Genomic DNA, 112,797 nt, shown 5'->3' with positions numbered 1-112,797 from the left:
CTTGACCAGTCCGCCGTCGACGACGAGATTCTGGCCGGTCACCGACCGCGCCCACGGCGATGCGAAGAACAGCAGAGCGTCGGCGAATTCCTCGGGGGTGGTGACGCGTTGCAGCGGGGTCGAGGCGGCGATGAAATCGAACACCTCGGCCGGGGTCGCGGAGCTGGCGTCGGTGGTGCGGAGCAGTCCACCCGAGACCATGTTGACGGTGATGTTGTCTGCGCCCAGATCGGCGGACAGAGTGCGGGTCAGCGAGAGCAGCGCCGCCTTGGAGGCCGTGTAGTCGTGGTACGGGACTACCGGATTCTGGAACAAGTTGGTGCCCACGTTGATGATTCGCCCGAACCCCGCCTCGCGCATGCCCGGCAGTGCGGCCTGGGTGGTCAGCAAGGCCGCGCGGACGCTGCCCCGCAGTTGAGCGTCGAAGCGCTCCCAGGTGATCGTGTCGGCTTTGGGCCGTGCGTCTCCGTCGAACGAGAAATCGGCCAGCGCGTTGTTGACGACGGTGGTGATCGGGGTGCCGAAATGCTCACGCGCGGTATCGAACAGCGCGGCCACCGCGGCGTCGTCGGTGACATCACCCTGGACCGCGATCGCGTTCTCACCGAGTCGGTTCGCCAGCGCTTCGGCGGCCTCTTTGCTGTTGCGGTAGTCGATCACCACTCGGGCACCCTGGCCGGCGAACGCCGCAGCGATCGCTGCTCCCAGTCCGCGTCCACCGCCGGTGATCAACACTGTCTGCTCGTCGAATTTCATGCGCCTCGCCTCTCGTTCGAGGTCGGGACCGTCACGAGGGGACAGGAATACCGCAACGCCACGACATTCCCTTCGCTGGTCCTAACCAGATCAGGTTCGACGGGTGTGTTCTCAGCCCTGACGGGCACCCCGTGTCGCGGTCGACTGTACCTGTAGCGGTTTCTCGCCGTGTCTTGTTTTCACGCTAGAGAGGCGAATGGAACCGAATGCACGCGTTCAGCCGATCACGGTCCAGCCGTGCGGCGGGACGCTCACCCGCCCGTCGTGCAGATCCGCTTCGCCTGCGAGCACCTCGTCGCCCTGGACCGGGTAGTCGATGGCGTCGTCACCGAGGTTGAGCGCGACCGTCAGCGATTCGCCGTCGGCGTGCGCGCGATAGAGCAGTGCGGTGTTGGTGAGTTCGAGCGTCTCGGTGCGCGCGGAGTACAGCCACGGATTGCGACGCCGTAGTGCGATCAGCTCCTGATGCACTCGGTAGACCGGCCAACCGTACGGAGCGAGATTCTCGGACGTGTCGGGGTACTCCGGACGCACCTCGTCGTCGCCGCCGACTCGATCCTCCTTGATTCCGCGAAACGCCTGCTCGTCGCCGTAGTAGATCATCGGCATACCGCCCACGGTGAACAGAACCACCAAGGCGTGCAGCAGATGTCGCTCGTCCTCGATGACGCTGGCGATGCGGTTGACGTCGTGATTTCCGACGAACGTGGCGGGCACGAAGGCGTCGAGCCAGCCGTTGTGACGCTCGAGCGCATGGGAGAGCTCGAAGAAGTTGAGCTCGCTCAGACCGCTCCAGACGGCCTTCCACAGCTCGTACTGAGTGACCGAGTCCAGCGTGGAGGCCGAGACGATTCGGTCGTAGTCGCCGTGAATGACCTCGCCGAGAAAGTATGCGTCCGGGTGCTTTTCCCGAACCTTCGGCAACACCGCGGCCCAGAAACGCGGCGATACTGCATAGGCCGCGTCCAGCCTCCAGGCGTCGACGCCTCGCTCGAGCCAGTGCGACAGGACGTCCACGACGAACCGCTGCACATCCGGGCTCTCGTGATTGAGTGCGACCAGTTCGTCGTGGCCCTCGAAGTTGCGATACGTCGGCTCGTCACCGGACCAATCGAGGTGGAACCACCCCGCGGCCTCGGATTCCGCACCTTCGGTCAGCGCTTCCTGAAACTTCGGAAAGCTCTGCGCCACATGGTTGAAGACGCCGTCGAACATGATCTTCAGGCCGCGGGAGTGCGCCGCGGCGATCAGGGAGTCGATATCTTCGTCGGTGCCGAGCCTGCCGTCGATGTGGAAATAGTCGACAGTGTCGTAGCCGTGCTTCTCGGACTCGAAGATCGGACCGAGGGCGATGCCCGACGCACCGAGTTCGAGTGCGTAGTCGAGCCAGTTCTCGATTCTGTTCAGCCGGTGCAGATCCGCCTGAGATTCACCGTCCCAGCCGTGTACCGGCGCACCGGTGAAGCCGAGCGGGTACAGGTGCCACCAGATGGCGTGCTTCGTCCACTCCATCAGGACTCCATGATCGAGTCGCGGCCCAGTTCGCCCGCACCGGTATGGCCGGACAGGCTGGTCACCAGATCGAATTCGGCTAACAGGCAACGTAATACGTGCGCGACGCCCTCCTGCCCACCGAGGGCGAGGCCGTAGAGGAACGGTCGGCCGAGCAGCACCGCATCGGCTCCGAGCGCAAGAGCCTTGGCCATGTCGGCTCCGGTGCGTACTCCGGAGTCGAACAGGACTGTCAATTCGTCGCCCACCGCCTCGACGATGGACGGCAACGCGTCGAGTGACGCTCTGGCCCCGTCGATCTGACGGCCGCCGTGGTTGGAGACGACGATGCCGTCGACTCCGTGCGCGGCCGCCTCTCGGGCGTCGCCCACGGTGCAGATTCCCTTGAGGACGACCGGCCCACTCCAGTGCTCCCGGAGGAACGCCAGGTTCTTCCACGACAGACCGGGGTTGGGAAACATCTGCGCCCAATGCATCGCGGCCGCAACGGGATTCTCCTCGACCGGCTGCCCCAGGCCGGCCTGGAACGCCGGATCGCTCAGGTAGTTCTCGATGCCGAGGTTGGCCAGGAACGGCAGGTAGCCGCGGTCCAGATCGGCGGGCCGCCAGCCCAGCAGCGTCGTGTCGAGGGTCAGCACCAGCGCGCTGAATCCGGAATCCTTCGCGCGCTGCAGGAAGCTCAGCAACACCGATTCGTCCGTCGGCCAGTAGAGCTGATACCAGCGGGGCGCGTCGCCGCCTGCCTCGGCGATCTGCTCGAACGAGTGCGAGGCCTGGGTCGAATGTATGTACGGCACACCGAGTTCCGCGGCGGCGCGGACGGTGGCGAGCTCCCCCTCGGGGTGCGCGAGCGTCTGAATGCCCACGGGAGCGATCATGAGCGGGGCAGGCATGTCGGTGCCGAGCACGGTGCACGCGTGGTCACGGGCAGCCGCGCTGCGCAGCATCCGAGGCGTGATGGCCCAACGGTCGAAGGCAGCCCGGTTCGCACGAGCCGTCGAACCACTGCCCGCGCTGGCGACGATATAGCCGAGGGCCTCGGGCGAGAGCGTCTCGGCAGCCTGGTCCTCCAGCCTCGCCAGGTTGGTGGTGATCGACGGTGTCTGCTGCGCGAACATCCCGGCGGCGTAGATGCCGAGTTGGTGATCGCTGAAGTTGCTGGGCCTGGCCTCGGTCATCGTTCGACCCTACCGGGGCACCGCCGAGGATCGGGCGAGAAATGCGTCGAGCAGAGCCGAGCAACGCACCCGAGCTGCAGGTTCGGCCTCCGCGATGGCCCGGCGGATTTCGTGCACGTCCACCCCATGTTCGACGCCGTCGCGGTCCCAGGCCGCAGCCCACGCGTCGTAGGTGTCGAGGTCGATCTCGGGGTGGAACTGCAACCCGAGGTGCGGCCCGAGCACGAAGGCCTGTTGCGCGGACTCGTTGCGGGCGATCACCGTGGCCTGCGGGGGAGCGGTGAACGTATCGCCGTGGAACTCCATCCACGGTCCGGGGGCGATGAGCTCGGGCTCGGACGTCTCGACGTCGACGAATCCGTACTCGGGATGCTCGGACTTGCGAACGGTGCCGCCGAGTACCCGAGCGAGCAACTGTCCGCCGAAGCAGACACCCAGGATCGGGACTCCGGTGTCGATCGCCTCCCGGACGTATGCGATCTCCGGCGCGAGCCAGGCCAGCGTGTCGTCGTACGCGGCGTCGGGCGAGCCCATGACGACCAGCAGCTGTGCGCCGCACAGTGGTGGCGGCGCGAGGTCGGGGCTGTGGTCGAAGGAGTGCACGTCCAACTGGAAACCCCTGGTGCGTAACTCGGCGTCGAGAGTGCCGATGTCGCGTCGCGCGAGAGCCGGGTCCTGATCGTGGACGAGCACTACAGCGCGCGGGTCGTTCGTGTGTGTCACAGGGCTCCTTTACGGTGTTCGTGCACACCGTACGACAGACTGGATCCGATGCCACCTCGTAGACGCACAGCCCGATCCACCACTGCCCGCACCGTCAAGGCCGGGCAGAGCAGTGCTGCGCGAAAGTTCGCGGCCGCCAAGAACGGTGAGCCTGCACCGAAAAAAGCTGCCCCGAAGAAGGCCGCACCACGCAAGCGTGCAGCGCCGCGCAAGACGTCACCTCGCAAGACTGCTGCCCCCGATCTGCGGGTGCCCGATCCCGGTGAGCGCGTCTGGGTGCTGGACGTGCCGTTCGAGGATCGGTCGGCGGCGGGCGCTGCCGGGGCTCGCTGGTATCCCGGACCACGGGTGTTCGCGTACTACGGCACCGAATTGCCCGAGTATCTGCAGCCGTACGAGTCGATGCCGTACAGCCTGCAGCGGTGGCTCGAGGACGATGCCAACGAGAACTGGCGGGACGAGGTGGTGCGGGAGCGCGCGATGCAGCCGCGTGAGACCCAACTCGAATCCGTTCGACGCCATCTCGCCGCCCTCGACGCGGGATTCCCGTACTTCGCGCAGATGGATTCGACGGGTCTGGGCAAGACGTTGGCGGTGTGCGAGGCCGTTCGGCAGATGTCGGCGGCCGAGATCGGCACGGTACTGGTGGTCGCACCCAAGGGCGCGCTGCCGGGATGGCGGCGAACCATTGCCGACAGCGAGGCCGACATCGAACCGTCCGATCGCAAGCGCTGGCTGCTGATCACCTACCAGTCGACGAAGAAGCTCCTGTCCGTTCCGCCCGAGACCGACCTGGGCAAACGCAAACGGACACAGAACAAGCGGACCATCTCGCTCGGCGAGCTTCGGTTCGACATGGACGTGGTGATCGCCGACGAATCGCATGCGCTGATGAACATCGAATCGCAGCAGTCGCAGATCCTCTGGCGGTATCAGGAGGCGGCGCGCTCGGTGGTGTGGATGTCTGCCACTCCCGGCTATCAGCCGCTGCACTTCGCCTACATGGCGAGGGCCGTCGAGCGCAGCCGCGGGGTCGAGATCCTCGGCGACGACGAGTATCTCGGCTATGCGGTGACGATGAAGTGGGCCGAGTTCCTCATCGAATCGGGGTTCGCCGTCAAGGCAGGCAAGGCGACGACGGGATTGACGACGTGGCGGTGGGAGCCCGAGGACGCGGCCCGACGCGCCCGCGATATCGCGTCCGTACATGGGTGGCTGTCGGGAGGTGCTGTGCCGTGGTCGATTTCGCGCCCCTCGCCGCCGACCCCACGCGAGCCGCTCGGCCAGGAACTCACCGCCGCGCAGAAGCGGCTGTACAACTCGGCGTGGGTGGACTACCGCAAGGAAGTCGGGCTACCGATCTGGAAGGCCGTCGGCGGCAAGCGCGTGCTGCAGAAGAACCCGAGCACTCGTGCCGCGACCCTGCGATTCCGCCAGAAGTGTTCGTACCTACGCATTCCCGCGTCGGCCGATCAGGTGCGCACCTGGGTCAAGGCCGGCAATCAGGTGTTCGTCTCGATGTTCTACCGCGAGTCGGTGGCGGCGTTGGCGCAGACGCTTCGGGACGAGGGCCTCGAGGTCGCGGTCGTCGACGGGAGTATGAGTAGCCCGGATCAGGAGGCGTCGATCAGACGCTTTCAAACCGGCGATGCGTCGGTCATCGTCTCGACAACCACCAGTGCGATCAACCTGCACACCAACGAATTACTGCTCCCGGAGGGCACGGTTTCCACCCTCGCACCACGCGTGACGCTGATTCACGATCCCCGGTGGACGCCCATCGACATTCGGCAGATCGAGGGCCGGGCCAACCGAATAGACAAGGACCACAACCACACGACGTCGACCTGCTACTACGGCTACGCCGAGGGCACGGTCGAAGAAGAGATGGTGCTGACCGGTATCGAACGTATCGCTGACCTGGGATCGATCGTCGGGCAGGCGGATCTCATCGACCCGGAGGCGTTTCTCGCCGCGAAAGTGGACGCCGGAAAATAGCGACAATTGTGAGCAATCGTCCACGCGCCCGAGTAGGTTCGGTCCCATCGGCAATTCGTCGGTAGCGGGCTCACAGTGGCACCAGGAGTAGTCATGATCGTTCTCGGAATCATCCTCGCCCTCATCGGCTATTTCGCCGGCATCTCGATCTTGACGACCATCGGCATCATTCTTGTCGTCGTCGGCGCGGTTCTGACGTTGCTCGGTTCGATGGGGCGCGCAGTCGGTGGCCGCAAGACGTGGTTTTGACCTACGAGTTAGAACACACGTTCGATTTCTGTTAGTCTGAGCGGGCCCCCGAAGTTGGCGATGCGGCCAGCGGAGCCACTTCGGGCGGTCCATATCGGACGGTAGACAGTGTCGAAGGCGGTTGCGCGCGATGGCATCCGACGAGCGCGACACCGACCCGGTTGCCGGATCGCTCTATCGCGTCGGCGATCGGTGGGCAGAACGAGCGCCTTCTCGCTGCACCAACGGCCATCCACTCGTCGCCGGTTCGGTATTGGTGGGTTCACGGGCCTGTTCGTGCGACCGCGGACATCACCGCACCCATCAGTGCGAACGCTGTGGCGTCGTGCTGTTCACGCCGGAGCTACGCAACTCGTGCAGTGACGCCAGCTTCGATTCCCGCGCTGCGCGAACACAGTCGCCCGTCGTGGACAATCGACGGTATGAACAACAGTGAGCCCGTCGTCGATCTGGGTCAACTGAGACAAGATTTCACGCGATTCATGATGAGCTACAAGTTCGGGATCGACGAGCTGATCACGAAGATCAACATCTTGAAGCAGGAATTCACCCACATTCACCGGTACAGCCCCATCGAGCACGTCTCGTCGAGGTTGAAGACTCCGGAGAGCATTTTCGAGAAGGCGCAGCGGAAGAAGTGCGCCCTGACTCTCGATGCGATTCGCGAGAACATCTTCGACGTCGCCGGAGTGCGCATCACCTGCAGCTTCATCTCCGACACCTACCGCATCGCCGACATGCTCAGCAGTCAGAGCGACGTGCGCGTCGTCGAGATCAAGGACTACATCGCGAACCCGAAAGCCAACGGCTACAAGAGCTTGCATCTGATCGTCGAGATTCCGGTGTTCATGTCCGATCGCGTCCAGCCGGTCCTCGTCGAACTGCAGATCAGAACCATCGCGATGGATTTCTGGGCGAGCCTCGAGCACAAGATCTTCTACAAGTATCGCGGGCAGATTCCGGAGACTCTGTTGGCGGAGCTGACCGAGGCGGCCGAGAGCGCCAACAAGCTCGACGAGAAGATGGAAAGCCTGCACGACGAGGTGGTCGAGCTGGGCGGCGAGGCGGAGAACTCCATCGCTCTCGGCGCGCTGCCGCCCATGGCTCTGCCTCCCGAGTTGCTGCACATGCTGCTCACGGCGCAGGCCGAGGCGATCGACCCCGATCGGGCTTGACGGTCACCACAACGAAAAACCCCGCTGCTCGACGGGCGAGCAGCGGGGTTCTGTTCTCGTATGCGCTAGCCGATGTGGACCGGAGTGTCCCCGACTGGCAGGTCGTCCTTCTTGGCACGGACCAGTACCAGCACGACCGGGCACACCAACGCGACCAGGATCGCGGCGGTTCCGAAGGCCCACGCGTAGCCCGACACCTCGGCTGCGAAAGCGTGATCGATGGTGGCGAGCACGAAGTTGCGGATCGGTTCCGGTAGCGCGGCCAGCATCTCGTCGCTGGGGATTTCCTGGCCGGCAAGAGCCTCCGCAGGAACTCCTGCGGGCGGCGTCGGTGCCGGGTTCTCGGCGAGGAACGTCGTCTTCGACGAGGTGTACACCGTGGTGAACACCGCTGCGCCGAGTGCGCCGCCGACCTGAAGCGTCGCGTTGATCAGCGCGGATGCGGCACCCGCATCGTGATCGGGGACGCCGATGAGAGCGACGTTCTGCATCGGCACCATCAGCAGGCCGAGACCGAGCCCGAGCAGTACGACTCCGGGGAGCACGTGCGTCCAGTACGAGGTGTCGACGCCGATCTGCGTGAGCAGCAGCAGGCCGATCGCCGAGACGACGGGCCCGACGGCCATCATCGGCTTGGGCCCGATCTTCGGTACGAGTGCCGAGGCGATCGCGGCGGTGATCAGGATTCCGCCGGTCATGGGCAGCGACGCGACACCGGCGATGACCGGGCTCATCTGGAGCACGATCTGGAAGTAGAAGGTCAGATACAACGTGCCACCGAGCAGTGCTGCACCGATGACGGCCGACCCGATGTATGCGGCACCGCGGTCGCGGTCGAGCAGAACGCTCAGGGGGAGCAGCGGGTTGGCGGACTTGGATTCGACCACGACGAACGCGGCGAGCAGCGCGAGGCCGAGAGCGATGAAGGAGATGGTGGGTACCGTCGCCCAGCCGTCCTCGGCTTCGGTGAAGCCGTAGACCAGCGAGGCCAGTCCGAGCGCGACGAGGATCGCTCCGGGCAGGTCGTAGCGGGTGTCGCCGTGTGCCTTGCTCTCCTTGACCAGCGGGACTGCGGCGGCGATCGCAATGATGGCGACGGGGATGTTGACGAGCAGGCACCAGCGCCAGTTCGCGTACTCGGTGAGCACTCCACCGAGGAGCAGTCCGACGGCTGCGCCGCCACCGGCGATCGCGCCGAACACGCCGAATGCCTTGGCGCGCTCCTTGGTGTCGGTGAAGGTGACCGTCAGGATCGCCAGCGCTGCGGGTGCGAGCAGTGCAGCGAAGACGCCCTGACCTGCGCGTGCGATGAACAGCTGCCAGCCCTCTTGGGCGAGTCCGCCGACGGCGGAGGCAACGGCGAAGCCGGCCATGCCGACGATGAACGAGCGCTTGCGGCCCCAGTAGTCCGCGATTCGACCACCGAGCAGCAGCAGCGCGCCGAACGCCAGCGCGTATGCGGTGATCACCCAGGTGCGGCTGGTGTCGCTGATGCCGAGGTCGATCTGCGCCTGCGGCAGGGCGATGTTGACGATGGTGCCGTCCAACACGATCGTGAGCTGCGTGATGGCGACGATGCAGAGCACCAACCAGCGGCGTTCGTAATTCGGATTCTCGGCCAGCGCCCCGTGTTCGGAGACCTGCGACATGTTTCTACCCCACTCGTACTCGTTGATTCTCTGGGCACGAAAAATGTCCCGACCGAAAAGGTAAGCGACGATGGACCGACTGTCAAACGAACTAGTTGGTTGGCGGTAGGGTGGTCGCCATGAAGCCTGACGCAAGCGCCACCCGCGCCCGCATCGTCGTCGCTGCCCGCGCAGAATTCTCCGAGCACGGCCTGGCCGGGGCACGGGTCGATCGCATCGCGGTCTCGGCCAAGGCGAGCAAGGAACGCCTGTACGCATACTTCGGAGACAAGGAAGCACTGTTCCGGGCCGTCGTGGAAGACGGATTCGCGCGCTTCCTGGAGTCGGTTCCCTTCACCGTCGACGATCTCGGGGGATACGCCGCGCGCGAATATCTGCACCTCGCCGCGAATCCCCAGGAGCACCGACTGCTGCTGTGGACGCAGCTTCAAGGCGGCACGGCGGTCGCCGGCGCCGACGACATCCATGCGGTGATCGCCGAGCGGCGAAACGCCATGGCGGCCGCGCAGCAGAACGGACTGATCTCCGACGCCTTCACCGTCGACGACCTGTTCACCATGATCTTCGGCATCACCTCCGCCTGGATGACCGCGCCCGGCAGTGACTGCGGACCCGTCGATGACGCCGAACACCAGCGTCGGGCGTCGAAAATCGAAGCAGCGGTCCGGCGACTCTGCACTCCGTAGCAATGTCTATCGACATCTAGCTTCGAGTGAAGAGTTACGAATAGTTGGGTAGCGGGCCGATTTTCCCGCAAACGCGCGCGCGTTCGCCATACGCGCGCGAATTCGACACCGATCCGTTGACGATTCCGAACGCGTCTGACAATTCCGCGCGCATCTGTTCCCTACGCGTACCTCGCCAACTCACATGAGCCCGCAGGCCGCCAGAATCGCCGCTTCACGGTCTGCCGAGAGCCCGACTGGTCGTCGATCACTCCTCATCGGCGATCGACCTTTCAGCGATTGCAGCCACGTCCACGTGTCCGCGACGGTCTCCTGAATCGGTCGCGTCCGAAGCCCCGCGGCGAATGCCTTCGATACGTCGGATGCATGCAGCGAATCATGATCCGCGCCCGGCGGAATCCAGATCGGGAGCTCCGTCCACGGCTGCACACCTGCAGTGCGGAGCACGTCCGGCTCCACCCAGCACAAGCGTGCGTCGGACCGGGTGGCGGCGATGCAGCACTGCAGAAGCTCGCCGATCGTGGCGTGACCCGGCCGACTCACCACGTCGAATGCCCCGCCGAGACCCCGGGCGGCAGCGTCCAGACTCCAAGCGACCAGATCACGGGCATCGATGTACTGCAGTGCCAGATCGACCGGACCGGGCGCAAGCACATCCCCGGCGTGCTCGATTCTGTTCAGCCACCAGGGAAGTCGACCGATATTTTCGTAGGGTCCCAGGATCAGACCGGCGCGAACCAGCAACGAATCAGTACCGAAGCCGGTGACTACGGCCTGCTCGCCGCCGAGCTTGCATCGCGCATAGTCCTCGCCAGGTCCCTGCACCGTCGGCCAGGTCTCGGTAGCTCCCGCTTGCGGGGCGTCGTACACCGAACGGCTGGAGACATACACGTAGCTACCGACTCGACCGGCGAGCAGCGCCGCCGACTGTGCCACCACGTCCGGTTCCCACGACCAGGTGTCGAAGACTATGTCCCAGTTATCTTCTCGGATCTCATTCAGTCCGTCGGGCGAGCGTCTGTCTCCCCGAAGTTGTGTGACACGAGGATCCGACGCGGTTGTGCCGCGATTGAGTACCGTGACGTCCCACTGCAGATCGAGAGCATGTTCGACGGCAGTTCGCCCCACGAAGTCGCTGCCACCGAGGACCAATAGCTTCATGAATCCAGTGTGCCGGTGAGCAGTCCGTCCGTTCTGCCGAACGCCCGGTTCGGATCTCTGCTCACAGCAGAGCGGCTCGGGCTACACAGGAAGCTTGCTGTGTCCCGTCTCCTTGATGGTCAGTACCGTCGCTACACCGATGACGCACACGCCCATGACCCAGTACGCCGGTGACATGGCATTGCCGGTCGATTCGACCAATTGTGCCGCCACGTAGGGTGCCGTTCCACCTGCCGCGATCGTTCCGATGTTGAAGCCCAACGACACTCCGGTGTAGCGAACTGCCCGAGGAAAGAGTTCGGTGAACAGCGGGAAAGCCGGGACCTGCACCACGCCGTTGAGCACCATGTAGACGAAGTAGACGACGCCGACGACGAGAATGCTCGACGTGGCACCGAGAATCATGAACACCGGCAGCGCAATGATCACGTAGGCCACATAGCCGAACAGCAGCACCGGTTTGCGGCCGAATCTGTCGGTGAGCATCCCACTCAGCGGAAATGTGGCGCAGGCCAATGCAATTGCCACAGCCGACGTCCAGTACACCGAGTCTTTCGAGAAGCCGAGGTCGTTGATCAGATACACGCTGAAGTAGGTCAGTCCGATGTACCCGGATCCGTTCATGGCGATCGCGATGCCGACGACGCGTAGCACCGACCACGGTTGCTTCTTCACCACGTCGCTCAACGGGCTCTTGGCGACCTCGTTCTTGGCTGCCATTTCCTCGAACTCCGGGCTGTCCTCGAGCTTGAGCCGCACACGGAGGCATACGAAGGCCAGGGGCAGAGCCAGCAGGAACGGGATGCGCCATCCCCACGACGACATTTGTTCGTCGGTCGTGATCAGAGCCACGAGCCCGACGACGGCTGCCGCGACGGCGAAGCCGAGAGTCGATCCCACCGGCGTGAAGGACCCGAAGAATCCTCGACGGTTCGGCGGTGCCGACTCGGCGATGTAGGTTGCGGCACCGCCGATCTCACCACCTGCCGAGAATCCCTGGGCGAGCCTGATGATGACCAGCAGAACGGGGGCCAGCACCCCGACACTCGAGTGCGTCGGCAGCAGTCCGAGAATGCCGCAGGCAACACCCATGCACACCACGGTGATGACGAGGGCGTGCCGACGACCCTTGCGGTCTCCGAGCCGACCGAAGAAGATTCCGCCGAGCGGACGGGCGACATAGGCGACGCCGAACACGGCCAGGGTCGCGAGAATCGACACGCCTGGGCTGGTGGATGGGAAGAACAGCGGTGCGATGATGACGGCGAGGAAGCCGTAGACCGCGAAGTCGTAGTACTCGATGAGCGTACCGACACCTCCGGCCAGCGCAGCTCGACGCGCGGTCGTGGTGTCCGCCTTGGGCGGTGCAACTCCTGCGCGGGAGTGTTCGGTGTTCGTCATCGCGCTGATCCTTCTGTGAGTGGTTGCTTGCTTCGGTGTTCGGAGAGAAGAAGTTCGTACGAACCGCCCGCTTCGATGACGGCGACGGTTCGGGCATTCGGTGGATGGCCGGTGATCGTGGTGCCGTCCTGCTTCGACACCTCGGCCCGACGCCAGTCGAGTCTGACATCGTCGCCAACGGCCACCGCGTCGGATATCCCGGGAACGGTGATCAGGGGCATACCGTTGAAGGTCTCTCCACGCCAGAATCCAGGCGAGAACGATTCCGCCACAACGGCGCTGATGCCCAGGTTGCGCAGCGCGACCATCGGCGGATAGTGCGGATGTCCGTAGCCGAAGTTCCGCCCACCGACGATGATGTCTCCGGGTCGAACTCGATCCACGAATTCCGGGTCGTACGCCGCCATGCAGACCGACCTCAAATGATCGGGGTCGTAGGACTTGATGTTCGCAACGCCCACGACCAGGTCGATATCGAAGTCGTCACCGAATATCCACGCGACCGCACCGTCGATGACGTCGGGCGGAGGCGGGTAGGCGCTCACGACCCCACCTGCGCGATCGTCCCGGCGAGGGCGCTGGCCGCGACGGTGAAGGGCGAACCCATGTAGATGTTGGCGTCGGAGCTACCCATTCGCCCGGAGATGTTGAGCACCCCGGTGGAGATACAGTTCTCGCCGGCCGCGAGGGGCTTCTGGTATCCGAAGCAGAAGTCGCAGCTCGACACCGCGATGTGTGCACCAGCTGACCGCAGGATGTCCAGCAGCCCTTCGCTTTCGGCTTGATCGTGCACCTTCTGGGAGGTCGGTACCACGTTCAACTCGACGCCGGGGGCGACGGTCCGCCCGTCGAGCACCAGTGCAGCAGCGCGCAGGTCCTCGATGCGGCCGCTGGCACAGGATCCGATGAACGCCTTCGTGATCGGGATTCCGGCCAGATCGGCAGCGGTGTGGGTGTTGGCTGCTCGAGCCGAACCGGGTTGCACCACCTGCGGAACGATGGTCGACAGGTCGATGGTGTGGTGCGCCGCGTAAGTGGCACCCTCGTCGGGGAGCACGGGGGTGAACGCCTGCCGGGCGACGTCGTGGGCGTAGGCGAGAGACAGTTCGTCGGGTTCGAAGATCGCCGAGACCGCACCGGTGAACATCGCCATTCCGCAGAGACCCTGGCGGTGGTCGATCTTCATCGACCGCGCTCCGGGACCACCGAACTCCATCACCTGATGGGCACATCCGTCGGCACCGACCAGGTCGATGATCGTGTGAACGAGATCGCGACTGTCGACGCCGGCACCGAACTCACCCACGAGGTCGAACCGTGTGGTGGCCGGGATGTCGACGTACAGCTGTCCCGTCACCCAGGCCTCGATCAGATCCCGACGGATGCCCCAACCCAGTGCACCGAAGGCACCGATTCCGCTGATGTGCCCGTCGAAGTGGACGAGAAAGTCTCCTGGCGTCGCGAGTCCGAGTTCGGCAGTGAGCTGGTGGCCGATGCCTCGGCCCTCGTGCAGCTCGATGCCGTAGAACTCGCACCAGTCTCGCGTGACCTGATGCACCTCTTGCTCTTTGGCGTTCTTCTTGGTGAGCATGTGGTCGATGAAGACGACGTAGCGAGATGGGTCGTCGAGTTCGGTGATGCCGAAGTCCTCGCGCATCTGCCGGAACATCACGTCGGTGTAGCCGGGGAAATCGTAGGCAATCATGCGAGCGGGCCGGACGGCGTGATTCTCTCCAGCGTGCACCACATCGGCATCACAGGTTCGGCCGAGGATCTTCTCGACCATCGTCAGTGCGTCGGAGCTCATACCGATCACACCTTCGCGTCGGCAGGAAGGTACTTGCGTTGTGCTGCTTCCACTTCCGGGAAGCCGATGAGATCGACGAACTCGTGGTGCTGCAACGCGTCGGCGCTCACGTCGGCCGGCGCTTCACCTCCGGCCAATCGGCGCAGAGCCTCACGAGCTGCTCCGGTGGCGGCCATCAGCACCTGGGTGGGCAGCAGGGCGAGTCGAACGCCGATCTGCCCGAGAACCTCGGGGGTGAACTCACGCTCGGTCCAGGTCGACGCGGTCAAAGTCGCCATCAGCGGAACGCCTACCGCGTCATGACAGCGAGCCCACTCGTCGGCGGTCTCGAAAGTCTTCGTGACGGGCATGATCATGTCGGCACCGGCGTCGACGTACGCGGTGGCGCGTCGGATCGCGTCGTCGCCACGAGCATCGGTGCGGGCGATCATCAGGACGTGCTCCGGCAGCGAATCCCGGACGGCCCGTACTTTGCCCGACGCTTCCTCGATGCTGATGAGGTCCACCGGCTCGCCGACGCAGATCGGGCACTTCTTGGGTGAGAGCTGGTCTTCCATAAAGACGCCCTGCACGCCCGCGGCAGCGAATCGGCCCGCGGTCCGCGCCGCGTTGACGGCGTTGCCGTAGCCGGTGTCGATGTCCGCGACGAGCGGGAGGGAGGACGCTTCGCCGATCGTGCGCACCGCCTGGAGGTTCTCGGTCATCGTGTAGAGCTCCGCGTCGGGCAGCCCGAGGGCCGCCGACACGGCGAAGCCGGATGCGCACAAGGCCGAGAACCCGGCCTGTTCGGCCAGCTTCGCCGTCAGTCCGTCCCATACGCCCGGGGCATACACCAGGCCCTGTTCGGTCAGATCTCTGAGTGTCGCGGTCATGAGCACCATCCATTTCGTATTGCGGAACGCATTCCGAAACTAGAGTGGTGGCGATCACAAGTCAAGGGGGGTTCGTAGGATGGCGGCAGCACTTCCCAGTCCGATCGAAGGAGCACACGTGGCATCGCCCACCGAGTCCGACGACCACGCCGGCCGCGACATCGTGGGCGCGGTGGTCAAGGCCTGCACGCTGCTCGATCATTTCGATACGACGCACCCCGTGTGGACGCTCAACGAGCTGACGACGGCAAGTCGAATGAACAAGACGACAGTGCACAGACTGATGACCACACTGATCCACGCCGGCTGGGTGGACCGGACGGCCGAAGGCTCGTATCGAATCGCCATGCCCGTTTTCGAGATCGGATCGTCGGCACTGACCCAACTCGACATCCGCGGTGCGGCACAACCGTACCTGTCGGAGATTGCCGAAAAGTTCGGCGACACTGCGTATCTCATGGTTCCCGCAGACGAGGGAGCCGTTTGCATCGATCGCCATGAGGGGAGCAATCCCCTTGTGGTCGCGGGTATTTCCATCGGTTCGGTTCTCCCGTATCACGCCACCGCAGGCCCGATGGCCATGCTGGCATTCTCTGCTCGGATTCGCGACCGCTGGCTCACCCAGGATCTACCGGCCTTCACGGATCGAACACCGACGGCGCCGGACGAGTTGCTGACACGCCTCGAACAGATCCGATCGAAGGGGTACGCATTGAGCAATTCGGACTACCTCACCGGCGTCGCGGCCGTCGGCGCACCGATACTCGGACGAGACGCCGCGGTCGTTGCGTCGATCAGCGTTGGCGGCCGAGCGGAGACATTCGAGGGCGATGCCCTGAGCGCGAAGGTCACGACGATTCTGGCCGCCGCGAAGAGTTTGTCTCGGGTTGCAGAAGCTCTACCTGCGCCAGGAGGAGAACATTGAACTATCCGCATATCTATGATCTGACCTAGAGAGCCGAATACTCATCTACCGAGTCTCTCGATCAGTTTCATTGCGTCGAAGGGTGCGTAGCCCTTGATGTCGTTGTCGAAGTACACGTGGACGTCTCTGCCCGTGGCCGTCCAGTCCGAGATCTTCGCGGCCCATCGATCGAGCGCCGCATCCGTGTAGCCGCTGGCGTACAGCTCCTCGTCGCCGTGCAGGCGGACGTACATGAAATCGGCTGTAGGGGTGTCGACGTACGGGTACTTGCCGGCGGTGTCGGCGACGACGAACGCAATATCGTTCTGTCGCAGCAACTCCACTGCCGCGTCCGAGGCGAAACTCTGATGCCGCGCTTCCACGCAGTGCCGCAGCGGCCGCGACGACGAAGCAGGCAACAACACTCGATCCTCGGCCAATTTGTCGTCCCTCATGCCCGCCAACGAGACTGCAGCAGAGACCGTTCGGGGCAACATGGCAAAGAAATCGGACATCTTCTGCGCGTCGAATTCGAGGTTCGGCGGCAACTGCCACAGGAACGGTCCGAGCTTGTCGCCCAGCGTCAGCACCCCGGTGGCGAAGAAGTTCGCGAGTGCCGCCTCGACTCCGACGAGCCGCTTGACGTGGGTGACGTACCGACCACCCTTGATGGAGAACACGAAGTCGTCCGGCGTCTCGTCGTGCCACTTGGTGAAGCTCGACGGCTTCTGCATCGCATAGAACGTGCCGTTGATCTCGATCGATGTCAGATGTTCCGACGCGTACCCGAGTTCCTTGCGATGCGCCAAGCCCGCCGGATAGAAATCTCCTCGCCACGGCGCGTACGTCCAGCCGGAGATGCCGATGAGAACTCGGGGTCGACGCGACGCGGGCATGAGCAGACTGTAGACGGGCGCACAGGGAGGGCCGCAGGCCGTGATTGCCAACTAGCTGGCACCACCATCGCCACCGGACCATAATCGGTCTCTATGCGGTCGGGTGGACGAGCGGTGGTGTTGACGCTGGTCGCTGCCGGCGTGTGGCTCTTCGCGACGCCGTCGCTCGATCCCGGAACCGCGGACTTCGTCGCAACTCCGGCACCGGCCGTCGCGCCCGTCGCCGAACCGCCACCCCTGACGCTCGAAGAGCTCACAGCTCGCGTCGATCCCACCGTCGTCACCTTGTCGGCGTCCGCAGGATTCTCCGGGGTCGCGGGCACGGGCTTCGTCGTCGCCCCCGACGGAATCGTGCTCACCAACTTTCATGTCGTCGAAAATGCCACCGAGATCAGTGCAGTGCACATGGGCAACGGACTCATCTACGACGCCACCGTGTTGGGTTACGACAAATCTCGTGACGTGGCTGTCGTGCAGTTGATCACCGCGGCCGACCTGCCGGTGGTCGAGCTTGCCCCGGACCCACTTCCCGAGGTGGGTGATGCGGTGACCGCCGTCGGGAATGCCTCGGGTGCAGGGGTCTTGGTTCCGGCACCGGGAGCGGTGACCGCCCTCGATCAGCAGGTGCGTACGCGCAGTTCGGTGGACGGTTCGGGAAATACGTTGGAGCGAATGATTCGCGTCGATGCCGATGTGCGAGCGGGGGATTCGGGCGGGCCCCTCTTCGATGCCTGGGGCCGGGTGGTGGGTGTGAACACCGCGGGATTGTCCGACGAGGCGCGCAACGGCACCGAGTTCTCACCGCCACAGGCGCCCGAGGCGTATGCCGTCCCCATCTCCGAGGCGGTCGCGGTGCTCGATCAGGTGATCGCCGGGCAGTCGGGCGGCACAGTGCATGTGGGCCCCACACCGTATTTCGGGGTCTCGGTGCGCGATGTGTCGGTCTTCGAGAACAAGCCGGCGATCGGGGCGGCAGTCGTATCGGTGACGTTCGATTCCCCGGCGGAGGTGCTGGGATTGTCCGCGGGGGACGTGATCGTGACGTTCGACGGCGCCGAGATCGAATCCTCGTCGGACCTGTCGGAGGCGCTGCTCGGACGTCGTCCCGGCGAGCCCGCCGTCGTCGAATGGGTCGATGACGCAGGCGTAACCAGCTCCGGCACAATCACACTCGCCGCGGGAATGCCGACAGCCTGAGGGTCAGTCCTGCAGCACCGACAACACATTGCCCGCCGGGTCGGTGAACCAGGCGATCAGCGGTCCGCCATGGCGAAAGATTCCCTTCTCGTCGGTACGCATGGCAGGAGTGGAGCCTGCGGAACGACCCTGTATGTCCGGATACTGCTCGAACACAACTCCTTTGGCGATCAAGGCGTCGACAGCGCTCTCGATATCGGCCACCGGAAAGTTCAGGATGGTGTACTGCGCGGGTACGTGCCCTGGACGAGGATAGATCAGCACGATCGTCCCGGTCCCCAGGTGCAGCTCGAGCATGCCCATCTCGTTCTCGGTGACCGTCAGTCCGAGCGTCTCGGCATAGAACGTGCGCGCCGCCTGCAGGTCGTTTACGGCGAATCCGGAGAACGGCTGCCTGGTCAGCTCCAAGGATGTCATCGTCGAATTATCGCGCTCCGGCACATGCCACGGGCCGATATCCGAGTAGCGTGGATCTCGTGACTATTCGCCTCGGTTACCAGATGCCCAATTTCAGCTACGACGGTTCGGTCGCAGAGCTCTTTCCCCAGGTCATCGCGCAGGCGCGCGAGGCCGAAGCGGCCGGGTTCGACACCGCATTCGTGATGGATCACTTCTACCAACTTCCCGGGATCGGCAAGCCCGACGAGCCCATGCTCGAGGCCTACTCTGCGCTGTCCGCGCTCGCGACGGCCACCGACACCATCCAGCTCTCCGCGCTGGTCACCGGCAACACCTACCGCAACCCGGCGATCCTCGCCAAGACCGTCACCACGTTGGACGTCGTCAGCGGCGGTCGCGCGATCCTCGGGATCGGAGCCGGCTGGTACGAACTCGAGCACCAGAGCTTCGGACTCGAGTTCGGCACGTTCACCGACCGTTTCGAGCGACTCGACGAGGCACTGCAGATCATCGAACCGATGCTCCGCGGCCAGCGTCCCACGTTCGACGGCCTCTGGTACCAGGTCGAAAACGCGATGAACGAGCCCCGCATCCGCGACGACCTGCCGATCATGCTCGGCGGCGGTGGCGAGAAGAAGACGTTCGGCTTGGCCGCACAGTTCGCCGATCACCTCAACATCATCTGCGACGCAAACGAATTGCCGCGCAAGATGGCTGCCGTCCAGGCCCGCTGCGAGGAGGTCGACCGCGACCCCAAGGACCTCGAGACGAGTTTCCTCGCGTTCGTCATCATCGACGAGAACGGCGACAAGGCCAAGGAACTGCAGCGTGAGTTCGTGCTCAAGCAGGGCCTCGACCTGACGAACCTGTCCGAGGAGGACGCCGCGAAGGCCACCGATCGGCACTTCTGCGGAACCCCCGACGACGTCGCCGAGCAGGTACAGAAGCGGGTCCTCGATCAGGGCATCGACGGCATCATCATCAACCTGATCACCAACGGTCACCAGCCGGGAGCCGTCGAACTGGCAGGCAAAGCTCTGAAGCCGCTCGTCTAGAAATTTGCTCCAGCAGTAGCCGCGGGGGCGCGTGCGGTGGCATAGTTCCCCCGTGGCTCAGCTGAGGATGAACGGGCACCGCGTCTTGGTCGCCGACCTGACCGGCGACTCCCTGCGCGCGATGTCGGGCTCGATGGTGGCGTACGAGGGCGATGTCGCCTTCAAGAGCGCCGGTATGGGTGGCGGCGGCGGTTTTCGCGCCGCACTCAAACAGAAGGTGACGGGCGAATCGCTGTCGCTGATGGACGTGTCCGGCAAGGGCACCGTCTACTTCGCCGTCGACGCTCAGGACATCACTCTCGTCGAGGTCCAGGGCGACAACCTGCACGTAGAGTCGTCCCAATTGCTGGCTCTCACAGGGCAACTGAAGACCGACATCAAATTCTCCGGCTTGCGCGGTGCCAGTTCCGGCCAGGGACTGTTCACCACCGTCGTCAGCGGGTCCGGCACCGTGGCATTGCTGTCCAAAGGTGGGCCGATCATCGCCCTCGCCGTCGATCCGCAGTACCCACTCGTCGTCGATCCCGACGCGTTCGTCGCCCATCGCGGCCAACTGAACCAGAGCTTCGTCACCGACGTCACGTGGCGTTCCGCCATCGGCGGCGGCAGCGGCGAGGCGTTCTCCCTCCGCTTCGACGGCCAGGGCGTCGTCTACATCCAACCCGAGGAGCGCTGACGTGCCGCTCGAACTGGTCAACAGCAAGGTAGTGAAATCCGTTCTGGCACCGAATCAGAACGTGCTCGCGCGTCGAGGATCGATGCTCTATTACACCGGCGACGTTCGGTTCGTTCCGCACTCGATGGGTGGCGGCGCGGGTGCCGTGCCGGGCATGGGCGGCGTCGCCGGGATGGCCGGACGGATGATGGCAGGCGAGCACGTGGCGATGATGGCCGCAGAGGGGCAGGGCGAAGTCTTCTACGGTCACGCCGGGTTGTACATCGAGGTGATCCATCTCGACGGTTCGTCGATGCTCACCGTCGAAGCCGATCGACTGCTGGTGCACGACGGCTACCTCCAGAGTTCCATCGTGGCTCTGACCTCGCAGGGCGGAGTACGCGGAGCGGTGCGCGGCGCGATGACCGGGCAAGGCTTGTTCACGACACAGCTGACCGGCCAGGGCAGCGTCGCGGTTCTCTCGCACGGGGGCGCGACTCCGCTGCAGATCGGACCGGATCACCCCCAGGTGGTGGTCGATCCGCAGGCGTACGTCTGCCACATCGGAAACATCAACGTCGACATCTCTGCGAACGTCGGATGGCGCGACGCCGTCGGCAAGGGCAGCGGCGAGGCGATCCAATTGAAGATGACCGGCATGGGCACCGTATGGGTGCAGGCGTCCGAGCAGAAGTTCTAGGGAGCACTGTCGTGGAAATACACACCCCGTACACCCTCCCGGTCAACGACAACGTTCCCGGCAACGACTACGCGTTCTGCGTCGAACTCGCAGGCCAGCCTTGGTTCACGTCGAAGGGCGCGATGATCGCGTACTACGGCAACGTTCGCTTCGAGCCGCTCGGGCAGACGTCCATGCCCGCCATCGTCGCGGCGCGGTTCTCGTCTCCGCTGTACTCGAACGACTGGGTACTCGCGCAGGGTCAGGGCAAGCTGATCCTCGGCGATCGCGGTTTCAACATCAACAGCTACGACCTCGACGACGGCAACCTCACCATCCGGGCGGCGAACCTCCTTGCATTCGAGCCGACTCTGGATCTCAAACAGTCCATCGTCCCGGGATTCCTGACCCTGCTGGGCACCGGCAAGTTCCTGGCCTCGTCCAACGGCCCCGTCATGTTCGCCGAGCCGCCCCTCCGTATCGACCCGGAGGCCCTTGTCGGATGGGCGGATTGCCCCTCGCCGTCGCATCACTTCGACGCCGACTGGATGCAGAACTTTCTCGGTGCAGCCCGCGGATTCCTCGGGGCGAACAGCGGCGAGGAGCGTCAGTTCGACTTCACCGGGGCCGGCACTGTGCTGATCCAGTCCAGCGAGAAGGTGCTCGACGATTCACACCTGCTGCGGTACGTCGAGTCGCAGACGGTCTCGCTCGGCCAGAACTCGCTGCGGGCGCTGCACAACACCATCGGGGCTCGGCTACAGCAGTAGCCCACCTCGCAGCACCTCGACGGTGAACACGGCGGCTGTTCGGAGAGAACGCGCATACTGGAGTTTCACCTTCAGGAGGTACAGCCATGGCCAACCAAGGACCGTTCGGATTCGGATCCGACGACTTCGACAAGTTCGCCCGTGAGGCAACCGAGGGACTACGAGAGGTGGTCGGATCGCTGTTCGCCTCCAACGCCGGGGCTCCCAAAGCTCCGCCGGAACCCGAAACCACAGGTCAGAAGGGGGACGGAGTCTGGGCGATCTACAGCGTCGACGACGCCGGATCACCTCAGATCGACCAGCTCTACGCCACCGAACTCGATGCCCTGCGTGCGCACAAGGACAACACCGACCCGCGCCGACGCGTCCGCTTCCTGCCCTACGGCGTGAGCGTCAGCGTTCTGGAGGACTGAATCGGGTGCACTGGACCGCGCTCAGCGCGGCTGGCTGCACCGGATTCGCTGTAGATGGAGTCGATTCTCATGACCGCACACACAGAGTCCGTCTCGATCCCGCTGGGACAACCCGTGTTCGTGCACGCGCTCAGGTACACGGCGTTGTTCGATCGGAAGCCGTTCGCCGAGGCCCTACTGATCTACACCGACAACGGCGCGTACAAGATCGTGTCGCCGGGCGAGGATCACTACGGCAGCTACGTCTCGTACACCGACGTCGCCGAGGGCCCGCAGCATGTGATCTTCCTGTCGTGGCCGTCGGAGGATTGGGACCGGAACGTCGCGTCTCACACCCTGACGTTCAATCCCGATTCTGCGGCGTTCACACAGGTGCTCGTCCTGCCCGGCAATCCTGTGCCACGCTCCCAATACGGTTACGCGCTGCCGATTCCCGATCCGCACAGCGTGGACATGACGGCATCCTGGGATCGGGTTCGCGAGACCTACGCCGAGACGTTCACGCAGCTGGAGATCCTGGCCGCAGCTCGACAGGCGTGACGTCGAGCTAGTTCCGGAACGCCTCTACCGCATCGGCCGCCTGTTCGACGCCACCGTGTGCCCGCACCTGGGCACTCATCGCCGCTGCGCGCGGTGCCAATTGGCGAGCTTGGGCAACTGCGTCGGCCAGGCTCGAAGCCGAGACCTTCTCGAATTCCAGGTGCACGCCGACGCCGAGTTCGGCGAGCATCGCCGCATTGCCGAATTGATCGACGGCCTGGGGGATGGCCACGGTCGGGACACCGAACCACAGCGCTTCGGTACAACCACCCATCCCGGCATGAGTGACGAAGACCGTGGCGGCATCGAGCACCGCGAGCTGCGGAACATGCTCGTGCAGTTCCACATTGGCAGGCAGCTGACCCAGCGCAGCCGGGTCGACGCGTCGGCCGATCGAGATCACCAGATGCCAGTCGGTGTTCGCGAAGGTCTCGATGCACAGTCGGTAGAACTCTGGTCGCTCGTTGTAGCCCGTACCGAAGGAGATGTACAGGATCGGCCCGTCGGGCGCGGTCCAGCTGCGGTCCTGCAGGCGTACCGGGTCCAGGCACGGCCCGACGAACTGCACCGAATCCGGTACCCGATCCGCATTGGGCTGCATCACTTTCGGGATGAGCGACAGACAGTGCTGCGGGTAGGTGATCCACTCCCAGGGATCGGCGTCGATGTCGTTCTCTCGCAACCACGCCGTGTACGAAGCGTGGTACTGCAGGCCACCAGCGGATTCACGCATCGGCGTCAGTACATCGGAAAGATCCTCGGCGTATCCATCCCACGCCACGTACGTCGGCGAGAGCTGTACTGCCGTCACCCCGTAGCGCACCCCGAGCACGGGTGCCGTCATTCCGCCGATGTCGTACAGAAACAGATCCGGCTGATCGTCGTCGTAGAACGCGGTGAGCACCGGATACGACGCGATCGCCTCGTCGAGGAAGACCTGCATCGCCGCGGCCGGATCATCCGGCCACGACGCCTCTCCGTCGGGAAGTATCGAGGTGAACGGCACCACCTCGACGCCCGCGGGTTCGACCACGTGTCGCAGAGAATCACCGACGGCATAGGTGACGCGGTGTCCTCGCCGGACCAGCTCGGCAATCACGGCCAGGGATGGATAGATGTGGCTGGGAGCCGTAGTGCCGATCATGGCGATGTGCATGATCCCCACCGTAGGGCGCATCGCGCACCGCGAGCCAGCGAATTTCGTCGGCGATCGGATCCAGCAGTAACGGTAGCGAGACCGTGATGGTCGCCTGCTGTGATCCCGCCTTCACCGAGGTGGTTGCCCTAGTACTCATGGCCGTCACCGCAGCGCTGATCGTCATGCTTTCCCGGACGGGCAGATCCGACGTATCGTCGGCGAATGTCCTTTCTGCAACCGGTGACCCTCACTGACGATCTCGTGACCCTCGAGCCGCTGAGCCACGATCATCTCGACGGTCTGTGCGATGCCGCCCGCGACGGGGAGCTGTGGAATCTCTGGTACACCAGCGTTCCGAAGCCCGAGGACATGGCGGCCGAGATCGACCGTCGACTCGGATTGCTCGACGCAGGCACGATGCTTCCGTTCACGCTGCGCCGCAACGACACCGGGCAGATCATCGGAGCGACGACGTTCTGCAACGCAGACGCCACCAACCGTCGCGTCGAAATCGGATACACGTGGAATGCCCGCTCCGCGCACGGAACCGGCACCAATCCGGCGAGCAAACTGCTGCTGCTGACGCATGCATTCGAGGAACTGGGATGCATCGCCGTCGAATTCCGTACCCATTGGATGAACCTGCAGTCGCGGACGGCGATCGCGAAACTGGGTGCGAAGCAGGACGGGATTCTGCGCAATCATCAACGCATGTCCGACGGTTCGTTGCGCGATACCGTCGTGTTCTCGATCATCGAATCCGAATGGCCCACCGTCCGCAACGAACTCCGCAGGCGTACCGCACGGTAGGTTGACCCCATGCGTGTGGATGGGCGGGACGTTCCCGTAGCGGGGAACCTGCTTCAGCCGCTGGTGCGCAGAACCAGCGACATCATTCGGGTCGTATCGGCCGCGGCGCTACTGGGTGTGGTGATCGCCGGTTCGCTGATCACCAGAAATCAGTGGGACGCACTCGAGCAATCGGTGTCGAACATCGTCGGCGTGCTCAGCCCCGACCAATCCAATGCCGTCTACATCGTCTACGGCGTCGCAATTCTGGCGCTCCCGTTCGGCGTGCTGATCGGACTGATCGCGGGCCGCAAATGGAAACTGCTCGCCGGGTACGCGGCCGCGGCACTGCTCGCCGCGCTGGCGTTGTCGATCACCGGAACCGGGATCTCCACTCCCACCTGGGACCTCGACGTTCCGGAGCGACTCGACACGTTCCTCGCGCAATTCCTCGACGATTCTCGCTGGATCGCGATGCTGGCTGCGGCTCTGACGGTCTCCGGCCCCGGCCTGTCCGCGAAGTGGCGTCGGGCATGGTGGACGCTGTTGCTCGCCTTCGTACCGATGCACCTGGTCGTGTCCACCGTGGTTCCGGCTCGCTCCATGCTCGGGCTTGCGGTCGGCTGGCTCGTCGGAGCCGTCATCGTGCTGCTCGTCGGCACACCTGCGCTGGAGGTTCCGCTCGACGCGGCGGTTCGCCTGTTCCACAGCCGCGGTGTCACCGTTCGCAGTTTCACCGTCGTCCGCCCGGCCGGCCCCGGCCCGTTGGTGTTGAACGCACACACTCCCGACGCCGATGTGGTGGTCGAGTTGTACGGGCAGAATCAGCGCAGCGGCGGTGCCCTACGCCAGTCCTGGCGGTGGATCACACTGCGTGGCAGCGAAACTGCGCCACTGCACGCGTCGATGCGCCGGGCCGTCGAGCATCGCGCCCTGATGGGCCTTGCCATCAAGGGGTTGGGTGCGGCGGGAAGTCACCCGCTGGCGGTGGCCGCGCTCGACAGAGGATGGACCCTGTACGCGCACAGCCTTCCCATCGGTGATCCGGTCGAGGCGGAGCACGACGACGCCACCCTTGGCGCTCTGTGGTCGGCCCTGCACACTCTGCACGAGAACCAGATCTCTCACGGCGACCTGCACCGAAACGAACTCCGGGTTCACGACGGCAAGGCCCTCTTCTGTGGCTTCGGTCATGCCGAACTGGGTGCCTCGGATTCCCAGATGCAATCCGACGTCGCGCAGTTGTTGCTCACCACCGCAGACCTGTTCGGCTCCCAGCGCGCCGTCGCGACCGCCATCGACGTACTCGGCTTCGAGACCGTGGTTGCGGCATCGGGTCGCTTGACCAAGTCCGCCATCCCGCCGCGCATTCGCCAATCGGTGCGCGATGCCGACAAGACGATGAAGGCAGTCCGGCTCGAGGTTCTCGAGCAGACCGGTGCCGCCAAGATCGAGGCCGAACAGGTCACCCGATTCAGCCGCAACCAGATCATCTCGCTCGTGCTGTTGATCGGATTGGTCTACGTCGCATACCCGTTCATCAGTGCGGTGCCCGCGTTCGTCACCGAACTCGGTTCGGCGAACTGGTGGTGGGCTCTGCTCGGTCTGGCGGTGTCCGCGCTGACGTACGTCGGTGCCGGAGCCGCGTTGTGGGCGTGCGCGCTGGGCAAGGTCAGCTTCTGGAATCTGACGGTGATGCAGGTCGCCAACACCTTCGCGGCGACGACGACACCCGCCGGCGTCGGCGGACTGGCCCTGAGCGTGCGATTCCTGCAGAAGGGTGGATTGGGAACGGTTCGCGCGACGGCGGCTGTGGCGCTGCAACAATCGGTCCAGGTGATCACGCACGTGAGCCTGCTGATCTTCTTCAGCGTCGTCGCAGGCACCTCGTCCGGTCTGTCGAACATGGTGCCGGGCAACACCGTGCTGTACCTCATCGCAGGTGCCGCTTTCGGCGTCGTCGGAACGTTCATGTTCGTACCCAAGCTACGACGCTGGCTGCGGGTCGCCGTTCGTCCGCAGATCAAGGAAGTCCTCGGCGAACTGGGCGAACTCGCCCGCGACCCCAAACGCTTCTCGATCATCATCCTCGGCTGCGCGGCCACGACGTTGGGTGCCGCGCTCGCACTGTGGGCGAGCATCGAGGCCTTCGGCGGCGGCACCACGTTCGTCACCGTGACGGTCGTGACGATGATCGGCGGAACTCTGGCCTCGGCCGCGCCGACGCCGGGCGGTGTTGGTGCCGTGGAGGCCGCACTCATCGGTGGTCTGGCCGCCTTCGGAGTGCCCGCCTCCATCGCCGTGCCGTCGGTCTTGCTCTATCGCGTCCTGACCTGCTGGTTGCCGGTGTTTCTCGGGTGGCCGACACTACGGTGGCTCACCAAGCGAGACATGGTCTGACGCACTGCAGACGGCGTGTATGCCCGATTCCGGCACAGCTCCACGTGGCGCTGGTAGCGTTCAGCCGGCCGGGGATCTGCCCATGAGAGGTATGCCCATTTCCAGACCGGGGATTGCGGTGACGGCCGAGGGCCGTACGCGATACAGGCCTGGGCTCGACGCCACGCGCGCGAGCGTCGACGACGACTACACGTACTTCGCGAACACAGCGCGCGAGCGTTGGGTGCGGTATTTCGTCGGAACCCTGACATTGTTGTTCGGTCTGTCCGGGATCCTGATGGTTCCCACCGGCATCCACTACGACGGCCTGGCGGTATTAGTCCTCATCGGGGCGTTGACGACGATACCGGTGGCGATCGCGTGGTTCCTCGGACCATGGCCGTCACCGCGTGTGGCCAATGCCTTCGTGTTCTACGCAGACGTCGGCATCGTGGGCATCCTTTTCAGCAGCACCGACCATTATGTGCCGCTGGCCGGATGCATGATGTTCACGATCGTGGCTGTCTTCACCGTCATTGCAAGCTCTTTCCGAGTGATGTGGATTCACCTGGCGGTCTCGGTGGCGACGGTACTTGCGCTCGGCGTACTTGCGGTCGGTCAGGGAAAGAACCCGTGGCTGGTGGCGGCGACCGCAGTCACCGTCGTCACGTTGTACCTCACCCCCTTGATGATGCGGGCGTACATCCGGCATCTACGTTCTCGGGCATCGGGAGCCGTCATCGATTCGCTCACGGGCCTGTACAACCGGCGCGGATTGCTCGAGGCGATCGATGACGTCGGTACCGCCTCCACCGACAGCCCCTCGGATCGAACCATCGGGGTCACCGTTCTCGACATCGATCGGTTCAAGGAAATCAACGACCGATTCGGTCACCCCACCGGCGATGCAGTACTGATCGAGATCGCCTCACGGCTCACCGCCGCGGTACCGCAGACATCGGTGGTCTCGCGCCTGAGCGGAGACGAGTTCGTCATCGTCCACATCGGTTCGCCCGGCGAGATCGAATCGGCCGACCACAGGATCCGGATCGGTCTCGACGAAAGCTTCTCCGGGCCGCCTTTCACCGCCAGTGTCGGTTCTGCCTCGGAACTACTCGGGGGCGAACCCATCACCCCTACCATCGTGCGCAAACTGATCGCATCGGCCGATATCGAGATGTATCGCGACAAGTCTCGACTCTCCGAGGACGACGGCAGTGCCCGTGGCACGAGCACCGGAACGCGAGCGGACATCCGCACGCGCATCGAGACCTTGATCTCGCGAGGCGGGCCCGAGGTGGTGTTCCAACCTATCTGCGACACGGTCACCACAACAGTTGTTGGTTACGAGGCACTGTCTCGCTTTCCTTTCGGCTACGGCTCGCCGACGATGTGGTTCCGCGACGCCACCAATGCGGGAATCGGACCGCTTCTCGAAGCCGCCGCCATCGACCGCGCCCTGGCCGCGTCCGCGTCACTTCCCTGCGGGATCTTCATTTCGCTCAACGCGTCTGCCGACACCATTCGCTCCACCGACCTGGCCGCCATACTGCAGCCGTTCCAGAAGAACCGACAGTTCCACATCGAAATCACCGAACACGAGCGGGTCCACGACTACCGCGCGGTCGCCCGAACCATCGAATCCTTACGCGGGGCAGGCATATCCATCTCCGTCGACGACGTAGGTGCCGGCTTCGCCGGACTTCGCCAGGTGGTCGAACTGCGCCCCGACACCCTGAAGATCGACTACGCAATTGTGCACGGAATCGACACCGACCCGATCCGAAGGGCCGCCGCTGCATCGGTGATCGGATTTGCACACGAGATCGGGTCGACGGTCATCATGGAAGGCGTCGAAACCGAAGCGGAACTCCGAGTCGCCGCCGAACTCGGAGCAGACATGGTGCAGGGCTTTCTCACCGGACGACCACTACCGCTGTCGGACATCACCGGGTAGTGCTGCGCGGCCCCTCCAGCCGAGAACTAGATCGACGAGTCGACCGTGAACTTCGTCAGTGTCGGAGCGGCAGCGAGCATCGGCGGCAGTTCGGTGATCTGGCCGGGACCGGCGCGGAACTCGCGGTACTTCGCATCGGCCTCGGCCGACTCCCACGTCTCGTAGGCCACCACGTGGGCCTCGTTCTCCTCGTCGACCCACACGTCGACGCCGAGGCAACCCTCGAACGCGCGGGTTTCGGCCAGCACCGTGCGCAGCAGTGCTCGCGCGTCGGCGAGAGACTCGGGCTTGAACGTCAGATCCAGTGTTGCAATGAGAGCCATGGCTCCAGGGTAGACCGAGACGGGTCACCGCAGCCGTAGTGCCAAGTAGAACTCGATCCTGTCCTCCAGTCGCGACAGATCGCGGCCGGTCAGTTCCTCGATGCGCTGGATGCGATATCGGACGGAATTGACGTGCATGTGCAGTTGTTCGGCACATCGCGTCCAGGCTCCGTTGGTGTCGAGGTACACCGACAGCGTCTCGACGAGATCACTGTTGTGCAGGTCGTCGTAGTCGACCAGGGGAGTCAGCAGTCTCGAGGTGAACATGCGTCGCACGTCATCGGGAACGTTGGCGAGAAGTATTGTCAGCGTCGCCAATTCGTCGTGACCGACGACGCTGCAGTCCGAGCCACGACGCTCGGCGAGTCTGCGGGCGTAGCGCGCTTCCTCGATCGCGCTTCGGATGTCGGCGGGCGCGGTCGGAGCGCTGACACCGATCGAGGTGCCGCTACCGACCAGTCCCGGTGCCAACGTGTGGACCGCTCGCCGAACGGAATCGGTTCGATCGGTCCTCGCCTCCACCAACGCTATGGCCTCACCGTCGACGATCCCGAGCGTGATCTCCAACGGTGCCAGCACTTCTCGTAACAGCGGGCGGAGCTCGCCGAGCCGCAACGTCTCCCCGGACGTGGCCACAGCCACTGCAGCGTACCGTGTTTCGATATCGAGCCCGATGACGTGCATCTGGGCGAGGATGTCAGCGGCCGTCGCACCGCCGACGATCGTGCGCACGAATTCCTGCGCCAGAATTCCCGACCCGGACAGGCGATCGTCGACGCGACTGCGTTCCACCGCCACGATCGACGCCAGCTGTCCGGCCAGGGAAAGCCTCGGCGCATCCCATGTCTGCCAATCGCTTTCGAAGGCCACGAACCAATCCACGACCCGCGGTGCGGACTCACCGTCGACGGCGAACACCGAGACTCGCTGCTCCGGGCAATAGCGCGGCAGCCGTACCGAGCTCATGAAATCCTGCGCCACTGCTTCGGTGTCCGGCGGATTGTCGGATCCGGCGAGTACCCGCCCCGATGAGGTGACCACCCAGCAGTTCATCCCCAGATCGGAGCTGACCATCTCCAGCAGCGGACCGAGACCCCCACCGGGCCCCGCGCTCGCCACCAGGCGTCGATGCCGATCGAGCACCAGGCTCAGGTCCGAGGCCCGGGCCGTCGACAGTTGCCGGACCACGCTCTCGGTCACCGTGGCGAAAGCGATGTCGGCAGGCACCCGAAAGAGCGGCAGGCCGTGCTCGAGGCAGGCGTCGACCAGGTCGTCGGGCACCACGCCGTCGTCGGATGCCGCCAGCGCCGAGATTCCGGACTTGGACACCGCCCGGACGAACGTCCTCGAGTCCTCGGGGCCCGTCCGCCACATCAGACCGGTCAGCACCAGCTCTCCGCCGCTGAGGTATCGACTCGGATCGAGCATGTCGGTGGTCACGACCCATCGGATGGTCGGATCGAAGTGCTCGGGAGTGACGATCGGCTGCAGTTTCAGGTCGGGGAGATCGGCCAGATCACGCAGTCTCACGGTGCATCGACCTCCTCTTCGTATGATCCTCCAAAACCTACACTGTGATCGGCGTCATACTTCGTCGTTCCTGTCTCTCGTTCGCGTGGCCTCCGGCGGCTGTACTGGGTGAACACGACCGAAAGACACGTGAGCGGAGAGCAGCACGATGGAATTTCTACGACCACAGACCTGGGGCGACGCGTTGGCCGCGAAGGCCGACGACGTCGACGTGGTGCCCATCCAGGGCGGCACCGACGTCATGGTCGAGATGAACTTCGACCTGCACCGGCCGGGCGCACTGCTGGATCTGAACCCGATCACCGAACTCACCGAGTGGGAGCGCCTTCCCGACGGGACGCTGCGGGTCGGCGCAGGCGTGCCGTACGTCCGCATCATCGCCGAGCTCGGAAACATGCTCCCCGGCATCTCCCAGGCGTCCCGCACCGTCGGTTCACCGCAGATCCGCAATCGCGGGACCGTCGGCGGCAACCTCGGCGGCGCGTCGCCAGCAGGCGATCTGCACGCGCCTCTGCTCGCGGCGGGCGCGACCGTCGAGGTCGAATCGGCCGAGCGCGGAGTACGCATGATCCCCGCCACCGAGTTCTACCTCGGCGTCAAGCGCAATTCCTGCCTGCCCGACGAACTCATCCGCGCCTTTCACGTAGCGCCGGCAGCGGGACCGCAGTACTTCTCCAAGATCGGCACCCGCAACGCGATGGTCATCGCCGTCTGCTCGTTCTCGATCGCACTGTTTCCGCAGGAGGGTCGCGTGGGTACCGGACTCGGCTCCGCTGCGCCGACGCCGCGCCGGGCTTACGATGCCGAGAACTACCTCGCGGCCGAACTCGAGTGGGACGGTGCCCTCGATCCGCGGGTATCGGAGGAATTCGGCCGATTGGTCAGTGCGGCAGCAAGTCCCATCGACGACGTACGAGGCACTGCCGATTACCGCAAGCACGCCCTGTCCGTGATGGCCCGGCGAACACTGGGCTGGGCATGGCGAGACCTCACAGCCGCACGGAAGGTGGCCTGAACATGCGAGTCAACTGCACCATCAACGGAAAAGACATGGAAGCCGACGACGTCTGGGAGGGCGAGAGTCTGCTCTACCTGCTGCGTGAACGCATGGGACTCCCCGGATCCAAGAACGCGTGTGAACAAGGTGAATGCGGTTCGTGCACCGTCTATCTCGACGGCGTCCCCGCATGTGCCTGCCTGGTGGCCGCCGGTCAGGTCGAGGGCCGCGAGATCCGTACCGTCGAAGGCCTCGCCGACGGCGACAAGCTCGATCCGATGCAGGAGGCGTTCGTCGAATGCGGAGCCGTCCAATGCGGCTTCTGCACCCCCGGGCTCGTGGTGCAAACACACGATCTGATCGAGCGCGTTCCCAATCCGTCGGACGTCGAGATCCGTGAATCACTTGCCGGAAACCTCTGCCGCTGCACCGGATACGAGAAGATCCTGGACGCCGTGCGGCTTGCAGCAACTCGAAAGGCCGAAGCCAAATGACCACTGTCATCTCGGGTGCCTACATCGCGCCCATCGTCGGCGACGAAATCCCCGACGGCTACCTCGTCGTCGAGGGCACGATGATCACCGCCATCGGATCGGGCCCCGCCCCGATCATCCCCGGCACCGAGACCATCGACGCCTCCGGTTGCCTGGTCACCCCGGGCTTGGTGAACACACACCACCACCTCTACCAGTGGGCCTCCCAGGGCCTCGCCAAGGACAACACTCTCTTCGAATGGCTTGTCGCGCTGTACAAGCCGTGGTCCAAGATGGATGCCGAGGTCGTCGGCGGTGCTGCCGCAGCCGGGCTCGGATGGCTGGCGAAGTCGGGATGCACCACCAGCACCGATCATCACTACATCTTCCCCCAGGGCCGAGGCGATCTGTTCGCCGCCGAGATCGACGCGGCGCAGCGCATCGGAGTCCGCTTCCAGCCGTGCCGAGGCTCGATGGACCGGGGTGTGTCCGACGGCGGCCTGCCACCGGACGAGGTGGTCGAATCACTCGACGACATCCTCACGGCCACCGCGGAGGCCATCGACACCTACCACGACGCCTCATTCGGTTCCATGCTCCGCATCGCGGTCGCGCCCTGCTCACCGTTCTCGATCAGTAAAGAGCTACTCGTGGAGTCCGCGGGGCTTGCCCGCGCCAAAGGCGTTCGGCTGCATACGCATCTGGCCGAGACCCTCGACGAAGAGGAGCACTGCCTCGCTCAGATGAACTGCACCCCGGTCGAATACATGGAGCAGGTCGGCTGGTTGGGCGACGACGTGTGGTTCGCCCACGCAGTGCACCTGCACGATTCCGACATCGCGAAGATGGCGGCCACCGGGACCGGGACCGCCCACTGCCCGAGCTCCAATGCTCGGCTCGGCGCGGGGATCGCCCGCATCTCGGACCTGCTCGCCGCCGGCGCACCCGTCGGCCTGGGGGTCGACGGTTCCGCCTCGGCCGAAATGGTGCCCCTGGCAGGCGAGGTCCGTCAGGCCATGTACATGCAGCGGGCCAAGTACGGACCGACAGCACTGACCGCGCGTCAGGCACTCGAGATCGGAACACTGGGCGGCGCAACGGTACTGGGCCGACAGAGCGAGATCGGTTCGCTCGAGGTCGGCAAACTGGCCGACATCGCGATCTGGCGCACCGACGGGTTCTACTCGGCGGTGGACGACCCGGTCGTCGCGTTCGCGTACGGGCAGACACCACCGCTCGCGCGCTTGATGGTGGGAGGCCGGACGATCGTCGAGAACGATGTCCTGACCAGCGCACCGCAGGACGAAATAGGCCGCGCCGGAGCCGATGCGCACCGTCGCCTGATGAAACTCGCGGAGGACGTGCTGTGAGCGCCCCGACCACCACACCCCGGCAAGCCCCCGCCGACATCCCCGCCCCGGGTCGCGGTCGCGTCGGCGACAGCCCGCTGCGACCCGACGGCACGCTGAAGGTCAAGGGCGAGTTCGCCTACTCATCGGATCTGTTCATCGACGGGATGCTCTGGGGCGCAACCCTTCGTAGCCCGCACCCCCGCGCGAAGATCGTCTCTGTCGACATCTCGAAGGCGCTGGCAACTCCCGGCGTCGAGGCGGTACTCACCCACGAGGACGTACCGGGGCGCAAGTGCTTCGGACTCGACCACACGTGGGATCAGCCCGTGCTGGCCTTCGACGAGGTGCGGCACGAGGGCGAACCGATCGCGTTGATCGCAGCCGATCATCCCGAAACCGCGCGGCGCGCAATGGAAAAGATCGTCGTGGTCTACGACGTGCTCGAGCCTCTCACCGATGCCCGACGCGCAGCCCTGGATCCGGACTACCCGAAGGTGCAGGAACGCGGCGGAGTGGCGCGACATCAGCCGGTGCGCGTCGGCAACGTCGCCGCCGCACGGGCCGCCGCGGATGTCATCGTCAGCAGCGACTTCGCCGTCGGCATCCAGGATCAAGCGTTCCTCGGACCCGAGTCCGGCTTGGCCGTTCCCGCCGAGGACGGCGGCGTGGATCTCTATGTCGCGACCCAGTGGATGCACAACGATCTGGCGCAGATCGGGCCGTGTCTCGGCCTGCCCGAGGAGAAGATCCGAATGACGCTGGCCGGCGTCGGCGGTGCATTCGGTGGCCGTGAGGACCTGTCGATGCAGATCCACGCGGCGATGCTCGCCATGCACACCGGCAAGCCGGTCAAGATCGTCTACAACCGGTACGAGTCGTTCTTCGGCCACGTACACCGCCACCCCGCACAGATGCACTACGAGTACGGTGCCACCAGGGACGGCAAGCTCGTGTTCGCCGATGTCGAGATCATCCTCGACGGCGGTGCGTACACCTCGGCCACTCTCAACGTGGTCGGCAACGCGGCCTCGCTCGGTGTCGGACCGTACGTCATCCCCAACATCGAGATCGACGCGTACGGGGTGTACACCAACAATCCACCGTGCGGTGCGATGCGTGGATTCGGCGCAGTGCAAGCATGTTTCGCATACGAGTCGATGATGGACAAGCTCGGCGAGGCCTGCGGTATCGGACCGGTGGCAATCCGCCAGATCAACGCCGTCAGCCAAGGTTCCATCCTCGCGACCGGCCAGGTCATCGAAGCCCCTGCCCCACTGGCCGAGATGCTCGCCCGAGCCGAAGCGATGGAACTGCCTGCCCCGCTGGACGCGTCGGACATTCGAAATCTGCCGGGTGGGGCATCGCAGACCACCCACGGCGAAGGCGTCGTACGTGGGATCGGATACGGCGTCGGCATCAAGAACATCTGCTTCTCCGAGAACTACGACGACTACTCCACTGCTCGCGTCCGGCTGGAGGTGATCGGCGGCGAAGCAACGGCATTGGTGCACACGGCTGCTGCCGAAGTGGGCCAGGGACTGGTGACGTTGGAGGCGCAGATCGCGCGCACCGAACTCGGCGTCACCAAGGTCGTCATCCATCCCGCCGACACCAGGGTCGGCAATGCCGGCTCTTCGTCCGCGTCGCGCCAGTCGTACATGACCGGTGGCGCAGTGAAGACCGCGTGCGAGGCCGTGCGCGAGGCGGTGTTCGTCCTGGCCGGCCTGTACCTGGGCCGCGCGGTGGCCGACCTCAGCCTCGACGGCGGCAAGATCGTCTCGGCCACCGACGGCGTGCTGGCCACGATCGAGGACGTGCTCGGCGATCGCGTCATCGAGCAGACGCGTGAATTCCACCATCGCCCCACCAGCGGAATGGATCCGGTCACCGGACAGGGCGCGAGCCACACCCAGCTCGCCCTGTGTGTCCATCGCGCAGTGGTGGACGTCGACGTCGAACTCGGACTCGTCAAGGTCGTCGAGATGGCGGCCGTGCAGGACGTCGGCAAGATCCTCAACCGGCTTTCACTCGAAGGCCAGATCCACGGCGGCACAGCCCAGGGCCTCGGCCTCGCGGTGATGGAAGAAATCGTCGTCGTGGACGGTCTGGTGAAGAACCCGTCGTTCACCGACTATCTGATTCCGACCATTCTCGACATGCCGCCCATGAAGCTGGACATCCTCGAGAACCCGGATCCCCTGGCACCGTACGGCCTTCGCGGTGCCGGCGAGCCACCCACCCTCTCGTCGACGCCCGCCGTCGTCGCAGCCATCCGCAACGCCACCGGACTCGCGCTGACCCGCGTACCCGTTCGACCCGAACACATCATCAACAGCTGATCCGAGTTTCATCCCCATTCGACGAAACCTTCTCCGGCACAACCGTACCGACGCCAACTCCCCCGGCATGTCGGCCCGGCCCGACGCTCGACGAGGTTGATCACGCCCTGGGAGGGCCGATCATGACCGACGTAGACACATCCAGCACTCGCCAAAGCGGACGAGGTCGATCCCAGATCGACAAGTTCTTCGACATCACCGGCCGCGGTTCGACGCTGTCACGCGAAATTCGTGGTGGTGTCACCACATTCGTGGCCATGGCCTACCTGATCGTTCTGATCCCTCTGATCATCGGTGATGCACGCGATGTCACCGGTGCCACGCTCGATCCGGCTCAGTTGTCGACCATGGTGGCACTGTCCGCCGGGCTGACGACCATCCTGATGGGGGTCGTCGGAAACGCGCCCCTCGCGATGGCAGCCGGCCTCGGGGTGACGCCGATCGTGGTGTTCCAGGCGGCCCCGTACATGACCTGGCCGCAGGCGATGGGTCTGGTGGTTCTCGAGGGCGTCGTCATCGTCGTCTTCGCCCTCACCGGCATTCGGCAACTCATCATGGATGCCATACCGCTGGTGCTCAAGCAGGCGATCGGCGTCGGGATCGGTGCATTCATCGCGCTCATCGGTCTGGTCGACGCCGGGTTCGTCGGGCACCACGAGTCAGCAGCAACCGCCGTCACCCTCGGCACGTTCGGCAAGCTCGCCGGCTGGCCGGTGTTCGTGTTCTGCGTCGGGCTCATCCTGATGATCATGCTGTTCGTTCGGAAGGTGCCGGGCGCGATGCTGATCGGCATCTTCGTGGCCACCAATCTGGCCATCATCCTGAACTCGGTGTTCGATATCGAGCCGGAGGCGTGGGGCCCGGTGGTACCGAAGGTGCCCGACTCCATCGTCGCCACACCACAATTCGACCTACTGTTCAACGTCGACCTGTTCGGCGGCTTCGCCCGAGCCGGAATCGTCACGGCATCGGTTGTCCTGTTCACACTGGTGTTGTCGGGCTTCTTCGACGCCATGGGCACCATCCTCGGAGTCGGCGAGGAAGCTGGCCTGGTCGACAAGCAAGGCAGGATGCCCGGACTGAGCCGCATCCTCACCGTCGACGGCATCGGTGCCATCGTCGGAGGTGCGATCAACGGCTCCGCCAACACCGCCGTCGTGGAATCTGCGGCCGGCGTCACCGAAGGAGCCCGAACCGGTCTCGCCAGCGTCGTCACAGGCGGGTTGCTGACCAGCTTGATCTTCTTCACTCCGTTGGCCGGGGTGGTTCCCGTCGGTGCAGCTGCGCCGGCCCTGGTCCTGGTGGGCGCGCTGATGATGACGCACGTACGCAAGATCGATTGGGAGAACACCGAAATCGCGATCCCCGCCTTCCTGACCATCGTGCTGATGCCGTTCACGTACTCGATCACCGTGGGAGTCGCGGCAGGTGTCATCTCGTACACCCTCGTTCGTCTGGCCAAAGGCAAAGCACGCCAGACGCATTGGCTGCTGTATCTGATGTCGGGTATATTCTTGGTCTACTTCGCCCTGCACCCGATCGAAGAAGCGTTGGGAATCTCGTAACGTGAAAGAGATCGTCGATCGCCTGTCCGCCTGGGACCGCGCTGGCATTCCCTATGCGGTAGCGACTGTCATCACGGTATCCGGAAGTGCCCCAAGGCTTCCGGGTGCCGCGATGGCGGTCTGCGCCGACGGTGAAGCAGTGGGCAGCGTCTCCGGTGGCTGCGTCGAAGGCGCCGTGTACGAGCTGTGCCGCGAGGTTCTCGAGACCGGTGAGTCCAAGCGAGAGTCGTTCGGCTACAGCGACGTCGACGCTTTCGCGGTCGGCTTGACCTGCGGGGGAGTGATCGAGGTGTTCGTCCGCCTAGGGCCTCCGCGTGCCGTGCTCGCGGCCATCGCGTCGGACGCTGCGGTGGCCACGGTCACGATGCTCTCCGGGTCAGGGGAATCGCTTGCAGTGTCCTCCTCGGCGATCATGGGAACGACCGGCTTTTCCGACGTCGACGCGGTTGTCGTCGGTGAGGCGCTGGCGATGTTGGACTCCGGGGGCACCGGCGTTCGGTCGGTGCGGTGCCGGCCGGATCTCGACGTGTTCGTACAGTCCTACGCCACTGCCCCGCGGCTGCTGATCTTCGGGGCAATCGACTATGCAGGCGCACTCGCCCGCGTGGGCAAGTTCCTCGGGTATCACGTGACGGTCTGTGACGCGCGGCAGGTATTCGCAACTGCTGCACGGTTTCCCGACGCCGACGAGGTAGTCACCGAATGGCCGCACAGCTACCTGGCGCGAACCATGATCGATGCCCGGACGGTGATCTGCGTGCTGACGCATGATGCCAAGTTCGATGTGCCGCTGCTCGAGGTGGCCCTGCGACTGCCCGTTGCGTTCGTCGGAGCCATGGGATCACGCAGGACTCACGACGACCGCGCGGCCCGGTTGCGTGAGGTGGGTCTGACAGAGCACGAGCTCGCACGCTTGAAGTCGCCGATCGGCCTGGACCTGGGGGCAAGAACTCCGGAGGAAACCGCGCTGGCCATCGCGGCGGAATTCGTCGCAGTGCGACGCGGGGGTAGCGCTCTGCCACTGACACATACAGCGGGTCCGATCCACCACGACGGGGCGGCGGGGGATGCGAAGTACGCGTAAGTATCGGCCCGACTCAGCCCACACGTATCGTGCGTTCGAGCAAAGGCAACAGACGATCCCAATGCCGTTGCAGTGCAGCTGCATCGAATGCGGTGGTGTCGGCCATCGTAAATCCGTGTACAGCACCGGGATAGACCTCGGAGGTGTACTCGAGTCCAGCCGCGTCGAGGGCTCCGTCGAGCTCGTCGAGGGCCTCGGGCGTCATATCGCCATCAGCGTGGCCGATGTGGACAGCGGCAAGAGTGGAGCCTGCGGAACGATCCGACGTAGCCGCAACGTCAAGGAGTAACCGATGGGGACTGCCCGGCTCGTCGGTCACGAGCTTCCCCGGATGGAAGCTTGCAGCAGCGCTGACTCGTTCGGGGAATGCGGCTGCCGTGCGGATCGCCAGGACTCCGCCCATGCAGTAGCCGACCACTGCTACCTTTCCGGCGTCCACTGCCGGCTGTTCGTCGAGAAATGCAAGATAGTCCTCGGCGTCGGCGCGGGCTCGGTCAGCGGTGTGCTCGGCCAACAGCGGCATCAGCTTCTCCACGAGCGCCGGGCGTGACTCGCTGTCGATGAGCTCGGGTAGCTCGACCACCGGTGCTGGTCCGTGTCGGTAGAAGAGGTTGGGGACCAGCACGTAGTAACCGTGCTCGGCCAGTTCGCGGGCCATGGCCTCCAACACTGGTCGCACGCCGAATATGTCCATGTAGAGCAGGACTGCGGGATGCGGCCCATCGCCGTCAGGGTAGGTGACGAACGCGTCCGCCGCGCCGTCGGTCATGGGAATCTGCACATGCGAACTGGGCACTGGAGTCCATTTCGAGTCGAGGAATCGGGCCCTTGCGACCGTACGCCTGTTGCGATTCGACCTTTCGTGGTGTGAGCAACGTAGAAGTGCCCGGCGAAATCTCGAACTAGTGCTCGCGTCGTGAGCGCCATTGACCACGCGCGATGATCGCGATGACGATCACGACCGCCGAGGCAACGGTCGCACCGAACGCCCCTCCAGTGGGAAGCGCGTTCGTCAGGACCGGAACCGGTGCGAGCACAGCCAGCATGACGGCCACAACCACAACCGGGAAGATGACCACCGCCAAGAACTTGTCCTTCTGCCGATCCCAATTCGGTCCGGCTTGCAGTGCCTTCTCCTTACGCATCACCCACGCATAGAACGGGACCAGCGGTACCACGAGCAGTAGAACCGACAGTGGGTATCCGGTTCTGCCGAGGAGCGCGTAGATCAGCGTCGCTGTCGACGCCGAAGCCCATGTCATGATCACCGCCATGCCGAGAGCCAACAAGAATGGGGACTCTCGTTGCGGTCGATCAGATCCGGGCGGAATCTTTTGATCGTTCACTGTCACAACCTCCACGCTGGAAGCACGCCGCGATGATGCCACCGACACTCGACAAACATGCGGTCGGCTTCCGCGTCTTCAGCGGAAATCGCTCGGAACGTACCACCACTGATACAGGTGAACATGATTCGCGCGGAACTCGCAATGCCGCCGAGCTCGCGGGCGCACCGAGCAGCAGTTCCTCCTGTTGCCCATGCTCAGAGCGCCCGAGCCAATGTATTTACGTTTCTGTCGGTAGGTCGAGATACCATTCTCGTATTCGAACACGCGTTCGTTTCTTGCTCACCGGGGGGTGAAAAAATGGGTGCAGTCCCGACTGTGTCATTGGAGGCGTTGACCGCTGCCGCGCGTGAGGAGAATCGGCAGGCGGCCCGCAAGATCACCGCCTGCTATCGCGTGCATTGCGACTGGATCACCCGCGACATCAAGCACAAGCATTACAGCCGGTACGGGCGCACCGAAATGGCAGTGGCGTTGGGCTGCTCGGCGACCGTCGCCGAAGCGTATGTGTCCGTCGGCGTTGCCCTGCACACGCGGATGCCGCTGGTGAAGACCGCGTTCGAGGCAGGTGAGATCGACCTTCCCCGCGTGCGGACGGTATGTCGGATCCTCGACAACCTTTCCGACGACATCGTCAGGTCGGTCGAAGCCGAGGTGGTCGAGGCGGCGCGGAGGTCGTCCCCGGGCCCGCTCGAGCAGGCGATCTGGGACATCCTGCTGCGCGTCGCACCGGAGGAAGCCGCGGCGTTGCGGGAGTTCGCGAAGAAGTTCCGGACCGTCACCTACAGTCCCGCCGGCGAACTCGCCCGTATCCGAGCCGAGTTGACCGCACCCGAGGCCGCCGCCGCATGGCAGCTGCTCGAGGAGATGGCCGATACTCTCTGCCCGAAAGATCCGCGCGGGAAGAAAGAACGACTGTGCGATGCATTCATGGCCCGCATGCACGGCGAACCCCGACTGGCATGCCTGTGCCAACGCACCGACTGCCCCAAAACCGAGGCAGTGCTGCCGGATCGGCGGGTTCCGCTCACGATGATCACCGTCGACATCGCCACCCTCATCGGGTTGTTGGCCAACCCCGCCTACCTCGCCGGGCACGGTTCCATCGACCCGGATCTCGCGCGAGAGTTGGCACGCAACAGTCAGTGGCAGATCCTGCTCACCGAAGCAGTGACCCTCGCCGAGAAACTCGGACTCGCAGTGCAGAACCCAGAGACCGGGGAATGGGAACGACGCCCGGACAGCGAGACGGCATCGGCTGCAACAGAACCCGAGACGGGAACAGCGACGGACGAAGACAACGACACGGGCTCGGGCATGGGCTTGCCTGCAGACTCGGCTGCGGATGCCGATGAGGGAACTGGGTTGGATGCGAACTCGAGGGCGGCGACAGATTCCTCGACCGAACCGACCCCGGCCAGCTCACCTGCACCGGCCCCAGCTCAAGATCCAGTCCCAGCAAACACCTCGACACCGACACCGGAACCAGCAGCACCGGCAGCACCGGCACCGGCAGATGAGGTCGACGAGACCGGCGATGCCGAAGAGACTGGCGAGACCGGCGAGAGCGGCGATGCCGAGGAGAACAACGAGTCCACACCCGCACCTGCGACCGACCCGTCAGCAGCTACCGCCGACCCAGTCCGCAAGCACGCAGCAACCAGTGCCCCGGCACCAGCGAACGCCCCTCCAACACAGCCGACCTCGGCAACCGGCCCCGAGAGACCTGCATCGGACCCGGCACCGGCGTTGCAGTCACCTGCGGACCCGATATCGCCGGCACCTGATCCTGCTCCGAAACAATCCGAATCAGGTTCTTCCACAACGGCATCCGGATCCACAACATCCGGGGCGACATCAGCCCAAGGCCCGGAACCGAGAACAGGCTCCACTGCCACTGACGTTGCCGCTGCCGCCAGCGACAATCCACGCCAGCGTCGCCTGGCATCACTGACCTCCGCCGCAGCCCTGTTCTGCACCCACACACCCGTCGGCCGGGGCACACGGCACAGCTCTGCCCTCGACCTGCCCTCCTCGATCCGGCTGGACAACCGAACGACCCCCACAGGCCACACACCCGCAAACCGCACACCCTCAGGCCTCTACCTCGGCAACGCCTCCCTCGCCGCAGCGCTCGAAGCCGCCATCGCCGCAGACCCCACCCTCGGAAAATCGGTACCCCGCGACCCACTCACCGACCGCGCCCTGATCTACCGACCCGACGCCCTCACCACCGCGGCCGTCCGACTACGCGACAAACACTGCCGCTTCCCCGGCTGCCACCGACCCGCCGCACGCTGCCAACTCGACCACATCACCCCGTTCGACCACGCCAACCCTCGCGGCGGCGGCTGGACCACCGTCAACAACCTCCAATGCCTCTGCGACTACCACCACACCGTCAAAACCGCCGGCTACTGGACAGCAGTCATGCTCCCCGGCGGAGCCATCCTCTGGACCTCCACCTCCAAGACCACCCGAATCACCCTGCCCACCAACGCAACAGCCGTACCCATCCTCGGCAACGACCTCAGACCACACATCCCCACAAGACCGAAACGATCCGGCCACATCGCCTACCCCAACCCACCCGACAACCACGAGACCGGAAGCCACGAGGACACGAAGCCACCGTTCTAGAAGGTCAGCGCTGGCGGCGCAACAACTGTCCGGTCGACGACTCCGAGCCCGCGATCCATGACCGTCGCACCACACCCGATAGGCCCAGTCGGTCGTACGCAGTCACCGGGTTACGGTGGTACAGCTGCGCGACGTCGACGGTGAACTTCTCATCCGGCGCGAACACCACGAGATCTGCGGCACCACCGATTTCGATGCGCCCCCGATCTTTCATGCCCACCTGGTCGGCGGTGTTGGTGGCCATCCACCGCACGATGTCGGGCAGTGCGAAGCCGCGAGAACGCGCCTCGGTCCACACCGCTGCAAGTGACACCTGCAGCGACGCAATGCCACCCCACGCATCGCCGAAGTCCCCGGTATCGAAACGCTTCAGGTCGGGCGTACAGGGCGAGTGATCGGTGACAATGGTGTCGATCGTGCCGTCAGCCAAGCCCTGCCACAACAACTCGCGATTGCCGGCCTCGCGGATCGGCGGGCAGCACTTGAACTGCGTCGCGCCCGCAGGCACTTCCTCGGCGTCGAAACACAGATAGTGCGGACAGGTTTCGACCGTCACCCGAACACCGTCCCGCTTGGCCGCCGCAATCATCGGCAACGCATCCGCGCTCGACAGGTGCAGAATGTGCACCCGACACCCCGTCCGCCGAGACAGCTCGATCACCTGCTCGATGGCCCGGTTCTCGGCGGCACGCGGACGCGATTCCAGGAATCCCGAGTACTCGCGGCCCACCGCCGCCGGTGCCTCAGCGATGACCTCGGCGTTCTCCGCGTGCACGATCATCAGTCCGTCGAACGACGCGATCTCGATGAGCGCCTTCTCCAGTTCCGGGATCGTCAGCGGCGGAAACTCGTCCACCCCCGACGCCAGCAGGAAGCACTTGAATCCGAAGACACCCGCATCATGCAATGGCCGGAGCTGCTCGAGGTTTCCAGGCACGGCCCCGCCCCAGAATCCGACATTGACCACCGACTGATCCGCGGCCACCCGCCGCTTGATTTCCAGAGCTGCAACGTCGACCGTCGGCGGGATGCTGTTGAGCGGCATGTCGACGATGGTGGTGATGCCACCAGCCGCGGCAGCCCGGGTGGCGCTGGCGAACCCTTCCCACTCGGTGCGCCCCGGCTCGTTGACGTGTACGTGGGTATCGACCAGTCCCGGCAGCAGCACCTCGTCTGGCCCGAGCTCGACCACGATGCCGGCGAGCACCGCACCACCAGCATCATAGGAGTCGATCGCCACGATCCGGCCGTCCACCACCGAGACCGAAGCGGCGACCTCACGGCCCCCGATCACCGCCCGCGAAGCGCGAACGACCAGATCGATCGAATCAGACTGCACTGGAAACACTCTGGAGCTCGGACGACTTCCACGCCACATCAGCCGCATCGAGAGCCTCGGCGTCGAGTTCACCGAACAATCTCAATCGGGACAGTCCTCCGTCGGGGTACACGTCCAGTCGCAGGTGCGTGTACGCATCGGCCTCGTTCAACAGGAAGCGATGACGCGTATCCGGCTGAACGGCGGTACGGGGCAGAATCTCGTTCCATGCCGTCGGGTCCGTGATGTGTCGGCGACGAGAATCGATGGCGCTGAGTCGAATCCAACCCGGTGCGTTGCCGACGTAGTAGCTGGTGTCGACCTCCACGTGCCGCGGAGCACCGGGTGAAGCGAGGGCGAAGATCGCGAAGTCGTTGCCGCCGTTCCGTCGTCGCGAGTTTTCCCAGCCTTCGCCCATGTTGCGAGCCCGCCCGGGCAGGATGATGTTGGCCGGGGAGGAGTAGAACGCGTCGGAGCAGTCGGTGAGCCGAGCTCCGTTCTCGGCGGCGAGCAGATCGACGGTACCGGCGAGGAACCGCGGATCCTGCACCACCTGACCGTGCACACGGAACCGGGCCACGCCGCCGTCGGGGTAGATCGAGAGCCGCACATGCGTCCACCGGTGCCGATCGGACACCGCATACATGTTCGCAGTGTCACCGACTGCGGGGGACTTGTCGACAATGCTGTGCCATTCCGCATTCTGTACGTCCTCGATGGACGGGTAGCCCTCGATCGACGCCGCTTCGACGGAGACGAACGGCGGGTAGTTGCCGGTGAAGTGTGCGGTGTCGACCACGACGCCGTGCACGATGCCCGGTGCACCCAGTCGCACGATCGCCCAGTCGTGACCGCCTTCGTCGCGGCGACGCCGAGTCTCCCAGCCGTCGTACACCTTTCCCTTGTGCCCGAAGTCCGCGGGATCGAACAGCGGAGCGTCCGGCTTGATCAAGTTCTCGCGCTGGGCGAACAGCTCGTCGTTCGCTGCGGAGACGCTGCCGCCGAGCGCCCGAGAAGCAAGGTCGGTCAGCGTGGTGAAATCGGTTCCGGTCATGAAGTTCCTTCCAAAATGTGTGTGGTGGCCAACGTTCGACCTACCTCGTGCAACAACCGAACCGCGTCTCGCATGGAGATCTGCGGGTCCGGCTCCAGGTCGGTCAGCGCATAGGAGGCGGTGATTCCGTAGGGGCGCAATCGATCCAAGCCGACGACGCTGCGTCCCGCCACGGTGATCACCGGGACCCCCGCCGCGCGCGCTGCATGAGCGACTCCGATCGGTGCCTTGCCGTGCAGGCTCTGCTCGTCCAGCGAGCCCTCGCCGGTGACGACCAGATCGGCCGACGCCAGAGCGCTGCCGAAGTCGATCAGCTCGAGCACGGTCTCGATCCCCGGCTTGGCCGCAGCACCGAGTACGGCCATGGCACCGAAGGCGGTTCCGCCGGCTGCCCCGGTGCCCGCCAGGCCGCTGAGGTCACGGCCGATTGCGTTGCGCACCAAATGCGCCCACTGCCGCATCCCGTGTTCCAGATACAGCAACTCCTGCGGTCCTGCACACTTCTGTGGGCCGTAGACAGCCGCGGCTCCGGTAACACCGAGCAACGGATTGTCGACGTCGCAAGCCAGCTCCAACACCGCATTCCGAGCCGACGGCAACAGGCCACTCAGATCGAGGTGGACTGCGCCCCGCAGCGGACCACCGCCGAGCGCAACGTCGTTGCCGTCGGCATCGAGGATGCGGGCACCCAGCGCGCTGAGCATTCCTGCGCCGCCGTCGGTGGATGCGCTGCCCCCGAGTCCGACGACGAGACGCCGCGCACCTGCCTCCAGAGCGTGCCCGATGACGGTACCGAGACCGAACGTACTGGCCCCCAGCGCATCCGGCTGTCCACTCGGCAGCAGCTCGAGCCCCACCGCCGACGCCAGTTCGACGACGGCAGTATCACCACGACGGGCGTAGGACGTATCGACCGGCTCACCGGTCGGTCCCGTGCAGGTCACTGCGATCCGATCCCACCCGGCGGTGACGGCAGCATCGACGGTGCCGTCACCGCCGTCGGCGACGGGTAGGCATACCGTCTCGAGCGACGAGTCGACCGAGAGCATTCCCTCGGCCAGCGCCTGCGCGACCTCCGCTGCCGACAGCGAGCCCTTGAACTTGTCGGGAGCGAGCAGAATCCGCGTCATCTCTAGTCCAGCAGGAGCAGCGCAGTGGGGGCGTCGGCCGACGTGTTGGCCAGTTCCTCGAACTCGCCGACGTTGTCGATCTCGGTCCCCATCGAGATATTGGTGACCCGCTCGAGGATGATCTCCACCACGACGGGGACCTTGTGCTCGTTCGCCAGCGTCCTGGCCCGCACCAACGTCTCGCCGATGAGGTCGGGCTCGGTGACTCGAAGCGCTTTGCAGCCCAGCCCTTCTGCCACCTGCACGTGGTCGACGCCATAGCCCTTGGGGATACCTGGCTGAGCGTCCAAGGTCTCCTGGTGGTTGATGTTGTCGAATCCGAGCTGCACACAGAAATCCATGTCGAATGCGCGCTGCGCCTGCCGGATCAGCCCGAGGTACGAGTTGTTCACCACCACATGCACGTACGGCAGATTGAACTGCGCACCGACGGCCAACTCCTCGATCATGAACTGGAAGTCGTAATCACCGGACAGTGCAACGACATTCGCCGACGGATCGGCAGCCACCGCTCCCAGTGCCGCGGGAATGGTCCAGCCCAGTGGGCCGGCCTGACCGCAGTTGATCCAGTTGCGGGGAGAGTAGACGTGCAGGAACTGCCCGCCCGCGATCTGCGAGAGTCCGATGGTGCTGATGTAGCGGGTGTCGCGGTCGAAGACCTTGTTCATCTCCTCGTACACGCGCTGCGGTTTGATCGGCACGTTGTCGAAGTGCGTGCGCCGATGCATCGTCCGCTTACGCGTCGCGCAGTCCTCGACCCAGCCCGACAGATCACGCAGCGTGCCTGCTGCCCGGCGCTCCTCGGCGACGGCGACGAACTGCTCGAGGGCCGCCTTGGCGTCGGAGATGATGCCGTAGTCCGGCGCGAAGACACGTCCGATCTGGGTCGGCTCGATGTCGACGTGGACGAACTTGCGTCCCTTGCGGTAGGTCTCCAACCCGCCGGTATGCCGGTTGGCCCAACGGTTTCCGATGCCGAGGACGAAGTCCGAGGCCAACATCGTCGCGTTGCCGTACCGGTGCGCGGTCTGCAAGCCGACCATGCCTGCCGCGAGACGGTGATCGTCGGGGATTGTGCCCCAGCCCATCAGGGTCGGGATGACCGGAACGTCGAGAATCTCAGCGAGCTGGACGAGCAGGTCGGAGGCGTCGGCGTTGATGATTCCGCCGCCGGCCACGATCAACGGGCGCTCCGCAGCCAGGAGCATGTCGATGGCCTTCTCTGCCTGAGCGCGCGAGGCAACGGGCTTGTGCACGGGCAGCGACTGGTAGGTGTCGGGATCGAAGTCGATCTCGGCCAGCTGCACGTCGATGGGCAGATCGATCAGCACCGGTCCGGGCCGTCCTGAGCGCATCAGGTGGAACGCCTGCGCGAAGGCACCGGGAACCTGGGCCGGTTCGAGCACCGTCATCGCCATCTTGGTCACCGGTGCGGCGATCGACGCGATGTCGACGGCCTGGAAGTCTTCCTTGTGCAACCTCGCGACCGGGGCCTGGCCGGTGATGGCGAGGATCGGAATCGAGTCGGCCATGGCCGAATACAGCCCGGTGATCATGTCGGTGCCGGCCGGGCCGGAGGTTCCGATACAGATGCCGATGTTGCCCGGAGCAGCCCGGGTGAATCCCTCGGCCATGTGCGAGGCACCTTCGACGTGGCGGGCCAGCACGTGGCGGATGCCCCCGTGGTTGCGCATCGCCGCGTAGAACGGGTTGATCGCGGCACCGGGCAGACCGAATGCCGTTGTTGCACCTTCGAGTTCGAGAATCTTCACCGCGGCATCGGCCGCGCGCATCTTGGCCATGTCAGTTGTCCTTGCTCGAGATCGGGGAGCCCGAGAGCCGAGCGACACCGCGGTACAGCGCCGAATGATCGAGTCCGCCATCGCCGTTGGCGCGAGCGGAGGCCATCAGCTGCGCCAACACGGCGCCCATCGGGATCACGACGCCCGCTTCACGTGCAGCGGAGGTGACGATGCCGAGATCCTTGTGGTGCAGGTCGATACGGAAGCCGGGCTCGAACGAGCGGTCCAGCATCTTCTGCGCCTTCTGGTTGAGCACGGCCGAACCGGCGAGGCCTCCGCCGAGAACCTCGACCGACGCTGCCAGATCGACGCCGTAGGCCTCGAGGAACGCGATCGCCTCGGCCAGCACCTGAATGTTGCCGGCCACGATCAGCTGGTTGGCTGCCTTGACCGTCTGCCCGGAGCCACTGGGCCCCACGTGCGCGACGGTCTTGCCCACGACGTCGAGAATCGGCTTGGCCGTGGCGAAGTCGTCCGCGCTGCCACCGACCATGATCGACAGGGTCGCGTTCTCGGCACCGGCCTGGCCACCGGAGACCGGGGCATCGAGGATACGGAAGCCGCGTGAGATCGCGTCGGCAGCCAACGTGGCGGTGACGTCGGGACGGATGCTGGAGAAGTCGATGATCAGAGCGTCGCGTCGAGCATTGTCGAACACCCCGCCCTCACCGGCGAGAACCTCCTGCACATCCGGAGAATCGGGGACCATGATCGCGATGACGTCCGCGTCATGAACGGCCTTGGCGATGGAATCGGCTGCGGTGCCGCCCGCCTCGACCAAAGGACCTGTGCGATCGGGGGTCAGGTTGTAGCCGACCACCTGATGGCCCGCCTTGGCGAGATGAACGGACATGGGACTGCCCATGATTCCGAGGCCGATGAATGCAATGGTGCTCATGAGAAATCCCTACTTGGTAGTGGTGGCCAGTTCGAGCCACGCGAACGGATCCGGCTGGGTGGCTTTGTATTCGAGTCCGACGTAACCGTCGTAACCCCGTTCGGCGAGGCCGGCGAGTTGTCCGCCGAGGTCGAGTGAGCCGGTACCCGGTTCTCCGCGGCCCGGTGAGTCGGCGATCTGCACGTGCCCGATCAGATCGTGGTGGGCATCGAGCGCCGCGGGCACGTCGTCTCCGTTGACGGCGAGGTGGTACAGGTCGGCAAGCAGACGCAGGTTGTGTACGTCCTGCTCACGCGCGACGCGGCGGATGGTGGCGACGGCACCGGCAGCAGACTTGATCGGGTAGGCGGGCGCGCCGCTGACGGGTTCCACCAGCACGACGGCACCGATCCTCGCTGCGGCCTTCCCTGCTGCCGCCAGGTTCTCGATCGCGACCTCGTCCTGGTCGAGCGGGTCGACGCCGTCGATGCGATTTCCGTAGAGGGCGTTGAACGCTGTGGTGCCGAGTTGTTCGCCGATGCCGACCGTGGCGTCGATGTTGTCGCGGAACGCCTGCTTCTGCGCTGGATCGGACAGAATCCCGCGATCGCCTGAGGGCATATCGCCGGCGGCGAAGTTCAGTCCAGTCAGCTGCACCCCGGCATCACGGATGGAAGACACGAACGCGGTGACATCGGCGTCGGACGGCACCGGATTCGTGAACGGCCACCAGAATTCGACGGCATCGAAGCCGGCATCGCGGGCTCGCTGCGGTCGATCGAGCAGCGGAACATCGGTGAAGAGAATGGAACAGTTGACGGTGTAGTGGAGCCGAGAGTCAGCGAAAGTGTTCATGCAGGGTGCCTTTCAGTTCTGAGGTTGCGGTAGTCCGCGGTAGCGACGCCAACTGCCGGCATAGGTGATGTCGGTCAGCTCGTCCGGTTGCGCATCGAGCACCCCTGGCCGCAGGCCGACGCCCAGGACGGAGCGCCCGTCCTCGAGCGCCACCACGGTGAGCTCGAGCTCCGGCGGTTCGTCCGGCAGGAACGCCGTCCGGATGTCGTCGAGAGGAATGTCGTAGAGCTCGCCTTCGATGGCCGCGCCGGCAGTGTGATCGAGCAACAGCGCCGGGAATTCGTCCCGTACCGAGAAGAAGCGGTAATTCGGGGTGGTGCGCACCGTCCCCACGAACGGGTGGGACGAGACGTTGTGGTGCAGGCTGCCGCCACGCATCGCACCACCGTTGCAGAAGAGCTCCGTCATGAAGTCGTTCCTCTCGGGCTCGATGGGTCGGACTCAAAGTCCGTATTGTGGAATAGCTATTCCGTTTAATGAACCGAGTGTGGCGTGCGCCACGTGGATCTGTCAAGACCCGAGTGCACGGTCCGCGCGACCGAAGTGCCCAATACCGCAGTGCAGCAACTCCGAACGGATCGACGTGGATGCCTCGAGATCGACCCTTGACACTGCATGTGATCGGTGTCACGCTCACTTGGTGGAATCAACATTTCGTATTGCGGAATCGGATACAGTCGTCGACTTGAACACGGCCTCCGAGGCCGACGCGGCACGCACACTCTCGCTGTGCCTCGACGTGCCTCGCTGGGTGCAGGAAGTTCTGAGCGCCCGACCGTTCACCGACGTGCAGGCCCTGCGCCACGCCATCCATCGCGCTGCGGCACCACTGACAGCCGAGGAAGTGCACCGTGCACTCGCCGTGCACCCGCGCATCGGCGAGAGACCCGACGGAGACGATGCCAGCGCTCGGCACGCGAGTAACGAGCAATCCGGCGTCGACATCTCCGACGCCAGCGTCGAACAGCGGCTGAGAGCAGGAAATCTGGCCTACGAGAACCAGTTCGGGCAGGTGTTTCTGATCAGGGCCGCCGGCCGGGATGCCCACGCAGTCCTCGACGCTCTGCACAGCAGGCTCGGCAACGACCCCGAGACCGAGGCCGTTGTCGTCGAGCACGAGCTGCGGGAGATCGCCGAGATTCGTGCGACAGGAAGTCTCGGCGATGCCTGACGCGAAGAGTCATGTGACCGCTCACGTGCTCGATGCAGGGAGAGGCGTTCCTGCGCACGGGGTCTCGATCGTGCTTGCCGATCACCACGGCACCCCGGTCGCCGATGCAATCACCGATGAGCAGGGCCGGGTCTCGTCGCTCGGTCCCGCCGTACTCGAACCGGGCATCTACCGCCTCACCTTCGCAACCGGCGCGTACTTCGCGTCCCAACACACCGAATGCTTCCACCCGGAGGTCGTCGTCACCTTCGAGATCACCGCACCAGACGAGCACTACCACATCCCACTTCTGTTGAGCCCGTTCGCTTTCACCACCTATCGAGGGAGCTAGAACCCATGACCATCGTGCTCGGAGCAAACCAGTACGGCAAAGCCGAATGCAGACTCGTCCGGATCGACCGCGAGACTCCTCGCCACCGCATCACCGACGTCAGCGTCACCTCGCAGCTGCGCGGCGACCTCGAGGCCGTCCACACCGAGGGCGACAACGCCCACGTCGTCGCGACCGACACCCAGAAGAACACCGTGTACGCCTTCGCACGGGACGGCATCGGCGCGATCGAGAACTTCGCACTTCGTCTCGGGAAGCACTTCACCGGCAATTTCGACTGGATCACCGGTGGACGCTGGGAGATCGAGCAGTACCAGTGGTCGCGTATCGCAAACGGTGAAGACGGCTACGACCACTCGTTCGTCAAGGCCGGCGACGAGAAGCGGAACACGATCGTCACGATCGACGGAGAAGACATCTCCATCGTCTCGGGCATCAGCGACCTCGTGGTGCTCAATTCGACGGCGTCGGAATTCTGGGGCTACCCGAAGGACCGGTACACCACACTGAAGGAGACCACGGACCGCATCCTGGCCACGTCGGTCAGCGCCCGCTGGCGGTACCTCACCACCGAGCTGGACTTCGACAAGACCTTCGACGACGTCCGTTCCATCATGCTCGACGCCTTTGCGTCCACTCACTCTCTTGCGTTGCAGCAGAGCCTGTTCCAGATGGGTAAGCAGGTTCTCGAAGCCCACCCGGAGATCGGCGAGATCAAGTTCTCGATGCCCAACATCCATCACTTCCTCGTCGACCTCGAGCCGTTCGGACTCGACAACCCCGGTGAGGTCTTCTACGTCGCGGATCGTCCCTACGGCCTGATCGAGGCCACGGTGGAACGCGACGATGCCCCGGACGCGGGCCGCGCCTGGGATACCGTGCCCGGATTCTGCTAGGAGCGAGGCAACATGAAGCTGACGAAGCGCAAGCCGAACAACAACCGTGCGCCGCACGACCCCGCCCGTCCCGAGGACGAGCGTTTGTCGATCGGCAGGTCGTATGTCTATGGATTGCAGCACATCCTGACGATGTACGGCGGAGTCATCGCACCGCCCCTGATCGTGGGCGGCGCAGCGGGACTGACCGGAACCGAGATCGCGCTGCTGGTCTCGGCCGCGTTGTTCGTCAGCGGAGCGGCCACCTTGCTGCAAACCCTGGGAGTGCCTTATTTCGGGGCGAAGTTGCCGCTGGTGCAGGGTATTTCGTTCGCGTCGGTGTCGACGATGGTGGCCATCGCGAGCGGGCCGGGTGGCTTGAACTCGGTGTTCGGTGCCATCATCGCGGCCGGTGCCATCGGGATCCTCATCACCCCGTTCTTCAGCAAGATCGTGCGATTCTTCCCACCGGTGGTGACCGGCACGATCATCACCGTCATCGGTATATCGCTACTGCCCGTTGCGGTTCGGTGGGCGATGGGCGGTGATCAGCAGGCCGCCGACTGGGGCTCGATGTCCAACATCGGGCTCGCGGCCTTCAGCCTCGTGGTGGTGCTGCTGGTGAGCAGGCTGGTGCAGGGCACGCTCTCGCGCTTGTCGATCCTGATCGGCATCATCGTCGGCACGCTGTTCGCCGTTCTCGTCGGCAAGGCCGATTTCTCCGGAGTGGGCGACGGTGCCATCTTCAGCCTCCCCGAGCCGTTCGCATTCGGAGCCCCGACATTCCAGATCGCGGCGATCCTGTCGATGGTGGTGGTCATCCTCGTCATCATGACCGAGACCACCGCGGACATCCTGGCCGTCGGCGAGATCGTCGGCACCGATGTCGATGCTCGACGCGTCGGCGACGGACTGCGAGCGGACATGGTCGCCACCACCATCGCTCCCGTGTTCGGCACCTTCCCGGCCAGTGCGTTCGCCCAGAACGTCGGTCTCGTGGCCGTCACCGGAATCAAGAGTCGTTACGTCGTCGCGGCCGGCGGCTCGGTACTGCTGTTCCTCGGGCTCTTCCCCGTCCTCGGACTGGTGGTCGCCTCGGTGCCGCTGCCGGTACTCGGCGGTGCGGGCATCGTGCTGTTCGGCTCGGTGGCGGCCAGCGGCATCCGGACGCTGTCCAAGGTGGAATTCGACGGCAACCTGAACCTCGTCATCGTGGCGGTGGCCATCGGCTTCGGCGTCATCCCCATCGCGGTGCCGGGCTTCTACGCGGCATTCCCGGACTGGGTCCACGTGGTGCTCGACTCCGGCATCAGCGCCGCGAGCATCGTCGCCGTCGTGCTGAATATCCTGTTCAACGTCATCACCATGGGTCAGAAACCCTCGCCCTCGGTGGTCACCGCTGCACCGCCGGTGGCGACGCGGCATCACCAGTAGTGTTCTATCGAGATCGGTAGAAGCTACGAGCATGCGAGGTGGGACTGTGGCGGCAGGTGGCGGGGTGCAGTCCGTGGAGCGTGCGTTCGAGTTGCTCGACATCATGGCTGCCTCGGGCGGATCCATCGGGATCAGCGAACTGGCCGAGGGTACCGATCTGCCGATGCCGACGGTGCACCGTCTGATCGGAACCCTCGTCTCGCTCGGCTACGTCCGCCGGCTGCCGTCCCGCCGATACGCACTGGGCACCAAGCTCATTCGGCTGGGCGACAGCGCCTCGAAGTTGATCGGAGGATGGGCCAAGCCGTATCTGGCTGAACTGGTCCGGATCACGCACGAGACGTCGAACATGGCGTTTCTCGAGGACGACATGGCGGTGTACGTCGCGCAGGTCCCGTCCGAACACGCGATGCGGATGTTCAACGAGGTGGGTCAGCGCGTGTTGCCGCATTCCACCGGCGTCGGCAAGGCGCTGCTCTCGCAGTTGGACGACGACGCTGTCCGAGCGATCGTCGGCCGCCTCGGCATGGCTCCCCGCACCGTCAACACCATCACCACGCTCGACGCGTTGCTCGAAGACCTCGCGGTGATCCGCGAACGCGGCTATGCCATCGACGACGGTGAGCAGGAAGTCGGCGTCCGCTGCTTCGCCGTACCGGTACTCGGTGCCCCGACCCTCACGGCGATGTCGATCGCCGGACCGACAGCGCGCGTCACCCTCGAATCGGCCGAGCAGTTCGTGCCGCTGCTGATCTCGGCCGCCGAGCGACTGGCGAAAGACCTCGCGAGCAACAACCCAGCACCTTGATGTTGCAGCGTCTCAATCCCGCAACACTTTCGCATCACGCGCGAAGGACTGCACTTCCTCGGTCAACCACACGTGCGCCGGAACCGCGCCGCCGAGAAGCTCCCGAGCCAGCGACGGGGAATCCCCGATCGGCACATCGCTGCCCGCAATGATGATGTTGCCGTAGCGCCTGCCCTTGAGCATCGCCGGATCCGCGACGATCGCGAGGTGCGGAAAGACACTGCGAAGAGTCGACGCCTCCTGCTTCGCGAGCGACAGATCCCGGCGGTCACCGCAATTGATGACGTACATGCCGCCGGGCGAGAGGACGCGTCGAACATGCTCGGTGAACTCGGCCGTGAGCAGCGGCTCCGGAGTTGTTGCTCCCGCGAACACATCTCGCACGATGAGGTCGCGACTGTTCTCGCTGAGCGTCTCGGTGACCGCCCGAGCCTCGCCGACGCGGATGCGCAGCAGCGGTGCTCGCGGTAGGTCGAACCATTCGCGCACCAGCTCCGAAAGCTTGCCGTCGAGCTCCACCACCACCTGACGTGCCCCGGGATATTCCGCGGTGAACGAGCGCGCCAGCGTGCAGGCCCCGCCCCCGAGGTGCAACGCCCGCAGCGGAAAGCTCGAATCCCACTGCGCACGAACGAGGCCCGAGATCCAGCGCATGTACTCGAACTCGAGCACGGTGGGGTCGTTCATGTCGATGTGCGAACTCGGAACGTCGTTGACGTTGACGACCCACCCGTCGTCCGAGAACGTGTCGCGCACCAATTCACAGGTGCCCGAATCGATCTCGAACACTCCGGGTTGCAGAGATCCGGCAGACGCCGAGGCCCGCTTCCTACCCACGTTGGCCCTCGAGCCTGAAGTCCTCGAAATCGAATCCCGGGGTGACGGTGCAGCTGACCAGACTCGGTTCCTCGCCCACCGGACGCGCCCGCTGCCACACGGACGGCGGCACGATCTGCTGCGGAGATTCCGGCCCGACCAGCAGCGCCGACACCGCCCCCGGCTCGTCCCCTGCGCCACCGAGGTCGAGTTGCACCGGACTACCCCGGTGGTACAGCCACATCTCGGTGCCGCGGACGGTGTGCCACGCCGACTGCTGACCGGGCATGAGCAGGAACAGGATTGCCGTACCTGCCGCTCGGGGGCCGGGGTAGCCGTCGGGCAGGAGCTCCTTCGGGATGGTGACCTCGCTGCGCCAGGTCTCGCGGAACCAACCACCCTCGGGGTGGGGTGCGAGGTCGAGGGCCTGAGCCCAGTCGGGCAGCGACGTCATGTACGCAACCCTAGTCAGTCGAAACCTGAACCCGGAACCTGTCGCGTTCGGTGTGCAGGCTCCACAGCTGCTCGGCGAGCGCCTCGGGGCTCTTCTTCGGATCCTTGCCGTCGATGGCGCCACCGATGATCAACTGCGACACCTGGATTCCTTCGCCGGCCAACTCCTCGTTGAGCAGCTGCGCGTATGCGGCCTGGCCTGCGAACGCGATGGAGGTGCCGGTGACCGTACGCCCGGGCTTGACCGCAGAGCCGCCGTTGACGAACAGAATCGTGCCCTTGTTCTCGCCGAGGAACCGCATGCCCGGCAACACCTGGTGGACGGCGGCGATCGGTCCGTAGATGGAGAACTCGACCGGCCCGACCATGTCGGCCGGGGTGGTCTCGAGCACGGGTCGCATGAAGTCCTTCTGCGGCAGCGGGCTGTACTGCAGTACCTCGATGGGACCGAGTGTCTCGGTGACCTGCTCCAGCGCCGACGCGATCGAGGCCGGGTCGCGCACATCGGCGACGAATCCCTTCGCGGAGATACCGTCGGCAGCGAGCTGATCGGCGAGCGCGTCGACACGGGACTGATTACGAGAGATGAGGCCGACCGAGAAGCCCTGCGCGCCGAACTTGCGCGCGACTGCTGCTCCGAGACCTGCACCTGCTCCGACTATTGCTATCGATGTCATGTCGAATGCAAGGACCGAGGCTCGAAGACTATTCCGACGACCGTCTCGAGCAGGGCCTCCGCAGTCCGATGCAACGCGGTGAGATCCCCGGTCCAGCCGAGTACCCGCAGAGCGGCCTCGGCGATTCCGGCCGCGTCCGCCGTCGCGTCCCGGCGGCCGTTCTCCCGATCGGCTCGCGCGTTCACCACGGTCTCCACCAGGCGAAACGGTAGGTCCTCGGTACCCGGCCTGCGCTCGGAATCGAGCTGGACCAACGTGTCCGACGCAATGTCCGCATACAGGCTCATCAGCGTGTACCGATGGTCGCGGAAGGTTTCGAAGCGCTCGCTGCGCAGTTCGGGCAGTAGATAGAGCGCGCCGAGATTCCAGGTGGACGCACCGAGCTGTCCGGCGTCGAAGTAGGCCAGTGCGTACATCTGGGTCGCCGCCTCGGCTCCCGACTGCCGAATGCGCAGCGCGACGGCCAGCGGCGCATCGACCGTGCCGCTGAGCAGCGCGTCGAGTATGTCGTCCTTGGTGGCGAAGTGGTGATAGAGCGAGGCCTGACGCAAACCGACGGCGTCGGCGATGACGCGGGTGGAGGTATTGGTGAATCCGCGAGTGGTGAAGAGCTCGGCCGAGGCGTCGAGAATTTCCTCGCGAGCGGTGTCGCCCGGCCGCTTCTTCGTGCTCAGCCTTGGCCTGCCTGCTCCGGTCATGACTGCATCTTGTCAGGTCGACGTGACGGTGAGATTTCTGTCATCTGATCGAAATAGACGAAACGAGGTTGTTTCACGACGGACACCGCCAGGGAACGGCGGTGCCGAAAACTATCAACTGACAGAAACCCGCCTCGGCGATGCAGCGGGCGGTCACTCACCACCCACCTCGCCCGTAGGAGACTTCCATGAGCTCGACAACACTGCCGGCCCCGGGCTCGGGTTCGGAACCCTCGCCCACCACCGACCATTCCGATCTGGCTTCCCTCGGCTACGACCAGCAGCTGCACCGCAGCCTCGGCAAGTACGCGTCCTTCGCCGCCGGCTTCTCGTTCGTCTCGATTCTCACCACCATCTTCCAGCTCTTCGGACTCGGCTTCAGCTTCGGCGGCCCGGCCTTCTTCCTCACCTGGCCGCTCGTGTTTCTCGGGCAGTTCATGGTGGCCCTGAACTTCGCCGAACTCGCTGCCCGCTATCCCATCTCGGGCGCGATCTACCACTGGTCCAGGCGCATGGGCGGTGAGCTGGTCGGGTGGTTCGCCGGGTGGTTCATGATCATCGCGCAGATCGTCACCGCCTCCGCAGCCGCGATCGCACTGCAGGTCGTTCTCCCCAGCATCTGGGGCGGGTTCCAGCTGATCGGCGAGGACACCGCGCTCACCTCGCCGAGCGGAGCCGCGAATGCCGTTGTGCTGGGCTCGATTCTGCTGGTGCTCACCACCACGATCAACTGCATCGGCGTGAACTGGATGTCGCGCATCAACAGCATCGGCGTCACCTGCGAGATCGTCGGCGTCATCGCACTGGTGCTGGTGTTCTTCACCCACGCCGAGCGCGGACCACAGGTGGTGTTCGATACCGGAAGTGCCGGAGCCGATCCCGGCTACATCGGTGCCTGGATCGTCTCGGGCCTGATGGCGGCCTACGTCATGGTCGGCTTCGGCTCGGCAGGCGAACTCGCCGAGGAAACCCGCAATCCCCGACGCGTCGCGCCGCGCACCATCCGTCTCGCACTGTCGGCATCGGCACTGGGCGGTGGCCTGATGATCGTCGGCGCACTGATGGCCGCACCGAGCCTCACCGACGGTCAGCTCGCAACCCAGGGGCTTCCGTACGTCATCGACTCGATCCTCACCTCACCGTGGGGCAAGGTCCTGCTGGTCGACGTCGCCATCGCGGTGTTCATCTGCACCCTCGCCATCCAGACCGCGGCATCGCGGCTGATGTTCTCCATGGCCCGCGACGGACGCCTGCCCGCCTCGACGGCTCTCGCGAAGGTCAACTCGCGCACCGGAACTCCCATCGCACCCTCGGTCCTGATCGGTCTGGCCTGCGTGGCGATCCTGGCCGTCAACGTCGGCAACTCGGCGATCTTCACCACGCTCTCCAGCGTCTGCATCGTGCTGATCTACCTCGCGTACATGATGGTCACCGTCCCGCTGCTGATCCAGCGACTCAAGGGCTGGCCGCACGGCGGCGTGCAGCACGACTCCGACGGCCAGAAGCTCTTCACCCTCGGACGCCTCGGCCTGCCGGTCAACATCGCCGCAGTTCTCTACGGCGGCCTGATGGTGGTCAACCTGTCGTGGCCGCGGGCCGAGATCTTCGACCCCACCGGCGAATTCCCACTGCTGCGCTGGGCCGCACCCCTGACCGTCCTGGCCGTGATCGTCGTAGGTATCGCCTGCCTACCCCGCGGCAAAGCCCACCCCAAGCCCGTCACGATCGGAGCCTGAACCAGCATGACCACGGCAACTGCAACCACCCACTCCGCCAAGGAACACGCACGCTCCCAGGCGACGGTCGCACCGGCACCCACTGCACCGGAGGGCATCTCGGAGCTCACCTGGGCAGAATCGGTCCCCGGCGGCAGCTACACCACCAAGGTCCTCGCTCGCGGAACCCGGCTACGCCTCGTCGACGTCGACGGTGATGCCTGCGCCAATCTGCTGCTCTACCGCGCCGACGCCCCGTGGGAGCGACTCAACACCGCCGACACCGTCAAGGTGCCGTGGCAGGCGTATCTGAGTGCCGGCCATCCTCTGCTCTCGGATCAGGGGCGCGTTCTGGCGACCATCGTCGACGACACCTCCGGCCACCACGACGCCTTGTGCGGCACCACCTCCACCGCTACCAACACCGCGAAATACGGAGTCAGCGGACCACATTCGTCGGCTCCCGCAGGCCGCGAACTGTTCACCCTGGCCGCGGCGAAGCACGGACTGGAACCACGCGACGTCGCACCGTCCCTGTCCTTCTTTCACGGCGTGAGAGTCGACGCCGACGGGGCTCTGGTCGGCACCGGCTCGGCGGGAGCGGGGAAGTCGGTGGATCTGCTGATCCACCTGCCGGTGATCGTGTTGCTGGCCAACACCGCTCACCCGCTCGACCCGAGGTCCGAGTTCCCTACGACGGCCCTCGACGTGCTGGCGTGGCGAGCACCCGAGGAACTACTCACCCTCGACAACACCGAACCGGAATACCAGCGCGCAGTACAGAACACCGAGAACGCATGGAAGGCAGCGCAATGACCGCCAGCACCCTCGAGACCACGATCGTTCGTGACGAGATCGCCCCCGCATTCGGCCCGTGGTCCGCCGTCGTCGAAGCCGGTGACGTACTGACGATCGTCGATCTGTACGGCAATCAAGCCGTCGACACCCTGATGTACGGCGCGCACGATCACTCGATCCGTTACTCCGCCCCCGCCACCGTCACCGCTCAGCAGAACCTGTTCCTGACCACCGGAACCGTTCTGCGCAGCGATGATTCGACACCGATCATGACGATCGTCGACGACGAGGTCGGCAACCACGACACCGTCGGCGGTGCGTGCTCCAAGGAATCGAACACTCTGCGCTACGGCCACCACACCCAGCATCAGCACGCGTGCGTCGAGAACTTCCTCATCGAGGGATCCAAGTGGGGACTCGGCAAACGGGACCTGGTGCCCAACATCAACTTCTTCATGAACGTCCCCGTCGACGCCGACGGCACGCTCGGCATCGTCGACGGTCTGTCGGCTCCCGGCAAGAAGCTCTCCTTGCGTGCCGAGATCGACACGCTGGTACTGGTGTCCAACTGCCCGCAGATCAACAACCCCTGCAACGGATTCGACCCCACCGCGGTGCGGATGATCGTGACGCGAGAGCCGGGCGGTCGAGCATGAACGCGACCAAGATGACCGTGCAGCGACCCGGCATGATCACCACCGTGCAGGACTGGCCGGGTCGCATCGGGTACTGGAAGGTGGGCGTACCGCCGTCGGGCCCGATGGACGACCTGTCGTTCCGGCTCGGCAACGTCGCGCTCGGCAACCCCGAGGGTGCCCCGGGTCTCGAATCCACCATGGCCGGGCCGGCATTGACGTTCGATGCCGACACCTACGTCTGCGTCACCGGCGCGGCGGTACCGGTGCGTATCGACGGCCGCCCGGCCGCGCAGTGGAAGCCGGTACTGGTTCCCGCCGGTGCGACCCTCGATGTCGGCACCACCACCGGGCACGGGCTTCGGATCTACGTTCTGATCCAGGGCAGCCTCGAGGTCGACGACTATCTCGGCAGCGCAGCAACGTTCACTCTCGGCAAGTTCGGCGGACATCGCGGCGGCACCCTCGGTGAGGGCGACGTCATCGGCCTGGCCGGACGCTCGGACAATTCCGAGATTCTCGGTCCGATACCGATGGAACACCTGCCGGTGCTGACATCGAGCTGGGACATCGCCGTCACCGAGGGCCCCCACGGCGCACCGGAGTTCTTCACCCGCGAGGACATCGACACCCTCTACGCCACCCGCTACGAGGTGCACTTCAACTCCGATCGCACCGGGGTCCGGCTCATCGGGCCGAAGCCGCAGTGGGCCAGGACCGACGGCGGCGAAGCCGGACTGCACCCGTCCAACATTCACGACAACGCCTACAGCGTCGGCGCACTGGACTTCACCGGCGACACCCCGATCCTGCTCGGACCGGACGGCCCGAGTCTGGGCGGATTCGTCTGCCCCGTCACCGTTGTCGCCGCCGAGCGGTGGAAGCTCGGCCAGCTCCGACCCGGGGACACCATCCGCTTCGTACCGGTGCGAGCCGCGGCCACCGCCCCATTGGGATCACTCGGTCTCGCTCGGCGCGCTTCTCTGCCTGCAGTGTTCTCCGCAGGCGGCGACGGGGACGACGGCGTCCTTGCTCGACGCGACGCCGACACGTGCGTCACCTACCGGCGCTCGGGAGACGACAACGTCCTCGTCGAGTACGGCGACATGAAACTCGACCTGGCCCTGCGTGCCCGAGTCCACGCCCTGCACCAGCGCGTCGAGGCACTCGCCCCGCGCGGGTTGGTGGACCTGACCCCGGGCATCCGCTCGTTGCAGGTGAAGGTGAATCCCGATGTGCTGTCGATCGATTCGTTGATGGGTCTGCTGTCCGAGGTCGAGGACGATCTTCCCGCGGCCTCGGAGCTCGTGGTTCCCAGCCGCCGGGTTCGGCTCCCGCTCTCGTGGGACGACCCCTCGACCCGCGAGGCGATCCAGCGGTACATGCACGGTGTGCGCGCCGACGCTCCGTGGTGCCCCTGGAACATCGAGTTCATTCGGCGCATGAACGGACTCGACTCGGTGGCAGACGTGTTCGACACCGTCTTCGCCGCCGACTACATGGTGCTCGGACTCGGTGACGTGTATCTGGGCGCTCCGGTGGCGACACCACTCGATCCGCGACACCGCCTGGTGACAACCAAGTACAACCCCGCGCGAACCTGGACGCCGGAGAACGCCGTCGGCATCGGTGGGGCATACCTGTGCATCTACGGCATGGAGGGTCCAGGCGGATACCAGTTCGTGGGTCGAACCACGCAGGTGTGGAACCACAGCGCCGCCTACAGTGACGGCCCGTTCGAGGAGGGCACCCCGTGGTTGCTCCGGTTCTTCGACCGAATCTCCTGGTACTCGGTCGAACCCGAGGAACTGATGGATCTGCGCGCAGATCTGGCAGCCGGCCGCGGCGGCGGCGTGGACATCACCAACGGTGAATTCTCGCTGGCCGAGCACGAGAACTTCCTCGAGACCAACGCGGACTCCATCGCCGAGTTCCGCGCGACGCAAGCCGTTGCCTTCGGTGCCGAGCGCGATGCGTGGTCGGCAGCAGGCGAATTCGATACGACGAAGGGCAAGACCGATGCAGCCTGAGGTGCGAGAGCGAGTTCTGCAGGCCTACAAGCGGATCGCCGAGGTGGATCGGCCCGAGGTCTGGATCACCCTGCGTGACGAGAACGACGTGCTGGCCGAGGCAGTCGCCCTCGAGGAGGCACTCGCGGCCGGTGCCGATCTACCGCTCGCGGGCACACTGGTCGCGGTCAAGGACAACATCGACGTGGCCGGTCTGCCCACCACCGCGGCCTGCCCCGAGTTCGCTTACACCGCTTCGGTATCTGCTGTCGCCATCGAGCGACTGACCAGCCAGGGCGCACTGGTGCTGGGCAAGACCAACCTCGACCAGTTCGCCACCGGATTGGTCGGCACTCGCAGCCCCTACGGCGCGGTGCGGTGCGCCTGGGATCCCACGCTGGTCTCGGGAGGCTCGAGTTCCGGGTCCGCCGTTGCGGTGGCACTGGGAATCGCGGACATCGGAATCGGCACCGACACAGCAGGATCGGGTCGAGTACCCGCAGCGTTCCACGGAATCGTGGGCATCAAGACCTCACTGGGCATCGTGCCGAACACCGGTGTCGTTCCCGCCTGCGCCGACTACGACTGCGTCACCGTTCTCGCCCGTGATCTCGCCGGTGCCACTGCGGCCATGAAAGTCATGGCCGGTCCGACTGCCACCGATCCGCGCAGCCGGGCCTGGCCCGCCGACGTCCGACTGGCCGCATCCCCGCAGCCCCGTGTGGCCGTCCCACGAGGTGAGGATCTGACGTCGCTCAGCCCGGCGTACCGTCGGGCATTCGAGGAGACGATCGCCGGCCTGGCCGACAAGGGCATGTCCCACGCCGAGGTGGACATCTCGGCGCTGCTCGACGCGGCGACACTGCTGTACGACGGAGCGATTGTGGCGCAGCGCTATTCGGCCGTCGGGGAGTTCCTCGACACCGCGCCCGCCGGTGCCGATCCCACGGTGGCCGCGATCGTCCGCTCGGCAGCAGGGCCGTCCGCGCACCGATACGTGGATGATCTCGATGTCCTGGCACGAGCGAAGACAGCAGCCCGCACGCTCCTCAGCGAGTTCGACGGCCTGCTGTTACCCACCACCACCGAACATCCCACTATTGCTGCCGTGCAGTCGGATCCGATGAGCATCAACCGACGACTGGGTACGTTCACCAACTTCTGCAACCTGCTCGACATGGCCGCAGTCGCCGTTCCCGGAGCTCCGACGGCGGACGGCACTCCGTTCGGGGTCATGGTCGTCGTACCCGCGTTCGAGGATCAGATCGCAATCGACCTGGCGGCACAGTTGAGCGGAATCGAGTCACCTTCGTTGATCGACGACGGCATCGAGGTACTGGCCGTCGGCGCACATCTGCGCGGTTTCCCGGTGCATCACCAGTTGACCGATCGCGGTGCGCGATTCAGCGGCGAGGTGACGACCACGGCGGACTACCGGCTGGTGGATCTGCACACCATCCCGCCCAAGCCCGGCCTGATACGGCGGGCAGGCGACGGCGCTCCCATCTCCGGAGAGCTCTATCGCATGTCCGCTGCGGCGCTCGGGACCTTCCTCGCCGGGCTCCCGTCACCGATGGGTCTGGGGCCGGTCGAGTTGTCCGACGGTCGCTGGGTCACCGGATTCTGCTGTGCGCATGACGCGGCCGAGGCGGGAACCGACATCACCGAATTCGGCGGCTGGCGCGCGTACAGAGCTCACGCCGGGACCGGTTTGCCACCATCGGTCGCCACTCGCACCGCGAGCAGCCCGAGCACCGTGCCCATGACGTAGCGCTGCACCCGCAGCCATGTCGGGCGAACGGCGAGGAACTGCGCGATCGATCCGGCGAGCACCACTATCGCCAGGTTGACCGCTACGGCCACGGCGATCTGTACCCCGCCGAGCGTGAATCCCTGCAGCAGAATGTGTCCCGCTGCAGGGTCGATGAATTGCGGGATGACCGAGATGTACATGATCGCGATCTTCGGGTTCAGCAGGTTGGTCACCAAGCCCATCGTGAACAGCCGACGGTTCGAATCCTGTTGCAGCTCGGTCGGTTCGAATGCGGACACCGTCCCGCGCACGGCCTGCACCGCCAACCAGGCGAGGTAGGCCGCGCCGGCGAGTTTGACCGCCGTGTACAGGGCGGGCACGGCCGTGAACACCGCGGCCAGGCCGAGATTGGTGGCCGTCAGATAGATCAGGAATCCGATCGCGACGCCGGCCAGCGACACCAGTCCCGCCCGTCGGCCCTGCGAAATGCTGCGCGAGACAAGGTAGATCATGTTCGGCCCCGGCGTCAGAACCAACGCGAGAGCCACTGCGAACACACCGAGAACTGCGGAGTACGAGACCATGCGGTCAAGACTTCACGTCGACCGGCCCGCATGAGAAGAGCCAGTTACGGTGTCGTGGTTCCCTCATCCGGCACGCACTGCCGAGGCCACCGCGGCACCGATCGCCGCCATTCCCGCCGCCGTCGGATGCAGGGGTGCCGCAGGATTCTGCGGGACGACCCCCTCGAAGTACCGCTGATCGGCAGCCACGCACACGTCGTGGCCGACACTCAACGGCTCGGTGTCGACGAACTCTGCACCGTGCTCGTCCGCCTGCTGCTTCAGTGCCTCGTTCATGGCGGTGATGTTGCCCTGGATGTAGTCGGCGTCCTCCGGCAGCATCGGTTGCGTGGGGAAGCAGCCACCGTCGGGCAGATAGGTGCCGTAACCGACGACCAGAATCCGCGCGTCGGGCGCACGGTCGGCCACCGCGTCGAGCATGGCTCCCCAGTTCGGTGCCTTCTCCGCAATGGCGGCACCGACGGTATCGACACCGCCTGCGGTGAGCCGGTCCCTGCAGACGTTGGTGGCCGACGACGCCGTGAAGGTCAGGCAGCCCACGGCCGTCGACACCAGCCCGATGTCGTTGCCGCCGATCGTGACGGTCACCAGATCGGTCTCGGGGGTCAACGCGTCGAGTTGCACGGGCACCTCGCCGCTGGATGTTCCCTGCGCAGTGGAGACGATGTTCTCGGTGACCGCACCCGAGCAGGTGACGTCGACGAACGAGCCGACTGCCAAGTCCTCGGCGAGTACGTGCGGGTAGTTGGAATCGGACTGCTGGCATCCCGGTGCGCCGACCTGATCGGGGATCCGCGGGCCCGACGCGGCCGAGTCACCCAGCGCGACGTAGTTCAGCGGAACGGACGCGTCCGACGACCCAGCAGGCGCTTCCGACACCGACGAGTCCGAAGAACAGCCCGCCAGTACGCAGGCGGACACAGCAAGACCGACGAGAATTCCCTGGCTCCTCACAGCTTCGACGCTACAGATGCCGGTAATCTCGACCGGGTTGTCCAGGACAGACGTCCATCGCATCGAACAGAGGAATTTTCATGATCACCGCGTTCATCAACCAGATCCTCAGCGGCTTCGGCTCCATCTCCGCTGGCAGCAGTGGCTTCGAGCTGGCACCGGGAACGCTGCCCTTCGGGCTGTAGAGACCACCGCACACTCACCCGCGCGGTGGCCGACGATTGCTTCTTCCGCCGCGCGGGTAGTCCGGCATCATGACTACCGACAACAACGACTCGAAGACCCCCGACGCCGAGAAGGACGTGACGTCCGATCCGGCCGCGGCTGCAGAAGACAACGACTGGTCGAGCGAAGGCGGAGCGATCGAAACCGGTCCCGCGACCGACGACGAGCGAACCGACAGCAACTAACCGATCAGACGGCGGGGAGCGGCCCGCAGCGTGCGGACGTCGCCGTCGGCGACGATGTGCTCCACAGTCTCACCTCGGGTGCGCATCGAATCGTCGACGGTGAAGCTCACGCGAGCGTCACCGAGCCAGTCGACTCCCACGACGATTCCCACGGTGCCCTTCGGTATCCCGCTGCGCCACCGCAGTTGCCCCAGATTGCGAACCGTGATTACGGTCTCGCCGATCTCGAAATGCCCCATACGCCCCCCCGGCTCGATTCTTACCGACCAGTAGACCTCGAGTGAACGCCCTGTTCAAGCGGTAGATCCGCGCTTATTTCGCCCGCTGACAGCCTCGATGCAAGTCGGCACGATCACAATTCGGTAATTCGCCCGTTTACAGCCACCAACGCCGTCCCGGGGTATTTTCCGCTTCTATCATTTGCTGTCCTGGCAAGATTTATTGCCAACTTCCGGACCGTGTCGGACACTCTTCCCATGACTACAGACACCGATCGACACACTCCGGTCGACGCGATCATCGTCGGCGGCGGAGTCGCCGGACTCAGCGCCGCCGTGGCCCTCGGCCGTTCCCGACGATCCGTCGCGATCATCGACGCGGGCGATCCCCGCAACGCTCCGGCAGCGCATTCACACAACTACCTCACCCGCGACGGGGAATCGCCTCTCGAGCTGGTTCGCCTCGGCCGAGACGAGGCGCTCCACTACGGCGCACGCATCGTCGAGGGTGTCGCGACGTCCGCGAGTCGAACCGAAGCCGGGTTCGAGGTGACTCTCGCCGACGGTTCCGTCGTCCGCGGCCGCCGCCTCCTGGTCACCACCGGCCTCACCGATGTACTGCCCGACATCCCCGGCCTCGCCGATCGGTGGGGGCGCGACGTACTGCACTGCCCGTACTGCCACGGCTGGGAGGTACGCGATCGCAGGATCGGCATCATCGGCAGCGCCATGATCGGACATCAGGCACAGATGTGGCGTCAGCTCACCGAGCACGTCACGGTGTTCGCGCACACGGCAACACAATCGGCCACCCAAGAACGCGAGCGACTTGCCGCACGTGGCATCGAGGTCGTCGACGGGGAGATCGCTCGGGTCGATGTCGAGGGCGACGCGATCGTCGGAGTGACACTCGCGAGCGGCACACAGATCCGGCTCGACGCGTTGGTCGTCGGACCCAACTTCACCTCCCGCGCAGACGTCCTGTTGTCGCTGGGGCTGGCCACGACCGAGATGGTCATGAACGACCATGTTCTCGGCACGTACGTCGAGGCCGACCCCGTCGGTGCCACATCCGTGCCCGGCGTGTGGGTTGCGGGCAACGTGTCTGCACCGATGGACACCGTCGTGGCGGCGTCCGCGGCCGGAGTCAAGGCAGGCGCGGCGATCAACGGTGACCTGATCGAGGAGGAGGTTCGCCTCGCCGTCGAACAGGCGAAGGCCATCGCCTCCTGAATGCCCGGAGACTGGCGCCTGTGCGCTGTCACAACATCTGTTGAGCTTCTCCGGGCTCCGGGTCGTCTTCGGCCCCGTGTGCGCTGCGCAAAGACGTATATTCACCCATGGAGGCGCCGCGAACAGGCACGCGAACGCTACGAGCGAGAAGGAAGTAGGTCCTTCGATGAATACGAAGGTCGCTGCGCCCTTCGCCATGCACACCGTACGAACCGTCGGTCTGGGTGCCGTGGTCGTCGTCGCGGGCACCGTCTTCGTTCTCGGCGACGCCGGAGTGCGGGCCGGTGTGCTGGCCACCGTCGCAGTCGGATCGGTACTGGCCATCAGCGCCGCGATCCGTAGATACCGTCCCGACGACTCTCGATGCTGGTGGGCACTGTTCGGTGCCTCGGTGCTGTTCATGTTCGGGGTCTCGCTCCGCAGCGATCCCACCGCTCTGAACCATTCTTTTCCGCTGCTACCGGATCTGTTCACCCTGACCGGGTACGCACTCGTCGGGTACGCACTGTCTCGGTGGATTCGAGATCGCCGGTCGATCGACGACATCACTCCGCTCGTCGACGCCGGCCTGATCTTCCTCGGCACCCTGTTCCTGTCGTGGTTGCTGTTCATCTCTCCGGCCCTCGGATCTCCCCGTTCGTCGGCATCGACGGTGTTCAACGGGCTGTATCCGGCGATCGACGCGGCATTGATCACCTTGACCACCTACCTGCTGTTCTCGTCCAAACCCCGTACCCCAGCGCTGCAGTGGGCTCTGGTAGCACTCGTCGCGACACTCGTCGGCGACATCTCATACGCCTTCGCGGCCACCACCGACGACGCGCCGTCCTCGGGATTGCTCGACGGCATCTACCTGTTCGCGTATCTCGCCCTGGCGATGGCCGCCCTGGATCCGTCGATGCGCACCGTCTCCCAGCGGCAGACTCCTGCACCGGCGCACAGCAGCCGCCGCGTCGTGTTCGTGGTGACGCTGCTGGTCGTCTGCGCCACGGTCCCGCTGCTGGGCTCGGCCGTGTCCACCGGAGATCTGATCGTGCGGTCCCTGTTGCTCGCCTCGATCCTGGTGGGGGCCTTCCTGCGCGGCGAACGCGCGCTGACCCGAGTGCAGGTCGGCGAGGAGCACGCGAAATACCTGGCCGCTCACGATCTGTTGACCGGCCTACCGAACCGCACGATGCTCGACGAGGAGTTCACCCGGCTCGAGCGCACCCAGACTCCGGGGCGCACGTGCGTCCTGTTCGTCGACCTCGACAACTTCAAGATGGTCAACGACTCGTACGGTCACCGCGTCGGCGACGAACTCATCGTGGCCGCAGCGCGACGCATCCGCGCCGCCGTCGGTGCCGCCGACACCGTGGTCAGGTACGCCGGTGACGAGTTCGTCGTGTTGACCCGCCGCGATCGCGGCGGAGCAGAAGCGTTGGCCCGCCGCATCATCGATCGGACGAACGAGCCGTTCCCTCTGAGCGCCGCAACGGCATACGTCACGGCCTCGGTGGGAATCGCAGACGCGGACCGACTGCACGACGCCATCCGCGAAGCCGACACCGCGATGTATCACGCGAAATCTCTCGGCGCGGCGCGCTACGCGTTCTTCGACGAATCCCTGCGGGCCCGAGCGACATCCGCGATCGAGACCGCCACCGCGCTGCGCGGCGCGATCAGACGCGGCGAGCTCGAGGTGTACTACCAGCCGATCATCGAGACCACCTCACGCACCACCGTCGTCTACGAGGCACTCCTGCGCTGGAACTGGCAGGGGCGAGTGCGTACCCCCAACGAGTTCATCCCGATTGCCGAATCGACCAACCTCATCAAGGAAATCGGCGAATGGGTGCTGCGCACTGCGATGTCGGATCTGGTGACACTGCGTTCCAACGGGCAGGACGTCACCATGTCGGTGAACGTGTCCCCGATGCAGTTGCGTGACGATTCGTTGCCGGTGATCGTCGCGCGACTGCTCGACACGTACGGCCTCGACGGAGCAGATCTGGCCCTCGAGATCACCGAGAGCGTGCTGATCGACGACATGGGTACGGCGAAAAGCGTTCTCGACCGACTCGCCGCGATGGGTGTGCTCATCGTTCTCGACGACTTCGGTATCGGCTACTCCTCGTTGAGCAGGCTGCGCGCGATGCCGATCGCACTGCTCAAGATCGACAAGTCGTTCGTCCACCAGATCGGCACTTCGGAATCCGACACGCAGCTGATTCGCGCGATCGTCGCCATGGCGTCGGCGCTGCCGGTGGCCACGGTCGCCGAGGGCGTCGAGACCGAGGAGCAGGCCGCGATCATCGAGGCTCTCGAATGCCGCTTCGCGCAGGGCTTTCTGTTCGGTAGACCGGCACCTGTCGCGCATTGGCTTCTCGAATCTGCCGAGACCCGTGCCGGCAGGTGAGCCGGGTGTTAGCGTCGGGCGGTGTCTGTAATCGGAGTGCACCGCTCGACTGTCCTTGCGTGTGCCCTACTGCTGGTGCCGCTCGCCGCGTGCAGTAGCAGCGAGAGCACCGATCCCGACCCTGCAACCGAGAACAGCTGTGTTCTCGGTGCCAGCGGCGGCACCCCGGTAGAGGGGACGCCGAGTGCGAGTTCGGGTGACATCTCCACCAATCCCGAAGTGGCGACCGGGTATCGATCCGACATGGCTCCGGTGGAGACGGCCTCGTACTCCGTCTCGACGGCCAACCCGGTCTCCACCGAGGCCGCGTGCGCGGTCCTGCGTGACGGTGGCACCGCGGCCGACGCGCTGATCGTGGCGCAGACGGTGCTCGGCCTCGTCGAGCCGCAGTCCTCCGGCATCGGCGGCGGGGCCTTCCTGATGTACTACGACGCGGCCACCGGTGAAGTACAGAGCTACGACGGCCGCGAGACCGCCCCGATGAGTGCGACCGGCGACTACCTGCGATACATCGACGACGTCGATCGCACTCTGCCGCAACCCGATGCCCGTTCGAGCGGCCGATCGATCGGCGTCCCCGGGGTGCTGCGGATGCTCGAGCAAGCCCACGACGATCACGGCACCAAGCAGTGGGGTGAGCTGTTCGACCCCGCAATCGGTCTCGCCGACAACGGAATCGAGATCAGCCCGCGCATGGCATCGTCCATTGCCGACTCGGCGCCGAAGCTCGCCCTCGACCCCGCGTCCAAGGACTACTTCCTGCAGCCGGACGGCACCGGCAAGCCTGCCGGGACGGTGCTGAACAACCCGGCGATGTCGAAGACGCTCTCCGCCATCGCAACCGACGGTGCAGACGCCTTCTACACCGGTGACATCGCACAGGCCATCGTCGACGCGACCGCGGACACCACCGCCGGCCGTACCCCCGGACAGATCACGCTGGAGGATCTCGCCGCGTACGAGCCCAAGACCCGCACGGCCGTCTGCACCGAGTATCGCGACCACGACGTCTGCGGTATGCCCGGCCCGTCCTCGGGCGGTATCGCGGTGGCGTCGGCGATGGGGATTCTGTCGAATTTCGATCTCGCGCAGTACGCCCCGACGGGAATGGACGCCAACGGCGGAACCCCGACGGCCGAGGGCGTGCACCTGATCGCCGAGGCCGAGCGCTTGGCCTACGCCGACCGCGACAAGTACGTCGCCGATCCGGACTTCGTACCACTGCCCGGCGGATCCCCCGATGCACTGCTCGATCCCGAATACCTCAGTGAGCGAGCGGGACTGATCGACGAGGGCAGATCCATGGGCACAGCGCAGCCCGGCGACTTCGGCCCGGTGCAGTTCGCCTCGTCCACCGATCCCGAGTTCGGCACCAGCCACATTTCCGTCGTCGACAGCCAGGGCAATGCAGCCTCGATGACGACGACCGTCGAGTCGGCCTTCGGCTCGTTCCACATGGTCGACGGCTTCCTGCTCAACAATCAGCTCACCGACTTCTCGGCATCGCCGGTGGCCGAGGACGGTACGCCGGTCGCCAATCGCGTCGAGCCGGGGAAGCGTCCGCGTAGTTCGATGGCACCGACCCTGGTCTTCGACCGAAACGCCGACGGCACGCGCGGAGATCTGGCGCTCGTCGCCGGCTCTCCCGGCGGTTCGGTGATCATCCAGTTCGTCGTCAAAACACTGGTGGGACTGCTCGATTGGGGTATGGATCCGCAGCAGGCGGTGTCGATGGTCGACTTCGGTGCGGCCAACACCCCGTCGACCAACTACGGCGGTGAGCACCCGAACGTGATGGGCGAGAACGATCCGGTGGTCGTGCAGCTCCGCGAGATGGGCCACCAGGTGTCGGTCGCCGACCAGTCCAGCGGACTGAGTGCGCTGCAACGAACCGACGGAGGTTGGATCGGGGGAGCGGACCCACGCCGCGAGGGTGAGGTACTGGGCGGTTAACTCACGAACCGGTAGCCCATACCGGTTTCGGTGATCAGATGCACCGGGGAGGCCGGATCTCGTTCGAGCTTCTGCCGCAGTTGGCCGAGATAGATCCGCAGGTAATGTGTTTCACGCTCATGCCCGGGTCCCCACACGGTACGCAGTATGTCCTTCTGCGACACCAGCTTGCCCTCGTTGCGCACGAGCAGTTCGAGAACCCCCCATTCGGTGCGGGTCAGGTGCACGTTCTCGCCCTGCCGTACAACGGTTTTGGCGGCGAGATCGACGGTGAAGTCCTCGGTGACGACAACGGGGTCGGCGACGGAGTGCGGTCCACGGCGCAGCGCGGCGCGCAATCGGGCCAGCAACTCGTCCATGCCGAAGGGCTTGGTGACGAAGTCGTCGGCACCGGCGTCGAGTGCCTCGACGGTATCGGCCGAATCGGTGCGAGCCGAGAGCACCAGGATCGGTACGTCGGTCCAGCCGCGCAGACCGGCGATGACGTCGATTCCGTCGATGTCGGGCAGCCCGAGGTCGAGAATCACGATGTCCGGGTGGAAGTTCGCGGCCACCCGCAGCGCCTCTCCGCCATTCGCCGCGCTGACCACCTCGAACCCACGGACATTGAGGTTGATCCGCAGCGCCCGCACGATCTGCGGCTCGTCGTCGACGACGAGCACCCGCACCTTCACCTACTCGCCGCCTTCAACTCGACCGTCATCGTCAGCCCGCCGCCCACGGTGTTCGATGCCGTGACGGTACCGCCCATCGCCCGCACGAATCCTCGCACCACCGACAACCCGAGCCCGACGCCCACCGAGTTGTCGCGATCCCCGAGGCGCTGGAACGCGTCGAACATCGTCTCCTCGGCTCCCTCGGTGATGCCGGGGCCGTGGTCGGCGACGGAGATACTCGCCCACTCGTCGTGCACCGCCGCACTGACGATGATGTCCCCGGTGGGTGCGTAGCGGGCACTGTTGTTCACCAGGTTCGCCAGCACCCGCTCGAGCAGACCCGGGTCCGCCAGCACTTCGACATCGCCCACGTCCACTCGAACCCGATCGTCGGCTCCGATCAATGCGCCGCCCAACACGTCGTCGACGTAAACGGGTCGCAGAGTCGGCTGAACCACGCCCGCCTGCAGCCGCGAGGAATCGAGCAGATTGCTCACCAGCGCGGTCAACTGATCGGCCGATTCGTCGATGGTGGCCAGCAATTCGTCGGTGTCCTCGGGCGAGAATTGCACGTCGGTGCTGCGCAGCGACGAAGACGCCGCTTTGACCGCCGACAGTGGCGTCCGCAGATCGTGGCTGACGGCGGAGAGCAATGCTCGACGCAACGCGTCGGCCTCGGCGAGCGCGTTGGCTCGGCTGGCTTCCTCGGCAAGACGCGCCTGACGGACCATGCCGGCCGCTTGGTTGGCCACCGCCGCGAGTACCCGCCGATCGTGCGCGTGTGTGCGTTCGCCGACGAGCAGCAACGTGAAGTCACCGGCGTCGACCTCGGTGTCGGCTGCGGCTCGATCGACCGGGGCCTGCGCACCTGCGCTGCCCACGATGGATCCGGACTGGTTGTCCCACAGCGCAACGCCTGTCTGCCGATAGGTCTCACGGGCGCGTTCGAGGAGTGCGGTCAGATCCGCTCCGCGGAGTACCGATCCGGCGAACAGCGTCAGCAGCTCGGCTTCCTGGGTGGCCCGGCGTGCCTGACGCGTCCGCCGGGCGGCGGCGTCGACGAGGGCGGCGACGGCAACGGCGACGAGGAGCAGCACGACGGTGACGACGAAGTTGTCGGGCTCGGCGATCGTCAGGCTGTACCGGGGTGTGGTGAAGAAGTAGTTGAGCAGGAAACCCGCGATCAATGCCGAGAGTGCCGCCGGCGCAACCCCTCCCAGCAGCGCGACACAGAGCACCACCATGAAGAACAGGGCGCTCTCACCGCTGGAGTCGAAGTCCGGTCCGACCGTGCTCAGTACGGCCGCTGCCAGGCACGGCACCAGGACGGCGGCGACCCACGCGATGATCCGTCGACGACCCGAATCGACCTGCATGCCCCTGCGGGTGGCCTGCTCGGCGTGGGTGACCATGTGTACGTCGATCTTTCCCGAGTTCTGCACCACTGCCGCGCCGATGCCCTCGTCGAGGATGCGGGCGGCACGTGACCGTCTCGAGGTGCCGATCACCAGCTGCGTCGCATTCACCCCGCGGGCGAAGTCGAGCAGCGTGGTCGGCACGTCGTCGCCGACGACACTGTGCACGCTGGCACCCAGCCCGGCGGCCAGCTTGCGCACCGAACCCATCTGCGGTGCCGAGACACCCATGAGCCCGTCGCCGCGGACGATGTGCAGCACCATCAGCTCCGCACTGGACTTCGAGGCGATGCGACTGGCGCGGCGCAGCAACGTCTCCGATTCCGGGCCACCGGTCACCGCGACCACCACTCGCTCGCGGGCCTCCCACGTGTCGGTGATGCGATTGTCCTTGCGGTACTTCACCAGTGCCGCGTCGACCTGATCGGCGATCCACAGCAGCGCGAGCTCGCGCAGGGCGGTGAGGTTGCCACCGCGGAAGTAGTTGCTCAGTGCGGCGTCGACCTTCTCGGCGGCGTAGACGTTGCCGTGCCGCAATCTGCTGCGCAGCGCCTCGGGGGTGATGTCGACCAACTCGACCTCGTCAGCGGCTCGAACGACGCTGTCGGGCACAGTCTCTCGCTGCGGCACTCCGGTGATCTGCTGCACCACGTCGTTGAGCGATTCGAGATGCTGGACGTTGAGGGTGGAGATGACGTCGATGCCTGCGTCGAGCAGCACTTCGACGTCCTGCCACCGCTTGCCGTGCACGCTGCCGGGGGTGTTGGTGTGCGCCAGTTCGTCGACGAGCACCACCTGCGGCTTTCGGGCCAGGACGGCGTCGAGATCGAGTTCCTGCGCCGAGGACCCGCGGTACTCGACGGTCGCCATCGGCAGCACTTCGATGCCGTCGAGCGCGTCGATCGTTCGCGCTCGGCCGTGTGTCTCGACGACCGCCGCCACGACGTCGCAGCCCCGGCTGCGCAGTCGATGCGCCTCGCCGAGCATGGCGAAGGTCTTGCCGACGCCGGGCGCTGCGCCGAGGTAGATCCGCAGCTCACCCCTGTCCGCCACAGCCTGTCTCCTCACCCGGCCGGTATGTGTCCCGTAGTGCCAGGTTCAACTCCGGAACGTTCACCGCTTCGGCACCGAGTACACCGTACTGCGGCCCGTGCGTGTACTCCGCGACCAGAGCCTCGACGTCGCTCACCGACGCCCCGTTTGCCTGAGCGACTCGCGCGATCTGGATGGCCGCGTAGGCGGGGCTGATGTCGGGATCGATCCCCGAACCGGACCCGGTGACGGCATCGGCCGGTACCGCAGCCGGATCGACGTTCTCCCGGGCCGCGATGGCAGCGCGGCGCTGCTCGACGAACGACGCCAGCACCTCGCTCGACGGCCCCTGGTTGGTCGGCAGCGCCGCCGCCGGATCCCCCGGAGCGAACGCGTCGTCGTCGGACACCGAGCCGGTGACGCGGGTGTGGAAGAACGGATCCGGCTCTCCCGGAGCCACCTGCGGATCGACGCCGATCAACGAGCTTCCGACGACGCAGCCCCGAGCGTCGCGCAGCGGCGAACCCTCGGCGGAGTCGGTCCCGATACGGCTGATGCCCCAGACCACGGCCGGGTAGCCGATGCCGAGAACGACCGTCAATGCCAGCAGCACTGCGAAGCCGGCCACGACCTGGCGAAGAAATCCCTGTACGAAGCGCATGATCAGCCAATCCCTGGAATGTGTCGAACGAGGAGGTCGATGAGCCAGATGCCGACGAACGGGCTGATGACGCCGCCGACGCCGTACACCAGCAGGTTCCGGCGCAGCAATGCTGCCGCCGACGCCGGGGTGTAGCGAACACCCTTGAGCGCCAACGGGATCAGTGCGACGATCACCAACGCATTGAAGATCACCGCAGACAGGATCGCCGATTCCGGCGTCGCCAGACGCATGATGTTGAGCCCACCGAGCTGCGGATAGACGGTGGAGAACATCGCCGGCAGAATCGCGAAGTACTTCGCCAGATCGTTGGCCAGCGAGAACGTCGTCAGCGCACCGCGGGTGATCAGGAGCTGCTTGCCGATCTCGACGATCTCGATCAACTTGGTCGGGTCGGAATCGAGGTCGACCATGTTGCCGGCTTCCTTGGCGGCAGACGTGCCGGTGTTCATCGCGACACCGACGTCGGCCTGGGCGAGAGCCGGGGCGTCGTTGGTCCCGTCGCCGGTCATCGCGACCAGCCTGCCGCCCTCCTGTTCCTGCCGGATCAGCGTGAGCTTGTCCTCAGGAGTGGCCTCGGCGAGGTAATCGTCGACCCCGGCCTCGGCGGCGATGGCCTTGGCGGTGAGCGGGTTGTCGCCGGTCACCATGACCGTCCGAATTCCCATGGCGCGCAGCTGTGCGAACCGCTCGGCGATGCCCGGCTTGACCACGTCGGAGAGCTCCACGACACCGAGAGCACGAGCAGCAGAACCGGTCTCGCGTACCGCCACCACCAGCGGCGTACCGCCGTTCTGGGCAATGTCGTGCACGGTGGCGTCGAGATCTGCCGTCCCGCCACCCTCACGAATCCAGCCGTAGACCGAATCCGCTGCACCCTTGCGAATCTCCATGCCCGGTAGGTCCAACCCACTCATCCGAGTTTGCGCCGTGAAGGCCACGAACTCACCGCGCTCGGATTCGCCTTCTGCCGTTGCAGATTCGAAGTCACGCTCGACCAGTTCGACGATGCTGCGGCCCTCGGGGGTGCCGTCGGCGAGTGAGGACAGTCGGGCTGCCCGAGCCAGTTCGACGGCGTCGACGCCCGTAGCCGGGTGCAGTCCGGTCGCACGGCGATTACCGAACGTGATGGTGCCGGTCTTGTCCATCAGCAACGTGTCGATGTCGCCTGCCGCCTCAACTGCGCGTCCGGACATCGCCAGCACGTTGCGTTGCACCAGTCGGTCCATGCCCGCGATGCCGATCGCCGAGAGCAGCGCGCCGATCGTGGTGGGGATCAGACAGACCAACAGTGCGATCAGCTGGATCGGATCCTGCTGCTGCCCTGCGTAGTTCGACATCGGACCGATGGCGACGACGGCGAAGAGGAACACGATCGTCAGGGACGCGAGCAGGATGTTCAGGGCGATCTCGTTCGGCGTCTTCTGCCGAGCCGCGCCCTCGACGAGTGCGATCATTCGATCGACGAACGTCTCACCCTGCGCTGCAGTGATTTTCACGACGATCTCGTCCGAGAGCACGATGGTTCCGCCGGTCACCGCCGATCGGTCGCCGCCGGACTCGCGCACCACGGGAGCCGATTCTCCGGTGATCGCCGACTCGTCGACGGTGGCGATGCCCTCGATGACGTCGCCGTCACCGGGTATGACCTCACCTGCCGAGACGATCACCTCGTCGCCGACTAGCAATTCGGCACCGGCGACCTCTTCCACTCCGGATGCGGTGCAACGTCGGGCAACATTGTCCTGCTTGACCTTTCGCAGGCTGGCGGCCTGGGCCTTGCCGCGGCCCTCGGCAACGGATTCGGCGAGGTTGGCGAACAGCACCGTGAACCACAGCCATCCGGTGACGAACCAGGCGAACACCGACGGCTGGGCGATCGAGAGGATGTTGGTGACGATGGAGCCGAGGAAGACGACGAACATGACCGGGTTGCGGGCCAGGTGCCTCGGGTCGAGTTTGCGGAACGCGCCGGGGACGGCCGTTCTCAGTGACAGGTTCATTGCATGGCCTCTGCTATGGGTCCGAGAGCAAGTGCGGGGAAGAACGTGAGGGCGGCGACGAGAATCGCGGTGCCGATCAGCAATGTGCCGAACAGCGGCCCGTCGGTGGGGAGGGTGCCTGCGTTGGGTGCGCTGCGTTTGGTGGTCGCCAGCGATCCGGCCAGTGCCAGCACGAAGACGATCGGCAGGAAGCGGCCGAGCAGCATCGCGACACCGAGGGAGATCTGGAACCAGTCGCTGGTCACTGTCAGTCCACCGAAGGCGCTGCCGTTGTTGTTGGAGGCCGACGCGTAGGCGTAGAGCACCTCGGTGAAGCCGTGGATACCGGGATTGCCCTGATAGCTCGTCGTCGATTCGAGAATCACGGTGATGGACGTGCCGACGAGCACGAGGATCGGCATCACCAGTACCGACAGCGCGGCCATCGTGATGGCGCGTCGACCCAGCTTCTTGCCGAGGAATTCCGGAGTGCGGCCGACGAGCAGGCCACCGACGAACACGGCGATGACCGCGAGCACGAGCAATCCGTACAGGCCGGTGCCGACGCCGCCGGGAGCGATCTCGCCGAACAGCATGTTCAGCAGTACTGTTCCGCCACCGAGTGCAGACATACTGTCGTGGGCGGAATTGACTGCGCCGGTGGATGTTCCGGTGGTGGACACGGCGAACAACGCCGACGCCGGAATGCCGAAGCGGACTTCCTTGCCTTCCATCATCGCGCCCGCGGCGGTTGCTGCGACGCCACGGGTTCCGGACTCGGCGAACAGCGTGACCGCCAACAGCGTGGCCCAGAGCGTCGCCATGACCGCCAGCAGCGTCAGACCCTGCTTGCGGTTGCCGACCATGGTGCCGAACGTGCGGGTGAGCGCGACCGGAATCAACAGCAGCGAGATGATCTGGACGATGTTGGTCAGTGGGGTCGGGTTCTCGAAAGGATGCGCGGAGTTGGCTGCGAGGATGCCGCCGCCGTTGGTGCCGATTTCCTTGATGGCCTCCTGAGAGGCAACGGGCGCAAGCGCATTGGTGACCGTCTGCCCGTCCAGTCCGGTGGAGGTGAACCCGGTCGAGAACGACATGATGGTGCCCTGAGTCAGCATGATCACGGCCACCAGCAGCGCCAGCGGCAACAGAATGCGCAGTGTCCCGCGAGTGAGGTCGACCCAGAAGTTGCCGAGCTCACCGCCGGTGGAGACACGCACGAAGCCACGGATGACGGCGATCGCAACCGCGAGACCGACTGCGGCAGAGACGAAGTTCTGCACCGCGAGGCCCAGCGGCTGCGTCAGGTTCGACAGCGTGGTCTCGGGGACGTACGACTGCCAGTTGGTGTTGGTGACGAACGACGCGGCGGTGTTGAACGCCATCGCCGGGCTGACCCCGGACAGGCCCCCGTTCAGCGGCAGCACACCCTGAATTCGCTGCAGTACGAACAGGAACACGACGCCGGCGAACGAGAACCCCAGCAGACTGGTGGAATAGCCCACCCACGTCTGCTCGGAGGCGGAGTTCACCCGAGCCACCCGATAGAGCAGACGCTCGACGCGCGTGTCGTGGGAGGAGTCGAACACTCGGGCCATGTAGTCGCCGAGCGGTACGTACGCCGCAGCCAGCACGACGATCACCACCGCGATCTGCAGGCCCGCGACAAGAGCAGGATTCATGGCGGCGTCAGAACCTCTCCGGATCGAGGAGAGCGACGAACAGGTACACCGCAACACATGCGGCAACCACGAGACAGAGCAATTCGGTCATTGCTCGATCCTGAATCCCGCTACCGAGCCGAGCCGCGTTCCTTACGCTTTCTTACGCCGTCGACCAGCGGTCATGACGCAGTTTTTACGTCAGCGCTCCTCGATGTCGTCGACGCGGATCTCCACGACATCGCGACCGAGGGTGGTGCCCAGCAGATCCGACACGGTGTCGATCGCGATGGTCGCGAGCTCGTCTCCCGCGGCCTGCAGGTCGTCGCCGTACACCCCGATCACCGCGACGAACAGGCCGATACAGGCATGGTCGTCGAGGTCGAGGTCGATCTCGGTCGGCTGCGCGCCGCGTACACCTGCGAGTGCACGCCGGAGCGTCGTCTTGACGATGTGATCGCTGATGCGCAGCGAGTCCGCCGATCCTGCCGTGGAGCCGAGCGGATACGCGCTGTCGATGGGCCACGTACGCCTGGTGGTGTTGCGTACTTTCGTGAGGATGGACGCGCTGATGTCCACCCAATTCGGTTCCTGCGGTGCGTCCCGAAGTTCGGTGGCAGCACGCGCGAGAACCGAATCCGGCTCTACTGGGTTCGCCATGTTGCCAACCTTTCGCTCAATGTTGCTCGTGCTCTGGTCAACTGACCACGTACTGCGCCTGCGGACAACGTCATGATCGCGCCGATCTCGGGATGCGTCAGGCCCTCGACCTCGCGAAGCAACCAACAGGCCCGCTGGCGGTAGGGCAGCTCCGAGAGCGCGACGCCCAGCTCGGTCATGAAGCTGTCGGCCTCGACATCGGCCTCGGGATTGCTGCCCGCGCCGGTGCTCTTGCGCTCGAACAACCAATCTTCGGCGGGTGGAACGCTGCGCTTGCGGCGATGGTCGATCACCTTGTGCGAGACCAACGAGAACAACCATGTTCGCAGAGCCGAGTCCCCACGGAAATTGTCGAGGCCCTTCCACGCTGCCACAAATGCGTCCTGCACCACCTCCTCGGCGGCACCTTGATCGGACAGCATGTTGCGCGCGTAGCGGAACATCTCCGGGCCGTAGCGCCGGACGATCTCCTCGAACGCATCGGTCTCGCCCAGCGCCGCAGCGCCGACGAGAACGCGGTCCGACGCGTCAACCCACTCCATCGGGCCCCCAGTTCGCTTCATCGTGGTCATCGATCACGCAAGTCTTTCGATACCGGTTTACCAGTAGACGTAATCTATGACGTAGGTCACTTTATCCGGACGTGCGTTTCACCGATCGAGCTACGACCAACTCCTGTCACACACTCTGCACCGAAGACACACAACGAAGAGAGGCATTCATGAGCTCCACGACGGACACCAAGGCAACCGTATCCGCAGCAGGCGAAGGAAAGACCGACATCACCACCAAGTCGGACTCCGTGCTCGTCAGCTCGCAGGGCCGCACCACCATTGCCGATACCGTCGTCTCCAAGATCGCCGGCATCGCCACCCGTGAGGTCCAGGGAGTGCACGCCGTCGGCGGCGGAGCCAGCCGCGCAATCGGCGCTCTCCGCGAGCGCATCCCCGGTGCCCGCGTCAACCAGTCGCAGGGCGTGTCGGTCGAGGTCGGCGAGCGTCAGGCAGCGGTCGACATCGACATCGTCGCCGACTACGGCGTCTCCATCGCAGACCTCGCAGCAGGCATCCGTCGCAACGTCATCAACGCCGTCGAGCGCATGACCGGCCTCGAGGTCACCGAGGTCAACATCGTCGTTCACGACATCTACCTCGACGACGGCTCGGACGACGAGGACACCACCAGCGAGCCCGCCACCACCCGAGTGCAGTGACCGACCCGCACATGACGGAACGTGACAGGTCCGAGGACATCGCCGACGCCGTACTGGCGATCGACGGTGTCGTCGGGCTGCACGGCGGCATGTTCGGTGAGGCCGCTACGTATCTGCCCGGGCGTCGTATCGCTGGCATCCGAATCGGTGAGGACGGGACCGAGGTCCACGTATCGCTGGAGTTCGGTGTCGCAGTCCGCGAGACGGCCGATGCAGTACGACGCACAGTGGCGACGATGGTCGACGGGCCCGTGCACGTCACCGTCGAGGACATTGTGCGAGTCTGACCAGGTGAACCAGCACGCAGCGTACGACCGAGCCGCCGAGTACAAGGCGGCTCGGCGCGCTGTGGCACGCGAACACCACCCCGACATCGGCGGCGACCCGGCCCGGTACATGGCCGCACTCGCCGATGTCGACCGAAGATTCGCGGTGCTGCCCTCGGCCCCTGTCAACGCAGCGAGCACACCGACGGCATTCCGTGCGTCCTCGATTCCGTCCCCGCTACGCACACTTCCCAAGCGGATCGCTCGTATCCGCAAACGCGTCACCAGGCGCAACTACTTCGAACTCTGAGTGGAGATCAAGACCATGACCACTGCAACCATCGGTTTGTTCGTGGGACTTCTGCTGGCCATCGCCGCAGCGGCAGGCGGCTTCACCGGCTTCCTCATCGCCATCGTTCTCGGTGGCCTCGGATTCTTCGTCGGCCGCTACATCGACGGCGAACTGGACCTGAACTCGATCATGCGTGGTCGCGGTCGTGACTGAGACAGCTGCGACCGACACCCCCGAGGACGCCGGCGAACGCGGATCACTGGAGATCAAGCACAAGGCCGTCGAGCGCCTGGCAGTACTCGCTGCCCGCAGCACCGACGCCGTTGCCGATCCTCAGCCGGGCCTACGCGTCCTCGGTGGGCGTGACCTACCCAAGGCCGACGTGACGATCAACGGCTCGCGCGTTCGCGCCCAGGTCGCGGTGGCGGTCACCTGGCCATCGCCGCTGGCGAAGGTGGCCGCTGACGTTCGTGCCGCCGTGGCCCGGGATCTGTCCGAGCTGGGTATCTACACCGTCGATCGAGTCGACGTCACCGTCCAATGCGTACCCGCCGAAGCCACCGTCGAAGAAGGGAGAGTGCAATGACCGCGAAAGCGACGAAGAAGCCGGTAGCCAACCCCGCCGCAGCCGTACCCGCAATCCTCTTCGCACTCGTCCTCATCGGAGCCGGTGTGGTCCTCGGCCGAGAAGCGTTGCTGAACCTGGGTGCCATCGACGGCCCCGAGTGGGTCGGCCCCGCTGCCACGAACCTGGACGGGCTCACCGCGCAGAGTTGGATGTTGCCGGGCGGGATCGCCGCCGTCGTCGTCGGATTCATCCTCGTCCTCCTCGCCGTCAAGCCTCGCCGGCGGACCCATCGTGCCCTCACCGAGCCGGACGTCTGGCTCCGCAAGGGTGACGTCGCCGCTGTTGCCCGCACCGCCGCTCTCGACAACGCCGGAGTCGACTCCGCGACGGCCAAGGCCGGCAACAAGAAGGTCACCGTCGCCGCGTCGACCGTGACGGGCACCGACACCGCAGCGCTGAAATCGTCGATCGTCACCTCCGTCGACGACGCTCTCCGCCCACTCGCGCCGGCACCGAAAGTCCGCACGCGAGTGCGAACGACAGGACAACCATCGTGAAACGCGCAACTGCCTCGGTCGACCGAACCAGTACAGCGGTCGTCGGACTCGCACTGATCGCCCTCGGCGGCGGAGCAATCGCGTGGGAACGTGGCCAGTTCCCGGGCCGCGAGCGCATCGATGCCGCGTTCGTCGACACCACCGTCGACGCCGGCTGGTGGCCCTGGGCTCTCGGAGCAGCCGCGATCGTTCTCGTACTTCTCGGATTGTGGTGGCTGCTCGCGCACCTGCCCCGCCGTTCGGTCGGCACCGTCGCGTTCTCGTCCACTGCGGACTCGGATGTCGACGGCAGGCTCAGTGTCGATCTGACCACCGCCGCCAAGAGTGCTGCCAAGTCCCTGGCAGCTCACGAGGGCGTCGTGTCGGCACACGGCCGATCGGTGTCGGACCGCGGTCAGCGGGTCGTCGAGATCACCGCGACCATCGACCCGGCCGTGACGACACTCGACAAGGTTTCCGCGGTCGCGGCACAGACGCGCAACGACATCGTGACGTCACTGGACGGCACTCCCGCCGCAGTGCGAATCCTGTTGCAGTGCGGAAAGTCTCGAAAGCAGTCCGTTCGCGTCAGCTGAGTTCCGCTCGCACGCTCAGGAGAATTCGATCTCCCCGATCAGGCCGTGATGGTCCGATCCGGGGAGATCGATTCTTTCCAGCGACCGGGCATGACCGGAGTTGGTGAGGATGTGGTCGATCCCGACGACAGCGGGCGTGCCCTTGTCCGTGGGATAGGTCGGGATCAGGCCCTTGCCCAATTGTGCTGCGGCGTCCGAGTATCCGACGTCGAGCAGGTTGCGGAACTTCTTGTGCGAGTACGTGGTGTTGAAGTCCCCGCTGACGATCACCCGGCCGGTGCCTGCCACCGCCTCCAAATCGTTTCGCAGTGTGTCCAATTCAGCGGTCCAGATATCCGCCGGGGTGATGTAGGCGGGACCGGGATGCACGGCCAGCAGCGTGACCGGCTCGGAACCGGGGACCTCGACCTCGGTGGCGAGATTGACCGGGCCGTATCCGTTGAGCTGCCGGTTGTCCGAGATCGGGAATCGGCTGTAGATTCCGGCTCCGCCGCCGCCGGTCACGTGCGGCTCGAGGTAGCTGTAGGGAAAGAGTTCGTCCATACCGGCGTCACGGAGACCGACCACCGACGCGTCGGTCAGTTCCTGGATCGTGACGACATCGACGGCACTGTCGCGGGCCTGACCGACCACAGCAATGGGATCGGCCAGCCCGATCATCAGATTCGCCTGCATGACGCGCAACCGCACGCCCTCGCTGCCCGTCGCGTCCTCCGGTGCCGCGTCCGCCACGTAGAGCGGTGCGTAGGCCACTGCGCCTGCAGCGAGAACCAGTGCGGAGACTCCCGCCAGAACCCAGCGCCTACCGATCAACGCCACCAGGGCACCGACCACCACGGCGATGAACATCAGCGGAACGAACGACGCGAGCGCGATCAGGACGTTGACCCGGGTGTCGGTGTAGTAGATGCCCAGTGCCACGAGCCCAATAGCGATGCCCAGAATGGCGATCGAGCCGGTGAGTATTCGTATCCAGGTTCGCTGCATCCGCCCTAGAGTAGCTACGCTCGCACGCCGCCGACCAACGCTCGGATGGTCGTCCAGGTCATCGACAACAAACCGCGAACCGCCGCGAACGAGAACGCAATGGACCACACCGTTCGTGTCGACGGTTCCTCGACCGGCACTCCGGCGAATCGATCGGACAACCAGTCCAAGGTAAGCGGCGCACCGATCGGGTGCAGCGACAGGTGCTCGCTCAGCCGATCCCGCAGATAGGTCACGTGAGCTCCGGCCTCGATGTACCGATCCACCTGTCCGTCGACGTCGTCGACGGCGATGATCTGATCGTGCACCGACTGAATGACCAGCAGCGGTGCCGTCGGGGCGGTGCGCCCGGGCTGAATATCCAGGAACACCTGCACGATCTCGGGCAGTGCCAACAGATCGGCCAGCGGAACGTCGATGTAGTGGTCCAGGTCGTGCCTGGCCAGTTTGGTCACGGCGCGCACTGTCGTCATCGACTCCACGGAATCGAGAATGCGCATTCCGTCCTCGTTGACGTGCTGACGGATGACCCGATCGAGCTCGGGGTAGGTCCGCCGCAGGCCGGCCACCACCAGTGTCGGCAATGCTGCGTGCAGCGTCGCATTGAGCCGGGTGAACGCCGAACCCGGATCTCCGACGGGGGAGCCGAGCGCGGCACCGACCAGCTCGATCTCCGGTGCGTATTCCGGTGCCATCTCCGCCGCCCAGGATGTGGCGAGCCCGCCGCCCGAGTAGCCCCACAGCGCGACCGGCGTGCTGTCGTTCAATTCGAGCGGCTCGAACGACAACGCCGCGCGGATGGCGTCGAGCGTGCAGAACCCGGGTTCCTGCGGCGAACCCCAGTGGCCGTCGGGTCCCTCGTGATCCGGGATCGAGATGGTCCACCCTCGTCGCAAGGCGTGCAGTACCAGCAGGAACTCGAACTGTGGAACTGCGCCGAACGCCCGCGAGCCACGCCGAAGCGCGTAGGACGGGAAGCACGAGGACGCGACGCCGTCGATCGCACACTGATAAGACAGAAGTACCGGCTCCGCGTCCCGCGGGCGCAGCACCGTCGTGACGCTGGCCTGGGGATACCCGCCGAGATCAGCGGTGCGATAGAGCAGCTGCCACGCGTCGACTCGCTGGCGCACACGACCGAACATCGCGACCTCGACCGGACGCACCTTGAGAATCGTCCCCGGTGGAGCCGCTTCGTACCCATCGGGCGCGGCGTAGAAGGCGTCGTCCTCCGGCCTGGTCGCGTCACTCCGGCTCGGTGCTCGTTCCACCGGCCAGGGCTGTTCGTCCTCTATCGATCTGTCGACGCTCATGTCCCACCGCTTCTTGTCCGAGTCTCGCCGTCACACTAACTTGCCCTCAACGACTCCATTTCATGCAGCCTGCTGCCAATTGGTGATCAGGACGTCGGTCGCGTAGCTGAGGTCGAGGCCCTCCCCACCCCAGTTCGGGACGATGGCGTCGGGCGCGATGCAATCGTGTCGCCGCCGGAGTTCGTCCGCGTCGCCGGACATCGTCGGCGCGTGAATCATCTCTATTCCCGAAGGATGGTGAAACGAGAAGCGTTGATCGTCGAGGGCTTCGATGAAGAAGTAGCCGTCGTGCAGCGCTCGATGGTGTTCGCCGCACAGCAGGACCAGGTTGTCGAGCGTGGTCTTGCCTCCCCGTGAGCGGTAGGTGACGTGATGGGCATGCAGAAATCGAGTGCGCCCACACCCGGGCACCGTGCAGCATCGATCCCGAATGATCAACTGCCGCAATTGGGTTCGGCTCGGCGCTTTGGCAGTCGAACTCCACCGCACAGTCTTGCCGAGGCGGCCGTGACCGACCGTCCGCATGACCGCAGAACACAGCACCTGAGCCAACGTTTCGTCGTCCAGACCCGGGCCGTCGTCGAAATGGGCATGATCGTGACCCGCCTCGTCGATGCCGCCGAGGTGGACCAACACTTCCGCCGCCGGTGAGACCACCGGTGAATCCATTCCGGCACAGACCATCTCGGCCATGGCAATCATCGCCGGCACCGGGTTCGACGGTGCCGGAGCCGCCCGGTCACCCTCGGATTCGCCCTCGGTTCGGGTGCGCTCGTACTCCGCCCTGGTCAATGCAGCCAGAAACCGCTTGCCGTCCTCGGGCCGAAAGCGCGCCGTCAGCACGAGCGAGCCGTCGTCCTCGTCCCAGCGCCACCGCCCCACGGACGGATCGGCATCGACTCCGTTACCCCTGGTCGGACGCATCGCTTTCTTCAGGCCACGGCACAGACGCTCGATGTGGGCGGCGGGTGCATCGAGCGCCTTCTGCAGCAGCGACGCCTCGTTGTCGACCGTGGCCACCCTCGTCATCGCCCGGACCTTCGAGTAGGAAACCGTGCCGCTCAGGTACGCCGAGGTGATCAGCGGCAACTCCCGCATCGCCTTGGCCACCCGTACCTGCTCACGGGCCGTGTGCAGGTCGACTCCCGCACGCCACGACAACCAGTGCGCACAGGACCGCACTTCCCATCCCGCCCATCCGCGTCGAGCATCGAACTCACCCACCAGAATCAGATACTGCGCCGACGCCGCAGCGATCTGACCGGCCAGAGCGCAGATCTCGGTCTCGATTTCTCTCGTCTCGATCCGTCCCGCCTCGGATCCAGTCTCTTGCATGTCGCTCATGAACGCCCCCATTCATCGAATGCATGTTCGACGGAGCGTACGACGCGGTACCGACAAGAACTTCTCGACGAGGTCCGACGCGTCCCCGCGGGGACGTTCCGGGCTTGCTTTCTCGCTGTCCGGCCCGATACTGACACCGGATGCTGGTTCCGAGCGAAGGGCGGTAGACGCACGTGAGCGACGACCCGCCGGTACCCGAGCAGGCCACGAGGCATCCGGCATCGACTGGGCAGCGAATGCCCTACATGGCCGACGTCCGCAATCCTCTCGCGCGCTTTCGCAGTCCGCTGCGCAGCACGTGGTTGACGTCGCTGTTCGGTGCGGTGCTGCTCGTCGCGCTGCCGATCATCACGGTGACGGGGCTGCTCTCGTACAGCGCCTATGGACCACAGTTCGGCCAGGCCAGACCCGGAGCCGTCGGGTGGCTGCGGTTGCCGTACTTCGACTGGCCCACCGACCCTGCCTGGCTGTACCAACTCACCCAGGGCCTGCACGTGGGGTTGGGCCTGATCATCGTGCCGCTCGTCATCGCCAAACTGTGGTCGGTGATGCCCAAGCTCGTCGAACTACCACCGGTCCGATCGCCGGCACATGCGCTCGAACGACTGTCGCTGTTGGCATTGGTCGGTGGCCTGCTGTTCGAGATCGTCACCGGCGTCCTCAACATCCAGTACGACTACGTGTTCGGTTTCGACTTCTACGCCGCTCACTACTTCGGTGCCTGGGTGTTCATCTCCGGATTTCTCGTGCACCTCGGTCTCAAGGTTCCGCTGATGTGGCGCACCCTGAGGTCCGAGTCACTGATGGACGTGTTGCGGGCCCGCAACGAAGCTCCGGACCAGCAGAGCGACGACAGCCCCCCGTCGACCATGAGTCGGCGCGGTGCCATCGGATTGGTCGCCGCCGGAATGGGTTTCGTCGCTGTGTTGACCGTCGGCCAGACGCTCGGAGGAGTGCTGCGCAAGGCTGCGATTCTGCTGCCTCGCGGACGCTCGTACGGTGACGGCCCCAACGACTTCCAGATCAACCGAACCGCCGAAGCTGCGGGGATCACCGAGGCGCAGACCGGGCCCGACTGGCAACTGACGATCAGCAGCGCAGCCGACGACGCCGTCCCGGTGGTGCTCTCTCGGGGCAGGCTGCTGTCGATGCCGCAGCGCACTGCCGAACTTCCGATCGCGTGCGTAGAAGGATGGTCGACCACGCAGGCGTGGACCGGCGTCCCGTTGGCCGAACTCGCCGCGCTCGCAGGCGTACCCGCACCGCGATCGGCCGAGGTCACTTCGCTCGAGCAGAACGGTGCATTCACGCGCGCGGTACTACAGGGAAATCAAGCGAGCCATCCGGATTCGTTGCTCGCGTTGCAAGTCAACGGCGTGGATCTCTCGCTCGATCACGGATTTCCCGCGCGCGTGATCGTTCCCGCTCTTCCGGGCGTCCACAACACCAAATGGGTTGCCACCATCGTGTTCCGTTCGTGACTTCCGGCTGTGCGCTTTTCAAACCTCCGTGAATGGTAAAGAATCTTTCTTCGGTGGCCCGTGGGGCTGCCGACGAGTGTGTGTTCTCTCGCCTCGATGAGTTCCGAAGGTCATGCCACGATGCTTGCTTTCTCCAGAGGCCTCCTCGCCGCAGGTGCAGCGCTCACGCTGCTGTTCGCCGCAGGATGCTCGTCGTCCGAATCGGGCAATGCCGTTGCCGCAGACACCACCACCTCGTCCTCCACGTCCGCCGCGGCCGGCACCACCGATGACGTATCCGGCCAGGAAGGCATCGACGCCGGCGGCTCCACCGACATCGACGTCGAGATCGGTCAATGCGTCCAACTCGGCGGAACGATGACGGCCGCCACCATCGAGAACGCCGAATGCGGCAGCATGGAATCGAACTACAAGGTCATCGCCAAGGCCGAGCAGAACGAGCAGTGCCCCACCGACGTGAATCAGACCTACTACGAGACACTCGACGGTGTGGAGCAGGGGGCACTGTGCCTCGACGTCGACTGGGTCGTCGACGGCTGCATGAGCGTGCCCACCGTCGGTATGGACGAGCCCTCACGAGTCGACTGCAACGACCCCACCGCGACCGACGTCGAACAGGTCACCGAGATCAAGACCGGTACCGCCGATCCCAACGAATGCCCCGAGGGTGGATTCGCCTACGATTCAAGGCAATTCGTCGTCTGCACCACGACGGTCTCCTAGTCGCGCTGCGCCGTTACCATCTGTGTGACGTAGTGGTAGTCGACGTGGCCGTGGCGGGTGATCGCCTCGTGCACCGCGTTCAGGACCTCGGCACGGCGCCGGTCGTCCAGGACGAGATGGCTCGAGTACGTGGCGGCCATGGCGCAGAATTCATCTGCGGAATAGCGCTGAACCCATTCGTATGTCGAGGTAGTCCACGGACCGAAGCCGGCAGCGCGGGGCACGTTCGACTCCGGTTGCGCACCGAGAGAACGCACCAACAGGTGGGCCACTTCGGGCTCGGTTGCGTCGTAGGCCGCCCTGACCGCTTCCCATGCCGGGCCCTCTAGGTCGCCCGGCATGTTCCACCACAACCGAAGGGCACCGCCGGGAACCAACGCACGGGCTGCCACCGCAGCGCCCCGCTCGTGGTTCACCCAATGCCAGGCTTGCGCGGCCACCACAACATCGAAAGACGTCGCCGGGACGACGCACTCCTCGAACCGTGACACCTGCACTTCGACGTCGCGGTTCTCGGTGCGCCGCCGAACCAGCTCTGCCATAGCCGGATCCGGTTCCACCGCAACAATGGACGCGCCGAGTTCAGCCAACGCAACGGTGGCTTTGCCGGTGCCTGCTCCTGCCTCGAGCACTCGCAGCCCGTCGCCGGTCATGATGTCCGCGTACAACTCGGCGGGGTAGCCGGGACGGGCCCGGTCGTAATTCTCGGCAACCTTGCCGAAGCTCAGTGCACGTGATGACTGCTGTCCGTCGGTCACCGTATCGACGGTACCGAGCGCTGACTTGCCAGGAACCGTACGTTTCGTAAAGAGTGAGACAGGTCACTGAGCAACCCCCGGCGCACGAGGAGAACCGATGACCGAGACCACTGCACCTCCGAAATGGAAGGTGGTCGGCCCCGGACTCGTGGTCGCCGCAACCGGCATCGGGGCTGCCGACCTAGTCGCGACTCTGGTGGCCGGTTCGCGCTACGGCTACGCACTGCTCTGGGTCATCATCGTCGGCGTCGTCATGAAAGTCGTTCTGGTGGAAGGTGCCGGCCGGTACACCTTGGCGTCGGGCAACACGATCTTTCAGGGCTGGCGTTCGCTGGGTAAGTGGACGACGGTCTATTTCGCGCCGTACATCGTGATCTGGGTATTCGTCTATGGTGCTGCGGCGATGTCGTCGAGCGCGTTGCCGATCGTCGCGCTGTTCCCGGCCCTGGATCTGAAGGTTGTCGCCATCGCGTCCGGGCTCCTCGGGTTCGCGTTGATCTGGCTCGGTAGCTACGGGTTCTTCGAGAAGATCATCACCGTCTTCGTGGGCATCATGTTCGTGACCGTGATCGGCGCTGCGGTAGTAGCAGTTCCGAACGTTCCCGCGATCGTCAAAGGCATCGTCCCCACCATTCCCGACGGCTCCATCGTGTACGTCCTCGGCCTCGCAGGTGGCGTCGGCGGCACCATCACGCTCGCCGCATACGGCTACTGGCTGCGCGAGAAAGGCTGGATCACACCGAAATTCATGCGCGTCATGCGCATCGACAATTCGATGGCCTACGTCATCTCCGGCATCTTCGTCCTCGCCATGCTCATCGTCGGTGCCGAACTGCTGTACTCGTCGCAGATCGCGATCTCCACCGGCGATCAGGGCCTGATTCAACTCTCCGACGTGCTCGCCGAGCGCTACGGCACGGTGTTCGGGTACGTGTTCCTCATCGGATTCTGGTCCGCGTCGTTCTCGTCCCTGATCGGGGTGTGGAACGGAGTGAGCCTGATGTTCGCGGACTTCGTCGGCAATCTGAAGGGGCTCGAACAGGGCCACCCCGAAACACGCGTGGGCGGTAAGTACTTCCGCTGGTACGTCGCATGGTTGACGTTCCCGCCGATGGCGCTGCTGTGGCTGGACCAACCTATCGGACTCGTGCTCGCGTACGGCGTCCTCGGGGCGGTGTTCATGCCGTTCCTGGCGGTGACGCTGTTGATTTTGCTCAACAGCGATCGGGTGCCACAGCAGTGGCGCAACGGCTGGTTCACCAACCTGACGCTGGGTGTCTGCGCATTCCTGTTCGCGTGGCTCGCCGTCGACCAGGTCTTGGACGCACTCGACAAGTACGTGTATTAGTCGGCCGCTTCCAGGCGGGCGCGCAGCGTCGACTCCGTGTGCTTGATCGCCTGACCCACAACGGGTTCGACCACAGCGCCGAGCACCTTGCCTGCAATTCCGCCGGGAAGGCTGTAGCGGAACACCACATCCAGACGGGTACCGCCGTCTGCCGTGTCGGAGAACGACCACGTGGACGAGTTGGACAGGCCCTCGACCGATTCGAGCGTGAGCCTCTCGTTGTGGACCCATTCGGTCACGTGCACAACAGAGGTGAGAGCCTTCGGACCGATCTGCATCGTCGCGTCGTACGTGGCTCCGAGACCGGACAGGATGTCGCTCCTCGGCTCGAACCGGGTGATGCCGAACATCCACTGCGGGACGTTTCTGAAGTCGTCCATGTAAGCGAATGCCGCATCACGACTGGTCGATGCCACGGCCGAACGATTGATTTCACGCACTCGTGCACCCTAGTACATGCTACGGCGTGTTACGCATACTTTGGCGGTCCGTTTCAGCGGCGCACGTATCCCGCCTGCATATCCACCACGTTGACCAATTCCGAACCACGGACGTACCGCTGCAGGTTGTCCTCGAACAGCGCCCACAGACGCTCCGCGAAATCGTCGGAGTCGCCCGCCAGATGCGCGGTCAGGATGACGTTGTCCATGTCCCACAGCGGGCTCGTGTCCGGCAATGGTTCGACCTCGAACACGTCCAACACGGCCCACCCGATCCCTCCGGATCCCAGGGCATCGCACAGGGCCTGCTCGTCGACGACGGGACCGCGGGCGATGTTGACCAGGCCTGCATCGAAACGCATGGCCCCCAGCACCGCCGCGTCGACGAGTCCGCGCGAGGCATCGGTCAGCGGTGTCGCCAACACGATCACGTCGTATTCGCCTGCATACGAGGGCAATTCTCGAAAGTTTCGGATCCGCGAGAACTCCGAATCGCCCGGTCGCTCGGACGTTGCCGCGGCCTCGACGCGCATACCGAGTGTTCCGAGCATCCGGGCGATTTCGCGTCCGATCGAACCGGGACCGACGACGAGAGCGGCGCGACCGTGAATCCCGCTGGTAACTCTGTGCTCCCACACCCGCTCGCGCTGCCGAGCAAGCGCCCGGGGCAACTTCTTGACCGACGCCAGAATGCCGGCTGCGACGTACTCGGCGATGGCCCGGTCGAGGATGCCACCGGAATTGGTCAGCATCCACGGGCTCTCGCGCAGAACCGGATCCAGCAGTCGATCGACTCCGGCACTCGACGCGTGGATCCAGCGAAGATTCTCGGCACCGGGCCACACGCCCCGCAGATCGGCAGTCTCGAAGGTCCGGAACAGCAGCACCTCGGCCCACGACACCGCGTCGGCGAGTTCGTCCATCAGGCAGCTTCGGAAGTCGACTCCATCGATCAGGGGGAAGGAACGCCGGTCCGAACCGCTCTCGACCACAAGCACGTTCACCACAGAACTCGCCACCTCCGTACCATGGCACCGTGCTCACCGTGGAACCCGCAACTGCCGCCGACGCGGCAACGATACTCGGCCTCCGGCACGCAGCCGAGGACTGGCTCTCGGATCGAGGGATCGATCAGTGGACGCCACGCGAGGTGCCCCTCGGCACTGTCGCAGCGCAGATCGAGGCAGGAGAGTTCTACGTCGCCCGACGCGATCCCGGCGGCCCGATAGTCGGAGCACTGCGCTTGATCGGATCCGACCCGACCATCTGGCCCGAGCAGGACGAACTGGCCTGCTACGTACACGGATTGGTGATCGACAGAAGCGAGGCCGGGACCGGCCTCGGTGCGTCACTGCTCGAGTGGGCGTCGGAGCAGACCCGCCGGGAAGGACGCTCGTTGCTGCGTCTGGACTGCGCCGAGACCAACGACGCGTTGCGCAGCTACTACCTGAATCAGGGGTTCAGCTACGTCGGCCGCCGCGAGTTCGCCGAGGGCAGTGCATGGTTCAGCGTTGCCCTGTTCGAGAAGCCGAACGATCGGTAGTGTCTCGTCCATGGGCGAGAACCGGGATCGTATGCTGCGCGGAGAACTGTACCGAGACAACGATCCCGAACTGGTGGCGTCTCGGGTGGCGTGCGGCAGGCTATTGGACCGATTCAACGCAACCGACGCAGACCGGAACGAAGAGCGTCGGGAGATTCTCGGCGAATTGCTCGGATCCTTCGGAGACGATTCGTGGATCATGCCCAGGTTCCAATGTGATTACGGCACAAACATTTCCATCGGATCGAACAGTTTCCTCAACTACGACGCGATCCTGTTGGACTGCGCGCCCATCACCATCGGCGACGATGTGTCGATCGGACCACGGGCACAACTGCTGACGCCGCTGCACCCCATGGAGGATCACGAGGCGCGCCGAACACGCTGGGAGAGTGCTCTTCCCATCGTCATCGGGAACAACGTCTGGCTGGGCGGCGGAGTCATCGTGTGCCCGGGCGTCACGATCGGCGAGAACTCGGTGATCGGTGCAGGCAGCGTCGTCACCCGGGACGTGCCGCCGCACACCTTCGCTGCCGGCAACCCGAGTCGGACCATTCGCGCCCTACCGTGAGATCACCTCGTGCAAGATCTTGTCGGAGTCACCGACGAGGGTGCCGACGGCCATCCGGGCGCCCCACCAGATGCCCAGCCACCCGATAGCCGCGGCCACAGGAACGGACAGGTACGCGAACGCACCGGGCAGGAGCAGTGCCAGCAGCAGACCGGGCACCACCGACACTCCGAGTACGACCATCGACAGCAAGATCAATGCGAACGAACCTCCGTTGAACGACCCTCGGGTGTTCAGCGAAAAGGCCTTGGTGGGTTCGGGGACCGGGTAGGCGGCACGGACCGAGATCACGACGATGAGCCCTGCACTGACGCCGAGCATCGACAGCGTCACCGAAATGGGGACCGCCAACCGGTCGAGTCCGAGGTCGCCGAACACTCGGACCACCGTCGTCGACACGATCGCGAAAGGTGCGGCAACCATCAGCCACGCGATCTGCCGACCACGGACGTCGTCGCGCAGAGCCTGCGGAATCATCACCAGATGCCACATGGAACTGCCGTCGAGGCCGTACAGATTCGATCCCGCGCCCATCGCCATGTAGATCACCATCCACGCACCCCACTCTGCGGTGAACGGAATCGAATCGGTCAGCAACGGACCGACGCCTCCGAGCACCGTGAAGATCAGCACCGACAGCAACTGGCTTCGACGACGCATATCGCCGCCCCACAGGGACAACTCCCGCATCACCACCGCGCCGACACGGGTGGTGCGCCAGCCGGTGTCACCGTTGCGGCCGTTCGTTGCCGTCTGCTTCCGCGACGCGCCGTACGAGGCGGACACCCGCCCCTCGAAGAGCCGCAGCACAAGTCGCTGCCACGCCCACACCACTGCGACGTCGAGCAGCAGCAGTCCCGCCACTGCGCCGATCGCGAGAGGCCAGTTGCCGTCGAGCGCAGCGTCGACTCCGGTGATGCCCCAGCTGAACGGAATCGAATGTGCCAGCGTCAGAGGCCATGTCACTTCGCCCGACAGCACCCGAGAGAAGTTCTGGGTGATGGGGAACTGCAGGAAGTACAGGCCGCCGAACACCGCACCGAACGCCAGCAGAGCGAACTCTCGACTACGCCGACTCTTCAGTAGCTGAGACATCGCCACGGTGACCACCCTGGACAGCGTCACGAAGAGTACGACGGTCGCTGGCCAGGCCACCAGGGCAAGCGGAAGTGCTGCGAGAGAACGGGACACGGCGTAGATCGGGATCGACGCGGTCGCGATGCCCGTCAACGGCACCAGCATCCCGTACGCCGATGTGGCCAACAGGGCACGCGCCAGGCGTGAGGGTTTCACCGACAGCATCTGGAAGTGGCGGGGCTGGATGTTGTCGTCGGAGATCCCCGAGAGCACCGGGAACAGCACCCAGCTCAGACCGATCAGTGTCAGCCCGAGGCTCACGGTGCCGCCGACCAACACCTGCGAGGCTCCACTGCGCGCAGACAACACACACGCCAGTACCGCGAAGACCAGCCCCAGCAACCCGAACACGCTTTTCACCACTGCTTGGCCGCCCCTGAATTGCCTGCGGTAGAGCGTGATTCGCATCTGCAGGACGGTTCGACCGAGAGACGTCACGAGCGCATCCAGGACAGGCCGTCGGGGTTCTGTTCGCGAGTACCGACCAGGCGAACGAAGGCGTCGTCCAGACTTCCGCCGGCGCGGACCTCGTCCACCGTGCCCGCAGCCACGACTCGGCCACCGGTGATGACGCCGACGTGGGTACAGAGCTGCTCGACGAGTGCCATCACGTGACTCGACAGGATCACCGATCCGCCGGACCGGACGAACTGGACCAGAATGGTGCGAATGGTGGTGGAGGAGATGGGGTCGACCGCCTCGAAGGGCTCGTCCAGCACCAACAGCCGGGGGCCGTGCAGCAGCGCCGAGGCCAGCCCGATCTTCTTGGTCATACCCGCGGAGTAGTCGGCGATGACGGTTCCCCCGGCGTCGGCAAGATCCAATGCGTCCAACAGCTCGTCCCGACGCTGTGCGATCACGTCCTCGGGCATTGCGCGCAGTCGTCCGAAGTAGGTCAGAAGCTCGTGGCCGGTGAACTGGGATGGCAGAGCGAGCCCGTCGGGCAGTACTCCGAGTAGCTCTTTCGCGGCGATGGGGTCGGCCCAGACGTCTCGTCCGAACACCAGACTTCGGCCGTACTGTGGCCTGAGCAGACCGACCGCCATGGATAGACACGTCGTCTTGCCAGCGCCGTTCGGGCCGACGAGTCCGAACATCGAACCGGGTGGAACCATCAGCGACAGGTCGTCGACTGCGACTTTGGGGCCGAAAGCCATACAGAGGTGCTCGATCAGCAGGGCAGCAGAATTCGTTTGCACGGGTAACAGACTAACCGGTATGGGACGGTTCGTCATCCGGTATCGATCAGCCGTCCCGGTACCATCTGGGCATGAATCGCACGGCAGTGGTCACCGGAGCTTCGTCGGGTATCGGACGCGCGGTTGCGCAGGCGCTCCTCGCCCGGGGGTACCGAGTGATCGGCACCTCGCGCAATCCGGACTCGATGACCGACGCGCAACGGGCCACCGGCGTCGAGTATCGCGCTCTCGACCTCACCGATGCCGACTCGATCCGGAACTTCGTCGCCGATCTCGGTGTCGTCGACGTGTTGGTCAACAACGCCGGTGAGAGTCAGTCCGGGCCGTTCGAGGAGCTGCCGACCGATGCCATCGAGCGGTTGTTCCAGTTGAATGTCTTCGGTGCAGTGACGCTGTCCCAGGGCGTCATTCCCGGTATGCGCGAGCGTGGCTACGGCCGCATCGTGATGATCGGATCGATGCTGGCGAGCTTCCCGCTCGCCTACCGCTCGTCCTACGCGTCGACGAAGGCCGCCATCAAGGGCTTCTCCGATGCCGCGCGCCTGGAACTCTCGCCCTTCGGGGTGTGGATGACCACCGTCGAGCCGGGCTCGATCAACACCGGAATCAGTGAGCGACGGACCAAGTACATCGCACCGGATTCGGTCCACCGAGACGACTTCCACACCGCGATCTCGTCTCTGGACCGCAAGGAGGGAACCGGCATCTCCGCCGAGGAAGTCGCGGAGGTGGTGTTGAAGGCCATCGAGGCGGACAAGCCGAAACCGTTGTACGCCAGAGGAAGCAACGCACCGGTCGTGTTCATGGCGCGGCGATTGCTCCCGGCGACCTTCATGGAGAAGACAATCGCGAAGATGTTCGGCCTGAAGCGGTAGCCGACGTCACCCGGCGATCGCCGCGTGCATTTCCCACACGATCACTTCGGCTCCGGTTGCGGTGCTCAGTTTCTGCCCGCCGCCTCCGGAGATCCGCACGGCGTCGCCCTCGGCAAGTACGCCGACACCCTCGAGCATCGCTTCACCCTCGGCTACGAAGATGTGCACGAACGGCGCGTCGGGAACGTCGACCGGGGCTTGTCCTGGCTGCAGACGTGCAGCGTGCATCGCGGCGTACTTGTTCTTGATTCGGATCGCCGCGTGATCGGCGTGGCGCGCCATCCCTGACGCCACCGGAACCAGCCCGCCACTGAGCAATTCGCTGTCGATTTCGAGCTGCTCGTAGCCCGGGGTGATGCCCTGTTCGTCGGGCACAACCCACATCTGGACGAATCGAACGGGATCGCCGTGCTTGCCCGAGTACGAGCCGGCGGTTTCACCGAGTCGCCACGAGTCGTTCTTCTCCGAGTGCAGAATTCCTGTGCCTGCACTCATGCGCTGCGCGAGACCGGGATAGATGACGCCGGAGTGGCCCATCGAATCCTGGTGCACCAGCGATCCTTGCAGTACCCAGGTCACGATCTCCATGTCACGGTGTGGGTGGGTGTCGAATCCCTGCCCGGGGGTGACGATGTCGTCGTTGTTGACCATCAAGACGCCGTGGTGGGTGTTGCCACGATCGAAGTGATTGCCGAAGGAGAAGGAGTGCTTGGAGTCGAGCCAGCCGATCTTGGTCTTGAATCGGTCGTCGGCCCGTCGGACGTCGAGTGTGGTTGCTGCAGAGGTCATGTCATTGCCTCGAATCTCGAAGTATGGGGGTCAGAGAACGTGCGAGCCGTACATCTCACCGAGTGGATCGGCGATCAGTTCGAGACGCGCACCGTCGGGGTCGCGGAAGTACAGCGAGACATCGCTGTGCTCGATCAGTTCCACTCCGGCGTCGATCAGCTTGGTACGCAGGTGTTCCCACCTGGTCGGCTCGACGCTGATCGCCACGTGGTGGAGGCCGCCGAGCACTTCTGCATACGGTCCGACGTCGAGTCCAGGAAAGTCGAAGAACGCCAGCAGGTTGCTGTTGCCGATATCGAAGAAGAAGTGCGAGGAGCCCGGGTAGTCACGGTTCTCGATGAGTTCGGTGAGCGGGAACTCGAGGAGATCCTGGTAGAAGCGAACCGTGGCTTCGACGTCGCTGCTGACCAAGGCGGTGTGATGCAGTCCCCGTGCCGACGACGCGGGCCGCTCGCCTGCCGGCTTCATGTGCTGGGCACGGATGCGGTCACGCTCGATGGTGTGCTGATCTGTCTCGGTCATCGCTCTACCCTTCGGGTCAAGTAGTTGCTTCGTCAACTACCACGACAGTACACCGAGTAGTTGCGTTGTCAACTAATATGGACCCATGGAATCTCCACGGTGGCTCAGCCAGGACGAACAGTCGGCCTGGCGCGCATACCTCGACGCGACTCGGCTGCTGCTTCGCGATCTCGACAACCAGCTCACTCGTGACTCCGGTATCTCGTTCACCGACTTCGAGTTGCTGGTGGTGCTCTCCGAAGCGCCCGATCGCCGACGCCGCATGAGCGAACTCGCCGACGCCGTCACCACCACTCGAAGCGGCGTCACCAGGGCCATCAGCCGGTTGGTCGAGTGCGGTTGGGTTCGACGCGTCAAATGCGACGACGACAAGCGGGGCATGTCCGCCGAGCTCACCGAGTCCGGCCTCAGCACCCTCGCCGAGGCCAGTCCAGGGCACGCCGCAGCGGTACGGGAGAACATGTTCGACCTGGTGAACCCAGAGGATCTCGCGGCCCTCACCCGCACTTTCTCGGCAATGCGGAACCACGCGTCGTGACCCTCACCCACATTTCCGGCGAGCAGCGGCATCACTGGTGGAACGAATGGCTCGACTCCAAACAGTCCTTCCCCGCCACCGGCAACTACGACCTGGCTGCGAACGCGCATGGCCTGCTGATGGTGCACAACGAGGACACCGTCTTTCCCGGTGAGGGCTTCGATTCGCACGAGCACCGGAACATGGAGATCCTCACGTGGGTACTCGAGGGCACGCTCGCGCACACCGATTCCGAGGGCAATTCCGGACTGATCCGCCCCGGTCTGATTCAACGCATGAGTGCGGGCACCGGCATTCGCCACACCGAACGCAACGCGTCGAGCCTGACCAGCCGCGACAAGCTACGCGTCGTACAGATGTGGATCCCGCCGGATGCCGACGGACGGGTGCCCTCGTACGACGAACTGGACGTGCGCGACGAGTTGGCATCCGGCGAGCTGGTCTGTGTGGCATCGGGAATGCCGGGCAGAAGTGGAATACACATCGGCAATCGCTTTGCGGCACTGCACGTTGCGCGGCTCCGGCGCGGACAGTCCATCACCGTTCCCGACGCGCCGTTCGGTCACGTCTTCGTCGCCGACGGTTCGGCGATGTTCGAGGACATCGGCGATCTCGCCCAGGGTGACGCGGTGCGACTGACCTCCACCGGCGGACACCGTGTGACAGCATCGACCGCGAGCGAAATCATGATCTGGGAAATGCACGCCACCTTCGCCTGAGGGAGTGTCGACTATGCCGACCATCGCCACCGATGATGCTGTCACCCTGAACTATCTGGACGAGGGCACAGGCCCGGCCGTGGTGCTCATTGCCGGTTTCTGCGCGCCTGCGACGACCTGGGCGCTGCAGCAGAAAGCGTTGGTGGACGGTGGATATCGCGTTCTGGCGCTCGATCGACGAGGACACGGCGCTTCGGAGGCACCGATCCACGGTGCGTCCATGGAGCGACACGGACGCGACGTGGCGAACTTCCTGTCCGAGGTGGGCGTCGACGAGGCCGTCTTGATCGGCGGCTCCATGGGGGCGAGCACCATCTGGTCGTACATCTCGCAATTCGGCACCGAGCACGTACGAGCCGTCGTATCGGTGGATCAGACGCCGAAGATGGTGAACAGCTCCGACTGGAAGAACGGCTTCTACGGTCTCACCGAGGACAACCGAACGACGGTCTTCGACAACGGAATACCCGATACCGGACACGGCCTGCCCAAGTGGAAGTCCGTGCCGTCGCTCCTGAAGCTCGTGCTCGCGCTACGTGCGGTTCCGAAGATGGCGTCGCCCGATACCCCGCCGATGCAGGCTCTGCTCGCAGACCATGCTGCCCGGGATTGGCGCGCGACCATCGCAGCAACGGATCGGCCGTACCTGATGGTCGCCGGGCGTGAGAGTCAGTTCTGGCCTGCTGCACACGCTTTCGATTCCGTCGTAGGCAACTCACACGGCCGATCGGTAGTGCTGGACAAATGCGGCCACGCCGCGAACATGGACCGACCGAACGAATTCAACACGGCAATGCTGGAGTTCCTCGACTCGATCGAGTGAGGTCACGCGTGCGGGTGCCCGCCCAACGCCTCAGCACACGCAACAAGATTGCGATGCAGCACTTCCCGCTCCTGCGCGGAGAGCGATTCGATCATGGTGCGTTCCACGTCTGCGACGGCGGCCGACGCTTGTCGTAGGCGTTCGATTCCTCGAGCCGTCACGTGCAGGCGTTGGTCTCGACCGGCACCTTCGATCTCCACCAAGCCATCGCGCGTCAGCCCGGCCAGCAGCTGATGGGTTGCCTGCCGGCTGACGAACACCGCGCGGGCGAGCTCTGCGTTGGACAATCCCGGCTTGTGCGCGAGGAGTTCGAGGCTGGAGTACTGCGAGACGGTGATGTCGAGTTCGCGTAGGCGATCGTCCATCGCCGAACGCAGGGCGGATGTGGCCCGCTTGAGGGCGTAGCCGATCGAGGTGTCGAGGTCCACTTGACTCATGTCAACATCTTGACATACCTTTGTCTCGTCAAGTTCTTGACAACCCAACGGAAGGATCCACCATGGCCACCGCTACCGTCTCCGGACCGAGCTTCCTCTCTCTGCAAGTACGCGACCTCGCCGCCAGCGCAGACTTCTACGAAAGCCGGCTCGGCCTGGTCCGCGCACCCCAGGCTCCCCCCGGCGCGGTGGTGTTCACAACCTCGCCCATCCCGTTCGCCGTCCGAAACCCAGCTCCCGGAACCGATCTCGACAGCGGACAGGCCGGACTGGGGGTAGCCCTGTGGCTCTCCTGCGACGACGCCGAGGCGTTGCACGAGTCACTGGTCGCCGCCGACGTGCCCATCCTGACAGCACCCTTCGACGGTCCCTTCGGTAAGACCTTCGTCCTGTCCGACCCGGACGGATACGCGGTGACCGTGCACAGCAGTTAGTTCCGAAAGCGCGGCGGCCATGAGACCCTGAAACCGCCACGGCCTCCGCAGAGTAGGGACCTTCACCATTCTCAGAGCCTTGATCGACCGGACCATCGCGGCATCCAATGCACCACGAAAGCCCGCCAAACCACCAGGCCCGATCCTATTGACATTCACCACAAGCGTCGTCGCCGCCTGGGTCTGTCTGTCCAGAAGTTGGTGGCCGTCCCCGTACGGCGAGCTGACAGGACCTGACCGGTTGCTCGTCGCACTGATTGCAACCGTGGCACTGCTGATCATCGGCCTGATCTGGGCCATCCGGGTTCTCCACGTCATCGGCCAGGATCGACGATGGTCGTGGTGGATAGTGCCCGCTCCGATCATCGTCGGCATCGGGGCGACACTGTTGATGCTGTCGCCGTCGGCGTAGTTCCGCAGACAACACCTACCTATACAGCAGTAAGTTCCGAAAGAACTATTGCGAAATATTTCTTTCGGGTTATGGTTGTCGTATGCCCCCACCACCTCCGGATCGGACGCCGCGGAAGCTGACGGACATGTCCGAGCTGAAGGCGCTGACGCATCCCATCCGGCTGCGACTGCTCTATGCGTTGCGCGCCAACAAGTCCATGACAGCGACCCAGCTCGGCGATCTGGTGGACGAGTCACCCGCCTCGATGAGCTATCACCTGCGAAAGCTCGCCGAGCACGGGTTCGTCAAGGAGGTCGAGAACGGATCGGACAAACGTCAGCGCTGGTGGTCGGAGGCCAGCGAGAACGGGTTCAGCTGGTCCGAGAACGACTTCGCCGACTCACCCGAGTCGTTGTCGGTTGCCAAGGCATCCAAAGAATCCTGGTTGGCACATCAGTGGTCGCGTCTGCGCAACTTCGATCGAACATCCGAATCCTGGGGTCCGGAGTGGGTATCGGCTGCCTTCAGCACCGACAACGTCCTGCGACTGACCGCGAGCGAAACCGCCGAGATGGACGTGGAATTACGTGCCGTCGTGGACAGGTGGCGTCGACATGGGGAAACCGCGACCTCGGGGGACCGCGAACACGTCATGGTTCTGATGCACGGATTCCCCACGACACCATAGGAGTTGGCATGTATCCGTTCGATCCGCACACGTACCTGTTCATCGCCCGGCACGATCGCGAGTTGCATGTGCTTCGAGCCGAGCGCCGCAGACTGGCTGCTGCCCAGAAACGCCTGCGCCGCGACGAACTTCGCGTTCAGCGCGCATGGGACGAGTTGACGGCATCGCTCGCCGATGTCTCCGTGTCCGAGCGAAGGGTGCTCGAGCTCATTCATCGGTGAGGAAAGCGGCCACTACTTCGCGGCAGCCCGCTTGGCGAGTACCTTCGAGATCCCCAGCTGCGCAGCGACGATGATGCCGCCCACGATCGCGCCGATGATCGCCGACGCGAGGGTGTTGACGATCCACGCCAGCACTCCGCCGATGCCGGCCACGCCGCGCACTGCGTCCTCGCCGTGATGCACGAGTTCGTAGATCGGATGGAATCCGAGCTCGTCGATACCGACGAGCAGGATGTGTCCGCCGACCCACAGCATCGCCGCGGTGCCGACGACCGAGAGCACCGACATGACCTTCGGCATGCCCTTGACCAAGCCTCGGCCGAACTTCTCCACGAATCCGGTGGACCCGTCGGCCAGTTTCAGACCGATGTCGTCCATCTTCACGATCAGCGCGACGACTCCGTACACGACGATCGTGATGACCACGGCGACAACCGCCAGGATGATCAGGCGGCTCCAAAAGTCCTCTGCAGCAATGGTGTCGAGCGCGATGACCATGATCTCGGCGGACAGAATCAGATCGGTGCGCACTGCGCCGGAGACAACGGTGTCCTCGTCGCGCGGCTCGTCCTCGGCTGCGGCGTGATGGTCGCCGTGGCCGAACAGCGCACCCCAGATCTTGTGCGCGGCCTCATAGCTGAGGTAGCAGCCGCCGAGCATCAGAATGGGGGTGAGCAGCCACGGCAGGAACTGACTGAGCAACAGAGCGATCGGCAGAATGATGAGCAGCTTGTTGCGCAGCGAGCCCACGGCGATGCGCTTGATAATGGGCAGTTCACGTTCGGCTGCGAGACCGCGAACGTACTGCGGCGTCACTGCTGCGTCGTCGATCACGACGCCGGCGGCCTTGGCCGTCGCCTTGCCTGTCGCCGCACCGACATCGTCGATGGACGCAGCTGCCAGACGCGCCAGCGCTGCCACGTCGTCGAGCAGGGCTACGAGTCCGCCGGCCATCACAAACCTCCGCGTCGATACGAGAACACCACTGGGCTCCTCATGATGCGAGCCCTTGGAACCCTACCGTCCGCAGGTGGTCTGTGATCGCCGTCCGGCCCCTCCTTGTCGGTGGCTACGCGATCTTGCGCTCCTCCTCGACCTCGACGACCTTCGCAGGCGGCAATCCGATGCTCGGGTCGTGTCCTCGGAAATTCTTCAACCACCAGCTCCAGTCCTCGGGCACCAGCGAGAACGGGTCACCGTGGCCGAGCTCGCGTGCAGCCCACACCGGCCAGTGCGGGTTGGCCAGCGCCGGACGACCGAGCAACACCACGTCGATCTTGCCGTCGCGGATCACGGCGTCCGCATTTTCCGGAACACCGAGGTTCCAGCTGCACGTCACCGGAATATCCAGCTCACGCTTGACCCGCGCGGCGCGCTCGACCATGAACCCCATGTCGCCGAACGGTGGGTCCACCATGTCGTCGGTGTTGAAGCCGAGGCTGACATCCGCCATGTCCAGGCCGTGTTCCTTCATCCATCCGATGGCGATCATGGATTCGTCGAACTGAACTCCGTCGGGGTGATGGTCGTCCGAGCCCAATCGCATGGTGAGCGGGTACTTCTCGGGCCACACCTCACGCACCGCGTCGAGTGCCTCGAGATGGAACCGTGCCCGGTTCTCCAGGCTTCCGCCGTACTGGTCGGTGCGCTGGTTCGCCAGCGGGGAGAAGAAGCTGGCACCGAGATAACCATGGGCGTAGTGCATTTCGAGCCACTCGTACCCGGCTTCCGCAGCACGAACAGCTGCGTCGGCGTAGCTCTGATGGATCGCCTTGATCTCGGGCACAGTGAGTTCGTGGACGGGGAACGAGTGGTCGCCGCCGTAGGGAATCGCCGACGGCGCAACACACTCCCAACCGTCGGGATGGTCTGCCGGAAGCTGGTGTCCGCCCTGCCACGGTGGCACTTCACTGCCCTTGCGTCCGGTGTGGCCCAGCTGAATCGCCGGAACCGATCCCATCTGCTTGATCATCGCCGTCACGCGAGCGTGACCCTCGATCTGATCGTCGTCGTAGATCCCGGCGCATCCGGGAGTGGTTCGTCCGTCGGGCGTGATCGCAACCTGCTCCGGGAACACCATCCCGAAGCCGCCTGCCGCACGCGCACCGAGATACATGAGGTGGAAGTCGTTCATCTTCCCGTCGACGGCGCGGTACATCGTCATCGGCGACATGGCGATGCGGTTTCGAAGCGTGACGCCTTTGAGCGTGAACGGACTGAAGAGATCGGGCATGGCAGTGGTCCTTTCCTCGGTAGAACCACCTCATCACCTGGCACGTTTCGACCGACTACACCGGTGGTGCAAATCGGTGACGGTTTTCTCACCGTCGAACTCACCCGAGTGTGAGGGCCGATCTTCACTGCCGGTAAGAGCTCATGAAGTTGCCCAGCCGCTCGAGTGCCGTTGCGAGGTCGTCCACGTTGGGCAGGGTCACCAGTCGGAAGTGATCGGGCACATCCCAATTGAATGCGCGGCCGTGGCTGACCAAAATCTTCTCGGACTCGAGCAAGTCGAGGACGAATTTCTCGTCGTCGACGATGCCGAAGCGTTCGGTGTCGAGTTTGGGGAACATGTACAGCGCACCCGCTGCCTGCACGCAGCTGATTCCGTCGATGGAGTTGAGCATGCGATGCGCCAGATCGCGCTGCGCGGTCAGCCTGCCCGCCGGAAGTAGGAGATCCTCGATCGACTGCCTACCGCCGAGCGCGGTCTGTATCGCGTGCTGCGCCGGGACATTCGCACACATGCGCATGTTGGACAGCAGGGTGATGCCCTCGATGAAACTCGCCGCACGCCGACGCGGGCCCGTGATCGCCAGCCAACCGGCACGAAATCCACACACCCGGTACGCTTTCGACAGACCCGAATAGGTCAGGCACAGAACATCTTTGCCCGTCAGAGTGGCGAGATTGATCATCTCCGCCCCGTCGTAGACGATCTTCTCGTAGATCTCGTCGGCAAGCAGAATAAGATCGTGCTTCCGCGCCAGGTCGACGAATCGCTCCAGCGCCTCACGCGGATACACCGCTCCCGTCGGGTTGTTGGGATTGATCACCACGATCGCACGGGTGCGGGGGGTGATCTTGGCTTCGAGGTCCTCGAAGTCCGGTGCCCAGTCCTGGCTTTCGTCGGCCAGATAGTGGACGGGTACGCCCCCGGCGAGGGCTACCGAGCCCGTCCACAACGGATAGTCGGGCGACGGGATCAGGATTTCGTCTTCCGGGTTGCACAGCGCCTGCATCGTCATCGTGATCAATTCCGATACCCCGTTGCCGAGGTAGACGTCGCCCACGTCGAGATCGGTCAGGCCTTTGGTCTGGTAGTACTGGACCACCGCGGTACGGGCGGAGAACAGACCGCGGGAGTCCGAATAGCCCTGTGCGGTAGGGAGGTTGCGGATCATTGCCATCATGATCTCGTCCGGTGCCTCGAAACCGAACGGGGCAGGATTGCCGACGTTGAGCCGCAGGATCGCGTGCCCCTGCTCCTCGAGTTCTTCGGTTTTGTCCAGAATGCGTCCACGAATGTCGTACCGCACGTTCTCGAGCTTGCGCGCCTGATCGATCGATTTCGTCATTTCGAAAACTCCTCCTGCCGAACGGTCGGCGACATCCGGGTCCGGACCGCCACTGTTGCACACACGATGACCGCCGCTCCACCCACGATCACCGGCCACGTCAAGCCCTCGCGCAGGATGATCGCGGCCCAGCAGATGGTGAGCACAGGTTGGATCAACTGGACCTGGCTGACGCTGGACATCGGACCGATTGCCAGTCCCCGGTACCAAGCGAAGAACCCCAGGTACATACTCACCACCGCCAGATACCCGAAGGCTGTCCACTCGGGCGCGCCGGCTGTCGAGGGTTGCTGCCACCACGCGAACGCGGCCGATGCGCCGGTGACCGGTACGGACACGACCAGCGCCCACGACACCGTCTGCCACGCGCCGAGTTCTCGCGACAACAGGCCGCCCTCGGCGTATCCCACCGCCGCGGCGACCACTGCTCCGAGCAGCAGCAGATCCGACCACTGGACACCCGTCGACTGCCCGCCCTGCAGAGCAGCGAATCCGACTGCGACGGCAGCGCCCACGCCTGCGACCAACCAGAACATCGGCCGCACGGGTTGCCGTTCGCGGACAACAGCGACGACGGCGGTGGCGGCCGGCAACAATGCGATGACAACGGCGCTGTGCCCGGCCGATGCAGTGGTGAGGGCGTACGAGGTGAGCACCGGGAAGCCGATGACGACACCGGCCGCGATCACCGCGAGCCGCATCCACTGCCGCCCCTGAGGGAGCCGTTGCCCAGTAGCGGCGAGCGCTACCGCAGCCAATGCGGCGGCGACTACAGCGCGTCCAGTTCCGACGAAAAGCGGGGACAGGCCCCCGGTGACGGCGACGCGGGTCAGCGGCACCGTGAACGAGAACGCCGTGACGCCTGCCAGGCCCCAGAGCAGTCCGGCGCGGGATAGCAGACCCGCCCCAGACCGAGTAGCGCTACCATGCTGTGTCATGTCCGACGATAGCAGTTCCCGGATCGTGTCTGCACTGAGAATATGGATTGCGACTGCGCCACCGGAAGCCCGGCTGCCGTCCACCCGCGCCCTGGTCGCCGAACATTCGGCAAGCCCGGTCACGGTTCAGAAGGCTCTCCGCACGCTCATCGCGCAGGGCGTCATCGAAAGCCGGCCTGGCGTCGGCACATTCGTCAAGACGGTACGCACAGCGCGCCCCAACGATTACGGGTGGCAGACTGCGGCTCTGGGAGCGCCGGACAATCGACTGCAACTCCCGGCGGCTCTGCAGTCGACGTCGAGCGACGTGATCGCTCTGCATTCTGGCTACCCGGCTCGAGAGTTGTTGCCGGAAAGGCTTGTTCACGCCGCCTTCACCCGCGCCTCGCGCACCGACGCGGTGATCGCCCGACCGCCCACCGCGGGTCTGCCGGAACTGCGGGCATGGTTCGCCGCCGAGCTGGGGGCGTCGACACCGTTGGGCATCACGCCACCGTCGGCCAGTGACGTCGTCATCATCCCCGGCAGCCAGACCGGACTCAGCACGGCATTTCGGGCGCTCGTCGGAGCCGGTCGGCCGTTACTCATGGAGTCCCCGACGTACTGGGGCGCGATCCTTGCTGCCACGCAGGCAGGTGTCCGCGTCGTACCGATACCCAGCGGCGTCGACGGTCCGGACCCCGACGCGCTCGCTCGGGCATTCGCGCACACCGGCGCTCGGGCGTTCTATGCCCAACCCACGTTCGCCAGCCCCACCGGTGCACAGTGGTCGCCCACATTGTCCGAGCAGGTCCTCGCCACTGTTCGACGCCACGGCGCGTTTCTGATCGAGGACGACTCGGCCCACGATTTCGGCATCACCGCGGAGCCGAGTCCGCTGGCCGCACGGGACGACGCCGGGCATGTCGTCTACCTTCGCTCACTCACCAAGACGGTGTCACCCTCGGTTCGCCTGGCAGGCCTGATCGCTCGCGGGCCCGCACACGAGCGCATCCTCGCCGATACGGGAGCCGAATCGATGTATGTCAGCGGGATTCTGCAAGCCGTGGCGCTCGATGTGGTCACGCAACCTGCCTGGCGAACCCACCTGCGGCGGTTGCGTACTCAGCTGGCTTCGCGTCGAGACTTGTTGGCGAACAGCCTCATCGAGTTCGCACCGCGTGGACATCTCGACGCGGTGCCCCGAGGTGGACTCAATCTCTGGATGCGACTGAGCGACGACGCAGATCTGGAACGCATTGTGCGCGATTGCAAGTCGGCGGGCGTCATCGTCGGGGCCGGCCACGACTACTTCCCCGCCGAACCAACCGGAAAGTACCTTCGACTCAACTACGCGGGCCCCAACCCCGGGGAGTTCGCCGACGCGGCGCGCACGATCGGCTCGATCATCTGAGACCGTTGGAAGCATCGACGGCAAACGTCGACTTCCGACCCCACACGAACCAGACCAGGGGACCGAGGAACGGGAACGCCAGTACGACGAAGATCCACACTGCGCGACCGGCGACAGTGTAGTTCGGCGAGCCGATGATGCTGACCAACGCAGCAACGAACAGAACGACCGCGCCGAGCACTGCCACCAGAACGATGGTTCCCAAGCCCCACCCCAGCACCTGCTCGGTGGTGGACGGTTGCTGAGACAGAAGTGTTACGGCGTGCATGACGGTTCCTCCGATAATGCTGTTTCGTTGACCTGGTCAACGTTACGAACCGGCAGGCCGCGCCACATCGGTCTGCGTGGGTATTTCGTCGTACATCTCGAGATGTACGACGCGGTCCGGGTCGGCCCCGTTGTTCAGTCGACCGAACGACACAAGCCTTTGGGGCACAGACAATTTGGCTCCGAACGATCATCCGAACAAGGGATATCCGACGCGGTTCCGTTGTGCCACCATCGCTGAGACGGACAGCCCGTCCAGTACTTTCGGTGGAGGAATTGTGTCGAGCAAGAGTGGAATTCGTAAGAACCTGGCGCGCCGTTCGGTGGCGGTGGCCCTGACCGCCGCAGCGTTCACGCTGGCCGCGCCCGCGTCGGCCCTGGCCCAGCCCGAACTCGGCCCGATCGTCGACAGCGGCAGCGCCATCGTCGACAGTGGCAGTGCGATTCTCGACGGCGGGAACATCATCGACAACGGTGTACGCATTCTCGGAAGCGGAAGTGCCATAGCCGGCGGCATCCTCGGGATCGACACGGGTTCGGCGAACGGAGGCATCGCGACCCAGCAGTGCAACGCCTCGACACTGTCGGGCGAAGAGGGCGTGACGGAGACCCTGCACGAGTTGGGTCGAACCGGACCGACGTCGTTCGTTCTCAGCTACGACACCGTCGACGTTCCCGATCAGATCGAGGTGTTCTACCAGGGCGCACTGATCCACAACACCGGCTATGTCGGCGGCAGCACCGGCGTCGGCTCGGTGGTGGTGGCAGTTCCGCCCGGCGCCGCAACCAATGTGCTGGTGCGCGTCACCGGACCGGCCGGCACCGTCTGGACCTACACCGTGAGCTGCCCGGCCTGAGAGAGCTACCCACGACAGGCCCCTCCGGGCTACGTTGTCACTGAGCGACGTGACCTGGGGGGGACTGTGCAGAACGTCAAGAACGACTACGCCGCGTGGATGGGACTGGGGCCGGGCGGACTTCCCGCGAACGTGGGCGGCTGGCTGATCACCACTGCCCTGAGGCCACTTGCTCGACGCGATCCACTGACGGTCGCCGGCACATCGAGTCCTGGTTTGCACTGGCACCTCCAGCAGCGCCCCGGACTTCGGCCGTCGATCGCGCCGCACCCCATTCCTCATCGCCAACTCACCGATCGAGGTACCCCTGCTTCGATCGAGCGTCTGACTGTCGCCGTCACCGAACACGCCGGATCGGAATCGCCGTTTCACATGGAGCGCAGTCGATTCGAGCGACGAGGCGACGCGCTGTACGTCTCGGACATCAGTGCTGCCGCGCCGTGGATATCGCGGACGAAGGGCGAAGTTCTGCACGTACACGAGAGCGAAGGCTCGATGCACGTGGTGATGCAGCCGGACGACGCCCAGACCGTCATCTCCGCCGGGTGGGGTGAACTGCACCCCTTGGCCGGACGCCCGGTCCTCGGCCTACCCGAGACCTATGTCTTCCTCTACGCACCACGAGACTCCGACGACATCTACGGAATCGAACAGATCATTCGACGCGCGGTCTCCACCGCGAGGGCCTGACTCTCCGCTCGAGCGGGGTACGGACAAAGTCGGCTGAACTCTGGGCAGAAGCTACCGAACATGTGACGATCGATGAATGACACTCGACGACATCGTGAACGTGGTCGCAAGCTTCGAGGGCACCGTGACGCAGCGCCCACGAGAGGGTGATGGAACTCCCGAACTTGCTTGGGGCGATGCGTTCTTCTACTACTCACCCGACGGGACGATCCCGACGACGCAGCCGTTCGCAACGATCGTGACCAAGAACTACCCGGGTGACGAGCTGTCCCAACTGAACAGGCCAGGCGCGTTCCGCGTCAATATCGTTGTAGGAAAGCAGCAATTCGAGGAGATCCTGGGAGTGCCGCCCCGCGAAGCGGCCCACGCACCCCAGGCCGACAGCGACGATGTCATCGCCGCCCACCCTCAGTACGGCACCGCCGGTTGGCTTTCGGTGGTCAACCCGTCGGCGCAGACCGAGACACACGTTCGGGAACTACTGGACTCCGCCTACGACGTTGCCAAGAGCAGATACGAACGACGCCAGGGCTGATCAGCCGAAGAAGTCGTCAATCGATCGGGACAGCCCGTCGACGTCCAGGCCGTTGGCCCGATCGTGTTCGGCCACTGTGCCGTACTTGCGACGCTCTCCGGGCTCCACCCCGATTCCCAACACCCGATGACGCACATCGGCCAAGGCTCGATCGACCTGCAGCACAGACGTTCCCGCGAGATACGGCTCGACGATCATGATGTCCGGCGCCGTCAGCGTCCCTCGTAGAGTGGCACTGTCGAAGGGCCTGATCGTCGACGCATGCAGCACCGTCAGGTCGCGCCCCGACGCCGCGGCCAGAACTCGATCCGTCGTCGGTCCGACGGAGATGACGGTTCCCGAATTGCCCTGCTGCAGAACGGTGAACTTCCCGTCGGACCGTCCGTACGGGCGATCGTTGCACACCCCGTCGAGCCTGATGTACACGCGATCGTCGGTGGCCGCCGCGCTGTGCAGCATCCACTCGACCTCGTCTACGTGACCGGGGATGTGGACCGTCCACTCGCCCAGCGTGTCGAGGAGTGCGACATCTCGCTGACCGAAATGTGTCTCGCCGCCCTGCGGCCATCCGTAGGACCCGCCGGAGCTCACCAGGATGGCACCGACGCCCTGGTGCCCCAGATCGAGCTTCACCTGCTCGAAGGGTCGCTCGATCAGAAACGGCGGGAAGGTATGCACGATCGGCCGCATTCCGGCCAGGGCCAGACCACCGGCGACGCCGATCATCGCCTGCTCTCGAATACCGACGTTGATCACCCGCGATCGAATATCGGGGGTGAGGTGCGGTCCGAGATATCCGACTCCGATCTCCGCCAGCACCAACGCTGTTCGCTCGTTCTGCGCCAACAATTGGGGCACCAGACTGTAGAAGTACTCGCGTTGATCCAGCGATGCACTCATCAGCTCTCCTTCTTTTCGACGTGAGCGACCACCACATGTGGACGGCCTGCGTGATCGGCGCGAAACGCCTGGCGAAGAGCACTGTGGTCTCGACCGTCGACGTCAGAGGTGTGCCACCCCTCGACGGCGAACCGCGAGGCGATACCTCCGGGCCAACCCAGACCGGCAGAATCGTTGTCGATCACCACGGCGGTCAAATTGCCCAACTCGGACCGCGCAGCAAATTGAATGGCTTCCATATTGCTGCCCTCGTCGAGTTCCGCGTCGCCGATCAGCACGAAGACTCGGGCGATGCACTTCTGAATCCGCAGCGCGACAGCAGTTCCAGCGGCCAGCGCCAGACCATGACCGAGAGATCCGGATCCGATGTCGACCCCGGGAATGAGCGTGCGGTCCGGATGATTACCCAGCGGAGAGTGGTAGCTGCCGAACGACGCGAGCTCGGTGGGCGTCAAGAATCCACGTGCCGCTAGCACGGCGTAGTACGCCATCGGACCATGCCCCTTGGACAGATAGAACCGATCACGATTCGGGTCATCGGGATTCGCAGGATCGAGCCGCAGGATGTCGGAGTACAGCACCCACAACACATCCAGCGTCGAAGTGGCACTGGTGCTGTGCTTTTCGTCGCCCGTCATCAGTGTCATGAGTTGCGGCAACTCGTCGTAAGTCCTTTGCATGACCCCACCCTGCAACCTCGAGTGCACTCGAGGTCAAGGCAGAAGTGGGTGGTGCGGTGGGTGTCCAACATTTGTGCTCAGAGGCGCTTTCCGGGCTGTTTCGATTTCGAGGTGGCCGTCGTTGGGCTGGGTGTGCGCGTAGGAACTATCGGGGTCGCGGGCGGGCCCGGCCTCAAGCCAGTGCCGGGGTTTGTGCTCCGATGGCCTTGAACAGGTTGTGTACCAGAGCGTGGAAGGTGAATTCCGCGGCTGCTCGTTGTTGTCCTCGGCTGCTGAAGCGTCGGAATCCGAGATTGTGTTTGGCGTGACCGAACGGGGTCTCGGCGATGTGGCTGCGCAGGCCGTAGAGCGCGGCACCGACCGGGGTCCGCAGCCGATGCGACATGACTTGTTTCGGTGTCGCACCCGGTGGTGGTGGCCCGTCGACGGGCATGTCGGCTGCTGCTTTCGACACCGCGGCGTGCTTGCCGATCGCGATCAACCGGTCGGGTCCTGGAGCGGTCAAATTCGCCTCGGTCAGATACCCGGCATCGGCGAGTAGCACCCCGATCTCGTTGTCGGCGTTCGGATCCGGATCGACACGAGCACTCG

The 112,797-nt window shown here is 64.9% G+C and carries 118 protein-coding genes and 1 riboswitch (1 of these 119 only partly in view); of the genes, 60 read left to right on the top strand and 58 right to left on the bottom strand.

The features are described from left to right. From QM615_RS07690 to QM615_RS07675, 4 genes are all read right to left on the bottom strand, one after another. Positions 1-756, bottom strand: the 5' portion of a protein-coding gene (locus QM615_RS07690) for a 3-oxoacyl-ACP reductase (RefSeq protein ID WP_149406829.1). The gene continues 6 nt to the left of window position 1, outside the view; the window shows 756 of its 762 coding nt (coding positions 1-756); its start codon is at positions 754-756; its stop codon lies off the left edge, out of view. 49 nt (positions 757-805) lie between these two features. After that, positions 806-898, bottom strand: a riboswitch (TPP riboswitch). A gap of 74 nt (positions 899-972) precedes the next feature. After that, positions 973-2,268 (bottom strand): alpha-amylase family glycosyl hydrolase, encoded by a 1,296-nt coding sequence (locus QM615_RS07685; RefSeq protein WP_149406828.1) that lies wholly within the window; start codon positions 2,266-2,268, stop codon positions 973-975. Beyond that, positions 2,268-3,446, bottom strand: a complete 1,179-nt coding sequence (locus tag QM615_RS07680; protein ID WP_149406827.1) for an alpha-hydroxy-acid oxidizing protein — start codon at positions 3,444-3,446, stop codon at positions 2,268-2,270. Before QM615_RS07680 ends, QM615_RS07685 begins: the two co-directional genes overlap by 1 nt. A 9-nt stretch (positions 3,447-3,455) precedes the next feature. Beyond that, complete coding sequence (locus QM615_RS07675; RefSeq protein ID WP_149406826.1) at positions 3,456-4,169, bottom strand: type 1 glutamine amidotransferase; 714 nt, start codon at positions 4,167-4,169, stop codon at positions 3,456-3,458. A gap of 48 nt (positions 4,170-4,217) precedes the next feature. On the opposite strand from QM615_RS07675, the gene QM615_RS07670 reads away from it, so the two are divergent. The 3 genes from QM615_RS07670 (at position 4,218) to QM615_RS07660 (ending at position 7,591) form a co-directional block, all read left to right on the top strand. Next, complete coding sequence (locus QM615_RS07670) at positions 4,218-6,167, top strand: helicase-related protein (RefSeq protein ID WP_262498484.1); 1,950 nt, start codon at positions 4,218-4,220, stop codon at positions 6,165-6,167. A gap of 93 nt (positions 6,168-6,260) precedes the next feature. Further along, positions 6,261-6,416, top strand: coding sequence for a DUF6131 family protein (locus QM615_RS07665; protein ID WP_094611554.1), 156 nt, complete (start codon positions 6,261-6,263; stop codon positions 6,414-6,416). A gap of 422 nt (positions 6,417-6,838) precedes the next feature. Continuing rightward, positions 6,839-7,591: a GTP pyrophosphokinase gene (locus QM615_RS07660; protein WP_068282717.1), complete on the top strand. Its 753-nt coding sequence runs from the start codon at positions 6,839-6,841 to the stop codon at positions 7,589-7,591. A 65-nt stretch (positions 7,592-7,656) separates the two neighbouring features. Here the strand turns inward: QM615_RS07660 and QM615_RS07655 are convergent, their stop codons facing one another. Beyond that, entirely contained in the window at positions 7,657-9,240 is a 1,584-nt protein-coding gene (locus QM615_RS07655) for an MFS transporter (RefSeq protein WP_094640520.1), read from the bottom strand. A gap of 119 nt (positions 9,241-9,359) precedes the next feature. On the opposite strand from QM615_RS07655, the gene QM615_RS07650 reads away from it, so the two are divergent. After that, positions 9,360-9,926, top strand: coding sequence for a TetR family transcriptional regulator (locus QM615_RS07650; RefSeq protein WP_149406825.1), 567 nt, complete (start codon positions 9,360-9,362; stop codon positions 9,924-9,926). Positions 9,927-10,106: 180 nt separating this feature from the next. Here the strand turns inward: QM615_RS07650 and QM615_RS07645 are convergent, their stop codons facing one another. From QM615_RS07645 to QM615_RS07625, 5 genes are all read right to left on the bottom strand, one after another. Further along, a complete protein-coding gene (locus QM615_RS07645) occupies positions 10,107-11,087 on the bottom strand; it encodes an NAD-dependent epimerase/dehydratase family protein (RefSeq protein WP_283347212.1) in 981 nt (326 codons plus the stop codon). An 81-nt stretch (positions 11,088-11,168) separates the two neighbouring features. Next, the gene (locus QM615_RS07640) at positions 11,169-12,488 is read right to left on the bottom strand and encodes an MFS transporter (RefSeq protein WP_068048531.1); all 1,320 of its coding nucleotides are present in this window, start codon (positions 12,486-12,488) and stop codon (positions 11,169-11,171) included. Beyond that, positions 12,485-13,033 (bottom strand): 3-isopropylmalate dehydratase small subunit, encoded by a 549-nt coding sequence (locus QM615_RS07635; protein ID WP_283347211.1) that lies wholly within the window; start codon positions 13,031-13,033, stop codon positions 12,485-12,487. Before QM615_RS07635 ends, QM615_RS07640 begins: the two co-directional genes overlap by 4 nt. Continuing rightward, positions 13,030-14,295 carry a 3-isopropylmalate dehydratase large subunit gene (locus QM615_RS07630; RefSeq protein WP_394855283.1) on the bottom strand — a complete coding sequence of 422 codons (1,266 nt, stop codon included), beginning with the start codon at positions 14,293-14,295 and terminating at the stop codon, positions 13,030-13,032. The genes QM615_RS07635 and QM615_RS07630 overlap by 4 nt, the downstream gene beginning before the upstream one ends. A gap of 5 nt (positions 14,296-14,300) precedes the next feature. Then, entirely contained in the window at positions 14,301-15,176 is an 876-nt protein-coding gene (locus tag QM615_RS07625; protein WP_394855440.1) for an isocitrate lyase/PEP mutase family protein, read from the bottom strand. A 109-nt stretch (positions 15,177-15,285) separates the two neighbouring features. Between QM615_RS07625 and QM615_RS07620 the strand changes: the two genes are divergently transcribed. Beyond that, positions 15,286-16,092: an IclR family transcriptional regulator gene (locus QM615_RS07620; protein WP_283347209.1), complete on the top strand. Its 807-nt coding sequence runs from the start codon at positions 15,286-15,288 to the stop codon at positions 16,090-16,092. Between the two features lie 41 nt (positions 16,093-16,133). Here the strand turns inward: QM615_RS07620 and QM615_RS07615 are convergent, their stop codons facing one another. Beyond that, positions 16,134-16,967 (bottom strand): DUF72 domain-containing protein, encoded by an 834-nt coding sequence (locus QM615_RS07615; RefSeq protein ID WP_283347208.1) that lies wholly within the window; start codon positions 16,965-16,967, stop codon positions 16,134-16,136. A 93-nt stretch (positions 16,968-17,060) separates the two neighbouring features. Between QM615_RS07615 and QM615_RS07610 the strand changes: the two genes are divergently transcribed. Beyond that, complete coding sequence (locus QM615_RS07610) at positions 17,061-18,164, top strand: S1C family serine protease (RefSeq protein ID WP_283347207.1); 1,104 nt, start codon at positions 17,061-17,063, stop codon at positions 18,162-18,164. Between the two features lie 3 nt (positions 18,165-18,167). Here QM615_RS07610 and QM615_RS07605 read toward each other — a convergent pair whose 3' ends face one another. Continuing rightward, positions 18,168-18,581: a VOC family protein gene (locus QM615_RS07605; RefSeq protein ID WP_283347206.1), complete on the bottom strand. Its 414-nt coding sequence runs from the start codon at positions 18,579-18,581 to the stop codon at positions 18,168-18,170. Between the two features lie 59 nt (positions 18,582-18,640). On the opposite strand from QM615_RS07605, the gene QM615_RS07600 reads away from it, so the two are divergent. The 6 genes from QM615_RS07600 to QM615_RS07575 all read left to right on the top strand — a co-directional run bounded on the left by QM615_RS07600 (position 18,641) and on the right by QM615_RS07575 (position 22,675). Further along, positions 18,641-19,618 (top strand): LLM class F420-dependent oxidoreductase, encoded by a 978-nt coding sequence (locus tag QM615_RS07600; RefSeq protein ID WP_283347205.1) that lies wholly within the window; start codon positions 18,641-18,643, stop codon positions 19,616-19,618. A gap of 67 nt (positions 19,619-19,685) precedes the next feature. Next, entirely contained in the window at positions 19,686-20,294 is a 609-nt protein-coding gene (locus QM615_RS07595) for an AIM24 family protein (RefSeq protein WP_068048507.1), read from the top strand. Between the two features lies 1 nt (position 20,295). Beyond that, on the top strand, positions 20,296-20,973 hold the full coding sequence (locus QM615_RS07590) for an AIM24 family protein (RefSeq protein ID WP_283347204.1): 678 nt from the start codon (positions 20,296-20,298) through the stop codon (positions 20,971-20,973). Further along, positions 20,943-21,722, top strand: coding sequence for an AIM24 family protein (locus QM615_RS07585; RefSeq protein ID WP_068048501.1), 780 nt, complete (start codon positions 20,943-20,945; stop codon positions 21,720-21,722). The genes QM615_RS07590 and QM615_RS07585 overlap by 31 nt, the downstream gene beginning before the upstream one ends. An 86-nt stretch (positions 21,723-21,808) precedes the next feature. After that, positions 21,809-22,135: an Rv0313 family protein gene (locus QM615_RS07580; protein WP_037194906.1), complete on the top strand. Its 327-nt coding sequence runs from the start codon at positions 21,809-21,811 to the stop codon at positions 22,133-22,135. Positions 22,136-22,204: 69 nt separating this feature from the next. Then, on the top strand, positions 22,205-22,675 hold the full coding sequence (locus QM615_RS07575; RefSeq protein ID WP_283347203.1) for a hypothetical protein: 471 nt from the start codon (positions 22,205-22,207) through the stop codon (positions 22,673-22,675). 7 nt (positions 22,676-22,682) lie between these two features. Here the strand turns inward: QM615_RS07575 and QM615_RS07570 are convergent, their stop codons facing one another. Then, positions 22,683-23,831, bottom strand: coding sequence for a macrolide family glycosyltransferase (locus QM615_RS07570; RefSeq protein WP_283347202.1), 1,149 nt, complete (start codon positions 23,829-23,831; stop codon positions 22,683-22,685). Between the two features lie 204 nt (positions 23,832-24,035). Between QM615_RS07570 and QM615_RS07565 the strand changes: the two genes are divergently transcribed. From QM615_RS07565 to QM615_RS07555, 3 genes are all read left to right on the top strand, one after another. Further along, positions 24,036-24,623 carry a GNAT family N-acetyltransferase gene (locus tag QM615_RS07565; RefSeq protein ID WP_283347201.1) on the top strand — a complete coding sequence of 196 codons (588 nt, stop codon included), beginning with the start codon at positions 24,036-24,038 and terminating at the stop codon, positions 24,621-24,623. A 9-nt stretch (positions 24,624-24,632) separates the two neighbouring features. Beyond that, the gene (locus QM615_RS07560) at positions 24,633-27,002 is read left to right on the top strand and encodes a lysylphosphatidylglycerol synthase transmembrane domain-containing protein (protein ID WP_283347200.1); all 2,370 of its coding nucleotides are present in this window, start codon (positions 24,633-24,635) and stop codon (positions 27,000-27,002) included. A gap of 91 nt (positions 27,003-27,093) precedes the next feature. Then, positions 27,094-28,938, top strand: a complete 1,845-nt coding sequence (locus QM615_RS07555; RefSeq protein WP_283347199.1) for a bifunctional diguanylate cyclase/phosphodiesterase — start codon at positions 27,094-27,096, stop codon at positions 28,936-28,938. Positions 28,939-28,964: 26 nt separating this feature from the next. Here QM615_RS07555 and QM615_RS07550 read toward each other — a convergent pair whose 3' ends face one another. Both QM615_RS07550 and QM615_RS07545 read right to left on the bottom strand, forming a co-directional pair. After that, positions 28,965-29,261, bottom strand: a complete 297-nt coding sequence (locus QM615_RS07550) for a putative quinol monooxygenase (RefSeq protein WP_068048495.1) — start codon at positions 29,259-29,261, stop codon at positions 28,965-28,967. Positions 29,262-29,285: 24 nt separating this feature from the next. Next, complete coding sequence (locus QM615_RS07545; protein ID WP_283347198.1) at positions 29,286-30,791, bottom strand: PucR family transcriptional regulator; 1,506 nt, start codon at positions 30,789-30,791, stop codon at positions 29,286-29,288. Between the two features lie 148 nt (positions 30,792-30,939). Here QM615_RS07545 and QM615_RS07540 point away from each other — a divergent pair, with 148 nt between their 5' ends. From QM615_RS07540 to QM615_RS07515, 6 genes are all read left to right on the top strand, one after another. Next, positions 30,940-31,806 (top strand): FAD binding domain-containing protein, encoded by an 867-nt coding sequence (locus QM615_RS07540; protein WP_283347197.1) that lies wholly within the window; start codon positions 30,940-30,942, stop codon positions 31,804-31,806. A gap of 2 nt (positions 31,807-31,808) precedes the next feature. Then, complete coding sequence (locus tag QM615_RS07535; RefSeq protein ID WP_283347196.1) at positions 31,809-32,282, top strand: (2Fe-2S)-binding protein; 474 nt, start codon at positions 31,809-31,811, stop codon at positions 32,280-32,282. After that, positions 32,279-33,631 carry an 8-oxoguanine deaminase gene (locus tag QM615_RS07530; RefSeq protein ID WP_283347195.1) on the top strand — a complete coding sequence of 451 codons (1,353 nt, stop codon included), beginning with the start codon at positions 32,279-32,281 and terminating at the stop codon, positions 33,629-33,631. The genes QM615_RS07535 and QM615_RS07530 overlap by 4 nt, the downstream gene beginning before the upstream one ends. Next, positions 33,628-35,952 carry a xanthine dehydrogenase family protein molybdopterin-binding subunit gene (locus tag QM615_RS07525; RefSeq protein ID WP_283347194.1) on the top strand — a complete coding sequence of 775 codons (2,325 nt, stop codon included), beginning with the start codon at positions 33,628-33,630 and terminating at the stop codon, positions 35,950-35,952. The genes QM615_RS07530 and QM615_RS07525 overlap by 4 nt, the downstream gene beginning before the upstream one ends. 122 nt (positions 35,953-36,074) lie before the next feature. Next, positions 36,075-37,517, top strand: coding sequence for an NCS2 family permease (locus QM615_RS07520; RefSeq protein WP_149406809.1), 1,443 nt, complete (start codon positions 36,075-36,077; stop codon positions 37,515-37,517). 1 nt (position 37,518) lies between these two features. Next, the gene (locus QM615_RS07515) at positions 37,519-38,601 is read left to right on the top strand and encodes an XdhC family protein (protein WP_223145654.1); all 1,083 of its coding nucleotides are present in this window, start codon (positions 37,519-37,521) and stop codon (positions 38,599-38,601) included. Positions 38,602-38,614: 13 nt separating this feature from the next. Here the strand turns inward: QM615_RS07515 and QM615_RS07510 are convergent, their stop codons facing one another. Then, positions 38,615-39,370: a dienelactone hydrolase family protein gene (locus QM615_RS07510; RefSeq protein ID WP_283347193.1), complete on the bottom strand. Its 756-nt coding sequence runs from the start codon at positions 39,368-39,370 to the stop codon at positions 38,615-38,617. Positions 39,371-39,503: 133 nt separating this feature from the next. Next, positions 39,504-39,863, bottom strand: a complete 360-nt coding sequence (locus tag QM615_RS07505) for a hypothetical protein (RefSeq protein ID WP_149406807.1) — start codon at positions 39,861-39,863, stop codon at positions 39,504-39,506. A gap of 384 nt (positions 39,864-40,247) precedes the next feature. Between QM615_RS07505 and QM615_RS07500 the strand changes: the two genes are divergently transcribed. Continuing rightward, positions 40,248-42,587 carry an HNH endonuclease signature motif containing protein gene (locus tag QM615_RS07500; RefSeq protein ID WP_188078728.1) on the top strand — a complete coding sequence of 780 codons (2,340 nt, stop codon included), beginning with the start codon at positions 40,248-40,250 and terminating at the stop codon, positions 42,585-42,587. A gap of 4 nt (positions 42,588-42,591) precedes the next feature. Here QM615_RS07500 and allB read toward each other — a convergent pair whose 3' ends face one another. The 7 genes from allB to QM615_RS07465 are packed head-to-tail and all read right to left on the bottom strand — an operon-like array spanning position 42,592 to position 50,031. Then, positions 42,592-43,965 carry an allantoinase AllB gene (gene allB, locus QM615_RS07495; protein WP_149407067.1) on the bottom strand — a complete coding sequence of 458 codons (1,374 nt, stop codon included), beginning with the start codon at positions 43,963-43,965 and terminating at the stop codon, positions 42,592-42,594. After that, positions 43,916-44,959: an allantoicase gene (gene alc, locus QM615_RS07490; RefSeq protein ID WP_283347192.1), complete on the bottom strand. Its 1,044-nt coding sequence runs from the start codon at positions 44,957-44,959 to the stop codon at positions 43,916-43,918. The genes allB and alc overlap by 50 nt, the downstream gene beginning before the upstream one ends. After that, positions 44,956-46,089, bottom strand: a complete 1,134-nt coding sequence (locus tag QM615_RS07485; RefSeq protein WP_283347191.1) for a glycerate kinase — start codon at positions 46,087-46,089, stop codon at positions 44,956-44,958. The genes alc and QM615_RS07485 overlap by 4 nt, the downstream gene beginning before the upstream one ends. A 2-nt stretch (positions 46,090-46,091) precedes the next feature. Next, the gene (gene gcl / locus QM615_RS07480; RefSeq protein ID WP_283347190.1) at positions 46,092-47,891 is read right to left on the bottom strand and encodes a glyoxylate carboligase; all 1,800 of its coding nucleotides are present in this window, start codon (positions 47,889-47,891) and stop codon (positions 46,092-46,094) included. 1 nt (position 47,892) lies between these two features. Next, positions 47,893-48,789 (bottom strand): 2-hydroxy-3-oxopropionate reductase, encoded by an 897-nt coding sequence (locus tag QM615_RS07475; protein WP_283347189.1) that lies wholly within the window; start codon positions 48,787-48,789, stop codon positions 47,893-47,895. A 9-nt stretch (positions 48,790-48,798) separates the two neighbouring features. Beyond that, positions 48,799-49,623 carry a hydroxypyruvate isomerase family protein gene (locus QM615_RS07470; protein ID WP_283347188.1) on the bottom strand — a complete coding sequence of 275 codons (825 nt, stop codon included), beginning with the start codon at positions 49,621-49,623 and terminating at the stop codon, positions 48,799-48,801. Between the two features lie 12 nt (positions 49,624-49,635). After that, on the bottom strand, positions 49,636-50,031 hold the full coding sequence (locus QM615_RS07465) for an allophanate hydrolase-related protein (RefSeq protein ID WP_032385160.1): 396 nt from the start codon (positions 50,029-50,031) through the stop codon (positions 49,636-49,638). A gap of 277 nt (positions 50,032-50,308) precedes the next feature. On the opposite strand from QM615_RS07465, the gene uraD reads away from it, so the two are divergent. From uraD to QM615_RS07440, 5 genes are read left to right on the top strand one after another with little or no spacing between them, the layout of a single operon-like run. After that, positions 50,309-50,794: a 2-oxo-4-hydroxy-4-carboxy-5-ureidoimidazoline decarboxylase gene (gene uraD, locus QM615_RS07460; RefSeq protein ID WP_283347187.1), complete on the top strand. Its 486-nt coding sequence runs from the start codon at positions 50,309-50,311 to the stop codon at positions 50,792-50,794. Then, entirely contained in the window at positions 50,787-51,125 is a 339-nt protein-coding gene (gene uraH / locus QM615_RS07455) for a hydroxyisourate hydrolase (RefSeq protein WP_283347186.1), read from the top strand. Before uraD ends, uraH begins: the two co-directional genes overlap by 8 nt. A 5-nt stretch (positions 51,126-51,130) precedes the next feature. Then, entirely contained in the window at positions 51,131-52,021 is an 891-nt protein-coding gene (gene pucL / locus QM615_RS07450) for a factor-independent urate hydroxylase (RefSeq protein ID WP_283347185.1), read from the top strand. A gap of 12 nt (positions 52,022-52,033) precedes the next feature. After that, positions 52,034-53,434 carry a nucleobase:cation symporter-2 family protein gene (locus QM615_RS07445; RefSeq protein WP_283347184.1) on the top strand — a complete coding sequence of 467 codons (1,401 nt, stop codon included), beginning with the start codon at positions 52,034-52,036 and terminating at the stop codon, positions 53,432-53,434. A gap of 31 nt (positions 53,435-53,465) precedes the next feature. Further along, complete coding sequence (locus QM615_RS07440; protein ID WP_188078727.1) at positions 53,466-54,242, top strand: IclR family transcriptional regulator; 777 nt, start codon at positions 53,466-53,468, stop codon at positions 54,240-54,242. A gap of 12 nt (positions 54,243-54,254) precedes the next feature. Here the strand turns inward: QM615_RS07440 and QM615_RS07435 are convergent, their stop codons facing one another. Genes QM615_RS07435 through QM615_RS07420 form a run of 4 tightly spaced genes read right to left on the bottom strand, consistent with a single transcriptional unit; the run spans position 54,255 to position 56,886 of the window. Continuing rightward, positions 54,255-55,079 carry a spermidine synthase gene (locus tag QM615_RS07435; RefSeq protein ID WP_283347183.1) on the bottom strand — a complete coding sequence of 275 codons (825 nt, stop codon included), beginning with the start codon at positions 55,077-55,079 and terminating at the stop codon, positions 54,255-54,257. After that, the gene (locus QM615_RS07430; protein WP_283347182.1) at positions 55,072-55,512 is read right to left on the bottom strand and encodes a cupin domain-containing protein; all 441 of its coding nucleotides are present in this window, start codon (positions 55,510-55,512) and stop codon (positions 55,072-55,074) included. Before QM615_RS07430 ends, QM615_RS07435 begins: the two co-directional genes overlap by 8 nt. A gap of 10 nt (positions 55,513-55,522) precedes the next feature. Continuing rightward, entirely contained in the window at positions 55,523-56,188 is a 666-nt protein-coding gene (locus tag QM615_RS07425) for an SDR family NAD(P)-dependent oxidoreductase (protein ID WP_283347181.1), read from the bottom strand. Next, positions 56,185-56,886 carry a TetR/AcrR family transcriptional regulator gene (locus QM615_RS07420; protein WP_283347180.1) on the bottom strand — a complete coding sequence of 234 codons (702 nt, stop codon included), beginning with the start codon at positions 56,884-56,886 and terminating at the stop codon, positions 56,185-56,187. The genes QM615_RS07425 and QM615_RS07420 overlap by 4 nt, the downstream gene beginning before the upstream one ends. Positions 56,887-57,074: 188 nt before the next feature. On the opposite strand from QM615_RS07420, the gene QM615_RS07415 reads away from it, so the two are divergent. From QM615_RS07415 to atzF, 5 genes are read left to right on the top strand one after another with little or no spacing between them, the layout of a single operon-like run. Continuing rightward, the gene (locus QM615_RS07415; protein ID WP_068049473.1) at positions 57,075-58,622 is read left to right on the top strand and encodes an amino acid permease; all 1,548 of its coding nucleotides are present in this window, start codon (positions 57,075-57,077) and stop codon (positions 58,620-58,622) included. Positions 58,623-58,628: 6 nt separating this feature from the next. Further along, positions 58,629-59,417, top strand: coding sequence for an urea amidolyase associated protein UAAP1 (locus QM615_RS07410; RefSeq protein WP_283347179.1), 789 nt, complete (start codon positions 58,629-58,631; stop codon positions 59,415-59,417). Continuing rightward, positions 59,414-60,055 carry an urea amidolyase associated protein UAAP2 gene (locus QM615_RS07405; protein ID WP_149406791.1) on the top strand — a complete coding sequence of 214 codons (642 nt, stop codon included), beginning with the start codon at positions 59,414-59,416 and terminating at the stop codon, positions 60,053-60,055. The genes QM615_RS07410 and QM615_RS07405 overlap by 4 nt, the downstream gene beginning before the upstream one ends. Continuing rightward, positions 60,052-62,064: a 5-oxoprolinase/urea amidolyase family protein gene (locus QM615_RS07400; protein ID WP_283347178.1), complete on the top strand. Its 2,013-nt coding sequence runs from the start codon at positions 60,052-60,054 to the stop codon at positions 62,062-62,064. The genes QM615_RS07405 and QM615_RS07400 overlap by 4 nt, the downstream gene beginning before the upstream one ends. Then, entirely contained in the window at positions 62,054-63,814 is a 1,761-nt protein-coding gene (gene atzF / locus QM615_RS07395) for an allophanate hydrolase (protein ID WP_283347177.1), read from the top strand. Before QM615_RS07400 ends, atzF begins: the two co-directional genes overlap by 11 nt. On the opposite strand, the gene QM615_RS07390 is transcribed toward atzF, so the two are convergent. Then, positions 63,739-64,380, bottom strand: a complete 642-nt coding sequence (locus QM615_RS07390) for a LysE family translocator (protein WP_283347176.1) — start codon at positions 64,378-64,380, stop codon at positions 63,739-63,741. The genes atzF and QM615_RS07390 overlap by 76 nt on opposite strands. Before the next feature lie 63 nt (positions 64,381-64,443). Then, a complete protein-coding gene (locus QM615_RS07385) occupies positions 64,444-65,334 on the bottom strand; it encodes an SGNH/GDSL hydrolase family protein (RefSeq protein WP_283347175.1) in 891 nt (296 codons plus the stop codon). A gap of 254 nt (positions 65,335-65,588) precedes the next feature. Here QM615_RS07385 and QM615_RS07380 point away from each other — a divergent pair, with 254 nt between their 5' ends. After that, positions 65,589-65,744 carry a hypothetical protein gene (locus tag QM615_RS07380; protein ID WP_188078726.1) on the top strand — a complete coding sequence of 52 codons (156 nt, stop codon included), beginning with the start codon at positions 65,589-65,591 and terminating at the stop codon, positions 65,742-65,744. On the opposite strand, the gene QM615_RS07375 is transcribed toward QM615_RS07380, so the two are convergent. Continuing rightward, entirely contained in the window at positions 65,741-65,983 is a 243-nt protein-coding gene (locus QM615_RS07375) for a hypothetical protein (RefSeq protein ID WP_149406788.1), read from the bottom strand. The genes QM615_RS07380 and QM615_RS07375 overlap by 4 nt on opposite strands. 237 nt (positions 65,984-66,220) lie before the next feature. Here QM615_RS07375 and QM615_RS07370 point away from each other — a divergent pair, with 237 nt between their 5' ends. The 3 genes from QM615_RS07370 (at position 66,221) to ggt (ending at position 71,546) form a co-directional block, all read left to right on the top strand. Next, the gene (locus tag QM615_RS07370) at positions 66,221-67,195 is read left to right on the top strand and encodes an NAD(P)/FAD-dependent oxidoreductase (protein ID WP_149406787.1); all 975 of its coding nucleotides are present in this window, start codon (positions 66,221-66,223) and stop codon (positions 67,193-67,195) included. Positions 67,196-67,361: 166 nt separating this feature from the next. After that, positions 67,362-69,593 carry a putative bifunctional diguanylate cyclase/phosphodiesterase gene (locus QM615_RS07365; RefSeq protein ID WP_149406786.1) on the top strand — a complete coding sequence of 744 codons (2,232 nt, stop codon included), beginning with the start codon at positions 67,362-67,364 and terminating at the stop codon, positions 69,591-69,593. A gap of 30 nt (positions 69,594-69,623) precedes the next feature. After that, the gene (ggt, locus tag QM615_RS07360) at positions 69,624-71,546 is read left to right on the top strand and encodes a gamma-glutamyltransferase (protein ID WP_410482252.1); all 1,923 of its coding nucleotides are present in this window, start codon (positions 69,624-69,626) and stop codon (positions 71,544-71,546) included. Here ggt and QM615_RS07355 read toward each other — a convergent pair. From QM615_RS07355 to QM615_RS07320, 8 genes are all read right to left on the bottom strand, one after another. Beyond that, positions 71,543-72,220, bottom strand: coding sequence for a response regulator (locus tag QM615_RS07355; RefSeq protein WP_149406784.1), 678 nt, complete (start codon positions 72,218-72,220; stop codon positions 71,543-71,545). The two genes, ggt and QM615_RS07355, sit on opposite strands and share 4 nt — an antisense overlap. Next, on the bottom strand, positions 72,217-74,670 hold the full coding sequence (locus QM615_RS07350; protein ID WP_149406783.1) for a DUF4118 domain-containing protein: 2,454 nt from the start codon (positions 74,668-74,670) through the stop codon (positions 72,217-72,219). Before QM615_RS07350 ends, QM615_RS07355 begins: the two co-directional genes overlap by 4 nt. Continuing rightward, on the bottom strand, positions 74,654-75,310 hold the full coding sequence (locus tag QM615_RS07345; RefSeq protein ID WP_149406782.1) for a potassium-transporting ATPase subunit C: 657 nt from the start codon (positions 75,308-75,310) through the stop codon (positions 74,654-74,656). Before QM615_RS07345 ends, QM615_RS07350 begins: the two co-directional genes overlap by 17 nt. 2 nt (positions 75,311-75,312) lie before the next feature. Beyond that, a complete protein-coding gene (kdpB, locus tag QM615_RS07340) occupies positions 75,313-77,313 on the bottom strand; it encodes a potassium-transporting ATPase subunit KdpB (protein ID WP_149406781.1) in 2,001 nt (666 codons plus the stop codon). Beyond that, the gene (gene kdpA / locus QM615_RS07335; protein ID WP_149406780.1) at positions 77,310-78,974 is read right to left on the bottom strand and encodes a potassium-transporting ATPase subunit KdpA; all 1,665 of its coding nucleotides are present in this window, start codon (positions 78,972-78,974) and stop codon (positions 77,310-77,312) included. The genes kdpB and kdpA overlap by 4 nt, the downstream gene beginning before the upstream one ends. Before the next feature lie 7 nt (positions 78,975-78,981). Beyond that, the gene (locus QM615_RS07330) at positions 78,982-79,065 is read right to left on the bottom strand and encodes a potassium-transporting ATPase subunit F (RefSeq protein ID WP_082898670.1); all 84 of its coding nucleotides are present in this window, start codon (positions 79,063-79,065) and stop codon (positions 78,982-78,984) included. 89 nt (positions 79,066-79,154) lie between these two features. Then, positions 79,155-79,613, bottom strand: a complete 459-nt coding sequence (locus QM615_RS07325) for a hypothetical protein (RefSeq protein ID WP_149406779.1) — start codon at positions 79,611-79,613, stop codon at positions 79,155-79,157. Continuing rightward, positions 79,598-80,176, bottom strand: coding sequence for an RNA polymerase sigma factor (locus QM615_RS07320; protein ID WP_068049456.1), 579 nt, complete (start codon positions 80,174-80,176; stop codon positions 79,598-79,600). The genes QM615_RS07325 and QM615_RS07320 overlap by 16 nt, the downstream gene beginning before the upstream one ends. 158 nt (positions 80,177-80,334) lie before the next feature. On the opposite strand from QM615_RS07320, the gene QM615_RS07315 reads away from it, so the two are divergent. Genes QM615_RS07315 through QM615_RS07285 form a run of 7 tightly spaced genes read left to right on the top strand, consistent with a single transcriptional unit; the run spans position 80,335 to position 83,084 of the window. Beyond that, positions 80,335-80,826 carry an Asp23/Gls24 family envelope stress response protein gene (locus QM615_RS07315; protein ID WP_068049443.1) on the top strand — a complete coding sequence of 164 codons (492 nt, stop codon included), beginning with the start codon at positions 80,335-80,337 and terminating at the stop codon, positions 80,824-80,826. An 11-nt stretch (positions 80,827-80,837) separates the two neighbouring features. Beyond that, positions 80,838-81,113: an Asp23/Gls24 family envelope stress response protein gene (locus tag QM615_RS07310; protein WP_068049455.1), complete on the top strand. Its 276-nt coding sequence runs from the start codon at positions 80,838-80,840 to the stop codon at positions 81,111-81,113. Between the two features lie 4 nt (positions 81,114-81,117). Further along, entirely contained in the window at positions 81,118-81,402 is a 285-nt protein-coding gene (locus QM615_RS07305; protein WP_149406778.1) for a hypothetical protein, read from the top strand. A 15-nt stretch (positions 81,403-81,417) separates the two neighbouring features. Then, the gene (locus tag QM615_RS07300; protein WP_027495126.1) at positions 81,418-81,597 is read left to right on the top strand and encodes a hypothetical protein; all 180 of its coding nucleotides are present in this window, start codon (positions 81,418-81,420) and stop codon (positions 81,595-81,597) included. Next, positions 81,590-81,970 (top strand): Asp23/Gls24 family envelope stress response protein, encoded by a 381-nt coding sequence (locus QM615_RS07295; protein WP_068049453.1) that lies wholly within the window; start codon positions 81,590-81,592, stop codon positions 81,968-81,970. The genes QM615_RS07300 and QM615_RS07295 overlap by 8 nt, the downstream gene beginning before the upstream one ends. After that, positions 81,967-82,509, top strand: a complete 543-nt coding sequence (locus tag QM615_RS07290) for a DUF6286 domain-containing protein (RefSeq protein ID WP_149406777.1) — start codon at positions 81,967-81,969, stop codon at positions 82,507-82,509. The genes QM615_RS07295 and QM615_RS07290 overlap by 4 nt, the downstream gene beginning before the upstream one ends. Next, a complete protein-coding gene (locus QM615_RS07285) occupies positions 82,506-83,084 on the top strand; it encodes a hypothetical protein (protein WP_094638315.1) in 579 nt (192 codons plus the stop codon). Before QM615_RS07290 ends, QM615_RS07285 begins: the two co-directional genes overlap by 4 nt. Before the next feature lie 15 nt (positions 83,085-83,099). Here QM615_RS07285 and QM615_RS07280 read toward each other — a convergent pair whose 3' ends face one another. Genes QM615_RS07280 through QM615_RS07270 form a run of 3 tightly spaced genes read right to left on the bottom strand, consistent with a single transcriptional unit; the run spans position 83,100 to position 86,728 of the window. Continuing rightward, the gene (locus QM615_RS07280; RefSeq protein ID WP_149406776.1) at positions 83,100-84,071 is read right to left on the bottom strand and encodes an endonuclease/exonuclease/phosphatase family protein; all 972 of its coding nucleotides are present in this window, start codon (positions 84,069-84,071) and stop codon (positions 83,100-83,102) included. Between the two features lie 14 nt (positions 84,072-84,085). Beyond that, a complete protein-coding gene (locus QM615_RS07275; protein ID WP_149406775.1) occupies positions 84,086-85,384 on the bottom strand; it encodes a lipase family protein in 1,299 nt (432 codons plus the stop codon). 60 nt (positions 85,385-85,444) lie between these two features. After that, the gene (locus QM615_RS07270) at positions 85,445-86,728 is read right to left on the bottom strand and encodes an HNH endonuclease (RefSeq protein ID WP_188078724.1); all 1,284 of its coding nucleotides are present in this window, start codon (positions 86,726-86,728) and stop codon (positions 85,445-85,447) included. A gap of 236 nt (positions 86,729-86,964) precedes the next feature. On the opposite strand from QM615_RS07270, the gene QM615_RS07265 reads away from it, so the two are divergent. Together QM615_RS07265 and lppU are read left to right on the top strand one after the other, a co-directional pair. Continuing rightward, entirely contained in the window at positions 86,965-88,209 is a 1,245-nt protein-coding gene (locus QM615_RS07265) for a molybdopterin-dependent oxidoreductase (protein ID WP_149407066.1), read from the top strand. Positions 88,210-88,305: 96 nt separating this feature from the next. Further along, entirely contained in the window at positions 88,306-88,932 is a 627-nt protein-coding gene (gene lppU / locus QM615_RS07260) for an LppU family putative lipoprotein (RefSeq protein ID WP_188078723.1), read from the top strand. Here lppU and QM615_RS07255 read toward each other — a convergent pair. Beyond that, a complete protein-coding gene (locus tag QM615_RS07255) occupies positions 88,929-89,690 on the bottom strand; it encodes a class I SAM-dependent methyltransferase (RefSeq protein ID WP_149406772.1) in 762 nt (253 codons plus the stop codon). The two genes, lppU and QM615_RS07255, sit on opposite strands and share 4 nt — an antisense overlap. A 97-nt stretch (positions 89,691-89,787) precedes the next feature. Here QM615_RS07255 and QM615_RS07250 point away from each other — a divergent pair, with 97 nt between their 5' ends. After that, positions 89,788-91,038 (top strand): Nramp family divalent metal transporter, encoded by a 1,251-nt coding sequence (locus tag QM615_RS07250; protein ID WP_149406771.1) that lies wholly within the window; start codon positions 89,788-89,790, stop codon positions 91,036-91,038. On the opposite strand, the gene QM615_RS07245 is transcribed toward QM615_RS07250, so the two are convergent. Then, positions 91,035-91,478 (bottom strand): SRPBCC family protein, encoded by a 444-nt coding sequence (locus tag QM615_RS07245; RefSeq protein WP_082898666.1) that lies wholly within the window; start codon positions 91,476-91,478, stop codon positions 91,035-91,037. The two genes, QM615_RS07250 and QM615_RS07245, sit on opposite strands and share 4 nt — an antisense overlap. A gap of 53 nt (positions 91,479-91,531) precedes the next feature. Beyond that, positions 91,532-92,482 carry a D-2-hydroxyacid dehydrogenase gene (locus tag QM615_RS07240; protein WP_149406770.1) on the bottom strand — a complete coding sequence of 317 codons (951 nt, stop codon included), beginning with the start codon at positions 92,480-92,482 and terminating at the stop codon, positions 91,532-91,534. Between the two features lie 32 nt (positions 92,483-92,514). On the opposite strand from QM615_RS07240, the gene QM615_RS07235 reads away from it, so the two are divergent. Both QM615_RS07235 and QM615_RS07230 read left to right on the top strand, forming a co-directional pair. Continuing rightward, a complete protein-coding gene (locus QM615_RS07235; RefSeq protein WP_149406769.1) occupies positions 92,515-93,021 on the top strand; it encodes a GNAT family N-acetyltransferase in 507 nt (168 codons plus the stop codon). 10 nt (positions 93,022-93,031) lie between these two features. Further along, positions 93,032-93,592: a sugar O-acetyltransferase gene (locus tag QM615_RS07230; protein WP_149406768.1), complete on the top strand. Its 561-nt coding sequence runs from the start codon at positions 93,032-93,034 to the stop codon at positions 93,590-93,592. On the opposite strand, the gene QM615_RS07225 is transcribed toward QM615_RS07230, so the two are convergent. Further along, the gene (locus tag QM615_RS07225; protein ID WP_149406767.1) at positions 93,584-95,167 is read right to left on the bottom strand and encodes an ABC transporter permease; all 1,584 of its coding nucleotides are present in this window, start codon (positions 95,165-95,167) and stop codon (positions 93,584-93,586) included. The genes QM615_RS07230 and QM615_RS07225 overlap by 9 nt on opposite strands. Further along, positions 95,164-95,964 carry an ABC transporter ATP-binding protein gene (locus QM615_RS07220; RefSeq protein WP_149406766.1) on the bottom strand — a complete coding sequence of 267 codons (801 nt, stop codon included), beginning with the start codon at positions 95,962-95,964 and terminating at the stop codon, positions 95,164-95,166. The genes QM615_RS07225 and QM615_RS07220 overlap by 4 nt, the downstream gene beginning before the upstream one ends. A 35-nt stretch (positions 95,965-95,999) precedes the next feature. Between QM615_RS07220 and QM615_RS07215 the strand changes: the two genes are divergently transcribed. Next, positions 96,000-96,803 (top strand): SDR family oxidoreductase, encoded by an 804-nt coding sequence (locus QM615_RS07215; RefSeq protein ID WP_149406765.1) that lies wholly within the window; start codon positions 96,000-96,002, stop codon positions 96,801-96,803. Between the two features lie 6 nt (positions 96,804-96,809). Here the strand turns inward: QM615_RS07215 and QM615_RS07210 are convergent, their stop codons facing one another. After that, positions 96,810-97,592 carry a pirin family protein gene (locus tag QM615_RS07210; protein ID WP_149406764.1) on the bottom strand — a complete coding sequence of 261 codons (783 nt, stop codon included), beginning with the start codon at positions 97,590-97,592 and terminating at the stop codon, positions 96,810-96,812. A gap of 30 nt (positions 97,593-97,622) precedes the next feature. Then, entirely contained in the window at positions 97,623-98,114 is a 492-nt protein-coding gene (locus tag QM615_RS07205) for a VOC family protein (protein WP_149406763.1), read from the bottom strand. Between the two features lie 85 nt (positions 98,115-98,199). Here QM615_RS07205 and QM615_RS07200 point away from each other — a divergent pair, with 85 nt between their 5' ends. From QM615_RS07200 to QM615_RS07190, 3 genes are read left to right on the top strand one after another with little or no spacing between them, the layout of a single operon-like run. Then, positions 98,200-98,652 carry a MarR family winged helix-turn-helix transcriptional regulator gene (locus QM615_RS07200; RefSeq protein ID WP_094669507.1) on the top strand — a complete coding sequence of 151 codons (453 nt, stop codon included), beginning with the start codon at positions 98,200-98,202 and terminating at the stop codon, positions 98,650-98,652. Then, a complete protein-coding gene (locus tag QM615_RS07195) occupies positions 98,649-99,371 on the top strand; it encodes a pirin family protein (RefSeq protein WP_149406762.1) in 723 nt (240 codons plus the stop codon). The genes QM615_RS07200 and QM615_RS07195 overlap by 4 nt, the downstream gene beginning before the upstream one ends. A 13-nt stretch (positions 99,372-99,384) precedes the next feature. After that, positions 99,385-100,194, top strand: coding sequence for an alpha/beta fold hydrolase (locus QM615_RS07190; protein ID WP_149406761.1), 810 nt, complete (start codon positions 99,385-99,387; stop codon positions 100,192-100,194). A gap of 2 nt (positions 100,195-100,196) precedes the next feature. Here the strand turns inward: QM615_RS07190 and QM615_RS07185 are convergent, their stop codons facing one another. Next, positions 100,197-100,631: a MarR family winged helix-turn-helix transcriptional regulator gene (locus QM615_RS07185; protein ID WP_068049409.1), complete on the bottom strand. Its 435-nt coding sequence runs from the start codon at positions 100,629-100,631 to the stop codon at positions 100,197-100,199. 62 nt (positions 100,632-100,693) lie between these two features. Here QM615_RS07185 and QM615_RS07180 point away from each other — a divergent pair, with 62 nt between their 5' ends. The 4 genes from QM615_RS07180 (at position 100,694) to QM615_RS07165 (ending at position 102,368) form a co-directional block, all read left to right on the top strand. Next, complete coding sequence (locus QM615_RS07180; RefSeq protein ID WP_149406760.1) at positions 100,694-101,065, top strand: VOC family protein; 372 nt, start codon at positions 100,694-100,696, stop codon at positions 101,063-101,065. Between the two features lie 148 nt (positions 101,066-101,213). After that, positions 101,214-101,477 carry a hypothetical protein gene (locus QM615_RS07175; RefSeq protein WP_149406759.1) on the top strand — a complete coding sequence of 88 codons (264 nt, stop codon included), beginning with the start codon at positions 101,214-101,216 and terminating at the stop codon, positions 101,475-101,477. A 127-nt stretch (positions 101,478-101,604) separates the two neighbouring features. Beyond that, positions 101,605-102,147 carry a winged helix-turn-helix domain-containing protein gene (locus QM615_RS07170; protein ID WP_149406758.1) on the top strand — a complete coding sequence of 181 codons (543 nt, stop codon included), beginning with the start codon at positions 101,605-101,607 and terminating at the stop codon, positions 102,145-102,147. Between the two features lie 8 nt (positions 102,148-102,155). Continuing rightward, positions 102,156-102,368, top strand: coding sequence for a hypothetical protein (locus QM615_RS07165; protein ID WP_149406757.1), 213 nt, complete (start codon positions 102,156-102,158; stop codon positions 102,366-102,368). A 12-nt stretch (positions 102,369-102,380) separates the two neighbouring features. Here the strand turns inward: QM615_RS07165 and QM615_RS07160 are convergent, their stop codons facing one another. From QM615_RS07160 to QM615_RS07145, 4 genes are all read right to left on the bottom strand, one after another. Continuing rightward, positions 102,381-103,322 carry a DUF808 domain-containing protein gene (locus tag QM615_RS07160; protein WP_094638341.1) on the bottom strand — a complete coding sequence of 314 codons (942 nt, stop codon included), beginning with the start codon at positions 103,320-103,322 and terminating at the stop codon, positions 102,381-102,383. A 115-nt stretch (positions 103,323-103,437) separates the two neighbouring features. Next, a complete protein-coding gene (locus tag QM615_RS07155) occupies positions 103,438-104,601 on the bottom strand; it encodes an NADH:flavin oxidoreductase/NADH oxidase (protein WP_149406756.1) in 1,164 nt (387 codons plus the stop codon). A gap of 124 nt (positions 104,602-104,725) precedes the next feature. Next, entirely contained in the window at positions 104,726-105,946 is a 1,221-nt protein-coding gene (locus QM615_RS07150) for a pyridoxal phosphate-dependent aminotransferase (RefSeq protein WP_149406755.1), read from the bottom strand. Next, positions 105,943-106,884, bottom strand: a complete 942-nt coding sequence (locus tag QM615_RS07145; RefSeq protein WP_149406754.1) for a DMT family transporter — start codon at positions 106,882-106,884, stop codon at positions 105,943-105,945. The genes QM615_RS07150 and QM615_RS07145 overlap by 4 nt, the downstream gene beginning before the upstream one ends. On the opposite strand from QM615_RS07145, the gene QM615_RS07140 reads away from it, so the two are divergent. Next, a complete protein-coding gene (locus QM615_RS07140; RefSeq protein ID WP_149406753.1) occupies positions 106,883-108,277 on the top strand; it encodes an aminotransferase-like domain-containing protein in 1,395 nt (464 codons plus the stop codon). The genes QM615_RS07145 and QM615_RS07140 overlap by 2 nt on opposite strands. Here QM615_RS07140 and QM615_RS07135 read toward each other — a convergent pair. Next, on the bottom strand, positions 108,270-108,545 hold the full coding sequence (locus QM615_RS07135; protein WP_149406752.1) for a PLD nuclease N-terminal domain-containing protein: 276 nt from the start codon (positions 108,543-108,545) through the stop codon (positions 108,270-108,272). The two genes, QM615_RS07140 and QM615_RS07135, sit on opposite strands and share 8 nt — an antisense overlap. A 277-nt stretch (positions 108,546-108,822) precedes the next feature. On the opposite strand from QM615_RS07135, the gene QM615_RS07130 reads away from it, so the two are divergent. From QM615_RS07130 to QM615_RS07120, 3 genes are all read left to right on the top strand, one after another. Next, positions 108,823-109,401: a hypothetical protein gene (locus QM615_RS07130; protein ID WP_188078722.1), complete on the top strand. Its 579-nt coding sequence runs from the start codon at positions 108,823-108,825 to the stop codon at positions 109,399-109,401. 66 nt (positions 109,402-109,467) lie between these two features. Continuing rightward, positions 109,468-110,091: a luciferase domain-containing protein gene (locus QM615_RS07125; RefSeq protein ID WP_149406751.1), complete on the top strand. Its 624-nt coding sequence runs from the start codon at positions 109,468-109,470 to the stop codon at positions 110,089-110,091. A 76-nt stretch (positions 110,092-110,167) separates the two neighbouring features. Beyond that, positions 110,168-110,626: a DUF6194 family protein gene (locus tag QM615_RS07120; protein ID WP_149406750.1), complete on the top strand. Its 459-nt coding sequence runs from the start codon at positions 110,168-110,170 to the stop codon at positions 110,624-110,626. Here the strand turns inward: QM615_RS07120 and QM615_RS07115 are convergent, their stop codons facing one another. The 3 genes from QM615_RS07115 to QM615_RS07105 all read right to left on the bottom strand — a co-directional run. Next, positions 110,627-111,526, bottom strand: coding sequence for a transketolase family protein (locus QM615_RS07115; protein ID WP_149406749.1), 900 nt, complete (start codon positions 111,524-111,526; stop codon positions 110,627-110,629). Beyond that, positions 111,526-112,206, bottom strand: coding sequence for a thiamine pyrophosphate-binding protein (locus QM615_RS07110; protein WP_149406748.1), 681 nt, complete (start codon positions 112,204-112,206; stop codon positions 111,526-111,528). Before QM615_RS07110 ends, QM615_RS07115 begins: the two co-directional genes overlap by 1 nt. Positions 112,207-112,378: 172 nt before the next feature. After that, positions 112,379-112,797: transposase (locus QM615_RS07105; protein WP_283347174.1), on the bottom strand; the 419-nt coding region annotated here is incomplete at its 5' end.

It is taken from the genome of Rhodococcus sp. IEGM 1341, assembly GCF_030056895.1.
Classification (GTDB): Bacteria; Actinomycetota; Actinomycetes; order Mycobacteriales; family Mycobacteriaceae; genus Rhodococcoides.
The sequence above is the reverse complement of the archived record's forward strand: the minus strand, read 5'-3'. Positions and strand labels throughout refer to the sequence as shown.

Coding starts and splice junctions, on each gene's coding strand:
- QM615_RS07150 (WP_149406755.1), bottom strand. CDS start 105,946: ATGACGAAATCGATCGATCAGGCGCGCAAGCTCGAGAACGTGCGGTAC.
- QM615_RS07115 (WP_149406749.1), bottom strand. CDS start 111,526: ATGAGTGCATCGCTGGATCAACGCGAGTACTTCTACAGTCTGGTGCCC.
- QM615_RS07595 (WP_068048507.1), top strand. CDS start 19,686: ATGAACGGGCACCGCGTCTTGGTCGCCGACCTGACCGGCGACTCCCTG.
- QM615_RS07520 (WP_149406809.1), top strand. CDS start 36,075: ATGACCGACGTAGACACATCCAGCACTCGCCAAAGCGGACGAGGTCGA.
- QM615_RS07330 (WP_082898670.1), bottom strand. CDS start 79,065: ATGACCGAATTGCTCTGTCTCGTGGTTGCCGCATGTGTTGCGGTGTAC.
- QM615_RS07160 (WP_094638341.1), bottom strand. CDS start 103,322: ATGGCCGGCGGACTCGTAGCCCTGCTCGACGACGTGGCAGCGCTGGCG.
- QM615_RS07660 (WP_068282717.1), top strand. CDS start 6,839: ATGAACAACAGTGAGCCCGTCGTCGATCTGGGTCAACTGAGACAAGAT.
- QM615_RS07555 (WP_283347199.1), top strand. CDS start 27,094: ATGCCCATTTCCAGACCGGGGATTGCGGTGACGGCCGAGGGCCGTACG.
- QM615_RS07165 (WP_149406757.1), top strand. CDS start 102,156: ATGTATCCGTTCGATCCGCACACGTACCTGTTCATCGCCCGGCACGAT.
- QM615_RS07685 (WP_149406828.1), bottom strand. CDS start 2,268: ATGGAGTGGACGAAGCACGCCATCTGGTGGCACCTGTACCCGCTCGGC.
- QM615_RS07625 (WP_394855440.1), bottom strand. CDS start 15,176: ATGGTGCTCATGACCGCGACACTCAGAGATCTGACCGAACAGGGCCTG.
- QM615_RS07485 (WP_283347191.1), bottom strand. CDS start 46,089: ATGACGCGGATTCTGCTCGCTCCCGACAAGTTCAAGGGCTCGCTGTCG.
- QM615_RS07650 (WP_149406825.1), top strand. CDS start 9,360: ATGAAGCCTGACGCAAGCGCCACCCGCGCCCGCATCGTCGTCGCTGCC.
- QM615_RS07665 (WP_094611554.1), top strand. CDS start 6,261: ATGATCGTTCTCGGAATCATCCTCGCCCTCATCGGCTATTTCGCCGGC.
- QM615_RS07220 (WP_149406766.1), bottom strand. CDS start 95,964: ATGACGAACCGTCCCATACCGGTTAGTCTGTTACCCGTGCAAACGAAT.
- QM615_RS07565 (WP_283347201.1), top strand. CDS start 24,036: ATGTCCTTTCTGCAACCGGTGACCCTCACTGACGATCTCGTGACCCTC.
- lppU (WP_188078723.1), top strand. CDS start 88,306: ATGAGTTCCGAAGGTCATGCCACGATGCTTGCTTTCTCCAGAGGCCTC.
- QM615_RS07345 (WP_149406782.1), bottom strand. CDS start 75,310: ATGCGCTTCGTACAGGGATTTCTTCGCCAGGTCGTGGCCGGCTTCGCA.
- QM615_RS07365 (WP_149406786.1), top strand. CDS start 67,362: ATGAATACGAAGGTCGCTGCGCCCTTCGCCATGCACACCGTACGAACC.
- QM615_RS07570 (WP_283347202.1), bottom strand. CDS start 23,831: ATGCACATCGCCATGATCGGCACTACGGCTCCCAGCCACATCTATCCA.
- QM615_RS07275 (WP_149406775.1), bottom strand. CDS start 85,384: ATGAGCGTCGACAGATCGATAGAGGACGAACAGCCCTGGCCGGTGGAA.
- QM615_RS07185 (WP_068049409.1), bottom strand. CDS start 100,631: ATGAGTCAAGTGGACCTCGACACCTCGATCGGCTACGCCCTCAAGCGG.
- QM615_RS07530 (WP_283347195.1), top strand. CDS start 32,279: ATGACCACTGTCATCTCGGGTGCCTACATCGCGCCCATCGTCGGCGAC.
- QM615_RS07425 (WP_283347181.1), bottom strand. CDS start 56,188: ATGACATCGATAGCAATAGTCGGAGCAGGTGCAGGTCTCGGAGCAGCA.
- alc (WP_283347192.1), bottom strand. CDS start 44,959: ATGACCGGAACCGATTTCACCACGCTGACCGACCTTGCTTCTCGGGCG.
- QM615_RS07230 (WP_149406768.1), top strand. CDS start 93,032: ATGGGCGAGAACCGGGATCGTATGCTGCGCGGAGAACTGTACCGAGAC.
- kdpA (WP_149406780.1), bottom strand. CDS start 78,974: ATGAATCCTGCTCTTGTCGCGGGCCTGCAGATCGCGGTGGTGATCGTC.
- QM615_RS07270 (WP_188078724.1), bottom strand. CDS start 86,728: ATGAGCGACATGCAAGAGACTGGATCCGAGGCGGGACGGATCGAGACG.
- QM615_RS07250 (WP_149406771.1), top strand. CDS start 89,788: ATGACCGAGACCACTGCACCTCCGAAATGGAAGGTGGTCGGCCCCGGA.
- QM615_RS07560 (WP_283347200.1), top strand. CDS start 24,633: ATGCGTGTGGATGGGCGGGACGTTCCCGTAGCGGGGAACCTGCTTCAG.
- QM615_RS07610 (WP_283347207.1), top strand. CDS start 17,061: ATGCGGTCGGGTGGACGAGCGGTGGTGTTGACGCTGGTCGCTGCCGGC.
- QM615_RS07120 (WP_149406750.1), top strand. CDS start 110,168: ATGACACTCGACGACATCGTGAACGTGGTCGCAAGCTTCGAGGGCACC.
- QM615_RS07400 (WP_283347178.1), top strand. CDS start 60,052: ATGAACGCGACCAAGATGACCGTGCAGCGACCCGGCATGATCACCACC.
- QM615_RS07605 (WP_283347206.1), bottom strand. CDS start 18,581: ATGACATCCTTGGAGCTGACCAGGCAGCCGTTCTCCGGATTCGCCGTA.
- QM615_RS07440 (WP_188078727.1), top strand. CDS start 53,466: ATGCGAGGTGGGACTGTGGCGGCAGGTGGCGGGGTGCAGTCCGTGGAG.
- QM615_RS07135 (WP_149406752.1), bottom strand. CDS start 108,545: ATGCACGCCGTAACACTTCTGTCTCAGCAACCGTCCACCACCGAGCAG.
- QM615_RS07615 (WP_283347208.1), bottom strand. CDS start 16,967: ATGCCCGCGTCGCGTCGACCCCGAGTTCTCATCGGCATCTCCGGCTGG.
- QM615_RS07630 (WP_394855283.1), bottom strand. CDS start 14,295: ATGAGCTCCGACGCACTGACGATGGTCGAGAAGATCCTCGGCCGAACC.
- QM615_RS07535 (WP_283347196.1), top strand. CDS start 31,809: ATGCGAGTCAACTGCACCATCAACGGAAAAGACATGGAAGCCGACGAC.
- QM615_RS07300 (WP_027495126.1), top strand. CDS start 81,418: ATGACCACTGCAACCATCGGTTTGTTCGTGGGACTTCTGCTGGCCATC.
- QM615_RS07200 (WP_094669507.1), top strand. CDS start 98,200: ATGGAATCTCCACGGTGGCTCAGCCAGGACGAACAGTCGGCCTGGCGC.
- QM615_RS07315 (WP_068049443.1), top strand. CDS start 80,335: ATGAGCTCCACGACGGACACCAAGGCAACCGTATCCGCAGCAGGCGAA.
- QM615_RS07145 (WP_149406754.1), bottom strand. CDS start 106,884: ATGACACAGCATGGTAGCGCTACTCGGTCTGGGGCGGGTCTGCTATCC.
- QM615_RS07170 (WP_149406758.1), top strand. CDS start 101,605: ATGTCCGAGCTGAAGGCGCTGACGCATCCCATCCGGCTGCGACTGCTC.
- QM615_RS07505 (WP_149406807.1), bottom strand. CDS start 39,863: ATGACATGGGCTTCGGCGTCGACAGCGACGCTGATCTACGCGCTCCTC.
- QM615_RS07640 (WP_068048531.1), bottom strand. CDS start 12,488: ATGACGAACACCGAACACTCCCGCGCAGGAGTTGCACCGCCCAAGGCG.
- QM615_RS07140 (WP_149406753.1), top strand. CDS start 106,883: ATGTCCGACGATAGCAGTTCCCGGATCGTGTCTGCACTGAGAATATGG.
- QM615_RS07575 (WP_283347203.1), top strand. CDS start 22,205: ATGACCGCACACACAGAGTCCGTCTCGATCCCGCTGGGACAACCCGTG.
- QM615_RS07205 (WP_149406763.1), bottom strand. CDS start 98,114: ATGACCGAGACAGATCAGCACACCATCGAGCGTGACCGCATCCGTGCC.
- QM615_RS07370 (WP_149406787.1), top strand. CDS start 66,221: ATGACTACAGACACCGATCGACACACTCCGGTCGACGCGATCATCGTC.
- QM615_RS07155 (WP_149406756.1), bottom strand. CDS start 104,601: ATGCCCGATCTCTTCAGTCCGTTCACGCTCAAAGGCGTCACGCTTCGA.
- QM615_RS07280 (WP_149406776.1), bottom strand. CDS start 84,071: ATGCAGCGAACCTGGATACGAATACTCACCGGCTCGATCGCCATTCTG.
- QM615_RS07110 (WP_149406748.1), bottom strand. CDS start 112,206: ATGCAAAGGACTTACGACGAGTTGCCGCAACTCATGACACTGATGACG.
- QM615_RS07210 (WP_149406764.1), bottom strand. CDS start 97,592: ATGACCTCTGCAGCAACCACACTCGACGTCCGACGGGCCGACGACCGA.
- QM615_RS07415 (WP_068049473.1), top strand. CDS start 57,075: ATGAGCTCGACAACACTGCCGGCCCCGGGCTCGGGTTCGGAACCCTCG.
- QM615_RS07190 (WP_149406761.1), top strand. CDS start 99,385: ATGCCGACCATCGCCACCGATGATGCTGTCACCCTGAACTATCTGGAC.
- QM615_RS07475 (WP_283347189.1), bottom strand. CDS start 48,789: ATGAGCACCATTGCATTCATCGGCCTCGGAATCATGGGCAGTCCCATG.
- QM615_RS07585 (WP_068048501.1), top strand. CDS start 20,943: ATGGGTGCAGGCGTCCGAGCAGAAGTTCTAGGGAGCACTGTCGTGGAA.
- atzF (WP_283347177.1), top strand. CDS start 62,054: ATGCAGCCTGAGGTGCGAGAGCGAGTTCTGCAGGCCTACAAGCGGATC.
- QM615_RS07310 (WP_068049455.1), top strand. CDS start 80,838: ATGACGGAACGTGACAGGTCCGAGGACATCGCCGACGCCGTACTGGCG.
- QM615_RS07265 (WP_149407066.1), top strand. CDS start 86,965: ATGCCCTACATGGCCGACGTCCGCAATCCTCTCGCGCGCTTTCGCAGT.
- QM615_RS07500 (WP_188078728.1), top strand. CDS start 40,248: ATGGGTGCAGTCCCGACTGTGTCATTGGAGGCGTTGACCGCTGCCGCG.
- QM615_RS07325 (WP_149406779.1), bottom strand. CDS start 79,613: ATGGCGAACCCAGTAGAGCCGGATTCGGTTCTCGCGCGTGCTGCCACC.
- QM615_RS07420 (WP_283347180.1), bottom strand. CDS start 56,886: ATGACCGGAGCAGGCAGGCCAAGGCTGAGCACGAAGAAGCGGCCGGGC.
- QM615_RS07540 (WP_283347197.1), top strand. CDS start 30,940: ATGGAATTTCTACGACCACAGACCTGGGGCGACGCGTTGGCCGCGAAG.
- gcl (WP_283347190.1), bottom strand. CDS start 47,891: ATGGCCAAGATGCGCGCGGCCGATGCCGCGGTGAAGATTCTCGAACTC.
- QM615_RS07510 (WP_283347193.1), bottom strand. CDS start 39,370: ATGACCGACGGCGCGGCGGACGCGTTCGTCACCTACCCTGACGGCGAT.
- QM615_RS07380 (WP_188078726.1), top strand. CDS start 65,589: ATGACTACCGACAACAACGACTCGAAGACCCCCGACGCCGAGAAGGAC.
- QM615_RS07215 (WP_149406765.1), top strand. CDS start 96,000: ATGAATCGCACGGCAGTGGTCACCGGAGCTTCGTCGGGTATCGGACGC.
- QM615_RS07470 (WP_283347188.1), bottom strand. CDS start 49,623: ATGAACACTTTCGCTGACTCTCGGCTCCACTACACCGTCAACTGTTCC.
- kdpB (WP_149406781.1), bottom strand. CDS start 77,313: ATGAACCTGTCACTGAGAACGGCCGTCCCCGGCGCGTTCCGCAAACTC.
- QM615_RS07680 (WP_149406827.1), bottom strand. CDS start 3,446: ATGACCGAGGCCAGGCCCAGCAACTTCAGCGATCACCAACTCGGCATC.
- QM615_RS07465 (WP_032385160.1), bottom strand. CDS start 50,031: ATGACGGAGCTCTTCTGCAACGGTGGTGCGATGCGTGGCGGCAGCCTG.
- QM615_RS07180 (WP_149406760.1), top strand. CDS start 100,694: ATGGCCACCGCTACCGTCTCCGGACCGAGCTTCCTCTCTCTGCAAGTA.
- pucL (WP_283347185.1), top strand. CDS start 51,131: ATGACCATCGTGCTCGGAGCAAACCAGTACGGCAAAGCCGAATGCAGA.
- QM615_RS07375 (WP_149406788.1), bottom strand. CDS start 65,983: ATGGGGCATTTCGAGATCGGCGAGACCGTAATCACGGTTCGCAATCTG.
- QM615_RS07655 (WP_094640520.1), bottom strand. CDS start 9,240: ATGTCGCAGGTCTCCGAACACGGGGCGCTGGCCGAGAATCCGAATTAC.
- allB (WP_149407067.1), bottom strand. CDS start 43,965: ATGTGGCGTGGAAGTCGTCCGAGCTCCAGAGTGTTTCCAGTGCAGTCT.
- QM615_RS07430 (WP_283347182.1), bottom strand. CDS start 55,512: ATGACGTCGCTGCCCGACTGGGCTCAGGCCCTCGACCTCGCACCCCAC.
- QM615_RS07290 (WP_149406777.1), top strand. CDS start 81,967: ATGACCGCGAAAGCGACGAAGAAGCCGGTAGCCAACCCCGCCGCAGCC.
- uraH (WP_283347186.1), top strand. CDS start 50,787: ATGCCTGACGCGAAGAGTCATGTGACCGCTCACGTGCTCGATGCAGGG.
- QM615_RS07550 (WP_068048495.1), bottom strand. CDS start 29,261: ATGGCTCTCATTGCAACACTGGATCTGACGTTCAAGCCCGAGTCTCTC.
- QM615_RS07405 (WP_149406791.1), top strand. CDS start 59,414: ATGACCGCCAGCACCCTCGAGACCACGATCGTTCGTGACGAGATCGCC.
- QM615_RS07445 (WP_283347184.1), top strand. CDS start 52,034: ATGAAGCTGACGAAGCGCAAGCCGAACAACAACCGTGCGCCGCACGAC.
- QM615_RS07410 (WP_283347179.1), top strand. CDS start 58,629: ATGACCACGGCAACTGCAACCACCCACTCCGCCAAGGAACACGCACGC.
- QM615_RS07645 (WP_283347212.1), bottom strand. CDS start 11,087: ATGAAGCTATTGGTCCTCGGTGGCAGCGACTTCGTGGGGCGAACTGCC.
- QM615_RS07580 (WP_037194906.1), top strand. CDS start 21,809: ATGGCCAACCAAGGACCGTTCGGATTCGGATCCGACGACTTCGACAAG.
- QM615_RS07320 (WP_068049456.1), bottom strand. CDS start 80,176: ATGAAGCGAACTGGGGGCCCGATGGAGTGGGTTGACGCGTCGGACCGC.
- QM615_RS07670 (WP_262498484.1), top strand. CDS start 4,218: ATGCCACCTCGTAGACGCACAGCCCGATCCACCACTGCCCGCACCGTC.
- QM615_RS07390 (WP_283347176.1), bottom strand. CDS start 64,380: ATGGTCTCGTACTCCGCAGTTCTCGGTGTGTTCGCAGTGGCTCTCGCG.